This window comes from Vibrio sp. FE10 (genome assembly GCF_030297155.1).
Lineage (GTDB): Bacteria > Pseudomonadota > Gammaproteobacteria > Enterobacterales > Vibrionaceae > Vibrio > Vibrio apostichopi.
The window spans coordinates 3,114,258-3,229,600 of sequence record NZ_AP028067.1; the positions used below are offsets into that span (position 1 = coordinate 3,114,258).

92 protein-coding genes and 2 tRNA genes (2 of these 94 cut by a window edge) are annotated in these 115,343 nt (G+C 44.8%); 38 read left to right on the plus strand and 56 right to left on the minus strand.

Features of this window, described 5'->3' with window-relative positions; all coding sequences use genetic code 11:
- The 11 genes from QUF19_RS13810 to ubiT form a co-directional block, all read right to left on the minus strand.
- Window positions 1-112, minus strand: partial view of a phosphopentomutase gene (locus QUF19_RS13810; protein ID WP_286294678.1) — the beginning only. The gene continues 1,109 nt to the left of window position 1, outside the view; the window shows 112 of its 1,221 coding nt (coding positions 1-112); its start codon is at window positions 110-112; its stop codon lies beyond the left edge, outside the window.
- Window positions 113-188: 76 nt separating this feature from the next.
- Window positions 189-1,517, minus strand: a complete 1,329-nt coding sequence (gene deoA, locus QUF19_RS13815) for a thymidine phosphorylase (protein ID WP_029225893.1) — start codon at window positions 1,515-1,517, stop codon at window positions 189-191.
- 240 nt (window positions 1,518-1,757) lie between these two features.
- Entirely contained in the window at window positions 1,758-2,534 is a 777-nt protein-coding gene (gene deoC / locus QUF19_RS13820; protein WP_017080007.1) for a deoxyribose-phosphate aldolase, read from the minus strand.
- 520 nt (window positions 2,535-3,054) lie between these two features.
- Window positions 3,055-4,317 carry a NupC/NupG family nucleoside CNT transporter gene (locus QUF19_RS13825; protein ID WP_017108773.1) on the minus strand — a complete coding sequence of 421 codons (1,263 nt, stop codon included), beginning with the start codon at window positions 4,315-4,317 and terminating at the stop codon, window positions 3,055-3,057.
- A 204-nt stretch (window positions 4,318-4,521) separates the two neighbouring features.
- Window positions 4,522-5,334, minus strand: coding sequence for a TatD family hydrolase (locus QUF19_RS13830; RefSeq protein ID WP_286294681.1), 813 nt, complete (start codon window positions 5,332-5,334; stop codon window positions 4,522-4,524).
- Window positions 5,315-5,470 (minus strand): DUF5363 family protein, encoded by a 156-nt coding sequence (locus QUF19_RS13835; RefSeq protein ID WP_286294683.1) that lies wholly within the window; start codon window positions 5,468-5,470, stop codon window positions 5,315-5,317. The genes QUF19_RS13830 and QUF19_RS13835 overlap by 20 nt, the downstream gene beginning before the upstream one ends.
- 98 nt (window positions 5,471-5,568) lie before the next feature.
- On the minus strand, window positions 5,569-7,149 hold the full coding sequence (gene prfC, locus QUF19_RS13840; RefSeq protein ID WP_012604694.1) for a peptide chain release factor 3: 1,581 nt from the start codon (window positions 7,147-7,149) through the stop codon (window positions 5,569-5,571).
- A 173-nt stretch (window positions 7,150-7,322) separates the two neighbouring features.
- Window positions 7,323-7,778, minus strand: coding sequence for a ribosomal protein S18-alanine N-acetyltransferase (gene rimI / locus QUF19_RS13845; RefSeq protein WP_286294684.1), 456 nt, complete (start codon window positions 7,776-7,778; stop codon window positions 7,323-7,325).
- Window positions 7,771-8,169: a DNA polymerase III subunit psi gene (locus tag QUF19_RS13850; protein WP_102437813.1), complete on the minus strand. Its 399-nt coding sequence runs from the start codon at window positions 8,167-8,169 to the stop codon at window positions 7,771-7,773. The genes rimI and QUF19_RS13850 overlap by 8 nt, the downstream gene beginning before the upstream one ends.
- 155 nt (window positions 8,170-8,324) lie before the next feature.
- The gene (locus tag QUF19_RS13855) at window positions 8,325-8,828 is read right to left on the minus strand and encodes a GNAT family N-acetyltransferase (RefSeq protein WP_017106950.1); all 504 of its coding nucleotides are present in this window, start codon (window positions 8,826-8,828) and stop codon (window positions 8,325-8,327) included.
- Window positions 8,812-9,339 carry a ubiquinone anaerobic biosynthesis accessory factor UbiT gene (gene ubiT, locus QUF19_RS13860; RefSeq protein WP_065103009.1) on the minus strand — a complete coding sequence of 176 codons (528 nt, stop codon included), beginning with the start codon at window positions 9,337-9,339 and terminating at the stop codon, window positions 8,812-8,814. The genes QUF19_RS13855 and ubiT overlap by 17 nt, the downstream gene beginning before the upstream one ends.
- Window positions 9,340-9,596: 257 nt before the next feature.
- On the opposite strand from ubiT, the gene QUF19_RS13865 reads away from it, so the two are divergent.
- The 3 genes from QUF19_RS13865 (at window position 9,597) to QUF19_RS13875 (ending at window position 13,758) form a co-directional block, all read left to right on the plus strand.
- Window positions 9,597-11,636, plus strand: a complete 2,040-nt coding sequence (locus QUF19_RS13865; protein ID WP_286294685.1) for a bifunctional diguanylate cyclase/phosphodiesterase — start codon at window positions 9,597-9,599, stop codon at window positions 11,634-11,636.
- Window positions 11,637-11,847: 211 nt separating this feature from the next.
- Complete coding sequence (ubiU, locus tag QUF19_RS13870) at window positions 11,848-12,861, plus strand: ubiquinone anaerobic biosynthesis protein UbiU (RefSeq protein WP_016784927.1); 1,014 nt, start codon at window positions 11,848-11,850, stop codon at window positions 12,859-12,861.
- Window positions 12,862-12,879: 18 nt separating this feature from the next.
- A complete protein-coding gene (locus QUF19_RS13875; protein ID WP_198595884.1) occupies window positions 12,880-13,758 on the plus strand; it encodes a U32 family peptidase in 879 nt (292 codons plus the stop codon).
- A gap of 86 nt (window positions 13,759-13,844) precedes the next feature.
- Here the strand turns inward: QUF19_RS13875 and QUF19_RS13880 are convergent, their stop codons facing one another.
- The 17 genes from QUF19_RS13880 to rlmE all read right to left on the minus strand — a co-directional run bounded on the left by QUF19_RS13880 (window position 13,845) and on the right by rlmE (window position 32,310).
- A complete protein-coding gene (locus QUF19_RS13880) occupies window positions 13,845-15,182 on the minus strand; it encodes an MATE family efflux transporter (RefSeq protein WP_286294687.1) in 1,338 nt (445 codons plus the stop codon).
- Window positions 15,183-15,276: 94 nt separating this feature from the next.
- Entirely contained in the window at window positions 15,277-15,684 is a 408-nt protein-coding gene (locus QUF19_RS13885) for a MarR family winged helix-turn-helix transcriptional regulator (RefSeq protein WP_286294688.1), read from the minus strand.
- Window positions 15,685-15,852: 168 nt separating this feature from the next.
- Window positions 15,853-16,776, minus strand: a complete 924-nt coding sequence (nlpI, locus tag QUF19_RS13890) for a lipoprotein NlpI (protein WP_286294689.1) — start codon at window positions 16,774-16,776, stop codon at window positions 15,853-15,855.
- A 124-nt stretch (window positions 16,777-16,900) separates the two neighbouring features.
- Window positions 16,901-19,021 carry a polyribonucleotide nucleotidyltransferase gene (gene pnp, locus QUF19_RS13895; protein WP_286294690.1) on the minus strand — a complete coding sequence of 707 codons (2,121 nt, stop codon included), beginning with the start codon at window positions 19,019-19,021 and terminating at the stop codon, window positions 16,901-16,903.
- Window positions 19,022-19,398: 377 nt separating this feature from the next.
- Complete coding sequence (gene rpsO, locus QUF19_RS13900; RefSeq protein ID WP_004734493.1) at window positions 19,399-19,668, minus strand: 30S ribosomal protein S15; 270 nt, start codon at window positions 19,666-19,668, stop codon at window positions 19,399-19,401.
- A gap of 381 nt (window positions 19,669-20,049) precedes the next feature.
- Window positions 20,050-21,003 carry a tRNA pseudouridine(55) synthase TruB gene (gene truB / locus QUF19_RS13905; RefSeq protein ID WP_017108759.1) on the minus strand — a complete coding sequence of 318 codons (954 nt, stop codon included), beginning with the start codon at window positions 21,001-21,003 and terminating at the stop codon, window positions 20,050-20,052.
- Window positions 21,003-21,416 carry a 30S ribosome-binding factor RbfA gene (gene rbfA / locus QUF19_RS13910; protein ID WP_017106942.1) on the minus strand — a complete coding sequence of 138 codons (414 nt, stop codon included), beginning with the start codon at window positions 21,414-21,416 and terminating at the stop codon, window positions 21,003-21,005. Before rbfA ends, truB begins: the two co-directional genes overlap by 1 nt.
- Before the next feature lie 134 nt (window positions 21,417-21,550).
- Window positions 21,551-24,241 (minus strand): translation initiation factor IF-2, encoded by a 2,691-nt coding sequence (infB, locus tag QUF19_RS13915; RefSeq protein ID WP_076672205.1) that lies wholly within the window; start codon window positions 24,239-24,241, stop codon window positions 21,551-21,553.
- 22 nt (window positions 24,242-24,263) lie between these two features.
- Window positions 24,264-25,751, minus strand: coding sequence for a transcription termination factor NusA (nusA, locus tag QUF19_RS13920; RefSeq protein WP_065103003.1), 1,488 nt, complete (start codon window positions 25,749-25,751; stop codon window positions 24,264-24,266).
- A 35-nt stretch (window positions 25,752-25,786) separates the two neighbouring features.
- Window positions 25,787-26,242: a ribosome maturation factor RimP gene (gene rimP / locus QUF19_RS13925; protein ID WP_004734501.1), complete on the minus strand. Its 456-nt coding sequence runs from the start codon at window positions 26,240-26,242 to the stop codon at window positions 25,787-25,789.
- 235 nt (window positions 26,243-26,477) lie between these two features.
- Window positions 26,478-26,554, minus strand: a tRNA-Met gene (locus tag QUF19_RS13930).
- A gap of 53 nt (window positions 26,555-26,607) precedes the next feature.
- Window positions 26,608-26,692: transfer RNA gene (locus tag QUF19_RS13935), tRNA-Leu, on the minus strand.
- A gap of 16 nt (window positions 26,693-26,708) precedes the next feature.
- A complete protein-coding gene (gene secG, locus QUF19_RS13940) occupies window positions 26,709-27,041 on the minus strand; it encodes a preprotein translocase subunit SecG (RefSeq protein ID WP_029223252.1) in 333 nt (110 codons plus the stop codon).
- 278 nt (window positions 27,042-27,319) lie between these two features.
- Window positions 27,320-28,660 carry a phosphoglucosamine mutase gene (glmM, locus tag QUF19_RS13945; RefSeq protein ID WP_286294691.1) on the minus strand — a complete coding sequence of 447 codons (1,341 nt, stop codon included), beginning with the start codon at window positions 28,658-28,660 and terminating at the stop codon, window positions 27,320-27,322.
- A 22-nt stretch (window positions 28,661-28,682) separates the two neighbouring features.
- The gene (folP, locus tag QUF19_RS13950) at window positions 28,683-29,513 is read right to left on the minus strand and encodes a dihydropteroate synthase (RefSeq protein WP_286294693.1); all 831 of its coding nucleotides are present in this window, start codon (window positions 29,511-29,513) and stop codon (window positions 28,683-28,685) included.
- Between the two features lie 89 nt (window positions 29,514-29,602).
- Complete coding sequence (gene ftsH / locus QUF19_RS13955; RefSeq protein ID WP_286294694.1) at window positions 29,603-31,573, minus strand: ATP-dependent zinc metalloprotease FtsH; 1,971 nt, start codon at window positions 31,571-31,573, stop codon at window positions 29,603-29,605.
- Between the two features lie 107 nt (window positions 31,574-31,680).
- Window positions 31,681-32,310, minus strand: coding sequence for a 23S rRNA (uridine(2552)-2'-O)-methyltransferase RlmE (rlmE, locus tag QUF19_RS13960; protein WP_017106934.1), 630 nt, complete (start codon window positions 32,308-32,310; stop codon window positions 31,681-31,683).
- Window positions 32,311-32,424: 114 nt separating this feature from the next.
- Here rlmE and yhbY point away from each other — a divergent pair, with 114 nt between their 5' ends.
- Window positions 32,425-32,721: a ribosome assembly RNA-binding protein YhbY gene (gene yhbY, locus QUF19_RS13965; protein WP_004738252.1), complete on the plus strand. Its 297-nt coding sequence runs from the start codon at window positions 32,425-32,427 to the stop codon at window positions 32,719-32,721.
- Between the two features lie 125 nt (window positions 32,722-32,846).
- On the opposite strand, the gene greA is transcribed toward yhbY, so the two are convergent.
- A complete protein-coding gene (greA, locus tag QUF19_RS13970) occupies window positions 32,847-33,320 on the minus strand; it encodes a transcription elongation factor GreA (protein WP_017079993.1) in 474 nt (157 codons plus the stop codon).
- A gap of 515 nt (window positions 33,321-33,835) precedes the next feature.
- Here greA and QUF19_RS13975 point away from each other — a divergent pair.
- A complete protein-coding gene (locus QUF19_RS13975) occupies window positions 33,836-34,870 on the plus strand; it encodes a porin (protein ID WP_286294696.1) in 1,035 nt (344 codons plus the stop codon).
- 112 nt (window positions 34,871-34,982) lie between these two features.
- A complete protein-coding gene (gene dacB, locus QUF19_RS13980; protein ID WP_286294697.1) occupies window positions 34,983-36,416 on the plus strand; it encodes a serine-type D-Ala-D-Ala carboxypeptidase in 1,434 nt (477 codons plus the stop codon).
- Window positions 36,417-36,526: 110 nt separating this feature from the next.
- Here the strand turns inward: dacB and QUF19_RS13985 are convergent, their stop codons facing one another.
- Together QUF19_RS13985 and tyrS are read right to left on the minus strand one after the other, a co-directional pair.
- Entirely contained in the window at window positions 36,527-37,372 is an 846-nt protein-coding gene (locus tag QUF19_RS13985; protein ID WP_016768990.1) for a magnesium transporter, read from the minus strand.
- A 425-nt stretch (window positions 37,373-37,797) separates the two neighbouring features.
- Window positions 37,798-38,985, minus strand: a complete 1,188-nt coding sequence (tyrS, locus tag QUF19_RS13990) for a tyrosine--tRNA ligase (RefSeq protein WP_017633272.1) — start codon at window positions 38,983-38,985, stop codon at window positions 37,798-37,800.
- Between the two features lie 129 nt (window positions 38,986-39,114).
- Between tyrS and shyC the strand changes: the two genes are divergently transcribed.
- Window positions 39,115-40,404 (plus strand): peptidoglycan DD-endopeptidase ShyC, encoded by a 1,290-nt coding sequence (gene shyC / locus QUF19_RS13995; RefSeq protein WP_102437746.1) that lies wholly within the window; start codon window positions 39,115-39,117, stop codon window positions 40,402-40,404.
- A gap of 91 nt (window positions 40,405-40,495) precedes the next feature.
- Here the strand turns inward: shyC and QUF19_RS14000 are convergent, their stop codons facing one another.
- From QUF19_RS14000 to erpA, 3 genes are all read right to left on the minus strand, one after another.
- Entirely contained in the window at window positions 40,496-43,609 is a 3,114-nt protein-coding gene (locus QUF19_RS14000; RefSeq protein WP_286294698.1) for an efflux RND transporter permease subunit, read from the minus strand.
- A gap of 10 nt (window positions 43,610-43,619) precedes the next feature.
- Entirely contained in the window at window positions 43,620-44,744 is a 1,125-nt protein-coding gene (locus QUF19_RS14005; RefSeq protein WP_286294699.1) for an efflux RND transporter periplasmic adaptor subunit, read from the minus strand.
- A 343-nt stretch (window positions 44,745-45,087) separates the two neighbouring features.
- Window positions 45,088-45,429 (minus strand): iron-sulfur cluster insertion protein ErpA, encoded by a 342-nt coding sequence (gene erpA / locus QUF19_RS14010; RefSeq protein ID WP_004734539.1) that lies wholly within the window; start codon window positions 45,427-45,429, stop codon window positions 45,088-45,090.
- Window positions 45,430-45,725: 296 nt separating this feature from the next.
- Between erpA and hemL the strand changes: the two genes are divergently transcribed.
- The 14 genes from hemL (at window position 45,726) to QUF19_RS14080 (ending at window position 68,521) form a co-directional block, all read left to right on the plus strand.
- Window positions 45,726-47,033, plus strand: a complete 1,308-nt coding sequence (gene hemL / locus QUF19_RS14015) for a glutamate-1-semialdehyde 2,1-aminomutase (protein WP_286294704.1) — start codon at window positions 45,726-45,728, stop codon at window positions 47,031-47,033.
- A 320-nt stretch (window positions 47,034-47,353) separates the two neighbouring features.
- The gene (locus QUF19_RS14020) at window positions 47,354-48,439 is read left to right on the plus strand and encodes an AI-2E family transporter (protein WP_017108746.1); all 1,086 of its coding nucleotides are present in this window, start codon (window positions 47,354-47,356) and stop codon (window positions 48,437-48,439) included.
- Window positions 48,440-48,549: 110 nt separating this feature from the next.
- Entirely contained in the window at window positions 48,550-49,572 is a 1,023-nt protein-coding gene (gene rsmC, locus QUF19_RS14025) for a 16S rRNA (guanine(1207)-N(2))-methyltransferase RsmC (RefSeq protein ID WP_102437740.1), read from the plus strand.
- A gap of 216 nt (window positions 49,573-49,788) precedes the next feature.
- Window positions 49,789-53,178 carry a response regulator gene (locus QUF19_RS14030; RefSeq protein ID WP_286294705.1) on the plus strand — a complete coding sequence of 1,130 codons (3,390 nt, stop codon included), beginning with the start codon at window positions 49,789-49,791 and terminating at the stop codon, window positions 53,176-53,178.
- Between the two features lie 708 nt (window positions 53,179-53,886).
- Window positions 53,887-55,569, plus strand: a complete 1,683-nt coding sequence (locus QUF19_RS14035) for an ABC transporter substrate-binding protein (RefSeq protein ID WP_102437736.1) — start codon at window positions 53,887-53,889, stop codon at window positions 55,567-55,569.
- A gap of 169 nt (window positions 55,570-55,738) precedes the next feature.
- Window positions 55,739-56,725, plus strand: coding sequence for an ABC transporter permease (locus QUF19_RS14040; RefSeq protein WP_102437734.1), 987 nt, complete (start codon window positions 55,739-55,741; stop codon window positions 56,723-56,725).
- A gap of 2 nt (window positions 56,726-56,727) precedes the next feature.
- On the plus strand, window positions 56,728-57,753 hold the full coding sequence (locus tag QUF19_RS14045) for an ABC transporter permease (protein ID WP_192889341.1): 1,026 nt from the start codon (window positions 56,728-56,730) through the stop codon (window positions 57,751-57,753).
- 2 nt (window positions 57,754-57,755) lie between these two features.
- The gene (locus QUF19_RS14050; protein WP_102437730.1) at window positions 57,756-58,739 is read left to right on the plus strand and encodes an ABC transporter ATP-binding protein; all 984 of its coding nucleotides are present in this window, start codon (window positions 57,756-57,758) and stop codon (window positions 58,737-58,739) included.
- A gap of 87 nt (window positions 58,740-58,826) precedes the next feature.
- Complete coding sequence (locus QUF19_RS14055) at window positions 58,827-59,822, plus strand: ABC transporter ATP-binding protein (RefSeq protein WP_286294706.1); 996 nt, start codon at window positions 58,827-58,829, stop codon at window positions 59,820-59,822.
- Between the two features lie 96 nt (window positions 59,823-59,918).
- Window positions 59,919-61,640 carry a glycoside hydrolase family 9 protein gene (locus QUF19_RS14060; protein ID WP_286294707.1) on the plus strand — a complete coding sequence of 574 codons (1,722 nt, stop codon included), beginning with the start codon at window positions 59,919-59,921 and terminating at the stop codon, window positions 61,638-61,640.
- Between the two features lie 2 nt (window positions 61,641-61,642).
- Entirely contained in the window at window positions 61,643-62,527 is an 885-nt protein-coding gene (locus QUF19_RS14065) for a glucosamine kinase nucleotide-binding domain-containing protein (RefSeq protein ID WP_286294708.1), read from the plus strand.
- Between the two features lie 12 nt (window positions 62,528-62,539).
- Window positions 62,540-64,501, plus strand: a complete 1,962-nt coding sequence (locus QUF19_RS14070) for a beta-N-acetylhexosaminidase (RefSeq protein WP_286294709.1) — start codon at window positions 62,540-62,542, stop codon at window positions 64,499-64,501.
- A gap of 127 nt (window positions 64,502-64,628) precedes the next feature.
- The gene (locus QUF19_RS14075) at window positions 64,629-67,034 is read left to right on the plus strand and encodes a glycoside hydrolase family 94 protein (protein WP_286294710.1); all 2,406 of its coding nucleotides are present in this window, start codon (window positions 64,629-64,631) and stop codon (window positions 67,032-67,034) included.
- 74 nt (window positions 67,035-67,108) lie between these two features.
- Entirely contained in the window at window positions 67,109-68,521 is a 1,413-nt protein-coding gene (locus QUF19_RS14080; RefSeq protein WP_286294711.1) for a phosphoglucomutase/phosphomannomutase family protein, read from the plus strand.
- A gap of 136 nt (window positions 68,522-68,657) precedes the next feature.
- On the opposite strand, the gene QUF19_RS14085 is transcribed toward QUF19_RS14080, so the two are convergent.
- The 10 genes from QUF19_RS14085 to hrpB form a co-directional block, all read right to left on the minus strand.
- Entirely contained in the window at window positions 68,658-69,686 is a 1,029-nt protein-coding gene (locus QUF19_RS14085) for an ABC transporter ATP-binding protein (protein ID WP_286294712.1), read from the minus strand.
- Window positions 69,686-71,311: an ABC transporter permease gene (locus QUF19_RS14090; protein ID WP_102353246.1), complete on the minus strand. Its 1,626-nt coding sequence runs from the start codon at window positions 71,309-71,311 to the stop codon at window positions 69,686-69,688. Before QUF19_RS14090 ends, QUF19_RS14085 begins: the two co-directional genes overlap by 1 nt.
- 246 nt (window positions 71,312-71,557) lie before the next feature.
- Window positions 71,558-72,571 carry a Fe(3+) ABC transporter substrate-binding protein gene (locus QUF19_RS14095; RefSeq protein WP_017106911.1) on the minus strand — a complete coding sequence of 338 codons (1,014 nt, stop codon included), beginning with the start codon at window positions 72,569-72,571 and terminating at the stop codon, window positions 71,558-71,560.
- Window positions 72,572-72,867: 296 nt separating this feature from the next.
- Window positions 72,868-74,097 (minus strand): ammonium transporter, encoded by a 1,230-nt coding sequence (locus QUF19_RS14100; protein ID WP_017106910.1) that lies wholly within the window; start codon window positions 74,095-74,097, stop codon window positions 72,868-72,870.
- Window positions 74,098-74,124: 27 nt separating this feature from the next.
- The gene (glnK, locus tag QUF19_RS14105) at window positions 74,125-74,463 is read right to left on the minus strand and encodes a P-II family nitrogen regulator (RefSeq protein ID WP_004738200.1); all 339 of its coding nucleotides are present in this window, start codon (window positions 74,461-74,463) and stop codon (window positions 74,125-74,127) included.
- A gap of 226 nt (window positions 74,464-74,689) precedes the next feature.
- Complete coding sequence (locus tag QUF19_RS14110; protein ID WP_102437712.1) at window positions 74,690-75,058, minus strand: YacL family protein; 369 nt, start codon at window positions 75,056-75,058, stop codon at window positions 74,690-74,692.
- A gap of 266 nt (window positions 75,059-75,324) precedes the next feature.
- Window positions 75,325-77,913 (minus strand): bifunctional aconitate hydratase 2/2-methylisocitrate dehydratase, encoded by a 2,589-nt coding sequence (acnB, locus tag QUF19_RS14115; RefSeq protein WP_102382984.1) that lies wholly within the window; start codon window positions 77,911-77,913, stop codon window positions 75,325-75,327.
- A gap of 274 nt (window positions 77,914-78,187) precedes the next feature.
- On the minus strand, window positions 78,188-80,524 hold the full coding sequence (locus QUF19_RS14120) for a patatin-like phospholipase family protein (protein WP_286294716.1): 2,337 nt from the start codon (window positions 80,522-80,524) through the stop codon (window positions 78,188-78,190).
- A 38-nt stretch (window positions 80,525-80,562) separates the two neighbouring features.
- Window positions 80,563-82,962, minus strand: a complete 2,400-nt coding sequence (gene mrcB / locus QUF19_RS14125; RefSeq protein ID WP_286294717.1) for a penicillin-binding protein 1B — start codon at window positions 82,960-82,962, stop codon at window positions 80,563-80,565.
- Complete coding sequence (hrpB, locus tag QUF19_RS14130) at window positions 82,959-85,397, minus strand: ATP-dependent helicase HrpB (protein WP_286298898.1); 2,439 nt, start codon at window positions 85,395-85,397, stop codon at window positions 82,959-82,961. Before hrpB ends, mrcB begins: the two co-directional genes overlap by 4 nt.
- 94 nt (window positions 85,398-85,491) lie before the next feature.
- Here hrpB and sfsA point away from each other — a divergent pair, with 94 nt between their 5' ends.
- The 7 genes from sfsA to panC all read left to right on the plus strand — a co-directional run bounded on the left by sfsA (window position 85,492) and on the right by panC (window position 91,575).
- Complete coding sequence (sfsA, locus tag QUF19_RS14135) at window positions 85,492-86,235, plus strand: DNA/RNA nuclease SfsA (protein WP_286294718.1); 744 nt, start codon at window positions 85,492-85,494, stop codon at window positions 86,233-86,235.
- 135 nt (window positions 86,236-86,370) lie between these two features.
- Window positions 86,371-86,817, plus strand: coding sequence for an RNA polymerase-binding protein DksA (gene dksA, locus QUF19_RS14140; RefSeq protein ID WP_017108728.1), 447 nt, complete (start codon window positions 86,371-86,373; stop codon window positions 86,815-86,817).
- 145 nt (window positions 86,818-86,962) lie between these two features.
- Complete coding sequence (gluQRS, locus tag QUF19_RS14145) at window positions 86,963-87,838, plus strand: tRNA glutamyl-Q(34) synthetase GluQRS (protein ID WP_286294719.1); 876 nt, start codon at window positions 86,963-86,965, stop codon at window positions 87,836-87,838.
- Between the two features lie 183 nt (window positions 87,839-88,021).
- Window positions 88,022-89,377: a polynucleotide adenylyltransferase PcnB gene (gene pcnB / locus QUF19_RS14150; protein ID WP_017106901.1), complete on the plus strand. Its 1,356-nt coding sequence runs from the start codon at window positions 88,022-88,024 to the stop codon at window positions 89,375-89,377.
- Window positions 89,374-89,859, plus strand: coding sequence for a 2-amino-4-hydroxy-6-hydroxymethyldihydropteridine diphosphokinase (gene folK / locus QUF19_RS14155; protein ID WP_017106900.1), 486 nt, complete (start codon window positions 89,374-89,376; stop codon window positions 89,857-89,859). Before pcnB ends, folK begins: the two co-directional genes overlap by 4 nt.
- A gap of 22 nt (window positions 89,860-89,881) precedes the next feature.
- The gene (panB, locus tag QUF19_RS14160; RefSeq protein ID WP_286294720.1) at window positions 89,882-90,676 is read left to right on the plus strand and encodes a 3-methyl-2-oxobutanoate hydroxymethyltransferase; all 795 of its coding nucleotides are present in this window, start codon (window positions 89,882-89,884) and stop codon (window positions 90,674-90,676) included.
- A gap of 8 nt (window positions 90,677-90,684) precedes the next feature.
- On the plus strand, window positions 90,685-91,575 hold the full coding sequence (gene panC / locus QUF19_RS14165) for a pantoate--beta-alanine ligase (protein ID WP_017106898.1): 891 nt from the start codon (window positions 90,685-90,687) through the stop codon (window positions 91,573-91,575).
- 112 nt (window positions 91,576-91,687) lie between these two features.
- Here panC and QUF19_RS14170 read toward each other — a convergent pair whose 3' ends face one another.
- The 3 genes from QUF19_RS14170 to QUF19_RS14180 form a co-directional block, all read right to left on the minus strand.
- The gene (locus QUF19_RS14170; protein ID WP_102437696.1) at window positions 91,688-92,458 is read right to left on the minus strand and encodes an ABC transporter permease; all 771 of its coding nucleotides are present in this window, start codon (window positions 92,456-92,458) and stop codon (window positions 91,688-91,690) included.
- A gap of 1 nt (window position 92,459) precedes the next feature.
- A complete protein-coding gene (locus QUF19_RS14175; protein ID WP_286298899.1) occupies window positions 92,460-93,377 on the minus strand; it encodes an ABC transporter ATP-binding protein in 918 nt (305 codons plus the stop codon).
- 307 nt (window positions 93,378-93,684) lie between these two features.
- Window positions 93,685-95,316, minus strand: a complete 1,632-nt coding sequence (locus QUF19_RS14180; protein ID WP_286298900.1) for a SulP family inorganic anion transporter — start codon at window positions 95,314-95,316, stop codon at window positions 93,685-93,687.
- 286 nt (window positions 95,317-95,602) lie between these two features.
- Between QUF19_RS14180 and can the strand changes: the two genes are divergently transcribed.
- Window positions 95,603-96,262, plus strand: coding sequence for a carbonate dehydratase (gene can, locus QUF19_RS14185; protein ID WP_286294721.1), 660 nt, complete (start codon window positions 95,603-95,605; stop codon window positions 96,260-96,262).
- A gap of 91 nt (window positions 96,263-96,353) precedes the next feature.
- On the opposite strand, the gene hpt is transcribed toward can, so the two are convergent.
- Window positions 96,354-96,884, minus strand: a complete 531-nt coding sequence (gene hpt / locus QUF19_RS14190; RefSeq protein WP_010435974.1) for a hypoxanthine phosphoribosyltransferase — start codon at window positions 96,882-96,884, stop codon at window positions 96,354-96,356.
- Window positions 96,885-97,221: 337 nt separating this feature from the next.
- Here hpt and QUF19_RS14195 point away from each other — a divergent pair, with 337 nt between their 5' ends.
- Complete coding sequence (locus QUF19_RS14195; protein WP_048664508.1) at window positions 97,222-97,827, plus strand: LuxR/HapR/OpaR family quorum-sensing transcriptional regulator; 606 nt, start codon at window positions 97,222-97,224, stop codon at window positions 97,825-97,827.
- Between the two features lie 200 nt (window positions 97,828-98,027).
- Here QUF19_RS14195 and lpdA read toward each other — a convergent pair whose 3' ends face one another.
- The 5 genes from lpdA to ampD form a co-directional block, all read right to left on the minus strand.
- The gene (gene lpdA / locus QUF19_RS14200; protein WP_004735450.1) at window positions 98,028-99,455 is read right to left on the minus strand and encodes a dihydrolipoyl dehydrogenase; all 1,428 of its coding nucleotides are present in this window, start codon (window positions 99,453-99,455) and stop codon (window positions 98,028-98,030) included.
- Window positions 99,456-99,697: 242 nt separating this feature from the next.
- Window positions 99,698-101,596: a pyruvate dehydrogenase complex dihydrolipoyllysine-residue acetyltransferase gene (aceF, locus tag QUF19_RS14205; RefSeq protein ID WP_286294722.1), complete on the minus strand. Its 1,899-nt coding sequence runs from the start codon at window positions 101,594-101,596 to the stop codon at window positions 99,698-99,700.
- 26 nt (window positions 101,597-101,622) lie between these two features.
- Entirely contained in the window at window positions 101,623-104,286 is a 2,664-nt protein-coding gene (gene aceE, locus QUF19_RS14210) for a pyruvate dehydrogenase (acetyl-transferring), homodimeric type (RefSeq protein ID WP_102437688.1), read from the minus strand.
- A 62-nt stretch (window positions 104,287-104,348) separates the two neighbouring features.
- Complete coding sequence (pdhR, locus tag QUF19_RS14215) at window positions 104,349-105,110, minus strand: pyruvate dehydrogenase complex transcriptional repressor PdhR (RefSeq protein ID WP_009847596.1); 762 nt, start codon at window positions 105,108-105,110, stop codon at window positions 104,349-104,351.
- Between the two features lie 483 nt (window positions 105,111-105,593).
- Entirely contained in the window at window positions 105,594-106,142 is a 549-nt protein-coding gene (gene ampD, locus QUF19_RS14220; protein ID WP_286294724.1) for a 1,6-anhydro-N-acetylmuramyl-L-alanine amidase AmpD, read from the minus strand.
- Between the two features lie 135 nt (window positions 106,143-106,277).
- Here ampD and nadC point away from each other — a divergent pair, with 135 nt between their 5' ends.
- The 8 genes from nadC to yacG all read left to right on the plus strand — a co-directional run bounded on the left by nadC (window position 106,278) and on the right by yacG (window position 113,380).
- A complete protein-coding gene (gene nadC / locus QUF19_RS14225; protein WP_102437684.1) occupies window positions 106,278-107,168 on the plus strand; it encodes a carboxylating nicotinate-nucleotide diphosphorylase in 891 nt (296 codons plus the stop codon).
- A 255-nt stretch (window positions 107,169-107,423) separates the two neighbouring features.
- Window positions 107,424-107,849 (plus strand): pilin, encoded by a 426-nt coding sequence (locus tag QUF19_RS14230; protein WP_286294725.1) that lies wholly within the window; start codon window positions 107,424-107,426, stop codon window positions 107,847-107,849.
- Complete coding sequence (gene pilB / locus QUF19_RS14235; RefSeq protein ID WP_286294726.1) at window positions 107,850-109,535, plus strand: type IV-A pilus assembly ATPase PilB; 1,686 nt, start codon at window positions 107,850-107,852, stop codon at window positions 109,533-109,535.
- Between the two features lie 14 nt (window positions 109,536-109,549).
- Window positions 109,550-110,779, plus strand: a complete 1,230-nt coding sequence (locus QUF19_RS14240) for a type II secretion system F family protein (protein WP_286294727.1) — start codon at window positions 109,550-109,552, stop codon at window positions 110,777-110,779.
- A gap of 68 nt (window positions 110,780-110,847) precedes the next feature.
- The gene (locus tag QUF19_RS14245; protein ID WP_286294728.1) at window positions 110,848-111,717 is read left to right on the plus strand and encodes a prepilin peptidase; all 870 of its coding nucleotides are present in this window, start codon (window positions 110,848-110,850) and stop codon (window positions 111,715-111,717) included.
- A gap of 2 nt (window positions 111,718-111,719) precedes the next feature.
- On the plus strand, window positions 111,720-112,334 hold the full coding sequence (gene coaE, locus QUF19_RS14250; protein WP_286294730.1) for a dephospho-CoA kinase: 615 nt from the start codon (window positions 111,720-111,722) through the stop codon (window positions 112,332-112,334).
- Window positions 112,335-112,360: 26 nt separating this feature from the next.
- Window positions 112,361-113,101, plus strand: a complete 741-nt coding sequence (gene zapD, locus QUF19_RS14255) for a cell division protein ZapD (RefSeq protein ID WP_017108712.1) — start codon at window positions 112,361-112,363, stop codon at window positions 113,099-113,101.
- Between the two features lie 81 nt (window positions 113,102-113,182).
- On the plus strand, window positions 113,183-113,380 hold the full coding sequence (yacG, locus tag QUF19_RS14260) for a DNA gyrase inhibitor YacG (protein ID WP_017056605.1): 198 nt from the start codon (window positions 113,183-113,185) through the stop codon (window positions 113,378-113,380).
- A gap of 514 nt (window positions 113,381-113,894) precedes the next feature.
- On the opposite strand, the gene rplS is transcribed toward yacG, so the two are convergent.
- The 3 genes in view from rplS to rimM are tightly spaced (at most 59 nt apart) and all read right to left on the minus strand, a layout consistent with a single transcriptional unit that may run on beyond the window.
- Window positions 113,895-114,248 carry a 50S ribosomal protein L19 gene (gene rplS, locus QUF19_RS14265; RefSeq protein ID WP_009847607.1) on the minus strand — a complete coding sequence of 118 codons (354 nt, stop codon included), beginning with the start codon at window positions 114,246-114,248 and terminating at the stop codon, window positions 113,895-113,897.
- A 59-nt stretch (window positions 114,249-114,307) separates the two neighbouring features.
- Window positions 114,308-115,048 (minus strand): tRNA (guanosine(37)-N1)-methyltransferase TrmD, encoded by a 741-nt coding sequence (gene trmD, locus QUF19_RS14270; protein WP_065110800.1) that lies wholly within the window; start codon window positions 115,046-115,048, stop codon window positions 114,308-114,310.
- Between the two features lie 26 nt (window positions 115,049-115,074).
- On the minus strand, window positions 115,075-115,343 hold the 3' portion of the coding sequence (rimM, locus tag QUF19_RS14275; RefSeq protein ID WP_009847609.1) for a ribosome maturation factor RimM. It continues 286 nt past the right edge of the window; only the last 269 of its 555 coding nucleotides appear in the window; its start codon lies off the right edge, out of view; the stop codon is at window positions 115,075-115,077.

Sequence of the window (115,343 nt, forward strand, 5' to 3'; positions counted from 1 at the left end):
AATGGTCAGCAATGTGACCCATAGTATCCGAACCTACATCGCCAAATGTATCTGCATCCGCTGTTTCACCGATACCGAATGAATCTAAAACTAAAATAAATGCTCTTTTCATTTTCTTCACCAACTTATTGCTCTTTGCACCAGAACTCTGTTTATCGGTATACGCGAGGTATACCGATACCTGTTATTTACACGTCTTCAGAACGAATCTGACGGTAAACATCTGGCGTTGCTGTATATTCTCCGCCCACAGTGATTGCATTTTGTAATGCCGTTGCAGCTTCTTGCCACTGTTGTTCATTGCGAGCATGAATCATTGCTAATGGTTTATCGTCGCTTGCTACTTCGCCAAGGCGAATGAAGCTATCAAAACCGACTGCGTAATCAATGCTGTCTGTTGCTACGCGGCGACCACCGCCCATACCAACTACAGCCATACCAATTGCACGCGTATCCATCGCTGATACTACACCGCTTTCGAGTGCGTACACTGGTTTAACAATTTCTGCTTTTTCTAGGTAGTTATCGTAGTTCGTTACGAAATCTGCTGGACCACCAAGGCCCGCTACCATCTTACCGAAGCACTCTGCTGCTTTACCGTTATCCAGTACTGCCATCAGTTTTTCACGCGCTTCATCTGAATCTTTTGCTAGGTTACCCAGCACCAACATTTCCGCACACGACGCTAGTGTGATTTCCAACAAACGTGGATTACGGTATTCGCCTGTTAGGAATTGAACCGCTTCACGTACTTCGACTGCGTTACCCGCTGAAGAAGCCAGAACTTGGTTCATGTCCGTTAGGATTGCTGTTGTTTTAGTGCCTGCACCGTTTGCTACGGCCACGATAGATTTTGCTAACTCTTCAGATGCTTCATACGTTGGCATGAATGCGCCTGAACCTACTTTTACGTCCATCACTAGAGAATCAAGGCCAGCAGCCAGTTTCTTAGATAGGATTGAAGCTGTGATTAGCGAGATGTTATCTACTGTTGCTGTGATATCACGAGTCGCGTAAACGCGCTTATCAGCCGGTGCTAGATCGCCCGTTTGACCGATGATCGCCACGCCAGCTTCTTTGGTTACGGCACCGAACACATCGTTGGTTGGTGTAATGTTGTAACCAGGGATAGATTCTAGTTTATCTAGCGTACCGCCAGTGTGGCCTAAACCACGACCAGAGATCATTGGAACGAAACCGCCACATGCTGCCACCATAGGGCCAAGCATCAGAGAAGTTACGTCCCCAACACCACCAGTAGAGTGTTTATCAACGATTGGGCCATCAAAGTTCATGTGGCTCCAATCAATCACCATGCCTGAATCACGCATTGCACATGTTAGTGCGATACGTTCTGGCATCGTCATTTCATTAAAAAAGATAGCCATTGCGAATGCAGCAATTTGGCCTTCAGAAACCGTGTTTTTAGCGACGCCTTGGATGAAGAAGTTAATTTCTTCTGTGGTCAGTACTTCGTTATCACGTTTTCTGCGAATAATTTCTTGAGGTAGATACATTAGTGCCTCCCAAACTCTAGTGAGTATGGTGTGTAGGGAAAGAGGTAATATGGAGTGACTTAACGCCACTCCATCAAACAGACTTAATTGTTATCAATACTCTAAATATTTGGCGTTGCAGTTAGGCGGCTATTCTCTTGAAAGAAAATCGAAGTTCATTCCTATGAGCATAGAAGCTCTATGTGATTAGGAGGAACTTGCGCAGGCAACAACGCTGCGGCGTCAAATATGACGAGTAAATTAGTATGCTGCTGGATCAGCAGTTTCGTCTGTCACTTCTAATGTATTAAGAAGGTTAGTCAGTAGGCTTGAAGCACCAAAACGGTAGTGCATGTTGTCTGCCCACTCAGCGCCTAGTAGCTCATCAGCCATTGCTAGGTAAGCTTGAGCATCTTCAGCTGTACGAACACCACCAGCTGGTTTGAAACCAACTGTTTTAGCAACGCCCATGTCACGAATAACTTCAAGCATCATGCGTGCGAACTCAGGAGTCGCGTTTACTGGCACTTTACCTGTTGAAGTCTTGATGAAATCTGCACCCGCTTCGATACAGATTTGAGAAGCTTTCTTGATCAGTGCTTCTTCTTTAAGCTCACCTGTTTCGATGATCACTTTAAGCGTGATATCACCACAAGCTGCTTTACATTGTTTAACTAGCTCAAAGCCAACTTCTTCGTTGCCAGCAATAAGAGCACGGTATGGGAATACTACGTCAACTTCGTCTGCGCCGTACGCTACCGCTGCTTTTGTTTCTGCAACAGCAATTTCGATGTCGTCATTACCATGAGGGAAGTTAGTTACAGTCGCAATGCGTACTTCTGGAGTACCTTGCTCACGCAACGCTTTCTTAGCGGCTGGGATAAAGCGAGGGTAAATACAGATTGCAGCGGTGTTGCCAACTGCAGTCTTCGCGTCATGACAAAGCGCCACTACTTTTTCAGTAGTATCGTCGTCATTTAGCGTCGTTAGGTCCATAAGTTTAAGTGCACGTAGAGCTGCTGCTTTTAAATCGCTCATTTCTATCTCCGATCAATATATTCAAATAGTTAACTACTTCGCCTTCCATCCAGTATAGATGGATATTTAGTAATGCTCAGTAGCCACAAATGAACGGACTTGGTTCCCTGAAGACTTGATAACTTTCGCTACCAATTGCAATCCTTGTCACCGCACAGTACCAGTTTGGTCTATGGCACAACAAATCAGTCATGTTGTGTCTAACATCTATAGCGTATCGCTAAGTTTGGCTAAATCCCAGAAGAATAACCTTTAGATAAATCCAAGCGGTTACTTTCTTGCCAACAGAGACATCCTATCCCTTAAGCTTATACATTATAGGTATCCATCAATAAATTGTAGTGCTCCTTAGAACGCAAACGGTTTGTATCTCAAAAAAACATTCTAGACCCATTTTCGACTTCGAGCATATGTTCATGCTCTTGCAAAAATCACGGGGCCTAAAAACAAAAAAGCCCCGCAGCAATTTCTTGCTACGGGGCGATATTATTATGGCGTCTATATATCGATTTCTAACTGATTAGAAAGACAGGAAGAAGCCAGCAATTGTTGCTGCCATCAGGTTAGATAGAGTACCAGCAATAACCGCTTTAACACCCATACGAGCGATGTCGTGGCGACGGCTTGGTGCAATACCACCTAGACCACCTAGAAGAATCGCAATTGAAGAAAGGTTTGCGAAACCACATAGAGCGAACGAGATAATTGCTTGAGTCTTAACAGACATTACTTGGCCAGTCGCTTCAACGATTTGAGCGTTCTCACCGATGTATGGTACGAAGTTTAGGTATGCAACGAATTCGTTAACAACTGTCTTCTGACCAATAAAAGAACCAGCGATAGTTGCTTCTTCCCATGGAACACCAATGATGAATGCTAGCGGTGCGAAGATCCAACCTAGAAGAAGTTCTAGAGTTAGGTGTTCCATACCGAACCAACCACCGATGCCACCAAGGATACCGTTGATTAGAGCAATTAGACCGATGAATGCTAGTAGCATTGCACCAACGTTAAGAGCTAGTTGTAGACCAACTGATGCGCCACCTGCTGCTGCGTCGATAACGTTAGCTGGTTTGTCATCGCCACCGTCCATTTCGTCAGCGATGTTATCGTCTGGCGTATCTGTTTCAGGCTTGATGATTTTAGCGAATAGTAGACCACCAGGTGCTGCCATGAATGACGCTGCAACTAGGTACTCTAGAGGTACACCCATAGATGCGTAACCTGCTAGTACACCACCAGCTACAGAAGCCAAACCACCACACATTACTGCGAATAGTTCAGAGTTAGTCATTTTAGGAACAAAAGGACGAACAACTAGAGGTGCTTCTGTTTGACCAACGAAAATGTTTGCTGCTGCAGACATAGACTCGGCGCGAGAAGTACCTAGAGCTTTCTGAAGACCACCACCAAGAACTTTGATTACAATTTGCATTACACCAATGTAGTAAAGTACAGAGATAAGTGCAGAGAAGAAAATCAGAGTTGGTAGTACTTGGAAAGCAAAGATGAAACCGATACCGTCAACTGAGAAGTTAACTAGGCTGCCGAATAGGAAACCAGTACCGTCTTTACCGTAGTCGATCACGTTTGCTACACCAGCAGAGAAACCTGCAAGCAGATCACGACCCCAAGGGATGTAAAGTACGAATGCACCAAGTGCGAATTGGATAGCGAAAGCGCCACCCACTGTTCTTAGATTAATAGCTTTGCGGTTGTCAGATAGTAGTACTGCGATTGCAATCAGTGCAACCATTCCGACGAGGCTCATAAACAGGCTCATAGTTTATGACTTCCTTATTAGTTATTTATTGGCGTGTTACAAAATGGGGCTATAAAGCGGAGGCAATTATACTCATGCGACCACTAATAAAGTAATGCCATCCTCACACTTTCGTACAAGATTCATGTACCATTCACACGCAAATGTGAGCTAAATCACAAGCTCAATGCAATTTACGCAAACGATAAACAAAAACCTTCGATTTTATTCACATATACCGAATGCGCGATGGCTATTTTGCCATATTTGCGCTGCAACCGATTGCTTTGTCTCATTTCTAAGCAGAATAAGTTCATTTAATATCGTAACTAAATATTTGGAATGATTAACATTTCCTTGGTTCCCGTACACAGGCATGTCGGGAGCATCCGTTTCCAACACCAAGCATTCAAGGGGCAATTTAGCGATGGTTGTGCGCGTTTTTTGCGCTCTTGGGTAAGTTATCGTTCCACCGACCCCAATATAGAAACCGAGCTTGATCCACGCTAAAGCCTGCTGCTCACTCCCCGAAAAGCCGTGAATCACGCCACCCAAAGTGAATTTGTGCTGCTTTATTAGCTCAATAAGTCGGTTGTAAGACTTCCTTTCATGGATGATTAACGGCAGTTCAAATGCCTTCGCGAGTTCCATTTGTTGGATGAAAAAACGCTCTTGCTTGCCTCTATCTACATCAACAAAAAAGTCGAGCCCGCACTCTCCTATCGCAACACATTGGCTGTTTTTTGAAGAGAGTAATTGGCGAAGTTCCGAAAATTTCTCATCCTCCGCTTGCTCTAAAAAGTAAGGATGGAAGCCCAAGGCATAGTAAACATTAGGGTGAGATTGAGCGATTTTGTCGAGTTTTTTCCAATTACTCTGGCCAATAGAAGGAATAAGAAGCTTCTCAACTTGCGCTTGTTTCGCCTCTTTAACGTAACCTTCAATACCTTTATCAAGTGCAATACCTTGCTCAAAGGCATCAAAGTCTGCGTGGCAATGGGTATCAAACAGCGGAAAATCACTTAATTCTGGTGTCATCTTCCCCACTCTCTGCTTGTTGTCCTTGAGGATCACGGCGATGAGGCACGCAGCTGCGCTTATTCTCAGGCGTTAAGCCAAGCTCTTCGCACCACTTATCGTATTTCTTAATCCAAGCTTTTATCCAACTGAACATACTTTCCTCAAGCTTCTGAATTCAAATAACACGTATAAAAAAACGTCTATTGCAGAACAATAGACGTTTTTGTTTAACTCGAATAGAGCGCGGAGAAATTAGTGCTCGCGCGTCGCTCGGAATTGAACTTCTGGGAAACGTTCAGAAGCTAGGTTCAAATTAACCATGGTTGGTGCAATGTAAGACAGGTTATCACCACCATCTAACGCTAGGTTAGCTTGGCTCTTACGTTTGAATTCTTCTAGTTTCTTAGCGTCATCACATTCAACCCAACGTGCTGTTGCAACGTTCACACCTTCGTAAATCGCTTCAACGTTGTATTCCGCTTTCAAGCGCGCTACAACCACATCAAACTGAAGTACACCAACAGCACCAACGATCAGATCGTTATTTTGCAAAGGACGGAATACTTGAACCGCACCCTCTTCAGAAAGCTGAACTAAGCCTTTTAGAAGCTGCTTTTGCTTCAGTGGATCGCGCAAACGAATACGACGGAATAGCTCAGGCGCAAAGTTAGGAATACCCGCAAACTTCAAGCTTTCGCCTTGAGTAAAGGTATCGCCAATCTGGATTGTGCCGTGGTTATGCAGACCAATGATGTCACCTGCGTATGCTTTTTCAGCACGCGCACGGTCACCCGCCATGAAGGTTACCGCATCTGAGATACTCACGTTCTTACCCGTACGAACATGGTTCATCTTCATACCTTGGTCGTAAGTACCCGATACGATACGCATGAATGCGATACGGTCACGGTGTTTTGGATCCATGTTTGCTTGGATCTTAAAGACGAAACCAGAGAACTTCTCTTCAGTCGCTTCAACATCACGCTCATTTGCTTGACGTGTTTGAGGTGCTGGAGCCCATCGAGTTAGGCCGTCAAGCATGTGGTCAACACCGAAGTTACCCAATGCAGTACCGAAGTAAACAGGAGTCAACTCGCCAGCAAGGAACAGTTCATGATCAAATTCAGGACATGCGCCAATAACCAATTCAAGCTCTTCACGAACGCTGCTCGCCAGATCTTCACCAACAGCTTCGTCTAGTTCAGGGTTATCCAGACCTTTGATGATACGAACTTCTTGGATCTCATGGCCGTGGCCAGATTCATACAAGATCGTTTCATCACGGTGAATGTGGTAAACGCCTTTAAACTCTTTACCACAACCGATAGGCCAAGAGATTGGAGCACAAGCCATACCTAGCTCGCTTTCCACTTCATCTAGCACTTCCATTGGGTCACGAACATCACGGTCAAGTTTGTTCATAAACGTTACGATTGGTGTATCACGTAGACGCGTTACTTCCATCAGTTTACGAGTACGATCCTCGACACCTTTCGCAGCATCGATAACCATCAAACAAGAGTCAACCGCAGTTAGTGTACGGTACGTATCTTCCGAGAAATCTTCGTGTCCTGGAGTATCGAGTAGGTTTACTAAGCAATCGTTGTATGGGAATTGCATTACCGACGTAGTTACCGAGATACCACGTTCTTTTTCCATCTCCATCCAGTCAGATTTAGCGTGCTGGTTAGAGCCACGGCCTTTTACGGTACCCGCTTTTTGAATCGCGTTTCCGAATAAAAGAACTTTTTCAGTAATCGTGGTTTTACCCGCATCCGGGTGAGAGATAATTGCAAACGTTCTACGTTTGCTCACTTCTTGTTGGAAAGACATAGTCGCCCTTTGCTGATCTAAAGCGTAAAAAGGGCAAGTAGATAATACTTGCCCTTGAATTCTGTGTGCGGATTATACAGAAAGCGTGTCACTTTCTAAAGGGTCAGTTTACACCCTATTTATCGCAGATTCTGTAGTTAGCTAATCGGGGTTAACTAAAAGACATAATATGATTAGCTAAAGGCCATGAAAAGATAGCTCATAATGATCGCATCTTCATTACCTTGCTTGGTTGGGTAATAGTTACGACGGCGATCGACTTCATTAAAGCCAGCTTTCTCGTAAAGATTAAACGCATGCACATTACTTTCGCGAACTTCCAGCCAAGCACTTTCAGCATCAGCCTGTTCACACATATCAAGAAAGTGCTCAACCAAAGCTTTGCCGTAGCCTTTACCTTGCTGCTTTGGGTCAACCGCTATCGTCAGCAAAGTCACTTCACCGACAATGTTCTGAGCATAGAAATAGCCGACAACCTCTCCATCTACCTCAAGAACACGGTGGCTGCCTCCACGGCTATTAAGATCACGGATCATATTTTCAGACCAAGGATGAGAATGCGCAGTCTGCTCAATTTGCCAAATAGCGTCGAGGTGTTGTTCTGAAGTCGGTAATAATTGATTAGTCATAAGCACAAATTTGTTGCCATAAGTCGCGGCGATGTTGGTTATTACCGTTAATGTCAGACAGTAATGGAGATTGAAGTGTTTTTGCCTTCAGTTCATAGGCAGATTCACAACCAGCAAACCAGATCCATTCAACCGAACCCAAATCCACAGCAGACAAATGTTGGGGTTGAAGGTGTAAAGCCTGAGATAAGTCGAGCTTGATACTTTTAAGTACGCGTTCAAACATCACGGCGAGATCTTCCTGAGGTTTTTCAGGCGAAACCAATAGTAACTTGCAGTCGCTCGATAGCGGAATCAATTCAGATTCGTAGCCAGCCAAACGCTCTGGGTGGCTAAGCTCCCATTGGCTGATGCCCATCTCTTGCAGGTATTGCGCGTGTGTTTGTGACATATCTAGCGGTGTAACCTTAGGTTTGTTGATATTGGTCTTGTTAGAGCGAGCTGAAAAGGAGCTCATTGGGGCTGATACTAACAAAAAATAAAGGAGCATCAAGCTCCTTTATTTAGACTAATTCAGTTTGCATCATATTGCTTAGTGAATAAGGCCTATAAGTCGTTAAACTCTGGGCTGTAGGCAATCTTACCCGAATGGCCAGCAAGTACGCCGTCGACTAACTCGATAGCTTGGAAGGCACCTTCAGGTACATCCCAAATGCAGCTAAAGCCAAACTCACTTGCGGCTTTAAAACCAAAACGACCGTAGTAAGCAGGATCACCGAGCACAACACAGGCTGGGTAACCAAAATCCACCAAAGTAGAGAAGGCTTCTTCAACCAAAGATTTTGCGATGCCTTGGTTTCTGCACTCTGCTTTTACCGCTAAAGGAGCCAAGCCTTGCCAGTTGTGGTCTTCGCCATCAAGCGTCACAGGGCTGAACATCAGGTGACCAACCACCTCGCCGTCATCTGAACAAGCCACCAGCGACAAGGTTAAATGACTATTCTCACGTAAGCTCATAACCAAATTAGCTTCTGCATCCGTTTCAAAAACAGATTTCAATAAACGATCAATGACAAGTATATCTGCCGGTGCTTCAGTTCGAATAAGCATTCATTACCTCACTTTGTGTATCTGGGGATTGTACTCCCTTCTGCACAAAATCAGCTAATTGATTTAACAAAGTTTTCATCGGAGTCGGCAATAAGTCCAAATCTACGCTATCCATCAAGTTTTTGACTTCTAAACCAAGCTCAGTATCGCCCTCAATCGACAGTCTACGTTGGAAAAAAAGCGTATCTGGGTCTTCTTTACGCCCTGCAATAAGCACAAGATCATTAAGGTTACCGCTAAAGCTTACATCTTCAGAAACCTCTTTATCAGCTACAACTAGTTGCTCATTTTGGTAGCTAATACACCAACTTAATCCCATATCTTTGATCGAAACTTTAAGCCACTTATCTTCAAGGAACTCAAAGTCACCGTCTTCTAGAGCTTCTTTGAATACACTTTTCAGCGCCTCCAATAAGGCTCTTTTTTGTACTGTTTTAGGCAATAACTGGACTGGAGATCGCAAAATTGATGCGGCATTTTGAACTAGTTGAGTGCGAATCTTGTTTATCACGTGACTTATCCGTAACTTTGTCAATAATATGGAATGCATCATAAATGATGTTAAAAACTCAGTTACTGTTATGTATCAAATTTACTCCTCTTTGATACTCGACCTTTAATATCCTGAAAATCACAGTTATAGTAACTCAGGTAATGAGAATTACAGCGAATCGCTGCGCTCACAGGTAGATACCGACAATTACACACAAGTAATAAGTATTTATCTATAGTGAATATTCAAGCTCTTGGAGAATTGGTAGTACTTTGATGCCTCCCCAGCAACTACAACATTGGTTTACTCAGTTAACTGCGAACAGCCCGTTCTTTTTTGCAGTTCTTGATGCTCAACATAATTACCTTATGGTGAATGAGCGTTACTGTGATATTGCTGGTTTAACTCAAACTGAGCTTGCAGGCATGAATGATCGCCAAACCTTAGGCGAGCAATTCTATCAACACCTAAAGCCCTATTATGAGCGTGCATTCAATGGTGAAGCGATTGAAGCAGAAGTCACTCTCAACGAGACTGACCTCGACACTAGCCTTCACTTCAGTCTTGCTCCCCTCACTAGCGGCAACAAAACCGATTACATCGTATTTCACGCCTTTGACACCTCAGAAAATCAAGTCCTCGTTCGCTCTCTGGAAGAATCTGAAGCGAAGTTCCACAAGCTTTCTCAACTGCTGCCAGACGGGCTACTTTTGGTTGAGAACGACTACATCTTGTCATCTAACCCTGCCGCAGCAAGATTACTTGGTTTCAACTCACCTTCAGAGTTACTAGGTGAAGAGCTGGGCCGTCTGTTTATCGATGAACAAACCAAAACTGTCTTCAACAATAGCCTGAGTTCTATTATTTCTGAGTCAGGTTTGGTTTGTTTAACTGGGGCTCGATGTGGCTTTGAACGTAAGGTTCAACTTCATATCGATTCGACCGCCGTGCTAGGAAACAGTACACAATTAGTCCTCATCCAAGATGCACAGGAAACAGCAAAACAGTTTACTCCGGCAAACAGTGAAGATGCCTATATTGATGCGCTCACCAAACTCTACAATCGAGTAGGATTTACTAAGCGCCTTGAGCAATTCATTCATAACAATACACCCGTTGTAATGCTCTACTTAGACATTGATAACTTCAAGAATATCAATGACTCTCTGGGTCACCACATCGGTGATAAGGTCATCAAAGAAGTCGCATCTCGCCTAAAACGCCTACTGCCTCGCCAAGCGGTTGTTGGCCACCTTGGTGGAGATGAGTTTGGTATCATCCTGCCAGAACCGGAACATCAACGAACACCTGAAGCCTTATCTGAAAAGATCATTGCTCTGATCAATCAACCCTTCGACCTTCACCATTTCAGTAAACGTCTAGCCTGTTCTATTGGTAGCGTGAGCTTTCCTCAAGATGGTACTGATGCTCGTATCCTGCTGCAAAACGCTGATACCGCGATGTATGAAGCCAAAGATCGTGGGCGTAATCGTCTGATTAAGTTCAACGAGCAGATGAACAAAGAAGCGCGTATGCGACTGTGGCTTGAGATAGAGCTTCAGAAGGCATTACAACAAAATGGACTCGAGGTTTGGTATCAGCCAAAGGTGAATGCCCGTGATTTCACCATCAACGGCGCAGAAGCTCTGGTTCGTTGGAAGCACCCTGTTGAAGGTTACATTAGCCCTGCCGCATTCATCCCAGTTGCGGAACGTGCTGGTCTTATCGAACAACTTGGTCGTGTGGTGATGCGTGAAGTATTTGCGACAGTTAAGCGTTGGAAGATGCAAGGTATCCTGCCAGGTCGAGTGGCTATCAACTTGTCTCCAGAACAGTTTGGTAACCCGAAACTGATTGATTACGTTGAGAAATTACTCCGTTCAACAGAGCTTGATCCAAGCGCAATTACTTTTGAGCTGACAGAAAGTGCTGTGATGAGTGACAGTGAGCACACACTGCAGATGCTCAACGCTATCAAGAAATTAGGATTCGCCTTATCCATCGATGACTTTGGTACAGGCTATTCATCGCTGTCTTACCTAGCTCGCTTCCCGATTGACGAGCTCAAAATTGACCGTGCGTTTATCTCTGATATCGATACGCTACCAAAGCAAATCACCGTAATCGAAAACATCATCAACCTGGGTAAATCTCTCGATTTAACTGTGGTTGCAGAAGGTGTCGAAACCAGTGAGCAAGCAACTCTGCTATCGAATCTCAACTGTAGTTCCATTCAAGGGTTCCACTTCTATCGACCACAACCGAAACAAGATGTTGAAGAGCTGTTCGCACAAAACCGCCGCCACAAAAACTAGCGAATCAATACGACTGGCTTCGTGATGTAAATAAGCCAAACCATAAAGATTCGCTAACCGAAAACGACTCAAAGCACAAAAGCACCACTCGTCAGTACCTCAAACGGAGTAAAAGCAGATTTATCCATCTAAACCTGCCTTACATCAATTCCGTCATTCATAATTCTTCATAAAATGCCCGCTTCAATTTCATTCTACTGGTAGTGAGCAAATGGAACTCTTATGCCCAGCGGGTAACTTACCTGCTTTGAAAACCGCCATTGATTGCGGTGCGGATGCTGTCTATATCGGATTCAAAGACGATACCAATGCCCGACACTTTGCAGGCCTTAACTTTGCGGGTAAAAAGCTCGATCGTGCCGTGCAATACGTGCATGACCGCAACAAGAAAATTCACGTTGCCTTAAATACTTTTGCTCACCCAAATGGTTTCGAACGTTGGACCAATGCCGTAGACAACGCGGCAGCGCTAGGTGTTGATGCGCTGATCATCGCGGATATTGCGGTTCTTGAATACGCTGCAAATAAATACCCAGATCTAGAACTACACCTATCAGTTCAAGCTTCTGCGACCAATGCGGCTGCAATCGACTTCTATCACAAGAACTTCAATGTAAAACGTGTGGTATTACCCCGCGTATTGTCGATTCATCAGGTCAAACAGCTTTCTCGTAACATCACCTCTGACGTTGACCTTGAAGTATTCGCTTTCGGTAGTTTGTGCATCATGGCTGAGGGCCGTTGCTACCTCTCTTCATACATGACAGGTGAATCCCCTAACACGGTGGGCGCTTGTTCTCCGGCGAAATATGTACGCTGGCAAGAAACAGAAACAGGACTAGAGTCGCGCTTGAATGAGATTCTTATCGACAAGTACGTAGCAGGCGAAAACGCGGGCTACCCAACACTGTGTAAGGGTCGTTTTGAAGCGGACATCGATGGTGAACGTAAGCGCTACCATGCACTTGAAGAGCCAACTAGCCTTAACACGCTATCAATGCTGCCAGAGCTTTTTGCTGCAAATGTTGCTTCTGTGAAGATTGAAGGCCGCCAACGCAGCCCGGCTTATGTTGAACAAGTGACTCGTACGTGGCGTGCGGCCATTGATCGCTACTTAGCGAACCCAGAACAATACCAAGTAGAACAAGCTTGGAATGCGACACTGGCGAATGTATCCGAAGGCACACAAACCACCCTTGGTGCTTACCACCGTAAATGGCAATAGCGCCAAATGGAGAACTCAATGAAATACGCATTAGGCCCTCTACTCTACTTTTGGCCAAAACAGGACGTTGAAAGCTTCTATGAGCAAGCAAAGTCTAGCTCTGCCGACATCATCTACCTTGGTGAAGCGGTGTGTTCAAAACGCCGTGAGATGAAAGCCAAGCACTGGATGGATATTGCCAAAGAGCTGTCAGCTTCTGGTAAGCAAGTGGTGCTATCGACGATGGCCTTGTTGGAAGCGCCAAGCGAAGTCAACATCATGAAGAAGTACATCGACAATGGTGACTTTGCGATTGAAGCCAACGATGTATCTGCCATTCAACTAGCCAGCGAAAGCAAAGTACCTTTCGTGGTTGGCCCTGCGGTTAACACCTACAATGCACGCACGCTGAACCTGTTCTTGAAGCAAGGTATGACGCGCTGGTGTATGCCCGTTGAGCTTTCTCGTGAATGGCTGAGCAACGTCATGACACAATGCGAAGAGCTTAATATTCGTAATAAGTTCGAAGTCGAAGTGTTTAGCCACGGCTACTTACCGCTTGCTTACTCAGCACGCTGCTTTACCGCTCGCGCTGAAAACAAAGCCAAAGACGATTGCGAAACCTGCTGCATCAAATATCCAACAGGTCTGCAAGTCGATAGCCAAGAAGGTCAGTCGGTCTTTAACCTTAACGGCATCCAAACCCAATCGGGTTACTGCTACAACCTAGTCAATGACTTGCCGAGCATGCATGATTTGGTCGACGTGGTTCGTTTAAGCCCGTTAGGTATCGATACCTTCTCTGAGATCAACAACTTCAAAGCCAATGAGCATGGTCAAAAACCGATGACCATTGAAAGCCGTCAATGCAACGGTTACTGGCACCAACTTGCAGGTTTAGAAGTTAAGAACATCTAACTCCTCTTGTTGAATCAATCAGTAACAGATACAAAAAAGGTCTAGCATTCGCTAGACCTTTTATCATTCAGTTTAAGAAAAACGACCTACGCTGTCGCGGTTTCCAGCGGCGCAGCATCGAGCTTCTTTACGTCTTTGTAGAGCATAATCATAACAACTACGCTTAACGCGATATTGGACAATGGATACGCAATCCAGATCCCCGGCACACCGTACAACTTAGGCATAATGTACAAGAAAGGTAATTGGATAAGCATATTACCTATCGTCACAAACATCGCCTTACTGCCCTTGTTCACCGCTTGATAATAAGCACCCGCTACCACTAAGAAGCCATCAAGAGCCAATGCAAACATGTGTAGTCGAATACCTAACACTGTGTACTCAACTAGCTGAGGTTCATCCGAGTTAAAGACGGAAACAAACTCACGTGGGAACGCGTTCAGCAGCAACACAAACGCCACACCAATCAAGACAGAGCTCACCATCGCAATCTTCAGTAACTTGCGAATATTCGCTTGATTGCGAGCTCCATGGTTGTAACTCACCAAAGGCTGCATGCCATTTGCGATGCCCTCCGCTGTGAGGTAATAAACCGTCACGATGTAGCCCAAAATAGCGTAAGCACCAATCATCAACTGGTCGCCATATTGAGAGAACAAGGCATTGTGCAGCGCCACCATCATCGAACCATACGCATACATAAAGAAGCTGGATGTCCCGATAGCGAAGATGTCAGGAATAACCGATAACTTCAATTTCAGTTCATTCCAACGTAAACGTAAGTTTGCGCGACGTGAGAAGAAGTAAGCCAGACCCAGACCGGTTACAACAAACTGAGCAATTGCGGTTGCCAATGCCGCCCCCTTCAACTCCCAACCAAACTGAGCGATAAACAGGTAATCCAATACAATATTGATCACCGCACCAACAATCATCAGTATCGTGGCTAAGTTCGGGCTGTCATCGTTACGCAGTAAAAATGGCATCGCAATTGAGCCTAAGGTAAAGACACTTGCGCCAATTAGGATATGTAAGTACTGCAGGCCAAGCTCATACACTCGACCTTCTGCGCCTTGCCAAAGCAAAAAGTTATCAGCAAACAGAAACAACAACCCAGAGACAATTGGCGTTATCGCCAACAGCAAGGTCAGACCCGTGGCTAAGATCTGCTTAGCGCCTTTGGTGTCTTTTTCGCCTTGGCGAATCGAGACAAGGGCACCCGTACCCACGCCCACTAGCATACCAATGCCGAGAATCGAACCAATAACAGGCCACGCGACGTTAATACCCGCAAGTCCATCAGCGCCTACATAACGGCCGATAAAGATGCCATCTACCACTTGGTAAAGGCCATTAACCAACATAGCCGCTACGGTAGGAATTGTGTATCGCCAGAATTGACGACTAATTGAGTTACTCATTTCTTACTCTACTTTCTTTCATCTATTGAGCCGCACTAAAATGAGATACGGCTCTAAAAATTAGTTAACAAGGCTAACTAAATATTTAAAATAATTACTTCAACGCTTTATCTAACAGTTGATTCAACAGTTGGGATTCTTGCTCAGATAAACGGCTCTCAAGCGTTTGTGCCATCACCTGATAAATCTTGCTCTCTTCTTCCAAACCAATTTCAGCTTTCTTGGTTAAAATGACCAATTTAGAGCGTGCATCCTCAAGCGAAGCTTGGCGTTCTACGAGCCCTTTTCTTTCTAGCCTTTGAACCATAGTCGTGGCTGAAGGTTTTGTCACCTGCATCTCAATAGCAAGGTCTGTTAGCCGAATAGGTTCTGGTGAAGCTTGAATGACCTTCAAATAATCGTACTCATTGAAGCTCAATTGGCAGATAGGATCTTCACTCACTTGAGTTCGCCATATCTTAGAAGCAAAGCGTTCAATTTTTTCTAGATTCTGATCCAACATAGATTTCCAACCACAGAATTCACATTTAGTTAGCAAGGCTAACTATTTTAATGTTGTTTAAATAAAAAGCAATCAAAAACGAGACCCCGTTTATAAAAAAGGAGTATAAAAAAGAGTCATAAAAAAACCGCTGACAGGCAGCGGCTTTTCGGAATCAAAATGTATCGCTTACTTAGCGTTAGCTTCTTCTTCGGCAGCGGCCAACTTAGCTTGCGCTAAATGTTCGGCCTTAAGCGTACTAAAAATACGACTTAACTCTAAGAAAGAGTAACGGTGTTCTACGTATTCATACACGTTAAAAGAAACCGCTAACTTGTACAAAGAGATAGCATTCGCGTAATCACCATTCATGTGGTGACGCTTAGCAAGGTAGAAGTACGTTTCAGTCAGGCGTTGAGCTAGCAGCGTGTTGTCACGAGTCCCTGTTAGGATAGCTTTGAACGCCTGCTCTTCAGTAATATCTTCAAGCATGATCGCAACTAATACCCAGCCCCACTGTTCATCACGACTCTCGTAACGATTTTGCAAATCAAGCTTCGCTTGTTCTGGCGTGAGTTCATGCTGAATGATGTAAAGCCACAGAGCGCGGAACGGGTCGCTAGGATCATCGGCGTAGTGCTTCATCATATCTTCATTGGCTAAGTCATAGCGCTCGCCATAGTAGAGTGCGATAGAGCGATTTCGTTCTGCATATGAGTTTGCAGGATCAAGCTCTAACGTAGAGTCAAAAGATTCATAAGCGGCATCAAACTCCCCTACTTGCGTAAAGTAAACACCCAAAAGGTTGAAGATATCAGGTTGAGCGGGATTCAATGAAAGAGACTGATTGAAATCAAGACGTGCTAAATCACGCAGGCCAACGCTGTCGTAGTAGTTACCACGCTCGAACAACATTTTAGCTCGAACTTCATCGTTCAAGTCTGGGCGCTGTAATAACTGACTCAGGCGTGCTATTTGCACTTCTTGCTGAACACTTGGTTGAAGCGGCACAGCCATTGGTGGATAAACCCAACGTGAGGTGTTATCTGATGTTGTCGCACAACCAGTTAGTACAAGCAGTAAACACATACTCGCGGTTTGAAACCATTTCACAAATAATTACTCCTGTTATGACCGCAATAAAAAAGGGGAGCGATATGCTCCCCTTTATAACATGCTTTTTTACCAATGGGTTAGAAATCACTAAAAAGCAATAGTCCCATTAGTAGGCTAAGAATTACTCAGCAGCAGGTGCTTCGCCTTCAGCTGGCGTTTCAACTGCTTCTTTCATGCTTAGACGTACACGGCCTTGACGGTCAATTTCAAGAACCTTAACTGGCACTTCTTGACCTTCAGTTAGGTAGTCAGACACTTTCTCAACACGCTTGTCAGCGATTTGAGAGATGTGTACTAGACCATCTTTACCTGGAAGGATAGTAACGAATGCACCGAAGTCAGCTAGACGAGCAACTTTACCTTGGTAAATGCGGCCAACTTCAACTTCAGCAGTGATTTCTTCGATACGACGGATAGCTTCTTTAGCAGCTGCGCCTTCAGTAGCAGCAATCTTGATTGTGCCATCGTCTTCGATTTCGATTGTAGTACCTGTTTCTTCACAAAGAGCACGGATAACTGCGCCGCCTTTACCGATAACATCTTTGATCTTATCAGAGCTGATTTTCATTGTGTGGATACGTGGAGCGAATTCAGAGATATCTTCACGAGCACCAGAGATAGCTTCATCCATTACAGAAAGGATGTGCTTACGTGCACCTTGCGCTTGGTTAAGTGCAATTTGCATGATCTCTTTAGTGATACCTTCGATCTTGATGTCCATTTGAAGTGCAGTGATACCAGCGTTAGTACCTGCTACTTTAAAGTCCATGTCACCTAAGTGATCTTCGTCGCCAAGGATGTCAGAAAGAACAACGAAATCGTCGCCTTCTTTAACAAGACCCATTGCGATACCCGCAACAGAAGCTTTGATTGGAACACCAGCATCCATAAGTGCTAGAGATGTACCACATACAGAAGCCATTGAAGAAGAACCGTTAGATTCTGTGATTTCCGATACAACACGAACGGTGTATGGGAATTCGTCAACAGAAGGCATTACTGCTTGGATACCACGTTTAGCAAGCTTACCGTGACCAATTTCACGACGCTTAGGAGAACCAACGAAACCAGTCTCACCTACACAGTATGGAGGGAAGTTGTAGTGTAGAAGGAAGTTGTCTTTCTTCTCACCCATTAGGCTGTCGATGATTTGTGCATCACGTTGTGTACCAAGCGTTGCAGTAACAAGTGCTTGAGTTTCACCACGAGTGAATAGAGAAGAACCGTGTGTACGTGGAAGAACACCAGTACGTACGTCTAGCGCACGAACCATGTCTTTTTCACGGCCATCGATACGTGGGTTGCCAGCAATGATGCGGCTACGTACTACGTTTTTCTCTAGAGAACCAAGCATGCCGCGGATTTCGCGCTCATCTAGGTTTACGTCTTGAGCTAGAAGAGCAGCAACCGCTTCAGTTTTGATTGCGCCAACTTGCTCGTAACGAGCCATTTTCTCAGTGATCTGGTACGCGTCAGATAGACGAGTTTCAGCCAGTTCAGCAACACGAGCTTTAAGCTCAGTGTTAACTACTGGTGCTTCCCAGTTCCAAGATGGAGTTGCAACTTCAGCTGCAAATTCGTTGATCGCTTTGATTACAACTTGTTGTTGGTCATGACCGTAAACAACAGCTGAAAGCATTTCTTCTTCAGACAGGTTATCTGCTTCAGATTCAACCATTAGTACTGCGCCTTCTGTACCAGACACAACTAGGTCTAGTTTAGAGTTTTCAAGCTCAGTATTTGATGGGTTAAGAACAAGTTCGCCGTCGATGTGACCAACACGTGCAGCACCGATAGGACCATTGAATGGAGCACCAGAGATAGCAAGCGCAGCAGACGTTGCGATCATAGTGATCATGTCTGGGTTTACGTCAGGGTTGATAGAAACAACCGTAGCGATAACTTGAACTTCGTTTTTAAACGCACTTGGGAAAAGTGGACGAATTGGACGGTCAATCAGACGAGCTGTTAGCGTTTCGCCTTCAGAAGGACGACCTTCACGCTTGAAGAAACCACCAGGGATTTTACCCGCAGCGTATGTACGCTCTTGGTAGTTAACTGTTAGAGGGAAGAAATCTTGGCCTGCAACAGCTTCTTTCTTAGCAACAACAGAAACGAATACTGATGTATCGTCCATAGTCGCCATTACAGCAGCAGTAGCTTGACGTGCCATTACGCCCGTTTCTAGAGTAACGGTGTGGTTACCGTACTGGAACGATTTTACAACTGGTTTTTCAAACATTGTATATCCTTAGCTCTAAAGTCATGACTTTAGATTAAGTGAAGAATGACTCAAGATATTACCAATCGCGACTAGTGAAAAGAGACTTGGGAATGATGCTTCTTTGTATGAGTTCATACGCCGAATTAAGACCAAATCCGCCTTTGAATAGTCGCGACCTATTGGCCGACATGTGACTGTAACGTCTTGAGAGGTTGATTGCCCAGCGTCGAAAACGCATAGGCGGGCGTAGTATAAACTATTTTTATTAGGAGAGATATTTCCTATCAGAAAAAGCCAGATGATATTCTGTGCATCCGGCCAAACATTTTCTTACAGGCACAAAAAAAGGAGCATAAATGCTCCTTTTCTTCAAACTGTCTTTGCAGACATCGCTATTAGCGACGTAGGCCTAGACGCTTGATTAGGTCTTGGTAACGAGTAAGGTTTTTGCCTTTCAAGTAATCAAGAAGCTTACGACGGCTAGAAACCATACGTAATAGACCACGACGGCTGTGGTGATCGTGTTTGTGCGCTTTGAAGTGACCTTGTAGGTGGTTGATAGAAGCAGTAAGTAGTGCTACTTGTACTTCTGGTGAACCTGTGTCGCCTTCAGATTGTGCGTATTCTGCAACGATTGCTGCTTTAGTTTCTGCATTCAGAGACATAAATCTCTCCTGATAAGAGTAAGTTTATATTTGTAGCAGCCAATCTCTGATTCAGCCGCTACGCGAGCCGAAGATTATAGGGAAGTTTACGTGTTGGTGCAATAACAATCGAACTGATGAAAAACGAAAAAAGCGAACCATTAAAATTAAGGGCTCGCTTTCTGTATTATCTACTCGTCTTTCACGACTCAGCGCTAATATCAGACTCGATTTAATACCAATCACAGTAAGTAAGTGATCATAAATAGCGTAGGAAAAAGGCTTGAGAACAAGGCAGAAATTTTCGATAAGTAGTTATTCTACAATCAAAATTTATAACGAAGTTATCGAGCGTTTTAACAAGCTAGGATGACCAGTTATTTACTACGATTGGTATAGGCGTTACGCTTGTGGCTCTTCATCTCTGAAAACAACCAAACGTTTCGGTGCAACTCGGCCATCTTCAGCAATTTGAGCAACGCCAACAAACAGCTTCTCTTCACCGCTTGTCATGCGAACGGTACCTTCAGCAGGAGCGCCTGCGACTTGAACGGGCATACCGTGCTGAACAAGATCAGTCAGTTCCGCATTCAAGTTAACTTCAGGTAAATCTTCTACAGCCGTGTCCATTGGCATTAGCAATGGATCAAGCAACTCTTTAGGTGCAATTTCTTGCGCTTGTGCTTGCTCTAGAATTTCGTTCAGCTGCTCCAAGGTAACCATGCGTTCATACGGGTACTTTGCAACACCAGTACGACGAAGCATTGTCACATGAGCACCACAACCTAGCATTTCACCAAGATCGTCGGTGATCGTACGGATATAAGTCCCTTTAGAACAATGCACTTCCATCTCAACTTCATCGCCTTCAAAGCGAAGTAGCTCAATAGAGTACACAGTGATCTTGCGAGACTCACGAGGAACCTCGATACCTGCACGTGCGTATTCATACAAAGGCTTACCTTGATACTTCAATGCTGAGAACATTGATGGTATCTGGTCGGTTTCACCTTTGAAGCTTGCAATGCAGCGTTCAAGTTGCTCTTGAGTCACGTTGATATCACGCGTTTCAACCACTTCACCATCAGAGTCTGAAGTGTTGGTACGCTCACCAAGCTTAGCAATAACAACGTAGCGCTTATCAGAATCTAATAGAAACTGAGAAAACTTCGTTGCTTCACCAAGACAAATTGGCAGCATGCCAGTCGCAAGAGGATCCAGAGCACCGGTGTGCCCTGCTTTCTCTGCAAAGTAAATACGTTTTACTTTTTGCAGTGCATCATTAGATGAAATACCTGTCGGCTTATCTAACAGAATTACCCCGTTTATAGGGCGACCTTTACGACGGCGAGCCATTACTCTTCGTCCTTAGACTGAGTATCCTCAGTACGGCCAGCTTCTTCTTGCTTACGCTTGTCGTCGTTCAATACTTCGCTAACTAGGTTAGACATACGCATGCCTTCAACCAAAGTGTTGTCGTAAGTAAAGCGAACTTCAGGTGTTAGACGGTGACGAATACGCTTACCAAGAGCCATACGAACTGGCACTTCATGCTCTTTAAGAGCAGCAAGACATGATTCAGGTGTTTGCTCACCGATACATAGGAAAGTCACGAACACTTTTGCGTAAGCAAGGTCACGAGACACTTCTACATCTGAAATCGTTACCATACCAATGCGTGAGTCACGAACTTCACGTTGTAGGATAAGTGCTAGCTCTTTTTGAAGCTGCTGAGACACACGTTGTGTGCGGCTAAATTCTTTTGACATTTTCTTTTCTCACTTAGAAAGATGGGGGGCTTGGTAATTACCAGCCCCCCATGGTGTATTCAACAACCGATTACTTATTACCTTTACTAGTAATGTTAGTAACCTTAGTCAATATGTCGAGTCGTACAGACTGATTAGTCTAGAGTACGTTTAACTTCAACAATTTCGAATACTTCGATCTGGTCACCAACGCGAACGTCGTTGTAGTTCTTAACGCCGATACCACACTCGTAACCATTTTTAACTTCTTGAACGTCATCTTTAAAGCGACGAAGTGACTCTAGTTCACCTTCGTAGATAACAACGTTTTCGCGAAGTACGCGGATTGGGTTGCTACGCTTAATAGTACCTTCAGTAACGATACAACCAGCGATTGCACCAAGTTTAGGCGACTTAAATACGTCACGAACTTGAGCAAGACCAATGATCTCTTGACGGAATTCAGGAGCAAGCATACCACCCATCGCCTGTTTCACTTCGTCGATCAGTTGGTAAATGATTGAGTAGTAACGTAGATCTAGGTTTTCATTCTGAACAGTACCGCGCGCAGTTGCGTCAGCACGTACGTTGAAACCAAGGATGATAGCGTTAGAAGCTGCTGCAAGCGTTGCATCAGTTTCCGTAATACCACCAACACCAGAACCTACGATGTTCACTTTAACTTCGTCAGTTGACAGTTTCAGTAGAGAGTCAGCAATCGCTTCTACAGAACCTTGAACGTCTGCTTTAAGTACAACGTTAAGTTCAGCAACTTCACCAGCCGTCATGTTCGCGAACATGTTCTCTAGTTTCGCTTTTTGTTGGCGAGCTAGTTTAACATCACGGAATTTACCTTGACGGTAGTTTGCAACTTCACGCGCTTTACGCTCATCACGTACAACCGTTGCTTCATCACCTGAAGCAGGAACGCCAGAAAGACCTAGAATTTCTACAGGGATAGATGGACCTGCAGTTTCGATGTCTTTACCGTTTTCATCACGCATTGCACGAACACGGCCGTACTCTTGACCACAAAGAACGATGTCGCCTTTGTTTAGAGTACCAGACTGTACTAGTACTGTTGCAACTGGACCGCGACCTTTATCAAGACGAGATTCAACAACAACACCAGATGCCATGCCTTCTTTAACCGCTGTAAGTTCAAGAACTTCAGACTGAAGAAGGATAGCTTCTAGAAGACCATCGATGTTTGTACCCTGTTTTGCAGAGATGTGAACGAAGATGTTCTCACCGCCCCATTCTTCAGGGATAACGTCGTATTGAGCTAGCTCATTCTTAACGTTGTCTGGGTTTGCACCCTCTTTGTCGATCTTGTTCACAGCAACAATCAGAGGAACGCCTGCCGCTTTCGCGTGCTGGATTGCTTCGATTGTTTGTGGCATTACGCCATCGTCTGCTGCAACAACAAGTACAACGATATCTGTCGCTTGAGCACCACGAGCACGCATAGCTGTAAACGCCGCGTGTCCAGGAGTATCAAGGAACGTGATCATGCCGTTGTCAGTATCTACGTGGTAAGCACCAATGTGCTGCGTGATACCGCCAGCTTCGCCAGAAGCAACGTGTGCTTTACGAATGTAATCAAGTGTAGAAGTTTTACCGTGGTCAACGTGACCCATGATAGTAACAACAGGAGCACGACCTTCTGCGATAGCATCGCTATCACGGTCAGCTAGCACTGCTTCTTCTAATTCGTTTTCTTTGCGAAGGATAACCTTGTGGCCCATTTCTTCAGCAACAAGTTGTGCTGTTTCTTGGTCGATCACTTGGTTGATAGTCGCCATAGCGCCCATCTTCATCATCACTTTGATAACTTCAGTTGCTTTAACTGACATTTTGCTAGCCAGTTCAGAAACAACGATAGTTTCGCCGATAGCAACATCAGATTTAGCAACAGTTGCTGACTTATCGAAGCCTTGTTGCATTGAAGTTGGTTTAGCTAGCTTACCTTTACCGCCACGACCACGTTGGTTACGACCACCACGGTTGTTGCCAGGTTGAGCTGCTGGAGCAGGTTTCTTCTTGCGACGACGAGGAGCTTTCTCATCTTTTTTATCAGCCGCATCTTCTGCTTCACGAGCATAAGTAGAAGTAGTCACATGGTAATCCGCAGATTTCTCTTGCTCTTTCTTCTTCTTCTCTTCTTCAGACCAACGTTCTTGGTTTTCTTCTGCTAACTTACGAGCCTCTTCAACAAGCTTAGCTGCTTCAGCTTCTGCTTTACGAGTTGCTTCTTGCTCTTGACGAGCTTTTAGTTCATCCGCTTCTTTTTTCGCTTGTGCGTTAGCGTCTGCATTTTTTGAATTCATGTCTTTTTTAGCCTTATCAGCTTGTGCGCGTTGAGCCTTCTCTTCAGCTTCACGTTTTGCATCCGCTTCACGTGTTACTTTTGCTTCGGCTTCGCGCTGTGCTTTCTCTGCAGCATCACGTTTCGCTTGCTCTTCAGCATCGCGTTGTGCTTTCTCTTCCGCTTCACGATTAGCTGCATCCTCAGCCTCACGTTTCGCTTCATCTTCAATAGCGCTGCGCTTCACGTAAGTACGTTTTTTACGTACCTCTACTTGAACATCCTTACTCTTACCGCCTCCAGCGGCAACACTTAGCGTGCTGCGGGTCTTGCGTTGAAGAGTTAAACGAGTCGGTTCTGTTTCACCTGAAGTATCGCCGTGCTCCTTTTTAAGGTGCGTTAGCAATGTTTGCTTCTCTGAATCAGTCACTTGATCCGACCCTGCTTTCTTCATGCCTGCATCAGCAAGTTGTTCAATTAAGCGGTCAACTGGCGTACCAATCTCTTCACTCAGTGCTTTAACTGTTAATTGTGTCATACCGCTCTCTCTCCTTGCTGAATTATTCTTCGTCGCCGAACCAACAGATGTTACGCGCAGCCATAATCAGCTCGCCCGCACGCTCTGCAGTTAGGTCTTCGATGCCTTCTAGTTCATCAACGCCTTGGTCAGCTAGGTCTTCCAATGTAGCAACGCCTTTTGCAGCTAGCTTGTAAGCCATTTCACGCTCAAGACCTTCAAGTGCAAGTAGGTCTTCAGCAGGCTCAACACCATCGAAAGTTTCTTCTTTCGCTAGCGCTAGAGTAGTCAGTGCGTCTTTTGCGCGGTTACGTAGTTCTTCGACGATACCTTCGTCTAGACCGTCCACTTCAAGAAGCTCGTTTACAGGAACGTAGGCTACTTCTTCAAGCGTAGAGAAACCTTCTTCAACAAGCATTTGAGCAAAGTCTTCTTCGATGTCTAGGTGCTTCATGAAGTTTTCAATTGAAGCAACGGCTTCTTCTTGGTGCTTCTTCTGAAGATCTTCAACAGTCATTACGTTCAGTTCCCAACCAGTTAGTTGAGAAGCTAGACGTACGTTTTGACCGCTACGACCGATAGCTTGCGCTAGGTTGTCAGCTTCAACCGCGATGTCCATTGAATGTGTATCTTCATCAACGATGATAGAAGCCACATCAGCAGGAGCCATTGCGTTGATTACGAATTGCGCCGGGTTATCGTCCCAAAGCACGATATCGATACGCTCACCGCCAAGGTCGTTAGAAACAGCTTGTACACGTGCACCACGCATACCAACACACGCACCAACAGGGTCAATACGTTTGTCGTTTGTTTTAACAGCGATTTTAGCACGAGAACCAGCGTCACGTGCAGCACCTTTAAGTTCAATTAGCTCTTCACCAATCTCAGGCACTTCAACGCGGAATAGTTCAGCTAGCATTTCAGGCTTAGAGCGAGTAATGAACAACTGGAAGCCGCGAGCTTCTGGCTTAACTGCGTATAGAAGACCACGAACACGGTCACCTGGACGGAAGTTTTCACGAGGAAGCTGGTCATCACGAAGGATTACCGCTTCAGCGTTGCTACCTAGGTCTAGGATAATAGTGTCACGGTTTACTTTCTTAACAACACCAGTAACTAGCTCACCTTCGTTATCGATGAACTGCTCAACGATTTGAGCACGCTCAGCTTCACGTACTTTCTGTACGATAACTTGCTTAGCCGTTTGAGTCGTAATACGGTCAAACGTTACTGATTCGATGTCATCTTCAATGAAACCGCCAAGTTCGATCTCTGGGTCATCGTACTTCGCAGCTTCAATAGAGATTTCTTTTGTTGGGAATTCAACTTCCTCAACAGCTTCCCAACGGCGGAAAGTTTCGAAATTACCCGTTTTACGGTCAATTTCAACACGAACTTCGATTTCTAGTTCGCTTTTCTTTTTTGTTGCCGTTGCAAGCGCGATTTCAAGCGCTTCAAAAATACGCTCACGAGGAACTGCTTTCTCATTAGAAACAGCTTCTACTACCGCCAAAATTTCTTTGTTCATTAATCTAGCCTCTTAAGCTCATCTCTCTAGGAGAACTAAAATTTAGGGATCAGGTTAGCTTTCGCAATATTGCTCAGGACGAATTCTTCTTCTTGTCCTTCAACCAATACTTTTACTGTCTCGCCTTCAATAGATTGGATATCACCTTTCCATTTACGACGGTTGCCGACAGCCATTTTCAAAACGATGCTTACCTCGTGACCAATAAATTGTTGGTAATGCTCTGCTTTGAACAGTGGTCTCTCTAAACCTGGTGAAGAAACTTCAAGGTTATAAGCCACTGAAATTGGATCTTCAACGTCCATTACGGCACTTACTTGGTGACTAACTTCAGAGCAATCGTCTACATTGATACCATTTGGTGAATCGATGTAAATACGTAGCGTTGAGTGCTCACCAGCACGAATAAATTCTAATCCAACTAACTCATAACCTGATGCTGCTACTGGAGCGTCAAGCATTTCAGTAAGTTGTCTTTCTAAACCAGTCATTTAACCACTCCAGAAACAAAAAAAGGGCTCAAAGCCCAATTTAAATTCCAAGCAAACATTATCTAAATTGCATTTACAAATGCTTAGATAACAAAAAACCCCGTATAAGCCGGGGTTTTTGTTGCTGGACCCTTATATGTTAAGTGCCATCATATTTGATATTACACTTAACTCACAGTGAGGTTCACACTGTGCAAACTTGCTACCAATACACGCTATATAATAGCATTGGAATTGGTTGCGGGAGCCGGATTTGAACCGACGACCTTCGGGTTATGAGCCCGACGAGCTACCAAACTGCTCCATCCCGCGTCCGACTTGTGAGCATTATACGCCCAACAAGATGTTTTACAAGTTTGTAAACATGGTGCCGAGAGAGGGACTCGAACCCTCACACCCTAAGGCACTAGCACCTCATGCTAGCGTGTCTACCAATTTCACCATCTCGGCATCAAATCTTTGCAGATTATTGTGGAATCTCGTCGCCTTGCGCCGGAACTTCACTCACTGCATCTTCAGCTTGCTGAATTACCTGACCTTCAGTCGGGTTAATCCATTGTGACTCAGTTTTATGTGTAGACATATTACCAAGCACTAAGCTAAGGATAAAAAATGTAGTTGCAAAAATTGCAGTCATTCGGGTAAGGAAATTTCCTGAGCCACCAGCACCAAACACAGTGTTTGAAGCGCCAGCACCGAATGAGGCTCCCATATCTGCGCCTTTACCTTGTTGAATCAACACTAGGCCAATTACACCAAGCGCTGCCAACAGGTAAATCACAAGTAGAACTGTAAACATTTTTCCACCTATGTTCCTAATTGTTGAGCCAGCGCCGTTCAAAAAACTATTTTTAAGAACAAGGCTAGCGACCTCCTAACTGAAGGCCGAGCAATACTAGCGAATGCGACGATGACTGACAAGGGGAATTTGCTAAAAAATAAGCCTTTAACAAACGAGTGGTTAAAAAAAGGTCAAAAGCGACACAAAACTCGTTTGTGTCGCTTTTCAGCAAGGCATAAGTTAAACAGACCTAATCACGGGCATGATGATGCACGCCACAGCGATAAACTATTTAATTAGCAATTCGCTTTTACAGCATCAGCAATCTTAAGTGCAGATTTCTGAACAAGATCAGCATCTTCACCTTCAACCATCACTCTCAATAGAGGCTCTGTACCTGACTTACGCAGTAATACTCGCCCTTTTTCGCCAAGCTCAGCTTCCACTTCAACAACAGCCGTTTTAACCGCCTCTGCTTCTAGTGGGTTTGAGTCACCGCTGAAACGAACATTTTCTAAAACTTGAGGGTATAACGTCATACCTTGAGAAAGTTCATTCAGTGTCATTTCACTATCAACCACTGAAGCCAACACTTGCAGCGCAGCAACGATGGCATCACCCGTCGTTACTTTATCTAATAGAATCACATGGCCAGAGTTTTCTGCACCGATCTTCCAGCCTTTAACAAGAAGCTGCTCCATTACATAACGGTCACCTACAGCAGCACGTACAAATGGAATACCTAATTGCTTAAGTCCATTTTCCATACCAAGGTTCGTCATCAATGTACCAACAACACCGCCTTTTAGTTCACCACGACGTAGCGCATCACGAGCAATGATGTAAGCGATTTGGTCGCCATCAACCTTGTTGCCTAGCTCATCAACCATAATGATACGGTCACCGTCGCCATCAAAGCCAAGGCCTAGAGCTGCTTTCTCTTCAACCACTTTAGCTTGCAGAGCACGCACATCTGTCGCACCTACTTCGTGGTTGATGTTCGTGCCATTAGGCTCCACGCCCATAGCAATGACTTCAGCACCCAACTCTTTAAATACAGCAGGTGCGATGTGGTAAGTAGCACCGTGTGCGCAATCAACCACTATTTTCATTCCGGCTAATGTCATTTTGTGCGGGAATGTACTTTTACAAAATTCAATATAACGGCCTGCTGCATCATTTAAGCGAACAGCTTTACCTAGTACTGAAGATTCCACGCACTCGATATCTTTGTCTAGTTCAGCTTCGATTGCCAACTCAATTTCGTCTGACAACTTAGTACCTTCAGAAGAGAAGAACTTAATGCCGTTATCGTAATATGGGTTGTGTGATGCCGAGATAACGATCCCCGCCTCAGCACGGAAAGTTTGTGTTAGGTAAGCAACAGCTGGTGTCGGCATTGGCCCCGTAAACGTAGCCTGAAGACCCGCAGCAGCTAAGCCAGCTTCTAAAGCAGACTCAAGCATGTAACCAGAAATACGAGTATCTTTACCGATAATCACTTTCTTTGTGCCCTGCTTTGCCAAAACACGACCCGCAGCCCAGCCAAGCTTCAAAACAAAATCAGGTGTAATTGGGTACTGACCCACTTTGCCACGTACGCCATCTGTTCCGAAGTAACGTCTTTTATCAGACATATTGATTTTCCTTAATTATTATTTAGTGATTGTTGTTCATCACTTCAATTATCTTCATCGCTTCCAATGTATCTTCTACATCGTGAACGCGAATAATTTGAGCACCTTTCATCGCTGCAATGGTGGCGCAAGTAACACTTCCTACCATGCAATCTGCTGGTGCTTTATCTAGCAGCTTAAAGATCATCGATTTTCTCGAGATACCCGCTAAGATTGGCAAGCCAAGCGTATGAAATTTTTCAAGGTGCGCTAATAGGTGGTAATTATGCTCTATGGTTTTACCAAAGCCAAAACCAGGATCTAAAATAAGTTGCTCTTTAGATATGCCGACAGCCTCACAAGCCTCAACCCTTTCTTTTAAAAAGTCTTCAACATCCGTGAAAACATCGTCATAGCTAGGGTTAGCTTGCATGGTTCTTGGCTGGCCTTTCATGTGCATCAAACAAACGGGAACTTGAGCTTGAGCAGCAGCCTCTAAAGCACCCGGCTCTTGCAGAGCTCGCACATCATTGATCAAGTCAGCTCCCGCTTCAACGGCTTGACGCATCACTTCCGCTTTGCTGGTATCAATAGAAATCCACACATCAAAATTAGCTCGAATCGCTTTAATTGCAGGTATAACCCTTGAGAGTTCATCTTCCAATGTAACTTCAGGCGCTCCCGGTCGGGTAGATTCACCACCGATATCAATAATACTGACACCAGCTTTGATCATGCGTTCAGCTTGCTGCAATGCTTTCTCTAATGAGTTGAATTGACCACCATCAGAAAATGAGTCGGGCGTAACATTGAGGATACCCATCACATGCGGACGGTCTAAAAGGAGTGTTTTACTGTTTGCTTGTAATATCATGGAAGGCAGGTCTTAAAAGGTTAAAACACTTTGCGCTAGAAACAGAAAAACCCTGAGCGTACTCAGGGTTTTAATTAATAGCTTAGCGATTAAGAATCTTTGTTTTGAGCGTCATCTGATTCAGATTTAGCTTCTTCAACTTTTGACTCTTCAGCTTTTGGTTCGGCTTTAGCTTCAGGTTTTTCCTCAGCTTCAGGCTTGGCTTCTTCCTTTGCAGGTTCAGCTTTTGCCTGGTCACCCCAACCAGCAGGCTCACGAATGTCAGTCTTACGTTCCATGAGGTCATCAATCTGACCTGCATCGATCGTTTCGTACTTCATAAGCGCATCTTTCATCGAGTGCATCAAATCCATATTATCTTCTAGGATTTGCTTAGCTCGAGCGTAGTTGCGGTCGATAAGAATGCGAATTTCTTCATCGATAAGTCGAGTTGTATCGTCAGAAACATGCTTCGCTTGACTCATGCCGCGACCTAGGAAAACTTCGCCTTCTTCTTCAGCATAAAGAAGAGGACCCAGTTTCTCAGAGAAGCCCCATTGCGTAACCATCTTACGAGCAATATCTGTTGCACGTTCGATATCGTTAGACGCACCAGTCGAAACATTATCTTTACCGTAGATAAGTTCTTCAGCAAGACGACCGCCGTACAAGCTAGAAATCATTGACTCTAGATGTTGGCGAGACATGCTTACGCGATCTTGCTCTGGTAGATACATCGTCACACCAAGTGCACGACCACGTGGGATGATTGATACTTTGTACACTGGATCGTGTTCAGGTACCAAACGACCAACAATCGCGTGACCCGCTTCGTGGTAAGCCGTTGACTCTTTCACTTCTTCAGACATAACCATTGAACGGCGCTCTGCACCCATCATGATCTTATCTTTCGCAAGTTCAAACTCAACCATAGAGACATTGCGTTTGTTTCCGCGAGCAGCAAATAGAGCCGCTTCGTTAACAAGGTTCGCAAGATCTGCACCAGAGAAACCTGGAGTACCACGAGCAATCAGAGATGGTTCAACATCGCCTGACAGTGGAACTTTACGCATGTGTACTTTAAGAATCTGTTCACGACCACGTACATCAGGTAGACCAACCACAACTTGACGGTCAAAACGACCTGGACGAAGTAGTGCTGGGTCAAGTACGTCTGGACGGTTAGTCGCAGCGATAACAATAATACCTTCGTTACCTTCGAAACCATCCATCTCAACCAGCATTTGGTTCAGTGTTTGCTCACGTTCATCGTGACCACCACCAACACCAGCGCCACGTTGACGACCTACTGCATCGATTTCATCGATAAAGATGATACATGGTGCAGCCTTCTTAGCTTGTTCGAACATGTCACGCACACGAGATGCACCAACACCAACGAACATTTCTACGAAGTCAGAACCAGAGATAGTAAAGAACGGTACTTTTGCTTCACCCGCAATCGCTTTTGCAAGCAATGTCTTACCAGTACCAGGAGGACCAACCAACAGGATACCTGTAGGAATCTTACCACCTAATTTTTGGAAACGACTTGGGTCACGAAGGTAGTCAACAAGTTCTTTAACGTCTTCTTTTGCTTCGTCACAACCTGCAACATCAGCAAACATCGTTTTAATTTGTTCTTCGCTCATCATTCGAGCTTTGCTCTTACCAAACGACATTGCGCCTTTACCGCCGCCGCCGCCTTGCATTTGACGCATGAAGAAAATCCACACACCAATCAGTAAGATCATTGGGAACCAAGAGATGAAGATAGTGCCAAGCAGGCTCTGCTCTTCAGGTGGTGTGCCCTGAACTTTCACGTTTTGGTTAATTAAGTCATCAAGTAGCTTCTGATCATAAACAGGCATGTAAGTTACATACTTAGCACCACCACCACGACGGGTGAAAGAGATTTCACTGTTATTGAACTGTGCGTCTTGAATCTGGCCTTGGCCAACTTCCTGTACAAACGTGGTGTAATCAACTGCTCTGCCATTACTTTCACCAGGGCCGAAGCTCTGGAATACAGACATAAGCACTACAGCGATAACTAGCCACAGAATTAAATTTTTTGCCATGTCACTCAAGGTGTCAGCCTCTCGATAACTAATTGTAATTAAAGGTAGGGTACTACAGTTTGTAACCTGTAGCTATATTGTTAACGGTTCAAAATCGAACAGAATCGTTAACCTTTGTAACCAGTGGCTACGATAAACACTTCACGAGAACGAGCTCGAGAAGAGTCGGGTTTTCTGACCTTAACCGTTTTAAACATCTCACGGACATCTTTAACGTATTGGTCAAACCCTTCGCCTTGGAATACTTTAACAACAAAACTACCATTGGTAGCTAGAACTTGTCGACACATATCCAAAGCTAATTCAACCAAGTACATAGCTCTTGGTTGGTCTACTGAGTTATTTCCCGCAATGTTAGGAGCCATGTCAGACATAACCACATCAACCATATTAGGTTGAATACGATCTAACAACGCTTCCAATACTGCTTCTTCGCGGAAATCACCTTGTAAAAAGCTCACTCCAGCGATTGGGTCCATAGGTAACAAGTCACACGCAATGATTTGTCCACTGTCACCAATAATCTTAGCAGCATATTGAGACCAACCGCCAGGAGCTGCACCCAAATCCACAACGGTCATCGCAGGAGACAACAATTTATCTTTCGCTTGAATCTCTTCCATTTTGAAATAAGCACGTGAACGATAGCCTTTCTTTCTCGCCTCATTTGCGTACTTGTCGTCGAAGTGTTCCTTCAACCAACGGCCTGAACTGGCCGAGTGTTTCTGTTTACTCATTGGATACCTAAATTGGAGGAAAGTACTAATTGCTGAATAAATTATAGTCTTCAGCATTAGATGGCGTTAAAATAGGTTTTTTCAACCCTAATACTAAAGAAAATTGGCCGCGTAATGAACCTAAGTACCAAACAAAAGCAGCATCTAAAGGGCCTAGCTCACAGTTTAAAACCTGTAGTGCTAATGGGCGCAAATGGACTTACTGAAGCTGTTCTAGCGGAAATCGAATTAGCTCTAGACCATCACGAACTGATCAAGATTAAAGTAGCATCAGAAGACCGTGAGACTAAGCAACTGATTATCGATGCAATTGTACGTGAAACTAAAGCTGAGAAAGTACAAACTATCGGTAAAGTTCTTGTACTGTTCCGTCAGTCTGAAGCACGTAAAATCGAGATTCCACGCAAATAAGCTAGTTTGTCATCAAGCTAGATCCGCAACAAGAAAGCCACTGTGCTTATCTTTTAGTGTAGCGTGAGAAACGAAAAAGGTCGCATTAGCGACCTTTTTACTTATTAGAACCAAAGTAAATTCAATTAGATGTATTCTACTTTGTCGATTTCGAAGTCTTTATCACCGCCAGGTGTAGAGATAATAACCTCGTCACCTTCCATCTTACCAATCAGACCACGAGCGATCGGTGATTTCACCGAAATGCGGCCAGTTTTGATTTCAGCTTCATCTTCAGAAACGATTTGGTAACGGAATTCTTCATCAGTATCTACGTCAATCAAAGTAACCGTAGTACCAAAGATAACCTTACCTGTGTTATCCATTTGAGTTACGTCGATGATCTGAGCTAGCGATAGCTTGTATTCGATATCTCGAATTTGAGCTTCACAGATACCCTGCTCTTCACGAGCGGCGTGATATTCAGCGTTCTCTTTCAAGTCACCTAGTTCACGTGCTTCACCAATAGCTGCTGAAATAATAGGACGTAGCTTAAGTAGGCGATCTAATTCGTCACGTAGCTTCTGAGCGCCACGTACTGTCATTGGAACCTTTTCCATTTTTTACCTCTATGCCAAAGCTTTCTTTGGCCAACATAAATCCACCCAACATACTTATTGGGTGATAGAAACAAAACGATTTGGCTTAGTGTAAACAAACTTGATGGCTAAATCACCTTTATTCCACTTTGTATTATAAAAGCTTTATCTAGGTCTAAATTACAGACATCACAAAAATGAATATTAACCTCCCCATCAATAAGTCAGCAAATAAATACCTAAAAAAAACAAAAACAAACCAAATAAACGCAGATCACACTTTTATAAAAACAAAGTTAAAACAACAGCTTAACTAACAGTAAATATAATAAAACAGTGTTCACTATTTTTATTGATATCATTTTACTAACTGACTATGGAACTTTAGGGGTAAAAAGTACCCCATGAATTGCTCTGGCAAGTTTCACGCTTTTGTTCTAAGCATGATTATGAAGCTTGATTAATACGAGCAATACACAAAAAGGATTCAAATCCTTGATAAATACCTTTATGGACAGTAATTAGGAATTAATAACATGAACAAGACTATGATCGCGCTTGCTGTATCTGCTGCAGCTCTTGCTACTGGCGCTAACGCGGCAGAACTATACAACCAAGACGGTAACTCTGTTGAAATGGGCGGCCGTGCTGAAGCTCGTCTATCTTTAAAAGATGGCAAAGCTGAAGACAAAACACGTATCCGTCTTAACTTCCTAGGTAAAGTTGAAATCCAAGACGGTCTATACGGTGTTGGTTTCTACGAAGGCGAATTCACAACTGCTGAAAACGGCGGCGCTACTGATAACAACGATGGTGATATCACTAACCGTTACACGTACGCTGGTCTAGGCGGTACATTCGGTGAAGTAACTTACGGTAAGAACGAAGGTGCTCTAGGCGTAATCACTGACTTCACAGATATCATGGCATACCACGGTAACTCTGCTGCAGACAAACTAGCTGTAGCTGACCGTTCAGACAACATGCTTTCTTACAAAGGTCAATTCCAAGACCTAGGCCTGAAAGCAAGCTACCGTTTCGCTGACCGTTCAGAAACTAACGGTGAGTTCACTGACAACGGTAAAGATGGTTACTCTCTATCTGCTATCTACGCAATCGGTGAAACTGGCGCTAAACTAGGTGCTGGTTACGCAGACCAAGACCAATCTAACGAGTACATGCTTTCTGCATCTTACGCTATCTCTGACCTGTACTTCGCAGGTGTATTCACTGATGGTGAAAAACAAGCAACTACTGTATCGGGCGATGAGTACAACAATAAATCTGTTGACTACACTGGTTACGAATTTGCAGCGGCTTACACGCTAGGTCAAACTGTATTCACAACTACGTACAACAACGCTGAAACTGATAGCGAAACGTCTGCAGACAACATCGCAATCGATGCAACGTACTACTTTAAGCCTAACTTCCGTGGCTACGTATCTTACAACTTCAACCTAATCTCTGAAGGCGATAAGATCGGTACAACTAACCTAGTATCAAACGGCCTAGCAAATTCTGCTGACGCTGAAGACGAAATCGCTCTAGGTCTACGTTACGACTTCTAATTCTGATTATCTAATTGATTAATTAGTTAATTGAGAATCAAAACGCCCGCTATCTAGCGGGCGTTTTTTATATCTGTATACTGAAAAAATCAGCCATCCAAGAAAATCTTCTATGCGCCTTCTACCTACTCTACTTCTGTGTAGTTTTTCCATCAGCGTTTCCTCTATTAACGTTTTCGCATACGCCCCTTTAGATAAACTGCCCGATGGCAGCAGCACAAGCTTAATACTGCAGTCATTGAGTGGCGATTCAAGTGAAATGAATACCGACACTACTGGTTTTTACCCACCAGCCAGTACTTTAAAACTGGTTACGGCTTTGGCGACTAAGTTGGAACTGGGGGATGACTTTCACTACACGACCGACATAGCTCGTTCTAATGAAGATGTGATGATCTCATTCAGCGGTGACCCAACGCTACAACGAGAAGATCTAAAAAGCCTTTTATCTCAATACGCTAAATCGCAATCTAAAACCATCAAGGGCAACTTATACCTCGATAACTCGGCTTATACGGGCTATCAACGAGCGGTTGGTTGGCCTTGGGACATTCTAGGCGTTTGTTACAGCGCGCCTTCTAGCGCGATGACCTTAGACAGCAACTGTGCGCAAGCTTCTATTTATACGAAAGATAACGGTTCGACACGGGTATATATTCCAGCTCATTATCCGATAGACGTGACAACCACCGCAGCCACCGTAACTCGCTCAGGGCAGAAGGCCACACAATGCGACTTAGAGCTCATAACGACTCCAGACAACGCTTACAAGCTCTCTGGTTGCTTAGTTGAGCGTAAGAAACCACTACCACTCAAGTTTGCTATTCAAAACCCAGAGCTTTATACCTACCAAGTCGTGACATCGCTTCTTAAAGAGCTGAAAATCCAAGTTAAAGGCGATGTAATTGTGGGTAAAAAAGCTAAAGCAGACAAAACTACGTTAGTCGCGAGCCACCATTCAGAAAAGCTTCCTAAACTGCTCGATACCATGTTGAAGAAATCAGACAACCTAATCGCAGACAACCTCACCAAAACATTGGGTGCAACGTTTTATGTCCAGCCTGGTAGTTTCAATAACGGCACCGAAGCGATCAAGCAGATATTACTGACTAAGGCCAACATTGACCTAAGCAAAGCTCAGTTGGTTGATGGCTCAGGGTTATCTAGAAATAACCGAATGAGATCGCAGACCATGGCACAGGTTCTGCGTTACATCTGGGATAACAACCAGCAGCTCAACCTAATCGATGCAATGCCAACATCAGGCACTGATGGCACACTCAAATATCGTCAAAGCATGCGAAAGGCACCGATCCAAGGCAATATCATCGCAAAGAGCGGCTCACTATATGGCAGCTACAACATGGCGGGGTTTGGTTTAGATAAGTCAGGTAATCCAAATTCGATCTTCGTGCAGTTTGTGCGTGATTACTTCCCTGATAAGCCAGACCCAGACAAACCAGTCGAAGCGCCTATTACCCAATTTGAACGTGCTTTCTACAAAGATGTGGTCGAGTTTAGTCAAACACAGAGCAAATCTCAGTAGCGGCTAGCTTCTTGTAAGCGGTCAATTAAACAATAGAAAATGGCGCTGAAGATCTTAAATCTTCAGCGCCATTTTTGTTTATAAGGTGTTTTTAGCTATTTTTATAGAAGCTAAGCGATACCGAGGAATGAGTTAACGACAGTGAAATAGATCCACATTCCTGAAATATCGACTATCGAAGCCAGTACTGGGCTCACTAGCACCGCAGGATCTAATTTGAATAACCGAGCAACAATCGGTAACCCAGCGCCTAGCACGGTTGATATTGTCACTTGAATAAACAGAGCGACAGCAATCGCGTAAGCAATCATATTAATGTCGTAACCACCCGTTGATTGGTTGTCACTAAACAGTAAGATGCGGCCTATCATCACCAAGGCAATCGCAAGTGCTAAGCAGATAGCAACTCTAAATTCTTTCCAAAGAACGTTCGCCCACTGGCGTTTCTTCAACTCCCCTGTGGCTAAGGCCCTAATAACCAAAGTCGCCGCTTGTGTGCCTGTATTGCCACCCGCAGCAGCGATTACTGGCATATAGATCGCCAGAAGTACTAGTTGGCTAAGAATGTCTTCATACTGAGCAATGATAAGCCCAGAGACAATACCCAGCAGCGCTAAGGCAATAATCCAACCGATACGCTGCCTAACATGGCTAAGCACTCCAGTTGAAAGGTAACCCTGTTGAGGTTCAACCTCTGAATAAATCAGCCCTAGTTGGTGAGCTAGATGTCGAGAGCGCTTCTCAAAGCCCTGCTCTTCTAGCTCACTAAGTAAAGTCTGAATCGTACTAAGAGAGCATTGCCCGAGTACTAACACCGCATCTTCAAGTGGCATACGGTTCAAAAGGTTAATTTGTTGCTCACGTCCGTACTGTTGAAAGGCATTAGATACAGCTTGGATGTCTTTCTCTGAGTACAGAGCTTCAATAGATAAAAAAGTGTTGTTCATTACCGTCATGGCGAATCTCCCGATTGGCAAAGGTAACGACCATCAAAACAAATAGCTTATAGCGAGTACACCAAGAACATATAACTCGTGTATCAAGAGCGTATAGCTAGGCGAACCAAAAGCTTAAAGCTAATATATCAATAACTTAAAGCGCTAATGTGTCTACTTGTTAGAATCTAGTGTGTGGAAAAGAATGAGGGGGAAAAACAAAGATACCCTACCTGAACGGCAGGACAATAGATCAATACCGAGACAGGTTATTCTTCTCCATTCAAACTAGGAGGATGGTCGGTATTGTTCATAAAAATCTCCAGAATTACTGTCAATATGACAGCGCGCATAGTGTAGCAATGCACGTTCAAAAACTTCGTCAACTTTGTGTCAATAAAAAAGGCATCCGTGGATGCCTTTTGTTCAATTATTGATGTGCGTTATTACTTAATAGTAATACGAGCAAACTTACGTTTACCGACTTGGTAAACTGCAGTACCTGCTTCAGGTACAAACTTGCTATCTTCAATCTTCTCGCCTTCAAGCTTAGCAGCGCCTTGCTTGATCATACGCATCGCATCAGAAGTAGAGTTTACAAGACCTGCTTCTTTTAGAACGTTCGCAATTGGCAGGCCAGCTTCGAATTCGAATTCAGGCATATCATCTGGTACTTGGTTCTTAGCAAAACGGTTAACGAACTCTTGCTCAGCCGCATCTGCATCCGCTTCACTGTGGAAACGAGCAATGATCTCTTTCGCAAGAAGTACTTTCACGTCACGAGGGTTCTTACCTGCATCAACGCCAGCTTTCAGCTCCGCAACTTCTTCAAGTGGACGGAAAGACAGTAGCTCGTAGTAGCTCCACATTAGATCGTCAGAGATAGACATGATCTTACCAAACATTTCGCTTGGTGCTTCGCTGATACCGATGTAGTTGTGCGCAGACTTAGACATCTTCTTAACGCCGTCTAGACCAACAAGTAGTGGCATCATTAGCACCGCTTGTGGTTTTTGACCTGCAGCTTTTTGCAGTTCACGACCCATTAGAAGGTTAAACTTCTGGTCAGTACCACCAAGCTCAACATCGCTCTCTAGTGCAACAGAGTCGTGACCTTGAAGAAGTGGGTACATGAATTCGTGGATTGCGATCGGTTGACCACCAGCGTAACGCTTTTTAAAGTCATCACGCTCAAGCATACGAGCAACAGTTTGGTTAGAAGCAAGACGAATCATGCCTTCTGCACCAAGCTCAGATAACCACTCAGAGTTAAAACGAATTTGCGTTTTCGCAGGATCTAGAATCTTGAATACTTGTTCTTTGTAAGTTTCAGCATTCTTCAATACGTCTTCACGGCTTAGCGGTGGACGCGTTGAGTTCTTACCAGATGGGTCACCAACCATTGCAGTGAAATCACCGATAAGGAATGTCACTTCATGACCAAGCTCTTGGAAAGCACGAAGCTTGTTAAAGATAACCGTATGGCCTAGGTGGATATCTGGAGCAGTTGGATCGGCACCCAGCTTAATGCGTAAAGGACGACCTTCTTTTAATTTAGCAATCAGTTCGTCTTCTGGAATCAGTTCTTCTACGCCACGTTTGATCTCGGCTAGTGCAGCTTCAATACTCGCCATTCTTGTTCACTCCCACAGATTTGGCAAAAATATAATAATTAGACATCTTACTTGAATAGCGATGTATTTTGAAACCAGTTACACTATTCCGTCGTCGATTTTCATAATATTTACAGAACGAACTGGAACATGTTGTCTATTTTTGCACGCCTTCCTATTTTGCACCGGGCTTTTATCGCATTTTTTAGTGCCGTAATTTTCGTCGCGATTTTCTTACTCCCCGATGTCAGTAGTTTACGTGACGATACGGGCGCTTTAGTGGTGGGGAAACATTACCCACTGACTATCAATGCATCTGCACTTGTTAGCTCGAGTGACGCACCGCCGACGGCTGTGCTTAATTGGGAGAAATATACCGTTCGTTCTGGCGAAAGCACCTCTGTCTTATTTGAACGTATTGGCCTCTCATACCGCTTGCTGATCACGCTACTCAATACCAATAATGATATTAAGAAGCAGCTGTCTAACCTAAGACCTGGCGATGTATTGCAATTCGGTTTTGATGAAAACAACGACCTTATTCAGTTAAAACGACAACTTAGTGCGTTTGAAAGCTTCAAAATCACTAAGTCTGGCGATTCGTTTACCTCTAGCATCGACAAGAAAGAAGTTGCCTACCAATACAATTACGCTGAAGCCAACATTACCTCTAACTTCTGGAATGCAGGCGTTAGCGCAGGTTTAACCGCAAACCAAATCATGGAACTCGCCGGTATCTTCGGTTGGGATATCGACTTTGCGTTGGATATTCGTAAGAACGACAGCTTCAAAATCTTGTATCAAGAAAAAGTGGTTGAAGGCGAAGTGATTGGCCGCGGCAAGATCATGGCTGCTGTGTTTAAAAACCAAGGCGATTCATTTACTGCGGTACTGGATGACAAGAGCGGCAACTACTTCGATGAGAATGGTCGTGCGATGAAGAAAGCTTTCTTACGCTCGCCAATTGACTTCCGTCGTGTAACATCGAACTTTAACCCACGCAGAAAACACCCAGTGACAGGCAAGGTTCGAGCTCACCGTGGTACTGACTATGCAGCTCCTGTTGGCACACCTATTTGGGCAGCCGGTGATGGTATTGTTCAGAAGTCGGGTTATAACCAATTCAACGGTAACTATGTGTTCATTCGACACAGTAACACCTACATCACTAAGTACCTGCACATGAAGCGACGTATGGTGAAAACAGGCCAGCGCGTAAAACAAGGTCAAACCATTGGTACTTTGGGTGGTACAGGTCGTGTTACTGGACCGCACTTACACTATGAATTCTTGGTCAATGGCGTACATAAAAATGCGCGTACCGTGAAATTGCCGCAATCGAAGTCGTTAACCGGTAAAGCAAAAGCAACCTTCATTGCTAACTCTGAGATTCGACTGAATAACCTTGAACGATACGGCCAGTTGCTAGCGACTAATTAGATTACTAGCAACCAATTAAGGTTAAGAACCCTATAAATAAACGGAAAGAGCGCCCACCAAGGCGCTCTTTTTATTTCCGTCGAACCAGTACTTATCGTTCATCGTCGTTGCTTTGGATCATATCGGGTTTATTGTCTCGCCCTAGCATCAGCAAACAAGGCGTCAGCACCAAGGTTAGTACCGTCGCAAATGCCAAACCTCCAGCAATAGCAGTCGCAAGCTGTGACCACCATTGCGTACTCGGCGCGCCAAACTCTATCTTTTGATTAATCAAATCTATATTCATCTCTAGCACCATCGGCATCAAGCCTAAAATGGTGGTGACAGTAGTCAGCATTACCGGCCTTAAACGCTGAACACCGGTTCTTAGAATCGCATCTCGCCTATCCAAGCCTCTTTTGATTAACTGGTTATAGGTATCGATCAATACGATGTTGTTATTCACTACTATACCTGCCAATGCAATCACCCCAATACCAGACATCACAATGCCAAACGGACGCTGGAAGATAAGCAAACCGACAAACACACCGACCGTCGAAAACAACACCGCACTAAGAATCAAGAACGCTTGATAGAAGCTATTGAACTGAGTAATCAGAATCAACGCCATGACTGCAAGAGCAACCATGAATGCACTTTGTAAAAAGGCTGAAGAGTTTTCTTGTTCTTCATTCTGACCACGAATACGGAACTCAACGCTACTCGGTAGCCCTAACTCACTCAGCGACTGTTCGATCTTTGGCAGTTCGAGGGCAAGGTTATAGCCCTCATCCATATCCGCCATGATGTTCACCACACGCTTTCCATCAAGACGCTTAATCGTGTCTTGCTTATGGTCAGGAACAATCTGCGCGAAGTTAGTAATCGGTACTAAGCCTGCTGGCGTTTTTACTCTTAACTGATCAAAGCGTCCAATGTCTCTCTTATCATTCGGATAACGAACCAAGATATCGACCTCTTCTGATGAATCATCAGGTAGGTAATCACCAATCTTCAATCCGTTAGTGACGAATTGAACGGTATTACCAACTAAGGTCGCATCTGCTGCAAAACGTGCGGCATCGTCTCGGCGAATATCCACCTTCCAATCGATACCATCTTTGCTTGCAGTGTCGCTGATGTTGGTCAGTGCTTGATTACCATCCGCCCAGCTTCTGACGATCTTAGCCGCCTGATTGAGCTGTTCTGGCGTTTTGGCCGAGAGCTCAATCACTAAGTCATTTTCAACCGGAGGCCCTGCATCTGGAAACTTATATTCAATCTCAACACCAGCGTATTGATCGGTTTGCACTTTTAACTCATCAATGATCGCCTTAACACTGCGACGGTATTGCCAATCCACAGGGGTGATCGATATCAAACCAATTTGGTCGTCACCACCAGTACGCGTGTAAACGGTATCGAACTCATCATGATTTAACATCATCTGTTCAATATCGCGCATGATGACATCTTTCTCTTGGATGGATAGATCACCATGAGAACGAACTTTTACGTTAAAAAATGGAGGATCAACTTCTGGGAAGAACTCTGCACCTAGACCCGCTTTTGAATAAGTAAAACCAACCGCAACCGCGAGCAGTATCGCACTGAAGAGGATCTTAAATGGGTGTTTAATCGCAATCGAAAGTGTGTGGTAATAAGCCTTGGTTAAACCAGTAGCCTGTGAGAAATCACCATTGTGCAATGCCACCATTCGCGCTTGGCTTTGGGGTGATACGTATTGAGGTTTACCAATCAAGCCGCCTAACACTGGCACAAACAACAGTGCCATAATCAATGACGCGGTTAAGGTCGCAATCAACGTTAATGGCAAGAACTTCATGAATTCGCCCGTCACATCCGGCCAAAACAGTAACGGAGCAAATGCCGCCAACGTTGTCGCGGTAGACGCTGTTATCGGCCATGCCATACGCTTAGCGGCATCCCGGTAAGCGGCTTTACGTCCTTCACCTTCTTGCATTCGCCTGTCGGCAAACTCGGTAACCACAATCGCTCCATCAACCAACATCCCAACCGCCATAATCAACGAGAAGAGCACCACGATATTGACGGTTAAACCAAACACAGACAGCACCAATAACCCTGTGAGGAATGATCCAGGAATTGAAATTCCGACCAATAACGCGGTTCGAACACCAAGAATGGCGATGATAACGATCACCACTAAAATGATGGCGGATAAGATATTGTTTTGAAGATCGTTGAGCATGATCTTCACATCTTTAGATTCATCCCAAGTGTATTTGACCAATAGGTTATTTGGCCATTCAGCTTGCTGCTGAGCACCTGCCATTATTGCCTTGACTAGCTCAACGGTTTCAATGATGTTTTCACCCGCGCGCTTCTTGATATCCAAGACAACCGCGGATTTACCATCTAAATGAGCAAAACTCTCTGGATCTCGAAATGCTCGACGAACCGTCGCTACATCACCAAAGGTCACTACTTGCTTACCATCCACTTTAATTGGTAGCTCAAGCACGTCTTTTAGAGAGTTAAACACCGAAGGAACTTTGACAGAGAAACGTCCATAACCCGTATCTACAAAACCGGCCGCAACCACTCGGTTATTCAGAGCGATCAGGTTATAGATATCCGCTTGATCTAGGCTGTAGCTCTCCATCAACAAAGGGTCAACAATGATTTCGACAATGTCATCACGATCGCCTGCAATGTCGACTTCAAGGATCTGACGATAGCTTTCTAGTTTATCTCCTACTTCTCGTGCAATTTGTACAATAGTACGTTCAGGGACGGTGCCAAATAACACAACAGATAACACAGGCTGCTCAGACGCGAGTGTCACCTCATTGACCGTCGGCTCATCGCTATCTTCTGGCAATTTGGGCTTAGCCAGATCAACCGCATCACGCACATCTGCCATCGCTTTGGTGAGATCGACACCAACGTTAAACTCCAACACCACAGAGGCATGCCCTTCTGCAGCGGTTGCCGTCATCTCTTTTACGCCTTCAATTGACCTTAGTTCTTGCTCGATAGGGCGTACCAATAAACGCTCCGCATCGGTTGGCGAGATCCCTTGGTGCCCGACTGAAACGTAGATAATTGGAATAGTGATGTCTGGGCTCGATTCCTTAGGTATAGTGATATAGGTAATGACACCGGCGACAAGAATTAACGCCAAAAGGGAGAGCATTGTTCGAGCACGAGACAAGGCTGCATCAATAATTGAATACATCAGTTATCTCCTACTCTGCGGTTACGTTAGAGAGTTCAGCGCCTTGCTCAACCGCAATCACCGAATCACCATCACGAACAAAACCTTGCCCCACCGTGATGATATCGACACGCTGACCTAATCCCGTGAGCCAGACTCCATCTTGCTCAGCTTTCACCAGTTGAATACCGACAAATTTCACGATTGGTGAGTCATCAATTGAAACCAAAGTTTTAACTCCAAGGTTACCCGCCTCATCTAGTGCAAGCATGGCAGGTGTCACTTTGATAGCGTCTCTCGTTTCTAGATTGAGGGTGACTTCGGCACTGACACCGGCAGGTAATAGGCCATCGGAGTTATCGATTTCAATCTCAATTGGGAAGGTATTGGTTGAGGCTGAAGAGATTCGAGAAACATAACGCAGACGACCTTCTGCTTCTTCTCTCCCTAATAGGCGAACCAAAGCGGATTGATTGACTAACAAATGCTGGATATGACGTTCACTAACATCAGCCTCAATAACCAAAGGATCGAGGTCAATCACGCCAGCGACAGGATCGCCAACGCCAACGAAATCACCGAGCTCCACCATCAGATCTTGAACCACACCCGAGAAAGGTGAGGTAATCACGGTATTCTTTAAAGCCAATTCCGCATTGCGCTTCATGGCCTTTGCTTCCGTAAGTGAAGCCTCTGCGGTGGTATAGGCTATCTCGCCTTGCAGACCTCTTTTCTTCAAAGACTGCGCGGCTTTAAATTCTTTCTGTTTCAAACGATATAACGCAGATGCTCGCTCCAACTGGATCTCTAAATCGCCTTTATCAATCTGAGCAATGGCTTGCCCTGCTTTAACCGTATCGCCCTTAACAACATTCAGTCGGACGACCTTACCCGCAACTTCTGCTCCTAATCGAGCGTGCCTATCGGGCGCCGTTCGTCCATAGAGGTCAATCGTTTTGAAGGTCGGTGATGAGCTGAATGTTTGAAAGGAAACCTTAGCCAACGGAATCTCGGTCGCTTTTTTCTCAGGCGACTCTTCCGCTTGTCCCACTCCTAAGCCAAGCCAGATAGACAACAACATCACTAGAATCAACGAAACCAGCCACGGCTGCTTAAGTTTCTGAAAAAGAGGTGAGTTAGGAAATAGAGTGGGCATAACAAATCCTTTTGTCCGATGTAATTAAGGCGCGCCAATTGGCTCAACACTGTTATGTGCAACTTCCATATGCACAGAGATAACCTTAACAGACCAAAACCAAACGAAGTTGGACACTATCGACAGTTTAAAAAATATGCCGTGTACTAAAAGTGGAGGGAATGCGTTGAAAAATAATAGGTTAAATATCGAGGTAAGTACTGATTTCGGTGAAAAAGCCAAGCAGTCGACCGTGAGGCTTTGCTTACTGCGGTTTTTTAAGGAGTCTATAAACACAAAAACGCCGAACATAGGTTCGGCGTTTGCAGTATTTCTAATGTAGCTTCAGCTTTTTCAGTTCAAGCTATACGCTGAATGAAGCACCACAGCCACATGTTGTTGTAGCGTTCGGGTTATTAACAAAGAAGCGTGCGCCTTCTAGGCCTTCAGTGTAATCAACCATGCCGCCCATTAAGTACTGTAGGCTCATTGGGTCAACAACCAGCGTTACACCGCTGTTTACAATGGTAGTGTCGCCATCATTTACTTTTTCATCAAATGTGAAGCCGTATTGGAAACCACTACAACCACCACCTGTAATGTATACACGCAGTTTTAGTTCTGGATTTTCTTCTTCAGCAATTAGCGTTTGTACGCGGGTAGCTGCTGCATCAGAAAAAGACAATGGGATATTTACTTCGCTCACGACAACCTCTCTTACCTGTGTCAAAAACAACATGATACAAATCTAATTCGAGACCATAGTTGTTGAGTATTTTCTTATATTCTGGTGATTATCTAATACCTGACTGAAACGTTCAAGTATTCACCACAGGATCGGTCCTTTTACTGTTGTAAACTCGCCAGAATCTGACAATTAAAACGTGTAACCACACAAAACAACCAGATTCGGGGGATTATATCGGCGAAAGCATTCCTAGTTGGATTCGGGATAGGTACAATGCGAGCCAATTGGTCCGACAGTCAAAAGAGGATATATCAATGACCAAATCAGCAGAACTGTATCAAAAGGCACAGCAAACTATTCCAGGTGGCGTTAACTCTCCAGTGCGCGCTTTTAACGGTGTAGGTGGTTCTCCAATCTTCGTTGAGCGAGCTGACGGCCCACTTCTTTTTGATGCTGATGGTAAAGCATATATCGATTACGTTGGCTCTTGGGGTCCAATGATCTTAGGTCACAACCACGCGGTTATCCGTGAAGCTGTTATTGATGCGGCGCAACGTGGTCTAAGTTTCGGTGCTCCAACTGAAACTGAAATCAAAATGGCTGAGCTAGTATCTGAAATGGTTCCATCAATGGAACAGCTGCGTATGGTTAGCTCAGGTACAGAAGCAACAATGAGTGCGATTCGTCTCGCTCGTGGCTTCACTGGTCGTGACAAAATTCTTAAGTTTGAAGGCTGTTACCACGGTCACGCAGACAGCCTACTTGTAAAAGCAGGTTCTGGCGCACTGACTTTAGGTCAACCAAGCTCTCCAGGTGTTCCAGCTGACTTTGCTAAGCTGACACTAACAGCAACGTTCAACAACCTAGATTCTGTACGTGAAATCTTCGCGGCAAATAAAGGCGAAATCGCATGTATTATCGTTGAGCCAGTCGCTGGCAACATGAACTGTATCCCGCCAGTAGAAGGCTTCCATGAAGGTCTTCGTGGAATCTGTGACCAAGAGGGCGCGTTGCTGATCTTTGATGAAGTAATGACTGGTTTCCGCGTTGCAGAAGGTTGTGCTCAAGCTTACTACAACATCAAGCCTGACCTAACGTGTCTTGGTAAAGTGATCGGTGGCGGTATGCCAGTGGGTGCTTTTGGTGGTCGTAGAGATGTGATGCAGTACATCGCACCAACAGGTCCAGTTTACCAAGCAGGTACGCTTTCTGGTAACCCTGTTGCAATGGCAGCTGGCTACGCATGTCTTAAGCTATTAAGAGAAGAAGGCAACGAGAAGCGTCTTGCTGCGAAAACTAAACAGCTAGCAAGCGGTTTCAAACACCTAGCGGATAAACACGGCATCCCAATGCTGGTGCACCAAGTTGGTGGTATGTTCGGTTTCTTCTTTACGGATCAAGAAACAGTAACGTGCTACGAAGATGTAACCAAGTGTGATGTAGAACGCTTCAAGCGCTTCTTCCACCTGATGCTAAAACACGGTGTTTACCTTGCACCATCAGCATTCGAAGCAAGCTTTACGTCTCTTGCGCACGGTTCAAAAGAGATTGATGCAACATTAGAAGCAGCCGATCGCTGTTTCGCTATTATTGCTGCAGAAAGCAACGAATCAAACAGCTAACACTTTAGCTAAGCGTTTGAATTTAGGGCTGCATTACTGCAGCCCTTTTTAGTATTTGAGTCCTTGTTTTCAAAGTAAATACCTCGGCGACACAAGCTAGCTCTGTACTAAAAAGCCTTTAACGTTCCCAAAAAAGAAAAACCAGCAACATAATTGTGCCTAGAAACATTCGAAACCAAGGGATCTCTTTTTTTGTTTGCTGTTCTTCATCTTGGCATTTTTTATCTTTACCACAACATCCCATAATGCAAACTCCTCATTGCTAACTCTCTGTTTTGCAGCCATTATAAACTCAGAACGCCAATATAGAGACCATTACTGTGTCAGAAAAACTCAAAATCAATACAAGCCACTGGGTAATCATCATTGCCCTACTCGCGGCGGCTTATGCTTGTTTCTTACTTATCGAGCCTTATGTAAATTCCATAGTAATGGCATTCATCATCTCGTTGCTGATGTTTCCAATTCACGAATGGCTTGAAAAGAAGATACCGAATAAAGAGAACGTAGTCTCTCTACTTTCTTGTGTGATCCTCACTTTTATTATCGTCATCCCTTTATTGGCGGTATTTGCAGCCATCGTGCAGCAAGGCTCGTTATTTTCACAAAACACTTATCAATGGGTAACACACGGCGGCATTCAAACCTTGTTTGAACACCCTTTAGTCGTGAAAGCTTTATCGTTCGTGAACAATTATCTACCTTTTGACAATATCGAACCGAAAGCAATAGCCCAGAAAGTCGCAGAATTTGCGACCAGCTTTGGTTCAAAACTTGTAGGGATTAGTGCGAAGATCCTTGGTGATGCGACTAACTTCTTGATGGACTTTTTCTTAATGCTGTTTGTCTTGTTCTTCTTATTAAGAGATCACGATAAAATCATCAGCGTTGTTCGTCATATTTTGCCTTTATCTCGCAGCCAAGAAGACAAATTGCTAACCGAGATTGAGCAAGTTTCTAAATCAGCCGTGATGGGCTCATTCTTAACCGCAATAGCGCAAGGTTTTGCGGGCGGCTTAGGTATGTGGATTGCAGGCTTCCCTGGTCTATTCTGGGGCACAATGATGGGCTTCGCATCCTTCATTCCCGTGGTTGGTACTGCGCTTATCTGGATTCCAGCAGCCACGTACTTATTCCTGACGGGCGATACCACTTGGGCTATTTTCCTAACGGTATACTGCGTTGCGATTGTAGGCTCGATTGATAACCTATTGCGCCCGCTATTAATGCAGGGCAGCGCTGGCATGAACACCCTAATGATCTTCTTCTCATTACTGGGTGGTATTCAACTGTTTGGCTTAATCGGCCTGATCTATGGCCCACTGATTTTTGCTATTACGATCGTCCTTTTCAATATTTACGATGAAGAGTTTAAAGACTTTTTGAACCAGCAAGACAAGAGTTAACCAGCTCAATGTCAACTTGGTTGGCGAACGAGTATTAAACACTTCAAGCTTTGGGCGGATTATGCGAAAATCCGCCCTCATTTTTTGCTAACGATTCAATAGAGTGTCCTATGTCCGCCTACATTGCCCCAAGCCAGATTGCTCAACGTCAACTCGCCTACTTTGAAGGCAAACATGTTTTAGTTGCTGGTGAGGCAGAAGACTTATTCCCTGTTGAGTTAGCCAAACACTGTGAATCTGTCACCGTGTATACCTCTAATTACAGCTATTACCGCCAATTGGATAACTGCAGCTCGATTCAACGTTTTTACGGTGCTGAATTTACCGAAGAGACCAAAGCTGACTTGGTGATGCTGTATTGGCCAAAAGCAAAAGCGGAAGCTGAGTTCTTACTCGCGATGCTGTTTGCAAAATTAGGCAAAGATACAGAAATCGTTGTTGTTGGTGAAAACCGCTCAGGCGTGAAAAGCATTGAGAAGATGTTTGCCCCTTATGGCAAGGTCGTAAAATACGATTCAGCGCGCCGTTGTTCTTTTTACTGGGGTCAGTGCTTCGAGCAACCGCAAGCGTTCAACCTACAAGATTGGTTTAAAACCTACGAAGTTAGTATTGATGAACAATCACTTACTGTTAAAAGCCTTCCTGGTGTATTTAGCCACGGTGCATTCGATGTGGGCAGTCAACTTCTGCTAGATACTCTGCCGAAACTAAAAGGCAAAGTACTGGATTTTGGTTGTGGTGCCGGCGTGTTAGGCGCGGTTATGGCATCTCGAAACCCTGATATCGAGCTAGAAATGTGTGATATCAGCGCGTTCGCAGTCGCATCAAGCCAAGCAACCCTCGAAGCCAATGGTCTAACGGGCAAAGTTTTCGCTTCTGATGTTTATTCTGATACGTCTAAAGACTATCAGTTCATCATCAGTAACCCGCCTTTCCACTCAGGATTAGACACAAGCTACAGCGCAACGGAAACTCTGCTAGCGCAGGCGCCAAAGCACCTCAAGCGCTCTGGTGAGATGATTATTGTTGCAAACAGCTTCTTAAAATACATCCCTATTATTGAACAAGCGTTTGGAAAATGCGCGACTCTAAATAAGACCACAAAATTCGCGATATACCACGCAAACAAGTAGCCTATCTAACACAGCGCAGGGTCATATTCTGCGCTGTCTGTTCATATTTCTATCAAAACTCTATAAAAATGAGCTTTTGCACACGCTTTAAATACCACTTACTTGTCAAAGTAAAAAAACTCGTTAATTTCGTTAAATTGGAACCCATTAATTCTATTCTCTGTACTTGTTTTCGCCCCTTTTAGCAGTACATCAAAGGAAAGTAGTACCCAATTTATGTTTAGATTCTATCGAAAGCAGAAGTTTAAGCGCCTTCAAAATACCCTAATGTTGGCGTTTCTCGTCCTCAGTATTACCCCAGTGACACTTATCGCGATCTTTTTCCTTCAATCGCACAGTCAGGATCTTCAAGAACAAAGTACTTCGCACCTTGTTTCGGTCCGTGATACTAAGCAGCAGCAAATCGTCGATTACCTACAGGCACAAGAGTCGCAAGTCATGGGCTTTGTTCGCTCAGAGCTAGCCAATGCCAGTGGTGGACGTTTCTACGGTTTAATCAATGCCTTTCAACGACTCGGCTTAGATATTGATGAAGCGCGCAGCAATGCTCAACAGCGCTACATTCAAGGTTCAGGCGATCAAATCAAAACATCTATACTTCCTGAGTCGAGCAGTTTCATCGGAAGCGAACGCTATCGCTTGCTGCATAAGCGCTACCATAACTCATATCAAGAACTGCTTAAGCGTTCAGACTTTGATGACATTCTATTAGTCGACATTAACGGCAACGTCGCTTATTCCGTATTTAAGCGTGATAACTACGGGACCAACTTACTGACCGGCAAATACAAAGATTCAAACCTTGGGGTCACCTTTCAAAGGCTGACTAAGGACGTAACAGACAAGCGTAAATCCAACGAAGATTACACCCCTGTTATCGTGTCTGACTTTAAAGACGAAAACGGCAAGCAAACCGCATGGCTCGGTGCGCCTATTGTTCAACAAGGGTATTTGCACAGCTATGCGATGTTCAGACTGCCAATTAACGGTATTACCAAGTTGATTGCTGATCTAAACAAAAGCTCAAATATTCAAACACTTCTTGTTGGTAGTGACCACTTACCTCGTAGCCTTGCTCACTCTCAAGAATCGATTAACCTGAGCTTAGATGTTGTCGACAAAGCTCTGGCAGGTGAAACCGCAGTAGGCACGTTTGACAACACTCTCGATCAAGCGATCATCGCTGCTTACACCCCGATTGAGCTTAAGTACGCTACTTGGGCATTGGTTGTCGAGCTGCCAGAAAAAGAGGCGTTTGCTCGCATCCATCAATTAGAAAAGATCTTCGTGATTGTGATGCTAACAGCGATCATTCTCGTGTTTGTTGCATCGCACTACTTATCGAACTTCATCACCTCGCCATTGTTAAAGCTCACTTGGGCGGCCGAGAAGGTCTCCGCTGGCGATCTTGATGAAACGATGATCAATACCGAGCGTAAAGACGAAATAGGTCGCCTAGCTGTCAGCTTTGAAAGGATGCAGCGTTCTATTCGTGAAAAAATGCTGCTGATTAAAAGTCAAAATGATGAGTTAGAGGACAATCTCAAAACGATTCAAAAACAAAACGAAGAATTGCAGCTTGCCAATAAACTGAAAGATGAATTCTTGGCAACGACTTCGCATGAACTCAGAACACCACTGCATGGCATGGTTGGTATCGCAGAGGCACTAATATCTGGTGCCAACGGCCCTATTCCTGCCAACCAGAAGTACCAGTTGGATATCATCATCAATAGCGGTCAGAGATTGGCGACCTTGGTCGATGACCTGCTCGATTACCACAAGATGCGCTATGGCAGCTTAGATATTAAGAAATCAGCCGTAGATTTGTCTGCTGCCACCAGCTTAGTGCTTGAGTTATCTCATCATCTGTTAGGCAACAAACCAATCCGTATTATCAACCAAGTGCCAAGTGATTTAGGGTTAGTCTCATCTGATCCTCAACGACTGGAACAGGTGATGTATAACTTGGTCGGCAATGCAATCAAGTACACATCCGAGGGTAAGATTGTTATCTCAGCAAGCGTTATCGACGACAACATTCGTGTACAAGTTGTCGATACCGGCCAAGGTATCCCAGCAGAGTACCTAGAACACATCTTTGAACCACTCATTCAAGCAGGCCAAGACTCAAGTAACTATCGCCAAGGTGCAGGGCTTGGGTTGTCCATTAGTCGTCAGCTGATCGAGCTAATGGGTGGCTCATTGTATGTAAGTAGCCAGCCTATGCTTGGGACGACCTTCAGCTTCACATTACCTTTAGCTACCCAAGAAGAATTGGATAGTTACAATGAATCAGGGAGCTACTCTCACTTCCAAGCACCTGATTTGTTTGATAACGCACAACAAGAAAACAGCGTTATCAGTGAAGACCCGAATGGCCCGTTGTTAGTGATTGCTGACGATGAGCCGGTCAACTTACGCGTGTTAGACAGCTTCTTAAAATTGGAAGGCTATCGAGTTCGCACCGCATGTGACGGTCCGGAAACGATTGAACTGATTGAGAAAGAAAAGCCTGAACTGCTTCTACTCGACATCATGATGCCGGGCATGAGTGGCTATCAGGTGTGTGAAGCGCTGCGTAAGCAATATGACCACGCACAACTGCCAATCATCATGCTCACTGCACTCAATCAAGCAGAAGACCGTGTTCGTGGCTTTGAAGCGGGTGCCAACGATTACTTATCCAAGCCGTTTAACAAACAGGAACTGGCAGCTCGAATCACAGCGCACTTATCGGCAAGTAAGGCGGAACAGAGACGCCTTGAGAATGATCAGCTGCAACTGGAACTCAAACACCGTGCCATGGTTGAAGCTAACCTGCTCGAAACTCAAGGACGCTTGCTAGAACAGTTAGAATCAGCTCCAGAAGCCATTATCTGTATTCGAGAAGACCAACGCATTCGCTTTGCCAACGAAGCGGCAGCGAAACTGTTTAGACGCGGACAAGAACAACTGAAGCGCTCAATGGCCGACGAAATCATTGCCCCTAAATACCTCAAGGTGGAACAAGCTCACTACTGTGGTGACATCGATATCTATATTGATGACACGCGTCAGCGCATACCAAGTGACATTCTCAAACTACCTGAAGGCTCAGGGCTCGACACCATGTATATCTTCAATGTCGGTGGTGGTGTTAACTCGAACCGTATCAATAACCTTGAAACGGCGGTTGAGGCGCTTTCAAGCTACGCCTTTGAAGGCGACAAAGACAAACTGCAGCAACTGAAAGAGCTCGGTGGTGAGTTCACTCGCCTTGCTGATAAGGCAACCGGTGAAGGTAAAAACAAACAAGAGCTAATGCGCGAAGTGTTAGTGGAGGCGATGACCAATGCGATCATTTATTGGGAGTCAGTCACAGGTGAAACCAAGTTTGCTTTCGCAGAGAAGAGTGGCTTGTGGCGTGTTTATTTAGACCGAAGCACGCTTCAAACTCGCACCTTAGATAAATATCTACGCTTTGAAACCTTACCGAAAACGCCTCGCTGGCGAACGGTATTGAGCTCTATCGAGTTTATTTTAGAGCACTGTAAAGAACAGACACCTGAAAGAACTCACATCGAGATGCTCAGAGACAAGCTACAGAAATTACTGACCAGCTAATCCTGAACTAACATCACGATACTTTAATAATGGAGCCCACCTCGTGTGGGCTTTTTTGTACATGACATTTCGATTCAAAGAGCAATACCATCTGCTCGAATGCACTTTTTTCACGTCTTTAAACAAGAGAAATATCACGTTACTTGAGCTTCAACGCACCTTTAAAAAGTCGCGCTTACTCGCCCTATTCTCCGCCTTTTCTAACCGTTAGCTGACTCTTTGTTGCAGTTTGAGAAGCGAGTCACAACAGAACGGCAGATTTAATTTTCTAGGAAAATTTAACGTAAAATCAGCAAGTGACCAAGATCTACAATTACATCAATGTAGAGCAAGGGCATATAATTAAAGACCAAACAAGTAAGTAAACACTTACACTTTATCACAACCACAAATTCAATTGCGAGTCACATCACCATAACAATTGCGCGCAAAAAACCACCAAAGCACCCTATTTTGACGTTAATGACGTGTGGTTATGTGTTTTTAACGTTTTTGACGGGAAACGAGTTTGATTAATTCATCGATAAGGTGTTTTCTTACTCCTGCCAAAGGCCTACAGGCCACTCTTACCACTTCTCAGAAGAAGCAACAAATCTGGAGCAACGAAGAAGAGGTAGGCCTTTAACTAGAGTGTGTATCTACTAAACAATTAGCGACAGATAACATTCAATCCATTAGTGAAATGAAAGCAAATAGTAAGGAACAGCTATGCTTGCCAATATAAAAAAAACAGCACTAGCAACAGCAATTATTGCAACTGCTACAACAGGTTTTGCATCAGTAGCAACTGCTGCAGAACGCAGCGAACTGACCGTTCACCCGAAAGAGTACACTACATTCGTACGTAACTTTAACCCGTACCTTGGTGCTACTAACCTACATACTACGACTGACTTCATGTATGAGCCGCTAGTAGTATTTAACGAAATGCACGGTAACACTCCAGTGTTCCGTCTAGCTGAAAACTTCAAGATGTCAGATGATCTGATGAGCGTTGTTTTCGACATTCGTAAGGGTGTTAAATGGTCTGATGGAGAAACTTTCTCTGCTGATGATGTTGTTTTTTCTTTCAACCTTGTAAAAGAGAAGCCAGAGCTTGACCAGTCTGGTATCAACTCTTGGGTAACTTCTGTAGAAAAACTGAACGATCACCAAGTTAAGTTCAGCCTAACAGAAGCAAACTCGAACGTACCTTATGAGATTGCTAAAGTACCAGTAGTACCTAAGCACATCTGGAAAGACATTAAAGACCCATCAACTTTCACTAATGAAAATCCAGTGGGTTCTGGTCCATTTACAGAGATCGATACATTTACAGCGCAACTTTACATTCAGTGTGAAAACCCGAACTACTGGGATGCTGACAACCTAGATGTTGACTGTCTACGTGTTCCACAAATTGCGAACAACGACCAATTCCTAGGTAAAGTTGTAAACAGTGAAATGGATTGGACGTCTTCTTTCGTTCCAGATATCGACCGCACATACGCAGCAGCTAGCCCGAAACACCACTACTGGTACCCGCCAGCAGGTACACAGGCATTCATCGTTAACTTCAAGCACCCTGATGCTGCGAAGCATGAAGCATTGAGCAACGTTGAATTCCGTCGTGCTTTCTCTATGGCTCTTGACCGTCAAACGATCATCGACATCGCATTCTACGGTGGCGGTACAGTAAATGATTTCGCTTCTGGTCTTGGTTACGCGTTTGAAGCTTGGTCTGATGAAAAAACTCATGACAAGTACAAAGGCTTCAACACTTACAACGCTGAAGGCGCGAAGAAGCTTCTTGCTGACGCTGGCTTCAAAGATGTAAACAAAGATGGTTTTGTTGATACTCCATCTGGTAAGTCTTTCGAACTAATGATCCAATCGCCAAATGGCTGGACTGACTTCAACAACACAGTTCAACTAGCGGTAGAACAGCTAAACGAAATCGGCATTAAAGCGAAAGCTCGTACGCCAGACTTCTCTGTGTACAACCAAGCGATGCTTGAAGGTACATACGACGTAGCTTACACAAACTACTTCCACGGTGCGGATCCATACACGTACTGGAATAGTGCTTACAACTCATCACTTCAATCTGGTGATGGTATGCCTCGTTTCGCGATGCACTTCTACCAAAACGACAAGCTAGATGGTCTTCTAAACAGCTTCTACAAAACAGCTGATAAGAACGAACAGCTAGATATCGCACACGGTATTCAGCAAATCATCGCTGCAGACCAAGTAACGATCCCTGTGATGTCTGGTGCTTACATGTACCAATACAACACAACTCGCTTCACTGGTTGGTGGAACGAAGAAAATCCAAAAGGCCGTCCAAACATTTGGGCTGGTATTCCAGAGCGTCTACTTCATGTACTGGACCTAAAACCAGTTAAATAAGTAATCGTTCAATCTTTGCGGCGTAACTTCTTACGCCGCTTATAAAAATCCCCACACTCTCAATTGAAAGTATGGCGCTAGTCGTCAGGGGATTTTTCGTTCCAAATTTCGCTAGGAGCGACCTGAATCCAGAAACAGGGAAACAATCTGGGTGAGTAAGGTGTGAGTTATGGGTTATTTTTTAAGACGTTTGTCATTTTATTTTGTCGCGCTATTAGTTGCAGCGACGTTAAACTTTATTATTCCAAGAGCAATGCCTGGTGACCCAGTTACCATGATGTTTGCGAACGCTTCTGTACAAGTTACTCCTGAGCGTATTGCTGCAATGAAAGAACTATTAGGCTTCGTTGATGGCGGCTTACTGGTTCAATACGGCGCATACATGAAGAACATTCTAAGCTGGGAGCTTGGTACATCAATCCAGTTCTACCCACTATCAGTAAATACGCTGTTAGGTGGCGCATTCGGTTGGTCGCTTTTCTTAGCTGGCACCGCAGTTATTCTTTCTTTCTCTATTGGTTCAATCCTAGGTATTTTTGCAGCGTGGAAACGTGGCAGTAAATACGATGCATTTGTTACTCCAGGGATGCTGATTCTACAAGCCGTTCCTCAAGTGGTTATTGCAATGATTGCACTATTTACCTTCGCAATCGGTTTGAAGTGGTTCCCAACAGGCTACGCCTATACCGCAGGTACGATACCTGACTGGACAAGCTGGGCATTCATTAAAGACGTTGCGTACCATGCTTTCTTACCTTTGGTGTGTGCTTCCATTGTTCAAATTGGTGGCTTCCTAGTAAACATGCGTAACAACATGATCAACCTACTAGCAGAAGACTACATTACGATGGCTAAAGGCAAAGGCCTTAGCGAAAACCGAGTGGTATTCAACTACGCAGCTCGTAACGCGATGCTACCAAGTGTCACTGCGCTTTCTATGTCGCTAGGTATGGCTATCGGTGGTCAGTTAATTATCGAAATCATCTTTAACTACCCAGGTCTTGGTAGCGTACTTTTCAACGCAATCAATGCTCGTGACTACCAAGTATTACAAGGTCAGCTACTTATCATGACGCTGTTCATGCTGTTCTTTAACCTAGTTGCAGACATGCTTTACGTTGTTCTTGACCCTCGTCTTCGTAAGGGTGGTAAATAATCATGAAAGACTTTCTAAAACTCATTTGGCGTAACCCGATGGCCCTAACTGGCGTCATCATCCTAAGTATTTTTATCCTTGGCGCAATTGCTGCTCCATTGATCACTAAACACGTACCAGACAAACGTACAGGTAATCCACACGAATACCCTGGCTTCGTCGTTAAGTCTGCACAAACAAGCCCTGATGGCTGGGTTGCTCAAAACCTAGCAGACGACCGTCGTACATTGATTATGTCTAAAAAGGCAGACCACGTACTTGGTACAACTCGTATGGGTCGTGACGTTTGGTCACAAGTGGTATACGGCGCACGTGTATCTCTTGCTGTAGGTTTTGGTGCAGGTCTAACTGTATGTCTACTCGCAACGGTTATCGGTGTTTCTGCAGGCTACTTTGGCGGCCGTGTCGATGACATTTTAACCGCCGCAATGAACATCATGTTGGTTATCCCTCAATACCCATTACTGTTCGTAGTTGCAGCCTTTATCGGTGAAGCAGGGCCACTCACCATAACCTTAGTTATTGGCTTTATGTCCTGGGCTTGGGGCGCGCGTGTTGTTCGTTCTCAAACCTTGGCACTACGCGAAAAAGAATTTGTAAAAGCAGCAGAAGTTTTGGGTGAATCTTCATTCCGCATCATCTTCGTTGAGATTCTGCCAAACCTTATCTCTATCGTTGGCGCGAGCTTCATCGGCTCGGTGATGTACGCAATCATGATGGAAGCAACGATTTCGTTCCTAGGTCTTGGTGACCCGAACACAATCAGCTGGGGCATCATGCTTTACAACGTTCAAACCTCTTCATCAATGCTAATTGGCGCTTGGTGGGAACTATTGGCTCCTTGTATCGCATTGACACTACTTGTAACTGGCCTTGCACTACTTAACTTTGCTGTCGATGAGATTGCTAACCCTCAACTGCGTTCTCATAAAGGCATGAAGCGTTGGAAGAAGCTTGCAGCTCAAGACAAAGAAGAACGCGAACCTGACTTACCACCACAAAATGCACTTTGGAGCGGAGATAAATAATCATGTCTAAACCATTAATTTCTATCCGTAACTTATGCGTGGATTACATCACAGAAGCTGGCGATGTTCGCGCGTGTAACAACGTAAGTTTTGATATCGCTCCAGGTGAAGTATTTGGCCTAGCCGGTGAATCTGGCTGTGGTAAATCAACCGTCGCTTTCTCTTTAATGCGTCTACATAAGCCGCCAGCATACATCAGTGGCGGCGAGGTTATCTTCAACGGTGAGAACATCCTGGAATACAGTGATGAACGCATGCAAGCGTTCCGTTGGAGCGAGATGTCGATGGTATTCCAAAGTGCAATGAACGCACTGAATCCAGTATTACCAATGGAAGAGCAGTTCTGTGACGTGATTATGCATCACACCAACATGACTCGTGAGCAAGCGAAAAAACGCGCTGAAGGTCTACTTGAGATCGTCGATATTCACCCAAGCCGATTGAGTGACTACCCTCACCAATTCTCTGGTGGTATGCGTCAACGTTTGGTTATTGCTATCGCTCTCGCGCTGAATCCAAAGCTGATCATTATGGATGAGCCAACAACAGCACTTGATGTGGTTGTACAACGCGAAATCCTACAAAAGATCTACGCACTGAAAGAAGAATTTGGTTTCTCGATTCTGTTCATCACCCATGACTTATCATTGATGGTCGAGTTCTCTGACCGTATCGGCATCATGTACTCAGGTGAGCTTATCGAGATTGCGAACTCTCAAGATATTCTAGAAAACCCTTTCCACCCTTACACCAAAGGGCTGGGAAGTTCTTTCCCACCGCTAACTGGGCCAAAAACCAAGTTAGCAGGTATTCCAGGCAACCCTTTGAACCTGTTAGAGATTCCTGAAGGGTGTCGCTTCCAAGCTCGTTGTGACCGTGTACATGAAGCCTGCACTAAGGTGCCAACCTCACTACGTGCAATCGAACCGGGACATTTGTCTAACTGCCACCTGTACGGCGACCCAATAGTACAAAGGAAGCTATAGCTTGCACGCTCACTCAGCGTGAACAAATAACAAAGTGGTTTAACCGCTCTAAAACAAGCAAAGCGAACAAGGATTCTGGAGACAATTATGAGCAAAAATTTCGGTCAGTTATTGGTAGAAGGTAAGAACGTCGTAAAAGACTTCCCAATAAGCAGTACCACCATTCAAACCCCGATGATGCGTGCGATTAACGACGTGTCATTCAAAATGTACAAAAGCCGCGGCCTAGCGGTGGTTGGTGAGTCTGGCTCAGGCAAATCAACAACGGCAAAAATGATCGCAAAAATGTATGCGCCATCAGGCGGTACGATCGAGTACAAAGGCCGTGACATCCAAGAGATCTCAAGCAGAAAAGATCTTATGCATTACCGTGAAGGCGTGCAGATGGTGTGGCAAGACCCGTTTGGTTCCCTGAACCCAACACATAACATCTTCCACCACATTGCTCGCCCATTGTTGATCCACAAAAAAGTATCTCCAGGCAACAAAAAAGAGTTACAGGAACGTGTGTACGATCTTCTAGAGCAGGTTGGCTTAATCCCACCAAAAGCAACGGCAGAAAAGTACCCTCACCAACTCTCAGGTGGTCAACGTCAACGTGTCAACCTAGCTCGTAACATCGCGGTAGGGGCAGAAGTTGTATTAGCCGATGAACCAACATCAATGCTTGATGTATCGATTCGTGCTGGTGTTTTGAACCTGATGGAAGAGATGAAGTTTGAGAAGCAAATGTCTCTGCTTTACATCACTCACGACATCGCAACGGCTCGTTATATTGCTGAAGATCTTTCAGTGATGTACGTAGGACACATGGTGGAATGGGGCGATACCGATGACGTTATTGCTAACCCTCAACACCCTTACACCCAACTGCTGGTTTCTGCAGTTCCAGATCCTAAGAAATCTATCCACGACCAACTAGCAGGTAACAAAGGGGAGATCCCTCTTTGGACACCAGTATCTGCAGGTTGCCCTTTTGCAGGCCGTTGCACTCACGCAATGGACAAGTGTAAAGAGCAATTACCGGGTGTCACTCAACTCGCAGAGAACCATTTTGTGCGTTGTTACCTACACGAAAGTTAAGCAATAAATGCCCGTTAGGGTCTGCGGACCCTAACTATTTATCCTAAAAATTTCAGGTACCTAGCCATAAGAAACTAGGGCTTTTGGAGAACATTGATGCTGTTATTGACCAACCATATTGGCTACGAATCCACGGCTCCAAAGCAGGCTATCTTACAAACTAAGAAAGCTCGCTTATCAAGTACGACTGCACTATTGGTGTGTGCCGACAACCATATTACCGTGGGCAACTTCGATGTTGTAAAGCAAGGCCGCGTAGCAAACTGGCATCAAGGACAATTCTTCACTATCGATTTCAGTTCATTCACTGAACCTGGTCGCTACTACCTGCGCTTTGACAATCTGCGTTCAGAAGTCTTCGAGATTGGTAGCAACCTACTAATGAACCACACGTTTTCTGATGTGCTTCATTACTTTAAGTCTCAACGTTGCGGCGGTACTTTCGACAAGAAAGATCAACAGGCGCAAATTCTGGGCACTGACAGATACGTCGATGTCCATGGCGGTTGGTACGACGCATCTGGTGACGTAAGCAAGTACTTTAGCCACCTGTCTTATGGCAACTACCTAAATCCTCAACAGATTCCTATGGTAGTTTGGAACATGCTTAAAAGCGTGCGCTTAACCAGCAATAATCCAGACTTCCCGAAATTCTCCATGACTCGCCTGACTGAAGAAGCCCTATTCGGTGCAGACTTCTTAGTGCGCATGCAAGACGCGGCTGGATACTTCTATATGACGGTATTCGACAAGTGGAGCAAAGATATCAATCAACGCGACATCTGCGCTTATGCCACTCAGGAAGGCCATAAATCAACCGACTTGCAAGCGGGCTATCGACAAGGTGCAGGCGTTGCTATTGCAGCATTAGCCGCAGCTTCTGAACTTGAAACCTCTGGCAGTTACTCTAGCCAAACCTATCTTGATACAGCTGCGAAAGGTTACTGGCATCTAAAAGAGAACAACCTCCAATACCTAAATGACGGTGAAGAGAACATTATCGATGAGTATTGTGCCCTACTCGCTGCCAACGAGTTGTTCCGAGTTACACAAGATTCTCAATACTTAACAGAAGCAAGAACTTGGGCTAGTCGCTTGATCGCTCGTCAGCAATCCGATGACTCATTTGCCCATTTTTGGTCGGCTAACTCTGATGGCTCTCGCCCTTATTTCCATGCAGCAGAAGCCGGCCTTCCAGTGATTGCTCTGTGTGAGTACATCGACAATGAAACCGATGCAGTTCTGAAAGAACAAACTCGCACGGTTGTTGAAAAAGCATGTCAGTTCGAAATCAATATTACCGACAAAGTCATCAACCCATTTGGCTATCCAAGACAATACGTTAAGTCTGTCGATGGTGATAAGCGCGATGCCTTCTTTGTCGCTCAACAGAACGAAACAGGTTACTGGTGGCAAGGTGAAAACGCACGTCTTGGTTCAATTGCGACCATGGCGTACTTAGTTCAACCACACATTCAAGATACCGAACTTCAAAAGCGCTTAATCCAGCTTTCACAAAACAGCCTTGATTGGATTTTAGGATTGAATCCTTACCACATGTGTATGCTCGATGGTCACGGTCATAACAACCCAGATTACCTACCTCAGCTTGGTTTCTTTAATGCGAAAGGCGGTATCTGCAACGGCATCACAGCTGGCTTTGACGATGAACAAGACATCGCATTCAATCCACCAGTTCAAAAAGACGACATGCTACAAAACTGGCGTTGGGGCGAACAATGGATTCCTCATGGCGCGTGGTACTTACTGGCAACAGCGGCACAATTCAACCAGTTAGCACAGTGTAAGGATCAATAATCATGACTCTTTACTACGTAGGTATTGATGGTGGAGGCACTTCTTGCCGAGCTCGAATTAGAGATGAACATGGCAAACTCATTGGTGAAGCTAAGAGCGGCAGTGCCAACATCCTGTTGGGCGTTAATGTTGCGATGAATTCGATTGTTGATTCCATCACCAAAGCCGCACAACAAGGCCAACTCGACTCTGATGACTTTTCTAATATGCATGTTGGATTAGCACTGGCTGGCGCAGAGCAAAAATCAGCATGGCTCGACTTCATGGCACAAGCACACCCTTTCGCAAGCATGACACTAAATACCGACGCTTACGGCGCTTGCATTGGTGCTCACAATGGCCAAGACGGTGCAATCATGATCGGTGGCACAGGTTCATGCGGCATCTACTTAAACAACGGCGAGCAACATGTTGTTGGCGGTCGTGAATTCCCAATTTCAGATCAAGGTGGCGGCGCAGTCATGGGCCTTCGTTTAATTCAGCAAGTTCTACTCGCTGAAGATGGCATTCGTAACAAAACTGCGCTGACTCAACACGTTATGAATCATTTCAACAATGATGTTGATGCGATCGTGGCGTGGTCGAAAGGCGCGATTCCAAAAGATTACGGTCAATTCTCACCTGTCATTTTTCAACTAGCTAATGAAGGCGACGAACTGGCTATCGAGATGCTCAAGCAGACTGCAGCCGATATCGAAATGTTTGTACTAGCGCTGCATCGAAAAGGCGCTGACAAGGTGTGCTTAATGGGAAGTATCGCTGAACGCATTCTCAACTGGCTATCACCACCAGTACAGCAATGGATCGTTAAACCTCAATTTGACGCTATCGAAGGCGCATTGATGTTTGCCGGAAAATCACAACACAACTTGTATCAACAGGCTTAGCAGGGAAGTTATATGAATTATCGCATCGACTTAGCTGTTCTTTCTGAACAAAAAAATAACTGCCGATTCGGCCTTACGGTACATAACTTAAGTGACCTCGACGTACAAGATTGGTCACTGCATTTTGCCTTTGACCGATTCATCCTTCCTGAGAGTTTATCGCAAGGTGAACTGACTCAAGTAGGAAGCTTTTGCTCGTTCAAACCAAGCTCTCCGGTGTTAAAGGCGAACAACCATTACTACTTTGAATTCAGTATTCAAAGCGCCCCATTCCGCTTCTATTCGGATGGCCTTAATGATGCCTTTATCCAATCACATCACCAAGGAGAAACATCGGTACTGCCTGTTGCTATATCACCGATTGTTCTGGCTTCACCATATCGTGAACGCAATCAAATTCCTGAAGTCAGCACAGCTCAAGTGGCATTGATTCCTCAGCCAAATCATATCGAATTTCAGCAAGGTATTTTCGCGCTAAGTAGTTTCGCGCTAAGCAGCAAATGCAAGATTGAGGTTCAATCTCACCTTGCCAATAAAGCGGTCTCTTGGCTACAGCAGGAACTGCTCTCTACCTTTGAAATATCTCTTTCGAATGATCTTTCAACTGAATGTTCAAAAGACGAAAACGGCGACATTCTATTTCGCAGCAATCCGACTTTAGACGAAGCCGAGTACAAACTCACCGTCACGGCACAACAGATAACGGTTGAATCAGGTAGTCAGTCTGGCTTCACACACGCCGTGGCAAGCTTGATTCAGTTGGTACAACAACAGGATGCCGAGAACTTCTCTGTTCCATGTTGCAAAATCGCCGATCAGCCTCGTTTCAGATACCGAGGCATGATGTTGGACTGCGCTCGTCACTTCCACTCGGTAGAGCAAGTGAAGCGTTTAATCAATCAACTGGCACACTACAAGTTCAACGTATTTCATTGGCACCTGACTGACGATGAAGGTTGGAGGATTGAGATTAAGAGCCTGCCTCAGCTGACTGAAATCGGTGCTTGGCGTGGCCCTGACCATGCGTTAGAACCGCAATACACACACCTTGCTGAAAACTATGGTGGCTTCTACACGCAACAACAAATTCGTGAAGTGATTGAGTATGCAGAGCAGCGCAGTATCACGGTTATTCCTGAAATCGATATCCCAGGACACTGCCGCGCCGCTATCAAGTCACTGCCTGACATGCTGGTAGAGCAAGCGGACACCACGCAATACAAGAGTATTCAGCACTACAACGACAATGTGTTAAACCCAGGTTTGCCAGGTACTTACCAATTCCTAGATGCCGTTATTGAAGAAGTGGCAGAGCTTTTCCCTAGCGAGTTGATTCACATGGGCGCAGATGAAGTACCACCTGGCGTGTGGAGCAACAGCCCTGCTGCTCAAGCTCTGATGAAAGAACATCAATATCAAGACAGCAAAGATCTACAAGGCCATCTATTCCGCTATGCCGAGAACAAGCTTAAGCAGTTAGGTAAGCGCATGGTGGGCTGGGAAGAAGCACAACACGGCGACAAAGTCAGTAAAGAGACCATCATCTACTCGTGGCTCAGTGAAGAAGCTGCAGTGAATTGCGCTCGCCAAGGCTTTGATGTGGTGTTGCAACCGGCACAGTTTACCTATCTCGACATGACCCAAGATTATGCACCGGAAGAACCGGGCGTAGATTGGGCTGCTGTCATCCCATTAGAACAAGCTTATACCTACGAAGCGCTTGCTGAAATATCCGACACCGACCCAATTCGTAAGCGGATCCGCGGAATTCAGTGTGCTCTATGGTGTGAGATCGTCACCAATCAAAAGCGTTTGGATTACATGGTATTCCCAAGAATTAGCGCTTTAGCTGAAGGATGTTGGACACATAAAAACAACCGAAACTGGCTAGATTACCTATCTCGCCTAAAGGGTCACTTGCCGCTACTCGACAGACTCAATGTTGATTACCGAAACCCTTGGAAAGCTCAATAAAACAAAGCCACAGCACACTCATACCGAGTGTTCGCTGACTCAAATTAAGGTGCTCAGTTAGATAAAACTCAGCATCACTATTTAAAAATTAGCTGCATAGATGCAGTTTGTTAAAAAGGAAATGACAATGAAATACGGCTATTTCGATAACGACAATCGCGAATACGTCATCACTCGACCTGATGTACCAGCACCTTGGACAAACTACCTAGGTACTGAAAAGTTTTGTACCGTGATTTCGCACAATGCGGGCGGTTACTCGTTCTACAATTCTCCGGAATACAACCGTGTTACTAAATTCCGTCCAAACGGCACATTCGACCGTCCAGGACACTATGTTTACCTACGTGATGATGAGACAGGTGATTACTGGTCTATCTCTTGGCAGCCAGTGGCAAAAAGCCTAGATGAAGCGAACTACGAGGTTCGTCATGGTCTGTCATACTCAAAGTTCAAATGTGAATACAGCGGTATTACAGCGACCAAAACGCTATTCGTACCTAAAGGCGAAGATGCCGAAGTGTGGGATGTAGTCCTAAAGAACAACACTGACAAGCCAAGAACCATCAGCACTTTCTCATTTGTTGAGTTCTCTTTCAGTCACATTCAATCAGATAACCAGAACCATCAGATGTCTTTGTACTCTGCTGGCACGTCTTATCAAGAAGGTGTTCTGGAATACGACTTGTACTACAACACCAACGACTTTGAAGGCTTCTACTACCTAGCATCAACCTTCTCACCAGACAGCTACGACGGACAACGTGACAACTTCCTTGGAATGTACCGTGACGAAGCAAACCCAATTGCGGTTGAAAATGGCAAGTGTTCTAACAGCGCGCAAACTTGTTACAACCACTGTGGTTCTCTACATAAGCAATTTACGATTCAACCGGGTGAAGAAGTTCGCTTTGCGTACGTACTAGGTATCGGCAAAGGCAACGGTGAGCGCCTACGTGAGAAATACCAAGACACAGCAAACGTAGACGCAGCATTCCAAGGCATCAAAGATCACTGGGATGAACGTTGCAACAAGTTCCAAGTTAAATCTCCAAACGAAGGCTTGGACACCATGATCAACACGTGGACGCTTTACCAAGCAGAAACCTGTGTGGTTTGGTCGCGCTTTGCATCCTTCATTGAAGTCGGTGGCCGTACTGGACTTGGTTACCGTGATACGGCGCAAGACGCGATCTCAGTACCTCATGCCAACCCACAAATGACTAAGAAACGCATTATCGATCTGCTTCGTGGCCAAGTGAAAGCGGGCTACGGGCTACACTTGTTCGATCCTGACTGGTTTGATCCAGAGAAAGCTGACGTTGAACCTTCAAAATCGCCAACGGTTGTTCCAACACCGTCAGATGACGACAAGATCCACGGCATTGATGATACCTGTTCTGATGATCACTTATGGATCGTACCAACCATCATCAAATATGTGATGGAAACGGGTGAACACGATTTCTTTGACGAAGTGATTCCATACGCAGATGGTGGCGAAGCAACGGTTTACGAACACATGAAAGCCGCACTTAACTTCTCTGCAGAATACGTAGGTCAAACAGGTATCTGTAAGGGTCTTCGCGCAGACTGGAATGACTGTTTGAACCTAGGTGGTGGTGAATCTTCAATGGTTTCATTCCTACACTTCTGGGCTCTACAAGAATTCTTAGACCTAGCCAAGTTCCGTAATAACGATGCTGACGTTACTAAATACACTGAAATGGCTGCTAACGTTCGCGAAGCGTGTGAAACGCATCTTTGGGATGACGAGGGTGGCTGGTACATCCGTGGTCTGACTAAAAACGGCGACAAGATCGGTACCGCTCAACAAACTGAAGGTCGAGTTCACCTTGAATCAAACACGCTAGCGGTTCTATCTGGCGCGGTCTCTCAAGAGCGTGGCGAGAAAGCGATGGACGCAGTTGATGAGAACTTATTCTCTGAATACGGCTTACACCTAAACTCTCCATCGTTCGCAACACCAAACGACGATATCGGCTTTGTGACTCGCGTTTACCAAGGCGTTAAAGAGAACGGCGCTATCTTCTCTCACCCGAACCCATGGGCTTGGGTAGCCGAAGCTAAATTAGGTCGTGGGGACCGTGCGATGAAATTCTACGACGCACTAAACCCATACAACCAAAACGACATGATTGAGACACGCTACGCTGAACCATACTCGTACGTGCAGTTCATCATGGGTAAAGACCATCAAGACCACGGCCGTGCAAACCACCCTTGGTTAACTGGTACCTCGGGTTGGGCTTACTTTGCGGTAACCAACTTCATTCTTGGTGTTCGCACAGGCTTTGAAGGTTTAACCGTAGATCCTTGTATCCCAACGGATTGGCCAGAATTCGAAGTAACTCGTCAATGGCGCGGTGCAACTTACAACATCACCGTTCAAAACCCGAATGCAGTAAGTAAGGGCGTTGCCTCTATCACGATTAACGGTGAGCAGATTGAAGGCGCAATCCCAGTACAAACAGAAGGCAGCGTGAACGAAGTTATCGTTGTACTCGGCTAATCACTTAATTTGATGAACAGCTCCTATCTCAAGTCTTTACTGGCTTGAGATAGTGAGACTAAAAGGATTTTCTAATGATTAAATTTGGTACTGGCGGCTGGCGCGCGTTTATTGGTGAAGAGTTCACTAGAGAAAACGTTCGCTTAGTGGCACAAGCACTCTCTAACATCATCAATAATGAAGATGCAGCAAAGAACGGCTTCGTTATCGGTTACGACCGCCGCTTCCTTTCAGATAAAGCCGCGTGCTGGTTTGCTGAAGTATTGGCAGCCAACAACATCAAAGTGAGCTTTATCGACAAGTTCGTTCCGACTCCTATCGTGATGTTCCAAGCGAAAGAGATGGGGTGTGTTTACTCTGCGTGTATTACTGCTTCTCACAACCCCGCAGACTATAACGGTATTAAGATCTTCATTGAAGGTGGCCGTGATGCTGACGAGATCATCACAGAAAAGATCGAACAACAAATTTCGACACTGACCAGTGAAGATGTTGTCAGAGTCGATTTTGAACAAGCATTGAATGACAAAGAGATTGAAATCATCAATCCGATGAACGCCTTTGTTGACTCGATCATCAACGCGATTGATATCGAATCGATTAAACAAGCCAACCTAAAAGTCCTGATCGACCCAATGTTTGGTGTAGCGAAAAACGCACTGCAAACCGTGTTAATCAGCGCTCGCTGTGATGTTGATGTAATCAACGATGGTAAAAACCCAGACTTTGGCGGATTGATGCCTTCGCCAAGTGCAGCAACGCTGTATCGCTTGAAGCACTTAGTTGCGGCTGAAGGTTACGATATTGGTATTGGTACCGATGGCGATGCCGATCGTTTGGGTATCATCGATGAGAAAGGTCACTTCATTCACCCTAACGAAGTGCTGCTACTGCTTTATTACTACCTGCTGGAATACAAAGGCTGGAAAGGCTCTGTAGTACGTAATATCGCAACCACACACCTACTTGATAGAGTCGCTGCAGATCATGGTGAAAAGAGCTTTGAGGTTCCTGTAGGCTTCAAGCATATCAGCTCTCAAATGGAAGCCGACGACTCATTGATTGGTGGCGAAAGTTCGGGTGGTTTAACCATTCGTGGCCACATCAAAGGTAAGGATGGCGTGTTCGCATCGAGCTTATTGGTTGAGATGATCAGTGTGACAGGTAAGAAACTCTCTGAGCTACTTGATGAAATCTACTCTAAGTATGGTTATGCGTATACGGCAGAAGGAGATTGCAAATTCAAACCTTCAGAGAAAGAAGCGCTCTACACCAAGATCTACGTAGAGAAACAACTGCCTGAATTTGAATACGAAATTGAAAAAGTCAGCTATGAAGATGGCGCTAAGGTGTACTTCAAGAATGGTGGCTGGGTCATTGCTCGCTTCTCAGGAACAGAGCCGTTACTACGAATCTTCGCAGAAATGGAAGATAAAGACACTGCAGAACATGTTCTTCAAAAAGTGAAAGACTTTCTCTCTCTATAGGCTTATAGAGTGCGGCAGTTTTGTATAGGATTTAACAAATCACTGCCTTGTTAACGCCTATAAGTGAAGAACTCTTGCCCAGTACTTGATTAAAGTGCTGGGCTTTTTTGTCACTATAATTTCGAGCTAGGCTTGGTTAGAACGCCAATACACCTTTGGTATCGACTTTCACCGTTACCGGCATACCGAACTCAAGCGCTTCTGAAGACGTTGCTAGCAGTTTCTGACCGTTCGCTTCAATCACATAACGACAGTGGTCACCCATAAACTGCTGTTCCAATACCGACAGATTACTGTCGACATCGTGGCTCGCCACAATATGCTGAGGCCTTAACAACAACGCACATTCAGCACCAATTTCGATCTGAGTCTGCGCTTTTGCTTCAATCAAACCTAAGCTTGTCTCAAACTCGTGTTCAGAAATACGTTGTGCACCTAAATAACTACCGCCGCCCAAGAAGTCTGCAACAAACTTGCTTGATGGGTGGAAGTACAATTCTGACGCTGAGCCGTATTGTTCGATGACACCATGATTCATTACCGCCATCTTGTCAGCAAAGGCAAACGCCTCTTCACGACTGTGAGTAACAAAAATAGCTGTCACACCCTGCTTCTTGAAGATTTTACGAATCTGAGAAATCAGCTCATGACGTACTTGGGTATCAATGTTAGAAAACGGTTCATCCAATAGCAGCAGGTCTGGCTTATATGCCAAAGAGCGCGCAATCGCGACACGTTGCTGTTGTCCACCAGATAACTGATGAGGATAGCGATCGCCAAATTGATCAAGATGAACAAGCTCAAGCATCTCTTTAACTTTCTCAGCCTTATCTTGCTCAGACATATCACGCAGACCAAATGCCACGTTCTGATTCACAGTAAGGTGTGGAAACAGAGCATAGTCTTGAAAGATCATGCCAATATTACGCTGCTCTGGTGGTAACCAATTCGCAGCGTCATCAATAACTTGGCAATTCAGACTCATGACACCACTGCTCAATGGAAGTAGGCCGGCAATCGCTTTAAGCAGCGTCGTCTTACCACAACCACTGGCACCAAGCAGACAAACAATTTCACCATGCTCAACTTCTAAAGAAAGAGATTCCAAAATAGTTTGGGACTCGTACTTACAAGTCAGATCTTTAATTGATAATGCACAACTCATTAGTGTTTCTGCTCCAAGGAACGGTTTACGATGATCAGCGGAATTAAACCCACCAAGACTAACAACACAGCAGGCATGGCTGCTAATTCAAGGTGCTCATCTGACGCATAGTTATAAACATAAGTCGCGAGCGTTTCGAAATTAAAAGGACGCAGCAACAATGCCGCATTCAACTCTTTCATTGATTCGATAAACACCAATAAGCCTGCAATCAGTGCACCACGCTTAATCAAAGGGAGATGCACACGACGTAACATCTGGTTGGTGTTACAACCCATTGTTTTAGAAGCCATATCCAATGAAGGTGATACTTTACTTAAGCTACTTTCGATACTACCAATAGCAACAGCTGAAAAGCGCACCACCATGGCAAAAATAAGCGCAAACATAGAACCAGAGAAGATCAGTCCCGGACGTCCCCACTCCATCGCTTTCGCTATGTCATTAACTAAGTGATCCATGAACAGCACAGGAACCATGACACCTATCGCCAACACGGTGCCAGGAACCGCATAGCCCATTGATGCGAACCTCATGTAAGCCAGGTTTTTCTTACCAGGGCTAACACGTTGATTAAAGTTAACAATCAACGCAACGAGCACACCAATAATCGCAGCGACAACAGAGACATAAAGGCTGTTAAGCGCATACTCTCTGAACTCTGGGGTCCAGCTTTGAGCGAAATACTTGTAGGCATAAATGATCAGCTGCGCGAGAGGGAATAAGAACGCAATACACACCAATCCCCAACACCAAAAGAGTGCCAACCACTTCTTCCAACCAATTAGCTCATAACGAAAGTCTTCACGGCTACTGAACTGATTCTGAAATAATTTCTGCTTACGACGGCTGTATCGCTCGGTACTCAATAATAGAATGACGATCACCAGCATGATTGCCGATATTTTTGCTGCGGCCGTTAAGCTCGAATAGCCTAACCAAGTATCGTAAACCGCTGTCGTTAATGTGTTTACAGCAAAGTAACTCACGGTACCGAAGTCACCGATGGTTTCCATCGCAACAAGAGACAAACCGACCGCCATCGAAGGGCGCACGAGCGGTAATGAAATACGACGAAAGCTTTCCCAAGGAGAGCACTTTAATAAGCGAGCAGATTGTAATAGGGATACGTTTTGCTCCATGAACGCCGCACGGCAGAGCAAATAAATATAAGGATAAAGAACGAGAGACAGAACAATAATCGCGCCCGACAAGGTTCTAATATCGGGGAACCAATACTCACCAGGCCCCCAGCCCGTTAGATCTCGCAAGAGAATTTGAACAGGGCCAGCAAAGTCAAACCAGTCGGTAAAGATATAACCCACGATATAGCCAGGCATTGCTAATGGCAGCACTAGTGCCCATTGCAAAACACGCTCTCCAGGGACACGGCACATTGCCATTATCCATGCAGATGGAATACCAAAAATTAAAGACAGGAACATGGTTCCCATGACTAAAACCACCGTATTGTAGGCATAGGTGGGCATTACTGTGGACATCAGATGAGAAAAGAGCTCATCGGTTTCTCCAACAGCAGTCGTGAATATCGCTAAGATTGGTAAAACGAGTAGTACAGCGATTATGCCGCTACTGGTGTTCCATAAATAATTCTTTTCTTTCATCGCCTAACTACAACGAGGCTTAATGAAATACATATGCATTTGCAAATACATCTCATGTCCTTTTAATGGTGGGGTTATTTATACCCATATACTCTAATGACTTCAAGGTGAGATGCACATAACTCAAGGGATCAACAGAGAGCTTTGTATCAAAAAGTGATTTCCCAAAAACAAACAACCCCAAGTGGCCAAAAAGTAGCTACTTGAGGTTGTAATTTTATGTGGGCCGAAGCCTACAACAATAAATTATAGATCGAACTTAACTTCATCTAATAGCTTGATTGCAGCCGCGTGGTGGTTTGCAATTTCATCTAGAGAAATAGTATCTGCTTTGAACTCGCCCCATGAAGCAACAAGCTCAGAAGGTTTAACGTCTGCTTTCACTGGGTATTCGTAGTTCACTTCTGCGTACATGCTTTGTGCAGTGTTACCAGATAGGAATTCCATCAGCTTAACCGCATTCTCTTCGTTTGGAGAGTATTTAGCCATTGCCATACCAGAGATATTTACGTGAGTACCTGTTGTCTCTTGGTTAGGGAAGTTAATGTAAACAGAGTCAGCCCAAGCTTTTTGCTCTTTATCATTAATCATTTTGCCTAGGTAGTAGCTGTTACCAAGAGCAACATCACATAGACCTTCTTTAATCGCTTTAACTTGAGCGCGGTCGTTACCTTGAGGCTTACGTGCTAGGTTTGCTTTTACGCCTTCTAGCCACTCTTTCGTTTCAGCTTCACCTTTGTGAGCAATCATCGAAGAAACAAGAGAAACATTGTATGGGTGCTTACCGCTACGAGTACAGATTTTACCTTTAAATTCAGGCTTAGTTAGATCTTCATAAGTGAACTCTTCACCTAGACGACCAACACGGTCACGTGAAGAATAAACGCTACGTGTACGAGTTGTTAGAGCAAACCACTCGTTAGCAGTATCTTGGTACTGAGCAGGGATGTTCTTTTCAAGTACATCGCTTTCAACTGATTGAACTAGACCTTGTTTAGTTAGCTCAGATAAACGGCTGATATCGACAGTTAAGACAACATCAGCAGGGCTGTATTCACCCTCTTGAGCTAACTTCTCTGCTAAACCTTTTTTAGCAAACTTAACGTTTACTTTAATACCAGTCTCTTTCGTGAACTCTTTGAACATTGGCTCAACAAGGAAAGGTTGGCGGTAAGAGTATACATTTACTTCTTCCGCAGCCATTGCTGTTGGGGCAATTACGCCACACGCTAGAGCTGAAAGTGTTAGCAGTTTCTTCATTTTAAAATCCTTTATATCGAAATGATAATGTCTATCAGTTGCGTTATTATATTCATCATTAACATAATTACAATGACGACCGACAAAAAATCCGTCTACTCAGACCATTTAAACTCTCACTTTTGTAACAAAGCATTTCAGTAATTATGCCCGTCATAAGGCTTTCACATAGCGCCTGTAATCACGACGAGCTCGCTTACAATGTTCAGCCCCAAATACAACAAAACCCCACAACGATTCGTTGCAGGGTTTTCTTTGTACTGTCTAACCTTTTCAGATTAGACGGTTACTGTTGATTATTTTACTGATACAAACTCAGGGTAAGCACCAACACCACAATCGTGCATGTCCATACCTTCAAGTTCTTCATCTTCACTGACACGAATACCGATTGTTGCTTTAAGCACTGCCCATACCGCTAGGCTAGCACCGAATACCCATGCAAAGATAACTGCTGCACCCAATAGTTGAGCACCAAATGTTGCATCAGCATTGCTTAGTGGCACAGCCATTAGACCGAAGAAACCACATACACCGTGTACAGAGATAGCACCTACTGGATCATCAATCTTAGCTTTATCTAGAGCAATGATACTGAATACAACCAACGCGCCAGATACAGAACCAATCGCTACCGAAAATAGTGGTGATGGAGATAGAGGGTCTGCAGTGATTGCTACTAGACCAGCTAACGCACCGTTCAGAATCATGGTTAAATCAGCTTTACCCCAAGTTGTTTTACATACTAGTAGTGCTGCAATCGCACCTGCTGCTGCTGCTGCGTTAGTGTTAAGGAAGATTTGGCCAACCGCTGTCGCGTTCTCAAAGTCAGAAACCATCAGTTGAGAACCGCCGTTGAAACCGAACCAACCAAACCAAAGGATAAATGTACCTAGCGTTGCCAGTGGCATGTTTGAACCAGGAATCGGGTAGATTTCACCGTTCTTACCATATTTACCTTTACGAGCACCCAGTAGAAGCACACCCGCTAACGCTGCTGAAGCACCAGCCATATGTACGATACCTGAACCAGCAAAGTCACTGAAACCTGCTTCTGATAGGAAACCACCGCCCCAAGTCCAGTAACCTTCCATTGGGTAGATGAACGCTGTTAGCACGACAGAGAAGATAAGGAATGACCAAAGTTTCATTCGCTCAGCAACCGCACCAGATACCACAGACATTGCTGTTGCAACGAATACTACTTGGAAGAAGAAGTCTGATTCTAATGAATGGTCTGCACCTTCACCTTGAGTACCAATCAGAGTACCAAATGACGGTAACCAGCCACCTTCGCCGTTATCGACATACATAATGTTGTAACCAACGACTAAGAAAGTCGTACAAGCAATCGCGTACAAACAAATGTTCTTAGTTAAAATTTCTGTGGTGTTCTTTGAACGAACGAGGCCAGCTTCTAACATCGCGAAGCCTGCAGCCATCCACATTACCAACGCACCTGAAATGAGGAAGAAAAAAGTGTCTAGTGCGTAACGTAGTTCCGTTACTGTTGTTGTAAGTTCCATATTAAAGTCTCCAGTCCTTGTAATTCTTTAAAGTGCTTCAGCATCCATTTCACCGGTACGAATTCGTACGGCTTGGCTTAGGTCATACACAAAAATTTTGCCATCGCCGATTTTTCCGGTGTGTGCCGCTTGGCTAATCGCTTCAACAACTCGGTCAACATTTTCAGCTTGGGTTGCAATTTCTAACTTTACCTTTGGTAGGAAATCCACTTGGTACTCCGCACCACGATACAACTCAGTGTGTCCTTTTTGACGACCAAATCCTTTCACTTCAGAAACTGTCATACCTTCAATACCGACATCAGAGAGCGCTTCTCGAACATCATCTAACTTAAATGGTTTAACTATGGCGTTTATTAATTTCATATTCTTTCCTTAAATTCTTCACTTAATCCGTTAATACTCTTTTTATAATCCAAGTAGCGTGCCAGAAATTTAAGTTGTTGATTTTAAATGAAATAGAAACAATGCCGATTCAGAAACGAAAAAGGCTGCACCAATATGGTGCAGCCTTTTCACTATCTTAATGCGTTGCACTGTCGTTGCTCTAGTTTTGGGCAACGAAGCTTTCATGATGCAAAGCCATCAATGTTTAGTAACCTAAAAAATCAATCCAACGTTCGATGAGCAACTCGAAATCATCGATTCCGCAGCTTGCTTCGCTTTCACAATTATAGAAATCGAATTCACTGCCCTCTTCCATCTCTTGCTCATGCCTTAGTACATTTTCTTGAATGGTTACGTCGTCTTCATTGATCGCTAGGCTGATCTCTTTGCCTAGTAGAGTAACTTCATTATTCAGATCCAAACGTGAACGCTCAATAAGCGCCATCACGTGATCGAGCTTTTGCTTATCTTTACCGATCTCTTCTTGAAGCCAGCGGCCAACAATTTCATGACCCATGCTGCATTTCACATAGTATTCACCCATCAGAGTGTTTCTAGTAAATTCGAATTCCATAAGGCTCCGCGCACTAATGACAGATAGGGTTAAAAATGAGGCGAGAGTATATAGCGAAGTCATCAAGAGATCGAGTCGCTCGTAAACTAACATTCAGACATAAAAAAACGCCTACCGAAGTAGACGCTCTATCATTTGGGTTCCTCTAAATAGTTGGAGTTGCAGCTAGGCGACAAGTACGTTCATCCCTATGAGCATAGAAGCTCTATGTGATTAGGGTGAACGTACGCAGTCAACAACGCTGCAGCTACAAATATAACGAGGAACTAAGCTGGTTCTTGGAAGATAACCGTGTCTGCTTTGTCCGTGTACTGACCCATTTTATGGAAGTTCAAGTAACGGTAAGTATCGGCAGCGGTTGCATTAATCTTCTCTGCGTACGCTAAGTACTCTTCTTTAGTTGGGATACGACCAAGAATCGCACCAACAGCAGAAAGCTCAGCAGAAGCTAGATAAACGTTCGCACCATTACCCAAACGGTTCGGGAAGTTACGAGTAGACGTCGACATTACTGTCGAAGCGTCAGCAACACGTGCTTGGTTACCCATACATAATGAACAACCCGGAGTTTCAATACGAACCCCAGCACGACCGAAGATACCGTAGTAGCCTTCTTCTGTCAGTTGGTCTTTATCCATCTTAGTTGGCGGAGCAACCCATAGGCGAGTATTCAAAGAGCCATTAAACTCTTCAAGCATCTTACCTGCAGCACGGAAGTGACCGATGTTGGTCATACAAGAACCGATGAACACTTCTTGAATCTCAGTGCCTTGAACGTCAGAAAGAAGACGAGCATCATCTGGATCGTTTGGTGCACATAGGATTGGCTGATCGATATCAGCAAGGTCAATCTCGATAACATGAGCGTATTCAGCATCTGAATCGGCAGCAAGTAACTCAGGATTCGCTAGCCACTCTTCCATTGCCGTAATACGACGCTCAATAGTACGAACATCACCGTAACCTTCAGCGATCATCCACTTAAGCATAACGACGTTCGAGTTCAGGTACTCTTCGATAGACTCTTGAGAAAGCTTAACAGTACAACCAGCAGCAGAACGCTCAGCAGATGCATCTGAAAGTTCAAATGCTTGCTCAACAGACAGGTGATCAACACCTTCAATCTCTAGTACACGACCAGAGAATTCATTGATCTTACCAGCTTTTTCTACAGTCAGTAGGCCTTGCTTGATACCGTAAAGAGGAATTGCATGTACAAGGTCACGTAGCGTGATACCCGGCTGCATTTCACCTTTAAAGCGAACCAAGATTGATTCAGGCATATCAAGAGGCATAACACCTGTTGCTGCAGCAAATGCTACCAAGCCAGAACCTGCAGGGAACGAAATACCTAGAGGGAAACGAGTATGCGAGTCACCACCTGTACCAACAGTATCAGGCAGAAGCATACGGTTTAGCCATGAGTGAATAACACCATCACCCGGACGAAGTGAAACACCCGCACGGTTCATGATGAAATCAGGCAGTGTATGGTGAGTGTTTACATCAACTGGTTTCGGGTATGCAGATGTGTGACAGAAAGACTGCATCACAAGATCTGCTGAGAAACCAAGACAAGCCAGATCTTTCAGCTCATCACGTGTCATAGGACCCGTAGTATCTTGAGATCCTACTGTTGTCATTTTAGGTTCGCAGTACTGACCCGCACGCACACCTTCAACGCCACACGCTTTACCTACCATCTTCTGAGCTAGCGTGTAGCCTTTATCAGAAGCAGAAGGATCGATTGGTTTAGCAAACAGATCGGTTTCAGCTAGACCTAGAGCATCACGAGCACGGCCCGTTAAGCCACGACCAATGATCAGTGGAATACGACCACCAGCACGTACTTCATCTAGAAGTACTTTGCCTAGCTCAAAGCTTGATATATCTGCACCGTCTTTACGAACAACACCTTCATAAGGATAGATATCAATCACATCACCCATGTTCATGTCTTGAACGTTCAGCTCAATTGGTAGTGCGCCTGAGTCTTCCATTGTGTTATAGAAGATCGGAGCAATTTTACCACCAAGACAAACACCGCCAGTACGCTTGTTTGGTACGAATGGGATATCTTCGCCCATGAACCAAAGTACTGAGTTTGTCGCTGATTTACGTGAAGAACCAGTACCAACAACATCACCGACGTAAGCCAGTGGAATGCCGTCTTTTTGCATTTCTTCAATTTGAGTAATTGGACCAACGTTGCCCTGCTCATCAGGAGTAATGCCATCACGCTCCATCTTCAGCATCGCTTTTGCGTGTACTGGGATATCAGGACGTGACCATGCATCTGGCGCTGGAGATAGGTCATCGGTGTTTGTTTCACCAGTGACTTTGAATACTTTAACGGTAATTTTTTCCGCTACTTTCTCTTTAGCTGTAAACCACTCAGCATCAGCCCAAGACTGAAGAACTTGCTGAGCAGAAGCATTGCCAGCTTTTGCTTTTTCTTCTACGTCGTAGAATGCGTCAAACATCAATAGAGTATGAGAAAGTGCTTTAACAGCAATAGGAGCAAGCTCTGCATCATCCAGTAAAGAAACTAGAGATTCGATGTTGTAACCACCTTGCATTGTGCCAAGTAGTTCCGCAGCTTTAGCTTTGCTTACTAGTGGAGATTCAACTTCACCTTTAGTGATAGCCGTTAGGAAGCCCGCTTTAACGTAAGCAGCTTCATCTACACCTGGTGGAATACGGTTTTCTAGTAGGTCAAGAATAACAGCTTCTTCACCTTGGGGCGGGTTCTTTAAAAGTTCAACTAGGCCTGCTACTTGTTCAGCATCTAATGGTCTAGGAACAACTCCTTCGGCAGCACGCTCTGCGACGTGTTTACGGTAGGCTTCAAGCACGACTTTTTCCTCTCATTGCGGTTCCTTCTTTACATTGGTAATTATTAGTAAAATAAAGAAGCGAACATCCTTGGAAACTTGGCTCTCAATTGCCATTTTTGTCATTCAATTTGTATTGATGAGCGGCGTCATAGAGGCCAAACTGTGGGCGACAGAATAGCAAATTTAACGATAAATTAAAATCTTATCATTTTGACCAACATAGCAAGTTAAGACGAAAGTCCTACGATTTTTGCCTATTTAGTCAGAAAAAAAGCTATCCCGCGCATTATTATTAGTAAGATGTACCGATGATTAAATAAACAGAATCGTAGTTACCTTCTGTTTTACCATAAGCCAAAATGATTGGCCCGATTGGTGAATCTACGCCAGCAAAAAGTGATCCCGCTGTATACATTGGCGCTTCATCCAATGACAAATCATTATTCGACCACACACCGCCATGTTCTAGAGATGCGCCTATGTAAAATGGCGACTCAAACAAGCCGAAGTCATTTTCAAACCATTTATAGCGATAGATCAAACTGCCGTATGCTAAGTTTTGTCCAATAAGACTGTTTCTTGGTATTCCCGATAAGTTTAAGAAGCCTCCAAGCTCCTTTGGATCAATAGGGAACACGGAGTTTTTACTCTCTACCATGCCAAAATCGAACTTTGCGACTAAAGTATGCTTTTCAATACTCTGTGCCGCCATGAAATTAGCCGAAATCTCATAAACCGTGTCGCTTTCAGAGTTAAACTCGGAATCAGCCAGAGAAGAGTCGTTATCAAAGTCATCGTGGGAAATGAGATATTCCAGATCAACGAAATAACCTTTGGTCGGCAAACTGAAGTTATCTAAGGTATCCAATCGATAACTCATAAACCCTCCGACACGTGTATATCCTCCACTACCTAGAGACGGTAACGAGGCAACCTCAACGTCACCATCGGTGTATCGAGCACCCACTTTAAATTCTTGCCACAATGTTGGCTGGTAACCTAATGCCAATTCACCAATATACTCTTGATAAGTCATTGGTAAGTAGTCTTTAGTTACGTCAAGAGTCGGTTCTTCGATATCGTCAATATTGGCAGGTAAGTTTCTTTTCTGATTGCTGTAAACAATTGACGCCGATGTAAATAACTTCTGACTAGAGAAAAAAGGAGAATATAACTCAGCCTCGATGAGCTTATCAGTGCCCATTTCTACGTTCGTTCTTAACTCTGCGCCATGCGAGTTAATATCCGTGAAATTAGCCGACATACCGATTGAATATTGGCTCTCGGTTGCAAAGTCATCTTCAAGATAAAATCGAAAATTGAGGTAGTTAGGGCCCCATGATTTTTCATTTACATCGACCTGCAGTTGATCTTCACCATCTACATTGTCAAATTCATAGGTAACCAGTTCAAAACGGTCGAGCGCATACAGGTCTTTAACCTGAGATTCAATTTCACTGGTTTTAAGGATTTTTCCAGAATCGAGGTTCAAACGATTGGCAATCAACTTATCTGAATAGTGGGTGTTATTATTAATAACGACCTTATCCACCACCGTTTTATCACCATGTTTGAGCTGCTTTCGAGCTTTCTGTTTGTCATCAATATAGTGTTGGTAGTCCGCGTTCGAGAGCGACAACTTAGATAGCTGATCCCTATACTGCCTTGTTGCTTCGTATCCAGCGTGGTAAGCCGTCGGCATTTTATCGAACTCTGTGGTCTCCATTTGCCCAACATCAGGACGTAGGAAAAAATCATCGTCTGTTAACGTCTCGGCCTGCTCTTGAGTGCTGCGTTGAACAAGGTAATTAGAGAGTTGGTCTGCTGCGGCTAAAAAGTTAGTGAAGTCTTCTTTGCTTTTGTAGTTAGTACTGATATCAACGGCAATAACGATGTCGGCTCCCATTGCTCGAGCAACATCCACAGGCATGTTATTGGTGACACCACCATCAACCAGCATTCGTCCATCAACCTCATAAGGAGGAAGAGCGCCGGGTACCGACATACTCGCCATCATCGCATCAACAAGGTGACCATGGTCGATGATCACTTCTTCAAGATCGATAATGTCAGTTGCGACAGAACGATATGGAATAGCGAGGTTGTCGAAAGAATCGAGTGGAGATAAGTTACCGGTCGTCTCGCGCAGAATACGCAACATATTCTGGCCTTGAACCACACCTTTTCTGGCTTTGATTTCGCCCCAACCTAAACCGAGGTCGGTATTCAGTTGATAACGGTCTTCATACTCTTTGTCACGCACACGGCGATCACTACGGTTAACGCGATCGCGATAGCCGCGATTCCAGTCCACCGTATAAATAAAGCTCTCGATCTCATCTGCGCTCATCCCTGTCGCATAAAGACCACCAACGTAAGCGCCCATACTGGTACCGGTAATGTAATCAACCGGAATTTGCATCTCTTCTAAGGCTTTAAGCACGCCAATGTGGGCAGCACCTTTAGCGCCTCCACCAGCGAGAACGACAGCAACGGTTGGCCTTTTATGAGCTTCTTTAAGTTCAACATGTTCTGATGAATCAACCTGTGCCGCAGTAGCTGCAAACAGTTGAAAACTGATCACAGTACCGACAATACCTAGGCCACTCACTAACCAACGAGAAATCATTATCTAAACTATCCTTGTCATTCTTTTCTGTTATGACTTTACCACTGAAAAAGCTTCTTTAGCCACTGTTTTGGTTGACTTTCGCAGCCCTTTTTAATGCTGCCACTCTCATCCCAAACCGGCAATTTGACCGTACCATCACAGTCAAACTCTAACGACCCTTCAGAAGTTCGAGTAAAGCTTGCTGTCGCAATTCCTGTTGGCCAAGGCAGCAATAGCTGTTCTGGCGTTCTCTGTTTCAGGTAATCAGCGTAAACACGCAACGCACCACTAGAACCTGTTAGTTTAGTCGGTTTATTGTCATCTCGACCTAACCAAATCGTCGTTACTTCACGACCATCAACACCCACAAACCAACTGTCTCGGCTGTCATTACTGGTACCGGTTTTACCCGCTAAGCCCGCCCATGCAAACTGACCTTGTAGGAAACGGCCTGTACCTTCAGATACGCCACGCTTCATCGCATACGTTGTTAACCAAGCCGCTTGTTGATCAACGCTTTGTGAAACTCGAGGAATCGATTGATACAACACCTCACCTTCACTATCAATCACAGAGCGAAGCGCAGACAATGGCGCGATACGGCCGGAGTTGGTAATTGTTTGGTACATCTGAGCAACCTGGAAAGGTGTCAGCGAGAATGAACCCAAGAACATCGATGGTACTGGACGAATTTCGTTTTTATCGACACCCAATTTCTCAATCGTATTGGAAACACTATCGATACCTAGCTGCATGCCCAAGCGAACTGTTGGTACGTTATAAGACTTAGAAAGCGCCACATACAAGGGCACGTCTCCGCGGAACTTACGGTCAAAGTTACGAGGACTCCACACACTGCCTTTACTGCCCTTCAAGCTTAGTGGAGTGTCCATCAAGGTTGTGGCAAGCGTGTACTTCTGAGGTTGATCTAATGCTGTCAGATAAATAGCGGGCTTAACCAAAGAACCAATAGGGCGACTCGCATTCAGTGCGCGGTTAAAACCGTCATACCCGGTGCGTTTACCGCCGACCATCGCTCGGATTTCACCAGTATTTCTATCAACGGCAATCGCAGCTGCTTCGAGTTTATTACCCGCTGTTTTAGACAATTCCGGCACCTTACGTGCTATTGATTTCTCCAGCTTGTCTTGGGATACAGGATCAAGAGAAGTAAAGACCCTGATGCCTTTTTGAGCCTCAAATCGATCGCCTACGTATTTCTTCAGCTCAATATTAACCTGCTGAAAATAAGCGGGTTGGCGGCTGGCAATACGAGGGTTGTCTTGAATATCCAGATCACGACTCGCGGCTTCTTCATACTGCTTAGGCGTCAATATGTCTTGCTGCATCAACAGACGCAGAACCAAATCGCGTCGTGTTTTTGCACGCTCAGGGTAACGTACTGGGTTGTAATACGACGGGCCTTTCACCATACCTACCAGTAAAGCTAACTGATCAATTCTAAGCTCTTGAATCGGTTGGCCGAAATACAAACGAGATGCTAAGCCGAAACCGTGGATCGCTTCGCCACCATTCTGCCCAAGATAAACCTCATTCAAATACGCTTCTAAGATACGGTCTTTGCTGTAGCGATGGTCCAAGATCAACGCGATATACGCTTCACGAACTTTACGCCACAAGGTACGTTCACTGGATAAGAATAGGTTTTTGGCTAATTGTTGAGTCAGGGTACTGCCACCCTGCACCGTGCGCCCAGCTTTAACGTTGACCACCATGGCACGCGCTATCGCTAATGGAGATACACCATCATGTTGATAGAAATTTCGATCTTCGGTTGCCAGCAATGCGTCAACCATCACTTCTGGGAACTGATTACGTTTTAAGAACAAGCGCTGCTCATCGTTGCTTTTTTCAAGCATGCCAAGCATTTTCGGTTCAACACGCAGATAACCCATATCGCCTTTCTTCTCTAGCGACTGGATACGAGTTAGTTCGTTGCCATTGAAGTGCAACATCACATGACGATCCGCTTCAGGCCCATCGACAAACTCGAACGGACGACGAATCATTTCAATCTTGGTTGAAGACGAAGAGTACTCACCCGGATGACGAGGAGAATTCACCTTACGGTAATTCAGCACGTCCAGTTCATTTTTGACTTGCACCAAACTAACGGCAGTACCCGGTGACAGATCCAACACACGAGCATAAACAACGGTTGGCAAATCAAACAACTGACCTTCAAAACGCTGCTTAACCACCGAATCCAAATAGATCCCAACGAACAACAACAGAGCCGCCGTCGCTAAACCGACCTTCCAAGCGATGCCCCATAGCGTCTTCAACCAACCTCTGTTACCCGTTTTCTTGGCCTTTGCCTTACCTTTCTTCGTTGCTGCTCTAGGCTTTCTTGGCTTGGCTTTGGTCGCTGGTGACTTTTTTGCTGGCGCTTTTTTAGGTGGTGCCTTTTTCGGCGTTAACATTTTGGTCATCATCGGTTCAACTGTCGTTTAGTTTTAGTGGTTGCTACATGATTAGCAGGGTCATCCGGCCAAGGATGTTTGGGGTAACGGCCTTTCATTTCTTTTTGAACTTCTTTATACGCGCCAGCCCAAAAGCCAGCTAAATCCTGAGTGATTTGCAGTGGTCGTTGCGCAGGAGACAATAACTCAAGCACCACCTTTTTACGTCCTTGGGCAATCAAGGGTGAATCTTGCTCACCAAAGACTTCCTGCATTCGAACAGAGATCATTGGCTCAGATTGATATTGGTATCGAATCGACTTCTTACTGCCCGTTGGCATCAAGTAATTCGTAGGTAGCCATTGATCAATTTCTTGATTAAGAGGCCAGCCAAGATAAGCCGACAATGCTTGTTCGACCGAGATACTCATCAGTCCTTTTGCCGACTTAATACCATTCAGATAAGGTAAAAGCCATTCATCAAGATGACGCAATAAGCTCGCTTCATCCATTTGAGGCCATTGCTGTTCAGGCAGCCACAACTCAGCACAGCGCACGCGTTCAACCAGCTGTTTAGCAGAAGCCGTCCAATTTAAACTCTCAAGTCCGCGTCGAGCGATATAATTCAACAACGCTTGGCTTATCTGATCGGAATCAGGCTCCGGCAAAGGTTTAGTGCTGATAATTAGCTTACCCAGTAATACTCTTTCTTCAGCAACCAAGCGACCGCGTTTTTCATCCCAATCCGCATAATCTTCGCGTGTAAAAAGACCGGAGAATGAAGCCTCAAGCTGCACAATATCAATCGGCGTCGCTAAAAAGATCTGACTTGCTCGCCCCGCCGTACGCATCAAATCAATCACCACGATGTATTCGTTGTTTGCCAGCGGATCATCATCACGAACCTCGACTCCATGGCCATTGGCAAGACGAAATGCACAGCCAGTCGCACTTCTCGATTGGGCAATTCGGTCTGGAAAGGCCAAGCAAAGCACTAATGGTAGCAATGATTCATCGACTTGTGACAAATCCAGGTGATGATTGAGTTTGCTAGCGAGACTTTTCGCTCGCTGCATCACAACACTGTTTTTCGAGTGCTTTCTTTGCTTAAGTCGATGTAGCGAGTGCTGAATATCCGTCACGTTACGTTCAGGCTCTTCGAGCAAAGCGGCAGCGACAATCGCGACATTCAACAAGGCTTGGCTGTTTTGTTGCGTTTTGACCAACATACTAGCGATACGTGGCTCAATACCTAAGCGCTGGGCTTGCTTTCCGACTGGAGTAAATTGCCCATTACTGTCAAATAAATCAAGCTCTTGTAACAGTTCTGTCGCTTGCTCAATCGATGCCTGTGGCGGAACATCTAACCAATGAAGCTCATCGGCACTACTTGCTCCCCATTGCGTCAATTCAGCCACCAGCGAAGAGAGATCGGAATGAAGGATTTCAGGTTCTGGAACGGAGGGTTGCTGCATTAACTGTGTCTCGCTGTATAACCGAACACACAAGCCCTCTTCGATTCGCCCTGCACGCCCTGCTCTTTGTTCAGCTGAAGATTGTGAAATTTTCACTTGTTCAAGCTCGGTAATACCGGTTTTAAGATCGAACTTTGCTACTCGTTCCAATCCCGAATCGACCACCAAACGAATCCCCTCAATCGTCAAAGAGGTTTCCGCAATATTAGTGGCTAACACCACTTTTCGGCGACCTTGTTTTGACAGCGCAATGGCTCTCTGTTGCTGTTCAAAACTCAATTGGCCATACAGCGGACACACATCGATATCACTAGCAAGTTGTCCAAGCTGTGATTCAACCTGTTTTATCGCCGAGACACCCGGTAAGAAAGCCAAAAGTGAGCCCGATTCTTTCTCTATCAGAGATTGAATCACCTTTGCCATTTTAGGTGCTAAATATTCATTCGAACCTAATGGCTGATAACGGAAATCGACAGGGAAAGTTCGGCCTTGTGATTCAACATACTTGGCATCAGGCAACAAAGATTGCAATGCGTGTTGATCCAATGTCGCTGACATCACGATCACCTTGAGATCATCTCGCAGCGCTTCTTGGATCTCTAAGCTAAACGCTAATGCGGTATCGGCATGAATGCTGCGTTCATGGAATTCATCAAAGATCACCATATCCACCCCGGTCAATTCAGGGTCGCTTTGGATCATTCTGGTCATGATCCCTTCAGTGACGATTTCCAAACGCGTTGCACTACTGGTTTTAGATTCACCACGAACTCTAAAGCCAATGCTCTCTCCCACGTTCTCTCCCAATTGACTCGCTAAGTAAGTCGCAATATTCCTAGCCGCTAAGCGCCTAGGTTCGAGCATGATAATCTTCCCTTTAACGGCATTGGTTTTAACCAACTGCAGAGGGAAAAACGTTGACTTACCCGCACCGGGAGCGGCCTTTAGAATAAGTTGAGTATGTGTTTCTACGCCAGCGAGCAGATCTGGCATCACAGCTTCTATGGGCAGTTGTGGCAATGGGAGAACCTTGTGGTGTAATGTTGGCAACATTGTACATAAAAACCCACCTGTCTAAATAAGTAATATGCACTTCAATCCCCCTTTAGAGCCAGCGACTCTTATTAAACGCTATAAACGTTTTCTCGCTGATATCACATTGCCTGACGACAGTGTGCGTACCATTCACTGTGCGAACACTGGAGCCATGACTGGCTGCGCCACACCCGGTAATACGGTTTGGTATTCAACCTCAGATAATGCAAAGCGAAAATACCCAAACAGTTGGGAGATCTCAGAAACAGATAAAGGTCATCGAATTTGTGTAAATACTGCGCGAGCGAACCAGCTAGCAGTGGAAGCAATTGAAAATAAGACTATAGTTGAACTCTTAGGCTATGACGCTTTGAGAACTGAAGTGAAATATGGCAGTGAGAATAGTCGAATTGATATTCTGCTGGAAGACAGTGAAAAGCCACCTTGTTATATCGAAGTAAAAAGTGTCACTTTGCTCGACGAGCAACAAACGTCAACTAAGCAAGACACCTCAACCCAAGGACAAGGCTTTTTCCCTGACTCGGTCACCACCAGAGGTCAAAAACACCTGCGTGAACTCACAGAAATGGCAGAATCTGGAAATAGAGCCGTACTTTTATTCACTGTTTTACATTCAGGTATTGAAAAAGTATCTGCAGCACACCATATAGACGCCAAATATTCGTTATTACTAAAACAAGCACAAGACGCTGGGGTTGAAGTGCTTTGCTATAAAGCAGAGCTCAGCAGTACTCAAATACAACTAAAACAGGCTGTTGAATTTATCAATAGCTAGACAAAGATGATGAACTAATCACTTTGACTACAAGTTTGGATAAGAGTATTTGCCAGAACCAGATCTTTCTGCTATAGATACCCGCCTTAAAATTAGCTGCTTTGCAGTTGACTAGGTGTAAATAGGAGATGCTGTATGCCAGAATCTAAGAAAAAAGCGCTAGGCATCCTAGCCATCGCAGGTGTTGAACCGTACCAAGAAAAGCCAGGTGAAGAGTACATGTCACCTGAGCAAACGGAACATTTTACAAAAATTTTAGCAGCTTGGCGCAACCAGCTCAGGGAAGAAGTTGATCGTACTGTGCACCACATGCAGGACGAAGCAGCGAATTTCCCAGACCCAGTTGACCGTGCTTCTCAAGAAGAAGAATTCAGCCTAGAGTTACGTAACCGTGACCGTGAGCGTCGTCTTATCAAGAAGATTGAAAAGACACTAGATAAGATTGAAGAAGATGATTTTGGCTTCTGCGATTCTTGTGGTGTTGAGATCGGCATTCGTCGCCTTGAAGCTCGTCCAACAGCTGACCTTTGTATTGACTGTAAAACACTTGCAGAGATCAAAGAGAAACAAATGCAAGGTTAATTCTTGCTGATGTAAAAAAGGGAGCTTTCGCTCCCTTTTTTGTTTGTATTGAAAGCTATTTTCAACATGTGTTATCTCATTATCAAATAGCTACCAATACCAACAAACGGTTAATGTTGTTCTATCCAGACTAGGTTTTTCATTCATGAGTTATATCGGGCGTTTTGCACCATCACCGTCAGGTCCTCTTCATTTTGGCTCACTGGTTGCCGCATTAGGTAGCTACTTTCAAGCGAAATCGAACCAAGGACAATGGTTGGTTCGAATGGAAGACCTTGATCCACCAAGAGAAATGGCTGGCGCTGCAGAACTCATCCTCAAAACACTTGAGGCTTATCATCTATTTTGGGATGGCGATGTGGTGTATCAAAGCCAGCGTCATGATTTGTACCAAGCTCAAATAGATGCATGGGTAGCCGATAACCAAGCCTATTATTGCCAATGCACTCGTAAACAGATCAAAGCCCTTGGCGGCTTTTATACTGGAACTTGCCGTAAGGCTGAGTTAATTGATTCAGGCGACCAAGCCGTTCGCTTACTTATGGCACACCCTATTGAATCGTTTACCGACATTCGCCATGGTGAAATTCATATACCGAAAGCACTGGCTGAAGAAGATTTCATCATAAAGCGCAGAGATGGCTTATTCGCTTACAACTTGGCTGTCGTGCTCGATGATATCGACCAAGGCATCACAGAGGTTGTGCGAGGAGCCGATTTGATTGAGCCGACAGGCCGTCAAATTAGTTTGTATAAAACACTCAAACAAAAAACAGTCAGTTACTTGCACTTACCATTGGCAACCGATGGCTTGGGTAATAAACTGTCAAAACAAAATCACGCAACTGCGATAGATCTCGACAATCCGAAACCGACGCTAATTAACGCGATGCGATTCTTAGGTTTTGATATCACCGAAGCCCTTTTGAGTGCTTCAATTGACGAGATTTTGTTTTGGGGCTGCCAGCAATGGAGCATTGCTCAATTGCCTGATAGTTTACAAAAAGAACACCGTGATTAACCCGAGTTCAGAGCTAAATAGCAAAAACGACACATAAAAATGCCATAACCAACAACTGTGGTTAAGCAGACGATGTTCTCAAATGGCTCGCGCTAAGCTATTATTAGCCGCAATTAAACTCTGCACTACCACTTTGGACTAAGAGAAAAACAAAGTTGGCGATACCTACTTTGTTCTAAACTAATGAATACAAACGACAATACCCCAAGCGAACAACGCGGATTCCACGAATTAGCACTGAATATTTATACTCGCCAAGAGCACAATATTTCACGCAAGCAGATCAGCGACAACGCACTAAAAGTATTATATCGCCTAAATGGGGCGGGTTTTGATGCATTTTTAGTCGGTGGTGGTGTGCGCGACATCTTATTGGGTTCTCAACCAAAAGATTTTGATATCGCAACCAACGCTACGCCAGAACAGATCAAAAACCTGTTTAGAAACTGCCGCCTAATTGGCCGCCGTTTCCGCTTGGCACATATCATGTTTGGTCGCGACATCATCGAAGTTGCAACTTTCCGTGGTCACCACCAAGAGCCATCGAAAAACGTGTCTGCGCAATCTGATGAAGGCATGTTGCTACGCGATAACGTGTACGGCAATGTTGATGAAGATGCAGAGCGTCGTGACTTCACTATTAATGCGATGTACTACAACATTGCAGACTACAGCATTCACGATTACGCGGGTGGTGTAGAAGATTTAGAAGACAAGCTGATCCGTTTGATTGGCGATCCAGAAACTCGCTACCGTGAAGACCCGGTACGTATGCTTCGCGCAATGCGTTTTGCCGCTAAACTGGATTTCGATATTGAAGAAGATACTGCCGACCCAATCGAAGAGCTGGCACACCTTCTAAAAGATATCCCAGCTGCGCGTCTTTACGAAGAATCACTCAAGTTACTGCAATCAGGACACGGTTTAGAAACCTACCACTTAATGCGTGAGTACAATCTATTCCAACAGATGTTCCCAGCCGTGGCTGAGCACTTCACTGAAGGTTATGATTCTCATACCGAGCAGATGCTTGATTTAGTACTCGATTCAACTGACCTTCGTATCGACGATGGCAAACGAGTAAACCCAGCCTTCATGTTTGCTGCAATTCTTTGGTACCCAATGAATAAGCTAGCGGACAAGCTAGTCGCTGAACAAGGCATGGCGCACTACGATGCGATCATGGAAGCAAGTAACATCATCCTTGATCAGCAAGTAAAGTCGATTGCTATTCCTCGTCGTCACACCGCGACTATTCGTGAAATTTGGCAGCTGCAAGTTCGACTTCCACGTCGCAACGGCAAACGTGCTGTACGCCTAATGGAATTAAACAAATTCCGTGCGGGCTACGATTTCCTAGAAATGCGTGGCGAAATCGAGGGTGGTGAAACCAAAGAGTTGGCAAAATGGTGGGAGCGTTATCAAACGGCTGGTCGCAATATGCGCCAAGCCATGGCTAATGACGTTGCCGCACCATCAAAATCAGGTCATCGTCGCCGTAAGACTTACCGTAATAAAAAAAGTAAGCAATCCGAATGATAACGGCTTATATTGCGGTCGGCAGCAACCTTGCCGACCCAGTTAGCCAAGCAAATTTGGCTATCGAAACACTTAAAAGCCTACCGCGATCAACGTTTATTGCGACCTCCAAGCTATATAGTAGCACTCCGATGGGGCCGCAAAATCAACCCGACTACATCAACGCGGTAGTGGCAATCCAAACCGAATTAACGCCAATTGAACTGCTTGATTGCACTCAAAAAATCGAGTTAGAGCAAGGGCGCGTCCGTAAAGACGAGCGTTGGGGACCAAGAACCTTGGATCTCGACATTGTGCTTTACGGCAATGAGGTGATCGATTCAGAGCGCTTAACCGTTCCTCATTATGGAATGAAAGAACGAGAGTTTGTACTCTACCCGCTTGCTGAAATCGCACCAAGTTTACAACTCCCTGATGGGACTGAGCTGAACGAACTACTCAAAGTAGTCGATCAAAATGGGCTCAATGTTTGGCAACAATAGCCAAGCGCATTAAGGAAACCCAATGAAAAAAGTAACCATTAACGACCTTATCAAGTGCAAACAAGAAGGCCGTAAATTCGCGACGTCGACAGCTTATGATGCGAGCTTTGCTCAATTATTCGAAAGCCAAGAGATTCCTGTATTACTTGTCGGTGATTCACTAGGCATGGTTTTACAAGGCCAAACTGACACATTACCAGTGACAGTCGACGAAATTGCTTACCACACTCGCTCAGTGCGTGCTGGTAGCCCAAACTGTCTTCTTATGGCCGATATGCCGTTCATGAGCTATGCCACACCTGAGCAAGCTTGTGAGAGCGCTGCAACCATAATGCGTGCTGGTGCAAACATGGTTAAAATCGAAGGCGGAAGCTGGTTGGTTGAAACCGTGAAGATGCTAACAGAGCGCGCTGTTCCCGTTTGTGCTCACTTGGGGTTAACACCTCAATCAGTGAACATCTTTGGTGGTTACAAAGTTCAAGGCCGTGACGATGAGCAAGCGGACAAAATGGTTGCTGACGCGCTAGCTCTGCAAAATGCTGGCGCTCAAATCGTATTACTTGAATGTGTTCCGGCATCATTAGCCAAACGCATTACTGAAGCTTGTGATGTACCAGTGATTGGTATTGGCGCAGGCAACGTTACCGATGGTCAGATCTTAGTGATGCATGACATGTTCGGTATCTCTGCGACTTATATGCCAAGGTTCTCTAAGAATTTCTTAGCTGAAACGGGCGATATGCGTAAAGCGGTCGCTCTATACAAAGAAGAAGTAGAGAGCGCGCGTTTCCCTGATGAAGCTCATACAATAGCTTAGGAGTTACTATGCAAACTTTTGCTGAAATAGCGGCTCTTCGCGAGCAGATTAAACAGTTTAAGCGTGATGGACGTACCGTTGCTTTTGTACCAACAATGGGAAACCTTCATGAAGGTCACCTAACACTGGTAAAGAAAGCGCGTGAATTAGCAGACATTGTTGTGGTGAGCATTTTTGTTAACCCAATGCAGTTTGACCGTGCTGACGACCTGAACAATTACCCTCGAACGTTAGAAGCTGATTTAAGCAAACTAACAGGCGAAGGTGTTGAACTTGTGTTTACGCCAACGCCAGAAGTGATGTACCCAGATGGACTAGATAAACAGACGTTTGTTGAAGTGCCTGGTATTTCGCACATGCTTGAAGGGGCATCTCGCCCAGGCCACTTCCGTGGTGTGGCGACAATTGTTGCTAAGCTATTTAATATCGTTCAGCCAGACTTTGCATGCTTCGGCGAGAAAGACTTCCAACAGCTTGCGGTCATTAGTCACATGACAACGGATCTTGCTTTAGATATCCAAATTATCGGCGTACCAACCGTTCGTGAGATGGATGGACTTGCGATGAGCTCTCGCAATAGCAACCTGACTATCGACGAGCGTCAGCGAGCACCCGTGCTTGCTCGCACTATGCGTTGGATCAGTAGTGCTATTCGTGGCGGCCGTGACGATTACGCATCTGTCATTGAAGACGCAACTGACCAACTTCGTGCTGCAGACCTGCAACCTGATGAGATTTTCATTTGCGATGCTAAAACGCTACAAGCCATCACTTCAGAATCGACTCAAGCCGTTATCTTGATGTCAGCTTTCCTAGGTAAGACTCGTCTTATCGACAACCAAGTTCTCGATTTGGTCACGGAAACAAAAGAAGAAGTGAAAGAAGAAACAGCGGAATAATCGCTCCCTGCTCTAAATGCGAAATAAAAGCACAAAACGCAGAACACAAAAAAAGGTCGATGTAATATCGACCTTTTTCTTTGCCTGTCATTCAGAGCTTACAAGTAATGCATTAACTACGTAAGCCGATGCCCTTTGTCACTAGGTAGTGTGCAATGCCATACAACACCACAATAAACACACCTAGTACGCTGAATGACGTCACAATGCCCACATCAGACACACCTAAGAAGCCATAGCGGAACGCGTTTACCATGTACACGATAGGGTTCAACTTCGACACGCTCTGCCAAACCTCAGGCAATAAACTGATTGAGTAGAACACGCCACCAAGGTATGTCAACGGTGTCAGAATGAACGTTGGGATAATAGAAATATCATCGAACGTGCGGGCAAATACCGCATTAATCAGACCACCAAGAGAAAAGACTATCGAGGTCAAAAATACCGTCGCGATGATCACACCCCAGTGCTCGACCTGCAGGTCAACAAAGAACAGCGATACGAAGGTTACGATGGTACCTACTAATAAGCCACGCACCACGCCACCCATCACGAAACCAGCGATAATCACATAGTTAGGAACAGGGGCGACGAGTAACTCTTCAATGTTCTTTTGAAATTTCGCACTAAAGAACGACGAAGCGACGTTAGAGTATGAGTTGGTGATCACCGACATCATGATCAATCCCGGCACAATGTATTCCATGTAACTAAAACCGTTCATTTCACCGATACGAGCACCAATCAGGTTGCCGAAGATGATGAAGTAAAGCGTCATAGTGATCGCAGGTGGAACCAGTGTTTGCACCCAAATTCGAGTGAATCGGTTCACCTCTTTGGTCAACAAGCTACAAAAAGCTGTCCAATATAATTTATGCATGTTACTTGCTCCCCTCACGCACGATGCTCACAAATAGCTCTTCTAGACGGTTCGCTTTATTACGCATAGAGAGGACTTTTACCTGTTGCTCTGTCAATTGAGCAAAGATAGCGTTCAAACCTAAGTTCTTGTCGATTTCGATCTCTAGCGAGCCATTGACCATTACTTGGCTGTTCACGCCATCAAGCTTAGGCTCTGCAGTGCCCTCTTCAAGATCAAGGATAAAGGTCTCAGCACTTAACTTACCCAACAGCGCTTTCATGGTTGTGTTCTCAATCAGCTCACCACGATTGATGATACCAATGTTACGACACAGCATTTCCGCTTCTTCTAGGTAGTGCGTAGTCAAGATAATGGTAATGCCTTGCTTCTCGTTGATCTCTTTCAGGAATTCCCACATCGAACGACGCAGCTCAATATCAACACCCGCCGTTGGTTCATCAAGGATCAGCAAATGAGGTTCATGCATCAGTGCACGAGCGATCATCAAACGACGCTTCATACCACCAGACAAGTTACGCGCACGCTCGCCACGCTTTTCCCACAAGTCGAGTTGAGATAGGTACTTTTTCGCACGCTCTTTAGCTAAAGCCTTCGGCACACCGTAGTAACCCGCTTGTTGAAGAACAATCTGCTCAACGGTTTCGAAAGGGTTAAAGTTAAACTCTTGCGGCACTAGTCCTAAGTTCTGCTTTGCTAACTCAAGATCAGTATCGATGTCATACCCAAACACTCTAACCTTGCCTGAGGTTTTGTTCACGAGAGAGGAAATAACGCCAATGGTGGTCGATTTACCCGCACCATTTGGACCAAGGAGCGCGTAAAAGTCGCCCTTTTTCACTTGTAAACTGATGCCTTTGAGAGCCTCAAAGCCCCCAGCATAAGTTTTTCTTAATTGCTCAATTTCTAATGCATACATAGAGATAGACTGCCATTTGCGATAGATAGATGTTGATGACCGAGTATGAGGAAGAGAGTAGAACTTAAAACGAGCTAGCTGAACACTAACCCAAAACTTGTTTACTCGACCATTTTGCAAACAAGTTTATCGTTGATTGACGATTAACACAAACATCGATTGATACTTTCTTTTTAAGAGACGAGCGGTCTTATTATCTATAGATGTAAAAATGCCGCTAAGTCATTCGCTTAACGGCATTTCGTGTTTATAAATGAATTCAGTTTTATTCGCTAAAATCCAAACAAAGATTAACTAGAATTGCTTACTAAACCGTTTCGAATTGATGCTCGTCTCTATCAACATAACTCGTAGCAGCGGTGAGCGCCTCATATCGGAATCGATAGGTGTTGGACTCCGGCACTAAATCAATCACGTGGAATTTCTCTAGCTGCTGACGGGTATTCTCGTTTGGACACAACAAATAAACCTCACATTCAGCATCGAGGGCATCTTTGATTGCGTTCTCTAGCGCGAGGCCAACGGTCACGTCAATCATAGGCACATCCGTCAGATCTAAGATCATTGCTTCATAATCAGAGATGCTTGAGTGCTGGCGCGATATCGCCTTCGAAACACTGAAAATCATCGGTCCAGAAAGATAGAAGAACAACACCTTACCGTTAGCGGTATCTAAAAGCTGACGTTCGCTGTCCGTCAGCGGGATATCGTCTTCGTCATCACCATCACTGATGGACTTTACTTGTCTGGCTTGTTCACGACTCAAACGTTCAATAATCAGGATGTTCGATATAAAGACACCAAGACCAACAGCAATAATCAAATCAACAAATACGGTAAGGAGCATCACGCCATACATCACGCCCATGCCCGCATAACTCACCTTGTGTGCGCGCTGAATGAAACTCCAATCAAGAATATTGAAACCCACATACATCGCGATACCCGCGAGCACGGCCATTGGGATCGGTTCGGTCAAACCACCCGCCACCAATACCACCAGCGCCAGAACTAATGCACGAATTACACCTGAAAGTGGCGAACGAGCACCTACTTGGATATTCGTGACCGTCCCCATCGTAGCGCCAGCGCCCGGCAAAGCGCCGAACAAGCCAGAAATCATATTGGCGATGCCCTGTCCACGAAGCTCTTTATCAGAGTCATGCTCTTTACGAGTCAATGAGTCACCGATCACAGCGGTAAGCAGCGTATCGATACAACCCAACGTACCCAACACCAAGGCATCAATCACCATGGTAGTGAACAGTTCAGGGCTAATCGTTGGAATAACTAAAGAAGGTAAGCCGGCCGGGATTTCACCAATACGACGAATAGAATCAGTATCGAAGATGATGACCGACAATAGGGTCACAGCAACTAGAGCTACCAATTGTGCAGGGACATACTTACGGTATTTAGCAGGAAAACCAAAAAGGATACCGAGCGTTAGTGCCCCTAAAAACAGTTCGCTTATTTTCAGGTTGGCCAAGGTATCAGGCAACGCAGAAAGTGTGCCCATCACTCCACCAGATGGAGCAGCATGCCCTAACAAAGGAGAAAGCTGTAAGATGATCAGAATAACGCCAATGCCCGACATAAAGCCGGAGATCACGCTATATGGCATCAAAGTAACGTATTTACCGAGCTTTAATGTCCCAAGTAATATCTGAAATGCACCCGCCATCATCACCACGGTAAAGGTCATTGCCATGCCAGTTTCAGGATATTTAGCGACCATGCTGGTCATCACCGCCGTCATGATCACCGTCATGGGTCCGGTAGGCTCTGATATCAAACTGCTGGAACCGCCAAATAAGGCTGCAAATAGGCCAACCATGATGGCGCCCCATAAGCCCGCTTCCGCCCCCGCTCCAGAAGCAACACCAAATGCTAATGCTAAAGGCAGTGAGATGATGGCTGTAGTGACACCGCCAAACATATCTCCTTTGAGATTGATATCCGCAAAACGACTTCCAAACAAAACACACCTTCCTGATGATGAAATGACAAACCTTATTACTTTAACAAATGAGTCTGTAACACAGAAAGTGTTAATTCAATCACATTATTCATGTCTTATAACCAGATGCTAGCTTCTACGCTAAGTTAATGATTTTAACAGCTAGAACACGTCAGATGAGTGCGAGTTGACACAGTTTTTACGAGATTGAATTTGTAACATTGTGTATAGTTATAATTCTTAATTAAGGGACGTAAGACGCAAAATGCCAGAGATTAAACAGCTTTTTGAAAACAACTCTAAATGGTCTGAAGAAATTCGTTCTCAAAGACCAGAGTATTTTACAACGCTTGAAGAGGGTCAAAACCCTGGTTTCCTATGGATCGGCTGCTCTGATAGCCGTGTACCGGCCGAGCGTCTCACTGGTTTGTATTCTGGCGAACTGTTTGTTCATCGAAATGTCGCTAACCAAGTGGTTCATACCGACCTAAACTGCCTGTCTGTTGTACAGTACGCGGTAGATGTACTCAAAGTTAAACACATTATTGTTTGTGGCCACTACGGTTGTGGTGGTGTTAATGCGGCGATTGATAACCCTAAACTTGGTCTAATCAATAACTGGTTACTTCACATCCGTGATAATTACCTAAAGTACCGTAAGCAAATCGAGGGGCTTCCTCGTGAGCAATGGGGTGACAAACTGTGCGAAATTAACGTTGCAGAACAAGTCTACAACCTTGGTAATTCAACCATCATGCAAAGCGCATGGGAACGTGGACAAGATATTGAAATCCACGGTGTGGTTTATGGTATTGGTAATGGCAAACTACAAGATCTTGGTGTGCGTTGCTCAAGCAATGACACGTTAGAAAACAGCCATTTAGAGGCGCTTGATAAAATCCTCTCGTCTCCAATTCTTGGTTAAGATTTAAACCTTATCGTTTTAATCACTAGATATAAGAAAGGCTCGCATTGTGCGAGCCTTTTTGTTTTGTCAGTCTTCAACAGAGTAATAATTACTCTTGAGGTACAACTTTACCGATGTAAGGTAGGTGACGATATTTCTGTGCGTAGTCGATGCCCACACCAACAACGAATTCGTCAGGAATTTCAAAACCAATCCACTTAGTATCAACAATCACTTCACGACGAGAAGGCTTGTCTAGCAGCGTACAAATCTCGATAGATTTAGGACCACGTAGGCTTAGAATCTCTTTCACTTTAGTCAGTGTGTTACCTGTATCGATAATATCTTCTACAAGTAGAACGTCTTTCCCTTGGATGTCGTCATCAAGGTCTTTCAAAATACGCACGTCACGCGAGCTTTCCATACCGTTGCCGTAGCTAGATGCGGTCATGAAATCAACTTGGTGAGTTAAATCGATAGCACGAGCAAGATCCGCCATAAAGACAAAAGATCCACGTAATAAGCCAACTAGAACTAGATCTTCACTACCGTTGTAGTGTTCCGTGATCTGTTTACCTAGTTCATTCACTCGATCCTGAACTTCTTGCTCAGAGATCATGACTTCAACTGTATGCTTCATACTGCTCTCATTTTATTTGGTGAATGCGACAAGTGTAGACAGTTTTGCCATTGATGCCGCTCAATTTTGTGGGTAAGTCTAGCATTGCTCAAATACCCACACCACCTTATGGTTCGAATTTACTCATACATTCTCAACGAAGTGTGCGCTGATGCCTTGTCTAATACTCGCTTCCTTTCACATCAATCCTGATCACGCTTTATGGATCTAGTTTGATGTAACTGCCTATAAAACAAGCTCAAAGGATTGACCATTCGCATATGCACCATTACACTCATCTTGGCTTAAATAATAATAAAATCATTAATATAAAAAATTCGTTGGCAAGGAAAACAAAATGGACTCAATCTCTAAGAGACCTAGAACTAGGCTTTCACCCCTAAAAAGAAAACTGCAATTGATGGAGATCGCTCTTGAAGTCTTCTCTCGTCGTGGCATTGGCCGTGGCGGTCATGCAGACATCGCAGACATTGCTCAAGTATCAGTTGCAACGGTATTTAACTACTTCCCAACCCGTGAAGACTTGGTTGATGAAGTGCTTAATCACGTGGTTCGCCAATTCTCTAACTTCCTTTCAGACAATATCGACTTAGATATTCACGCAAAAGAAAACCTACATAATATTGCGACTGAAATGGTGACGTTAGTGGCTCAAGATAGCCATTGGTTGAACGTATGGTTTGAATGGAGCGCTTCGACTCGTGATGAAGTGTGGCCTCTATTCGTAACCACTAACCGCACTAACCAGATGTTAGTACAAAATATGTTTAGCAAAGCGATTGAGCGCGGCGAAGTTTGCGACGATCACGACCCTAAGCATCTAGCAAACCTATTCCACGGCATCTGCTACTCGCTGTTCATTCAAGCGAAACGTGTGGAAACGCCAGAAGAGCTTTCAAGCTTAACAGATAGCTACCTAAACATGCTGTGCATCTATAAGTAGCTTCGAGCTTCGAGATAAATTGTTAAAGGGCTGGCCTAATGGGTTAGCCCTTTTTTTGTGAAGTGTAGTCGCTCTTCGCATCCCGAAGCACAGCGTACTCACATCTCGAAGTGAAATGTTTCTACTCTTTTCTTCAGATATAAAAAAGCCGCTGACGAATCAGCGGCTTTTAAAAACATTAGCGAGTGGCTAAGAAAGAATTACTTCTTCTTTTTCACAGCTTTTTTGTTTGGAAGGTCAGTGATTGAACCTTCGAATACTTCCGCAGCAAGACCAACAGACTCGTGTAGAGTTGGGTGAGCGTGGATAGTAAGAGCGATATCTTCTGCATCACAACCCATTTCGATTGCTAGGCCGATTTCGCCAAGAAGTTCACCACCGTTAGTACCAACAACAGCACCACCGATTACGCGATGAGTATCTTTATCGAAGATCATCTTAGTCATACCGTCTGCACAGTCAGAAGCGATTGCACGACCAGAAGCAGCCCAAGGGAAAGTAGCAACTTCGTAGTTCAGGCCTTCCGCTTTCGCTTCTTTCTCAGTCTTACCTACCCAAGCAACTTCTGGCTCAGTGTACGCAATTGATGGGATTACTTTAGGATCGAAGTAGTGCTTCTTACCAGAGATAACTTCAGCAGCTACGTGACCTTCATGCACACCTTTGTGAGCAAGCATTGGTTGACCAACAACGTCACCGATCGCGTGGATGTGAGGAACGTTAGTACGCATTTGCTTATCAACATTGATGAAACCGCGCTCATCAACTTCGATACCTGCTTTTTCAGCGTCGATAAGTGCACCGTTTGGAACACGACCGATAGCAACAAGAACAGCATCGTAGCGCTCAGCTTCAGCTGGTGCTTTTTTGCCTTCCATTGAAACGTAGATACCGTCTTCTTTCGCTTCAACAGCAGTCACTTTAGTTTCAAGCATTAGCTTGAACTTGTTCTTGATGCGTTTAGTGAAGACTTTAACGATGTCTTTATCCGCAGCTGGGATAACTTGATCGAACATCTCAACAACTTCAACTTTAGAACCTAGAGAGTGGTAAACCGTACCCATCTCAAGACCGATGATACCGCCGCCCATGATAAGCAGTTTTTCTGGTACTTCGTTTAGTTCTAGTGCATCCGTAGAATCCCAAATACGTGGGTCTTCATGTGGGATGAAAGGAAGTTTGATTGGGCGAGAACCCGCTGCAATGATTGCATTATCAAAGTTAATTGTTGTCGTTTCTTCGCCAACAACTTCGATGCTGTTAGGACCAGTAAACTTACCGAAACCGTTAACAACAGTAACGTTACGCATCTTAGCCATACCGCCAAGACCGCCAGTCAGTTGATCAACTACTTTGTCTTTCCAGATACGAACTTTGTTGATGTCCGTTTGTGGCTCACCGAATACAACGCCGTGCTCTGCCATCGCTTTTGCTTCTTCAATTACTTTAGATACGTGAAGAAGTGCTTTTGATGGAATACAACCAACGTTTAGACATACACCACCAAGAGTGCTGTAACGTTCAACTAGTACTGTTTCTAGACCTAAATCCGCACAACGGAATGCCGCTGAGTAGCCAGCAGGACCTGAACCAAGTACAACAACTTGGGCTTTAATTTCTTTGCTCATTGTGACCTCTTGTAGTCATTATCCCTAACAGGCTGAGTAGATGTTCTTAAAATTATTGGGCTTTCAAACAAGAAACATTTTACAGAGATGTTAACAGTGTGAAAGTAGCTTTAAGTTAGCCTGTGAGCTAGACAACAATTCCCCCGCAGTTTATGAGAAATGCCGGAAACTGTTCTCTAAAAATAGTCTTTATATAAAGAATTAAGGTGACCCGAAAGTCACCTTAATAATTACTTTCTCAATTACAGTACTAGACGACGAATGTCAGATAGTGCGCTGTTTAGGAAAGTAATGAAGCGTGCACCTTCAGCACCATCGATCACTCGGTGATCGTATGATAGAGACAGTGGAAGCTGTAGACGTGGTTGGAACTCTTTACCATTCCAAACTGGCTTAATCTCAGACTTAGATACACCTAGGATACCTACTTCTGGAGCATTTACGATTGGAGTAAATGCAGTACCGCCAATACCACCAAGGCTAGAGATTGTGAAACAACCGCCTTGCATGTCTGCCGCTGTTAGCTTACCAGAACGTGCTTTCTTAGAAACAACCATTAGTTCTTCAGATAGCTCGTAAATACCTTTCTTGTTCACGTCTTTGAAAACAGGAACAACTAGGCCGTTTGGTGTATCAACTGCGATACCCACGTTTACGTACTTCTTAAGAATGATGCTTTCGCCATCGTCAGAAAGAGACGAGTTGAATGCAGGGAATGCTTCTAGCGCTTTAGCAACAGCTTTCATGATGAACACAAGTGGAGTGATCTTCATGCCAGTGTCTTTCTTCGCTTCGATTGCGTTCTGTTCTTTACGGAATGCTTCTAGCTCAGTGATGTCTGCGTTGTCCCACTGTGTAACGTGAGGGATCATTACCCAGTTACGGTGCAGGTTAGCGCCAGAGATCTTCTTAATCTTAGAAAGCTTCTGAACTTCAGTTTCGCCGAACTTGCTGAAGTCAACTTTTGGCCATGGTAGTAGACCAAGAGCAGAACCGTCACCGCCTTTGCCAGATGCTGCAGCACCAGACTCAAGACGCTTAAGTGCATCTTTAACGTAAGACTGAACGTCTTCTTTAAGGATACGGCTCTTACGACCAGTACCTTTAACCTTAGAAAGGTTAACGCCAAATTCGCGAGCAAGACGACGAACAACTGGAGAAGCGTGTGCGTAGTCACCGTTCTCTTGGAAGTCGCCAGCTGCTGGAGCTACTGCTTCTGCTTTAGGACGGTCCGCCGATGCGGCAGGTGCTGCTGCCGGAGCTGCTGCTTGTGCTGGAGCTGAAGCCGCTACTGCTACTGGAGCTGCGCCTTCAACAACGAAAGTCATGATTGAAGAGCCTGTTGACACTTTGTCGCCAGCTGCAATCTTGATTTCTTTTACTGTACCAGCGAATGGTGCAGGTACTTCCATTGAAGCTTTGTCGCCTTCAACAGTAATTAGAGATTGCTCTTCTTCTACTGTATCGCCAACCGCTACCATGATTTCAGTAACTTCTACTTCGTCGCCACCGATATCTGGAACGTTCACTTCCTTCTCAGCAGATGCTGCTGCAACTGGTGCCGCCGCCGGAGCAGGAGCTGCTGCAACTGGAGCGCCAGAACCTGCCACTTCAAATACCATTACTAGAGAACCAGTAGATACTGAGTCACCAGAAGCGATCTTGATTTCTTTAACGATACCAGCGAATGGTGCAGGAACTTCCATTGAAGCCTTGTCACCTTCAACAGTAAGAAGAGATTGCTCTTCTTCTACTGCGTCGCCAATAGCGACCATGATTTCAGTTACTTCAACTTCATCACCGCCGATATCAGGAACGTGAACTTCTTTAAGCTCAGCTGCCGCTGCAGGAGCAGCTGCAACTGGTGCCGCCGCTTCAACTGCTGGCGCAGCCGGTGCTGCTGCAGCACCTTCCGCTTCGAAGATCATGATAAGAGAACCAGTAGAAACAGAATCACCTTCTGAAATCTTGATTTCTTTAACGATACCCGCTTGAGACGCAGGAACTTCCATTGAAGCTTTGTCGCCTTCAACAGTGATCAGTGACTGTTCTTCTTCAACCTTGTCGCCAACGTTTACAAGAATCTCAGTTACTTCAACCTCGTCAGCACCGATGTCTGGTACATTAATTTCGATTGTCATTGTATTTACCTACCTTAATGCCAGTCTTATGCGTATTGCGGGTTAGTTTTTTCTGTGTCGATATCGAACTTAGCAATTGCTTCAACAACTACTGATTTCTCGATGTCACCACGTTTAGCCAGTTCAGTTAGAGCTGCAACTACGATGTAGCCAGCGTTAACTTCGAAGTGACGACGTAGGTTTGCACGGCTGTCAGAACGGCCGAAACCATCTGTACCAAGTACTTTGTAAGACTCAGTTGGCATGTACGCACGTACTTGCTCAGCGTAGTTCTTCATGTAGTCAGTCACTGCGATTGCAGGCTCTTTACCAAGAACAGTCGTGATGTACGGTACTTTCTCTTCAGCTTCTGGGTGAAGCATGTTGTCACGCTCTACCGCTTGGCCGTCACGAGTCAGTTCGTTGAACGACGTTACTGAGAATACATCAGATGCTACGCCGTACTCTTCGCTTAGAATTTCAGCCGCTTTACGCGCTTCATTCATGATAGTACCAGAGCTCATTAGTTGAACTTTGCCCTTAGCACCAGCGTGAGATTCAAGCTTGTAGATACCCTTACGAATGCCTTCTTCAGCGCCTTCTGGCATTGCTGGCATTGCGTAGTTCTCGTTCATTACTGTTAGGTAGTAGTAAACGTTCTCTTGGTTCTCACCGTACATGCGACGGATACCGTCTTGCATGATAACCGCTAGCTCGTAAGCAAACGTTGGGTCGTAAGAGATACAGTTAGGGATCGTGTTCGCTTGAATGTGCGAGTGACCATCTTCGTGCTGTAGACCTTCACCATTCAGTGTTGTACGACCTGCAGTAGCACCTAGTAGGAAGCCACGAGCTTGTTGGTCGCCTGCTAACCAAGCCATGTCGCCAATACGTTGGAAACCGAACATTGAGTAGTAGATGTAGAACGGGATCATCGGTAGATCGTTTGTGCTGTATGAAGTTGCAGCAGCAACCCATGAAGCCATAGAACCTAGTTCGTTGATACCTTCTTGAAGAACTTGACCAGACGTTGCTTCTTTGTAGTAAGAAACGATGCCTTTATCTTCAGGTGTGTATTCTTGACCGTGTGGGTTGTAGATACCAACCTGACGGAATAGACCTTCCATACCGAATGTACGAGCTTCATCACAGATGATAGGAACGATGTTCTTACCAATGTTCTTATCTTTAAGAAGGATGTTTAGCGTACGTACATAAGCCATAGTTGTAGAGATATCACGCTTCTGTTCACCTAGTAGAGGTGCGAATGCGTCTAGCTCAGGAACCTTGAACTCTTGAGTAAACTTAGGAAGACGAGCAGGCGTGTAACCGTGTAGAGCGTTACGACGAGCGTGCATGTATTCGTACTCAGGCGTACCTTCTTCTAGTTTCAGGTAAGGAAGCTCTGTGATTTTCTCATCAGAAAGAATGTCTTCTAGGCCTAGACGATCACGTAGGTGTTGAACATGAGTCATGTCCATTTTCTTAACACCGTGTGCAATGTTCTTACCTTCAGCTGCATCACCCATACCGTAACCTTTAACAGTCTTAGCTAGGATTACAGTTGGCTTACCGTTTGTCTCTTTTGCATTGTTGAATGCAGCAAACAGTTTAGAAGAATCGTGACCACCACGCTTAAGCGCGAAGATTTCGTCATCAGTCATATCTGCAACTAGTGCAGCTGTTTCTGGGTACTTACCAAAGAAGTGCTCACGTACGTATGCGCCATCTTTAGATTTGAATGTCTGGTAGTCACCATCGATAGTTTCGTTCATTAATTGAAGAAGCTTACCAGTCGTGTCTTTAGCCAGTAGAGAATCCCAGTTGCTACCCCAGATAACTTTAACAACGTTCCAACCTGCGCCTTTGAATAGGCCTTCAAGTTCTTGAATGATGCTACCGTTACCCATTACAGGGCCGTCTAGACGCTGTAGGTTACAGTTGATTAGGAAACATAGGTTGTCTAGCTTCTCACGCGCAGCGAAAGAGATAGCACCACGTGATTCTGGCTCATCCATCTCACCGTCACCTAGGAACGCGTATACGCGTTGCGCTGAAGTTTCTTTCAGGCCACGGCCGTCAAGGTACTTAAGGAAGCGCGCTTGGTAGATAGCAGAGATAGGACCAAGACCCATAGATACTGTCGGGAACTGCCAGAACTCAGGCATCAGTTTCGGGTGCGGGTAAGAAGGGATACCTTTACCATCAACTTCTTGACGGAAGTTATCTAGCTGTTCTTCAGTTAGACGACCTTCAACGAATGCACGAGAGTAGATACCTGGAGAGATGTGACCTTGGTAATAAACTAGATCGCCACCGTCCGTCTCATTTGGAGCACGGAAGAAGTGGTTGAAACATACTTCGTAGAACGCTGCAGCTGACTGGTAAGAAGCCATGTGACCACCAAGGTCTAGGTCTTTCTTAGAAGCACGCAATACGATCATGATTGCGTTCCAGCGAATAATCGAACGAATACGACGCTCAAGAGTTACGTCACCAGGGTAAGCTGGCTCTTGTGCTGCTGGAATTGTGTTGATGTAGTTCGTGTTGATGCCTGTAGCCATATCAACACCATCTAAACGCGCTTTATCTAGAACTTGTTCTAGTAAAAACTGTGCACGTTCTACACCTTCTTCACGTACTACTGACTCAAGAGCTTCTAACCAATCTTGAGTTTCCAGAGCATCAACGTCATGCTTCATGTCAGACATGGCGATCTATCCTTTTTGTTAGTTGGATTCTACTAAACACGTAAAAAGCCGAAGTATTACGGCTATTTACCCTGTTGGATTCGACGTAAAGAACGTTCGCGGCGCGATTCTTCTTTGGTCAAATCCATCAATGTTTCTTCGATGTAAGCTAAATGAGAGTGTGACATTTCACGAGCCTGTTCTGGCTGTCCTGAAACGATCGCATCCACAATGTTAGCTCGATGTATACTCACTTTCTCCACAACGTCTTTACGACGATGCAACAGCTTTAAATTTTCTAAGACGTTTTGCTCGAGTAACGGAGCCAAGCTACGAACAATGTGCAATAACACCACATTGTGCGCTGCCTCTGTTAAAGCAATAAGAAAAGCCATCACAGCTGCAGATTCGGCTTCAATATCACCCTTATCTTGCGCACCGCGAATTTTTTCTTGGCATGCTTGAATTCGAGCAAAGTCTTCATCAGTGCCACGTAATGCCGCGAAGTAAGCCGAAATCCCTTCCATCGCATGACGCGATTCCAACAAGTCTAGTTGGGTTTCAGAATGGGAGGACAACAAATTAAGCAAAGGATCTGAAAAGCTTTTCCAGATATTTTCGCTAACAAACGTACCTCCACCTTGACGGCGAGTAAGCAAGCGTTTTGCTTCTAAACGTTGTATCGCTTCTCGGATTGAAGGACGAGACACATCGAACTGTTTCGCCAGTTCGCGCTCAGGCGGCAGCTGCTGCCCTGGAGCCAGTGTTCCTTCCACTATCAACCTTTCTAACTCTTGTTCGATAACGTCCGAGAGTTTTGGCTGACGAATCCTTTGATAAGCCATAGTTTGTTATTCTTCTTTTTCTTCGCTGACAATTGGTATTACCAATTTTAAGTTGGGCAGAAATTAACATAATTAAAACGCTACTGTCCAGCCTAAAGTTGACCTGAATCATAGAACACAATGTGAATTAACCGTGATTTAACAAATGAAATTTAAAACAGCAACCAAATTGGTCTTACCATTTACAGGGGTAATACTTTTGGGGAGGTTTCGTGCTAGAAAGTTTCAGGATAAAAATGAATTGTTTCAGAAAGATTAGCGCCACTTGATTAAAAATCGAACCAAGCGCACATTTAAGGTGGAAATTCTGTTCATAAGTTTTAATAAATGGGTGTTTGATAAGCTCGTCACACTCTCGATTTATTGATGCTCACCGTCCGACCACTTCCTTTACAAAAGCACAACAAAAATTCACAAACAATTATGCTCATCGTTGATTATCTAGAGCCCTTCAATGAGCAGAGTCTTGTTGTGAATTCGGATTTAGAAGCTCAGTTGACCTTGATATTTCTTCCAATCAAAAACCAAACCGGGGTCAGTTTTTCGTAGCGGGGCGATGTATTGGTGGCCAGTGATACGCTGACGAGTAATCTGCGGGAAGTTCGACACCAATGTCTCCGTCAATTGAGCCAGAGACTGATATTGCTGCTCGGTATAAGCAACAAAGTCACTGCCTTCCAATTCAATGCCAATAGAGTAATCATTGCACCTTTCGCGGCCAGCGAAGCTCGATTGGCCCGCATGCCAAGCTCGGTCTAAGAAAGAAACGAACTGCACCACTTCCCCATCACGACGAATCAAGCAATGCGCCGAAACGCCCATTTGGTGAATCACCTTAAAAAACGGATGCTCAGCGGAATCGAGTTTTCCCGTAAAAAACTGTTCGATGTAAGGCCCACCAAATTGACCCGGTGGCAAACTGATGTTGTGGACCACCAGCAAAGAGATATCGTCCCCCTTTGGCCTTGCATCAAAATAAGGGGAAGGTACATGCCGAGCGTTGCCATACCATCCGTTGGAGCTGATCGTCATCTTGGTCTCACTTTCTTTTCTGCTAGCACAATAAGATTGTGACCTTGCCCATAGAGCAGTCGCGCTAGCCTCTTTAATTTGAAGTTAAGCAAGAGTATCATTCCATTCCCACTCCCTTTCAAGATTAGATTTGCGATGAAAAACACACATAACAGCCACCAACGCCTTGATTACTTAAAAGAGCAACTGCCGCTAGAGATCACTCGCTCAGTCGCTGAGACCATCAAAGAAGATCTAGGCGGAACGTTAGATCCAGCGGCTGATATCACGGCAAGTCTAATCCCAGCAGACGCAATCAACAGCGCAACCATCATTACACGTGAGCACGGTGTGTTCTGTGGTAAAGCTTGGGCTGACGAAGTGTTTAAGCAATTGGGCGGTGAAGTCACTATCGAGTGGAACGTAGAAGATGGCGACAAGGTTGAACCAAACCAAACGCTTTGTTCGTTAACAGGCCCAGCACGCGCACTATTAACCGGTGAGCGTAATGCCATGAACTTCATTCAAACACTATCGGGTTGTGCGACTACAACAGCCATCTACGCTGACAAAATCAAGCATACAGAATGCCGCCTGTTAGACACTCGCAAAACGATTCCAGGCCTACGTAGCGCACTAAAATACGCAGTGGCTTGTGGTGGTGGTTTCAACCACCGTATTGGCGTTTTTGATGCTTACCTAATCAAAGAAAACCACATCATCGCATGTGGCGGTATCGAGAAAGCAATCTCTACAGCAAAAGAGCTTAACCCAGGTAAACCTGTGGAAGTAGAAACAGAAAGCCTAGCAGAACTAGAACAAGCGATCAGCGCAGGTGCAGACATCATCATGCTAGACAACTTCACCACAGACATGATGCGTGAAGCCGTTAAAATCAACGCAGGTCGTGCAGCATTAGAGAACTCCGGTAACATCACTCTAGACACTATCGCAGAGTTCGCTGAAACAGGTGTTGATTACATCTCGGTTGGTGCACTTACTAAGCATTTAAAAGCGATGGATTTATCAATGAGATTCAAAGCTTAATTTACTGAAATATAAATAACTTATTCATAAAGGCACGGTTAACTACCGTGCCTTTTTTATTGCTTAAATTATCAGTATTTCAATCACTTATTTAAGTTGATCGCATAATTTTGCGTTCCATATGAAACGCCACACTAATAAATACCAAACCACTCGCGACCACACCTGAATACCATTCCACTTCCCCATTCCGACTTCTATTCTCTCAATCAACCAGTGCTTGCGCTGAAACAAACTAAACAATGGAATAGAACAATGAATAACAAAAATAGAAGAACAAATCAGAAAGGCTTTACGCTGATTGAATTGATGATTGTGGTAGCGATTATTGGCGCTCTATCAGCGATCGCGATACCCGCATACAAAGATTACGTAGCAAAAAGTGAAGTTGCAGCAGCAGTAGCAACTATGAAAGCTTTACTCACGCCGGCAGAACTAACCTATCAAGAAAAAGGGAAATTAGCAGCTAACACTGATTTAGGTGACTTGGGCATCTCCGCAGGTTCTAATGTATTAGGAACTATTAGTGTACCAACCGACAACGATATTAAATTCCTGTTCGGATCAAAAAGTGCGATATCCAACGCCTACATCACATACTCTAGAACCGACACTGGCTGGACATGTGCTGTAGTCTCAGGTGGCGTAAGTAGCTTACCAACCATTGATAGTTGCTCATAAGTGCTCACCAACCTCCCAACCGTTCTACGTCAGGCTAACCTTCTTAGCCTGGCTCAAGAACAAGCCGTTGCGGAACATGTACATGCTTCAGGTGTTTCTACCCCTGAAGCTTTGCTCGCTCTAGACATCTTCACTAGCGAGAGTCTCGCGCATAACATTCAGGCCATCTTCGGTCTGCCACCGGTGCAACTCGCCAATACTGACTACGAAGTCTTATGCGACCAATTAGGGCTTCGCGAGCTGATCACTAAATATCACGCTATTCCGATTTCAGTATCTAGTTCGACTCTCACTCTCGCCTCAGCTGATCCAACCGACTTACAAGCAGAAGATGATTTCCGATTCGCGACCGGATTGCAGATAGAACTCGTTGTCGCTAACTACTCTGAATTAGAAGGCGCAATACGAAAGCTGTATGGACGTTCGATTTCCGGGCAAGACTCCAAGCGTAAAGAGATCACCCAAGATGAACTCGCCAACCTGGTTGAAGTCTCTGATGATGAGATGACTTCAATTGAAGATCTCAGCCAAGACGATTCTCCTGTTAGCCGTTTTATCAATCAAATACTGGTTGATGCGGTGCGTAAAGGTGCATCGGATATCCACTTTGAACCTTATGAAGAACGCTTCCGAGTACGACTGCGCTGTGATGGTATCCTTGTTGAAATACAACAACCCGCTTCCCACCTAAGTCGCCGTTTATCAGCTCGCTTAAAGATCCTCGCCAAGCTGGATATCGCTGAGCGTCGCTTACCTCAAGATGGTCGTATCAAGTTGCGTTTAAATGACGAACTCGCGATTGATATGCGGGTTTCTACGCTGCCAACATTATGGGGAGAAAAGATCGTTCTGCGTCTTTTAGATAGCAGCGCGGCCAATCTAGATATCGATAAGTTGGGTTACAGCGAAGATCAAAAAGCACTCTATCTCAATGCATTGAAACGCCCACAAGGTATGATCTTGATGACCGGACCAACCGGCAGTGGGAAAACCGTTTCTCTCTATACTGGCCTTCGAGTGCTTAACACCACTGAGCGCAACATCTCAACAGCTGAAGATCCTGTCGAAATCAATCTATGTGGGATCAATCAAGTTCAAGTCGCACCCAAAATCGGTTTTGGATTTGCTGAAGCATTGCGATCATTTTTACGACAAGATCCCGATGTGGTCATGGTCGGTGAGATCCGCGATTTAGAAACCGCAGAGATCGCGATCAAAGCATCGCAAACCGGACACCTCGTTCTTTCGACACTGCATACCAACTCCGCTGCAGAAACCGTGACTCGACTCGCTCACATGGGCATTGAACCCTTTAATCTTGCTTCATCACTAAGCCTGATTATCGCCCAACGACTGGCAAGACGATTGTGTAACCACTGTAAAGCCGCTGACGACTCTCCGGACATATTTCTGCGCCACTCTATCCCTAACAGCCAAACGATCTACAAAGCCAATCCACAAGGGTGTAATGAATGTAACCAGGGATACTCTGGGCGAGTGGGGATTTATGAAGTTATGCCGTTTAGCGATCAATTAAAAAACAGCCTGATCGACAAACCGAACGCGTTAGCCATTGAAAACTTGGCGCGCCGAGAAGGCATGCGAACACTACAAGAATCAGGGCTAGATAAATTGTTGGAAGGCACCACCAGCTATCAAGAACTACAACGTGTTCTGTACCTATAATCCACGGAGCGAGAATGAGTAGTAAAACCAAACAATCACAACTAAAAAACTACCATTGGAAGGGAATAAACAGCTCCGGAAAGAAAGTATCAGGGCAAACCTTGGCATTGACGGAATTAGAGGTGCGAGAAAAGCTCAAAGACCAGCATATCCAAATTAAGAAAATCAAAAAGAAGAGCATCTCAGCACTGACTCGTTTAACACACCGAGTTAAGGCCAAAGACATCACAGTACTAACTCGGCAACTCGCAACGATGTTAGCAACGGGTGTTCCTATCGTGCAGGCCATCAAGTTAGTCTCAGACAACCATCGCAAAGCTGAAATGAAGTCTATCTTGTCGCATATCTGTAAAGGCGTAGAAGCAGGCACTCCGATTTCAAAAGCCATGCGCACCGCAAGCCGTCACTTTGATGATCTGTATACCGACTTAGTTGCGACAGGAGAACTCTCAGGAAACCTAGCGCAAGTCTTTGAACGTTTGGCGACATACCGTGAAAAAAGTGAGCAACTAAAATCTAAAGTTATAAAGGCTCTCATCTACCCAGCAATGGTTGTTGCGGTCGCCCTTACCGTTTCCTACTTAATGCTAACCATGGTCATCCCGGAGTTTGAATCGATGTTTTCTGGTTTTGGAGCAGACTTACCTTGGTTCACTCAGCAAGTGCTTTATCTTTCCCACTGGATGCAGGCCTACAGTTTCTATACTGCTATTGGTATTGGTTTATTAATTCTGTCCGTTCAGCAACTGCGTCAGCGATCTTACTCGATTCGACTTTCAACCAGTCGTCTTGGTTTACGCTTTCCTATCTTAGGTGCTGTCATCACTAAGGCATCAATTGCCAAGTTCAGTCGGACGCTATCAACCAGTTTTAGTTCCGGGATTCCCATCTTAACAAGCCTGAAAACAACGGCTAAAACGGCGGGTAATCTGCATTATGAATCGGCAATCATCGAGGTTCACCGTGAGACTGCCGCAGGCATGCCGATGTACATTGCAATGCGCAATACCAACGCCTTCCCAGAGATGGTTTTGCAGATGGTGATGATTGGTGAAGAGTCAGGAAACCTTGATGATATGCTCAATAAAGTCGCTTCCATTTACGAGTTTGAAGTAGACAACACCGTCGATAACCTAGGTAAAATTCTCGAACCGCTGATTATTGTCTTTTTGGGTACCGTTGTTGGTGGGCTTGTTGTCGCGATGTACTTACCGATCTTTAATCTTATGAGTGTGTTAGGATAGCCAAAAGCAACTAAACACCCATGAGTAGCCAACCTCTACTCATATAGATCAAGTGGTAAAAGGACACTATGGAAGTATTTCACTACTATCCTTGGCTATTCCCCGTATTAGCTTTCATTTTTAGCCTTCTTATCGGCAGTTTTCTCAACGTCGTCATACACCGTTTACCGATTATGATGGAACGAGAATGGCAACAAGAGTGCTCGGAGTATTTCTCTCAATATAAAATTCCAGCGCCAGAGGGAAAGTTTAATCTCAGCATTCCTCGTTCTACCTGCCCAAAATGCCAAACCCAATTAAGGGTAATCGACAATATTCCTGTATTAAGCTGGCTGTTCTTAAAAGGCAAATGCCATAGCTGTGATAATCCAATCAGTGCTCGCTACCCTTTGGTCGAACTGCTTACCGCAATCCTTTGTACCGTAGTCGCTAGTCATTTTGGTTTCAGTTACTACGCCATCGCCCTGATCTTTTTCACCTTTGCATTGATTACCGCAACCTTTATCGATCTCGATACCATGCTGCTGCCAGATCAAATTACTCTACCTTTAGTTTGGTCTGGTATTGCTTTAGCTCTGTTTAACGTCAGCCCAGTATCGCTTCAAGATTCAGTGATTGGTGCAATGGCTGGCTACCTAGCCCTATGGTCCGTTTATTGGCTGTTCAAGCTACTAACGGGCAAAGAAGGCATGGGTTACGGCGACTTCAAGCTTTTGGCTGCGCTTGGCGCATGGCTTGGCTGGCAGCACCTACCAATGATCATTCTTTTGTCGTCGCTGGTCGGTTTGGTTTTCGGCTTGATTCAACTTCGCTTGAAACAACAAGGCATAGATAAAGCCTTCCCATTTGGTCCTTACCTAGCGATTGCTGGTTGGGTAAGCCTATTGTGGGGCAATGACATCATGGGTTGGTATTTCACTTCTGTGCTAGGGATTTAATCATGGCAATCATTATCGGATTAAGTGGTGGTATCGCCAGTGGCAAAACCACGGTAGCCAACCTATTCAATGAGCATTTCAATATTGATATTGTCGATGCTGATATCGTGGCACGTGAAGTGGTGGCATTGGGCAGCGAAGGCCTAAAGCAGATCGCTACTCATTTTGGTGAAGACATATTGATCGAAGATGGGACACTAAACCGAGCTAAACTGCGCGAAGTGATCTTCTCTGAACCCACCGAAAAACAGTGGCTCAATGATCTTCTTCATCCAATGATCCGCAACAAAATTGACAGTGACCTGTCTAAAGTCACATCCCCTTATGCTTTATTAGTTGCACCGCTATTGGTTGAAAACCAAATGCAAGGTATGGCCGATCGCGTTTTAATCGTTGATGTGCCTACAGAAGTGCAAATAGAACGCACAATGAGTCGTGACAATGTTTCGAAGGAACAGGTTGCCGCAATTTTAAAATCACAAGCTTCAAGAGAACAGCGCTTAGCAGTTGCAGATGACGTGATTAAAAACCATACTAAAAACCAAGAACTTTTGCCTCAAATCACAGATTTACATCAAAAGTATCTGGCAATCAGTACAGTAGATGGGTCAGAATAGAACTATGTTGAATGAAGGTTTGCTTGATGATCACCCATAAATTTGAACATCCTCTAAATGAGAAAACAAGAATCTACTTAAGAGTTGAATCACTCTTGAGGCAGCTCCACCTGTCTTCTACATTTTCGGATGCTCAACAGTATCAACTCTTTTTCCGTTCAATCTTTGATCTGATTGAAATATTCGAACAGATCCAACTTAAGAGTGAACTGGCGAAAGACATTGAGAAACAACGTGTAACCTACAAGAGTTGGTTAGATGTTGAAGGTGTCGATCAAGAGATGCTAACGTCGTTACTCAATGATATTGGCAACATCTATCGCGAACTGATGCAGGCCGAACGTTTTGGGCAATCCCTAAAAGAAGACCGCTTCCTGAGTGCGATTCGTCAACGCTTTAATTTACCCGGTGGTTCGTGCTGCTTTGATTTACCCGCACTGCATTATTGGCTGCACCTACCTCTCGATAAAAAAATGAGAGATGCCAAAGCATGGATGGACAGCCTACAACCGCTGTATGAAGCGCTGACACTGTGGTTAAAGCTCACCAGAGAGACTGGTCACTTTAAAGAGCAAATCGCTCGTGCAGGCTTCTTCCAGAGCGATGCTGATGAAGCGAATATCCTTCGCCTTTCTATTCCAATGCAATACGGCGCCTACCCGATGATCTCGGGCCATAAGAACCGTTTTGCCGTTAAGTTCATGAGTTTTGAAACAGGCCAAGCCTGTACTCAAGATATCGAATTTGAATTGGCTATCTGCACCTAATTAATTTCCTTTTATAGTTTGGCTTGAGTCCTCACTCGAGCCTAAACTCTTTCTTACAATACCCTCTAATTAAGAATCAATATGTCGAAAAAAATCACCATCGTAAAATGCCCTCAATGTAATACCGACGTTGAATGGGGCGAGCAAAGCCCACATCGCCCGTTTTGCAGCAAGCAATGTCAGATGATTGATTTCGGTGAATGGGCAGACGAAGAGAACAGCATCGCTGGCGCACCAGACATGTCAGATAGCGATGGTTGGTCGGAAGACCCGCATTAAGCGAGTAGCGAGTAGCGAGTAGCGAGTAGCGAGTAGCGAGTAGCGAGTAGCGAGTAGCGAGTAGCGAGTAGCGAGTAGCGAGTAGCGAGTAGCGAGTAGCGAGTAGCGAGTAGCGAGTAGCGAGTAGCGAGTAGCGAGTAGCGAGTAGCGAGTAGCGAGTAGCGAGTAGCGAGTAGCGAGTAGCGAGTAAATTTTGAAGGGTTGACGTTTTACGTCAATCCTTTTTTATTGCCGGTAATAGGTTATTGGTAGAGATTCCCTACTCCTTCCTTCGTCAGTCTAGGGAATGACGGTTTTTGTAGGCTATTAAGTTCTATTTATCACTGCCGCCTTAAACGCAGCCCACTTCCAATAAATACCATCACCCGACTACGTGATTCCAGTTATCTATTCGTCATCCTCAAGAGCGAGGCGCAAGCGGGTTGGGGATCTCTTATCTACGATAACTCTAAATAGCAGGCACAAAAAAGCGGAGCCAAATGGCTCCGCTTTTATCGATAGAATGCAAAAAGAATTACTTCTTAGTAAGCTTCTCTTTAATACGAGCTGACTTACCAGAACGCTCACGTAGGTAGTACAACTTGGCACGACGTACTGCACCACGGCGTTTAACTTCGATGCTATCAACCATTGGAGAGTGAGTTTGGAACGCACGCTCTACACCTTCACCGTTCGAAATCTTACGAACTGTGAATGCAGAGTGAAGACCACGGTTACGAATAGCGATTACAACGCCTTCGAAAGCCTGTAGACGCTCACGGTCACCTTCTTTTACCTTAACCTTAACTACAACAGTGTCACCTGGTGCGAATTTAGGAAGGTCTGATTTTAGTTGCTCTTCTTCAAGAGCCTTGATGATGTTGCTCATTTGTATAAATTCCTAGAATAAACTGATACTAAATTTAATAGGTTACTGCTTGCTTTTCGTTAAGAGCGTTGCTCTTTAATGAATTCAGCCAGTAATTGTTCCTGTTCGTCAGTCAGAGCTAGGTTTTCCAGGAGTTCTGGTCTTCTTAGCCAAGTTCGGCCCAACGATTGTTTCAATCGCCAGCGACGAATGTCCTTATGGTTTCCAGACTTGAGTACCGAGGGCACATCTTTATCGTCTAGCACCTCAGGGCGCGTATAATGGGGACAATCTAGCAAACCATTTGCAAAAGAATCTTCTTCTGCTGAAGCGAAATCTCCAAGTACACCCGGAACAAACCGAGATACTGAATCAATCAACGTCATGGCTGGCAGTTCACCACCCGTCATCACAAAATCTCCAATCGACCATTCTTCGTCGACTTCAGATTGAATGATGCGCTCATCTACCCCTTCATAGCGACCACAAATAAGAAGCAAGTTCTCGTTCGTTGCCAGCTCTTCAACACCTTGTTGGTCGAGTTTACGACCTTGAGGTGAAAGGTAGATAACCTTCGTCTTTCCCGGTGCTGCCTGTTTGGCTGTTTGGATAGCGTCGCGCAAAGGCTGAACCATCATTAACATGCCAGGACCACCACCGTAAGGTCTGTCATCAACAGTGCGATGTTTATCATGAGTGAAATCACGAGGATTCCATGTCTCAATAGATAAAAGACCTTTTTTAACCGCTTGACCTGTTACTCCGAAATCAGTAACAGAACGGAACATTTCAGGAAACAGGCTAATTACGCCAACCCACATGTGTTCTCTCGCTCTGTAATTTGGAGTTAGAATCCAGGATCCCAGTCAACTTCGATCCGGCGAGCTTCGCGATCAACTTTCTTGATCACTTGCTCTTCAAGGTACGGGATTAACCGTTCCTTTTGGCCAAAAGCATCTTTAAGATTTGCTTTGATTACTAGAACATCGTTCGAGCCAGTTTCTAATAGGTCAGTAACCTCACCAAGGTTGTAACCTTTAGTGGTAAAAACTTGCATACCGAACAATTCGCGCCAGTAGAATTCATCTTCTGACAATTCAGGTAATGAAGCAGGGT

Excerpts from the sequence above, each read along its gene's own strand:
- aceE (WP_102437688.1), bottom strand. The coding sequence starts at position 104,286 with ATGTCTGACATGAAGCATGACGTTGATGCTCTGGAAACTCAAGATTGG.
- pcnB (WP_017106901.1), top strand. The coding sequence starts at position 88,022 with ATGAATACAAACGACAATACCCCAAGCGAACAACGCGGATTCCACGAA.
- secG (WP_029223252.1), bottom strand. The coding sequence starts at position 27,041 with ATGTTTACAGTTCTACTTGTGATTTACCTGTTGGCAGCGCTTGGTGTA.
- rpsO (WP_004734493.1), bottom strand. The coding sequence starts at position 19,668 with ATGTCTCTGAATGCAGAAACTAAAGCAGCAATCGTTGCAGAATACGCA.
- rplS (WP_009847607.1), bottom strand. The coding sequence starts at position 114,248 with ATGAGCAACATCATCAAGGCTCTTGAAGAAGAGCAACTAAAATCAGAC.
- QUF19_RS14055 (WP_286294706.1), top strand. The coding sequence starts at position 58,827 with ATGAGCAAAAATTTCGGTCAGTTATTGGTAGAAGGTAAGAACGTCGTA.
- QUF19_RS14000 (WP_286294698.1), bottom strand. The coding sequence starts at position 43,609 with ATGTATTCAATTATTGATGCAGCCTTGTCTCGTGCTCGAACAATGCTC.
- QUF19_RS14240 (WP_286294727.1), top strand. The coding sequence starts at position 109,550 with ATGAGTAGTAAAACCAAACAATCACAACTAAAAAACTACCATTGGAAG.
- trmD (WP_065110800.1), bottom strand. The coding sequence starts at position 115,048 with ATGTGGGTTGGCGTAATTAGCCTGTTTCCTGAAATGTTCCGTTCTGTT.
- glnK (WP_004738200.1), bottom strand. The coding sequence starts at position 74,463 with ATGAAATTAATAAACGCCATAGTTAAACCATTTAAGTTAGATGATGTT.
- glmM (WP_286294691.1), bottom strand. The coding sequence starts at position 28,660 with ATGTCTGATAAAAGACGTTACTTCGGAACAGATGGCGTACGTGGCAAA.
- nadC (WP_102437684.1), top strand. The coding sequence starts at position 106,278 with ATGAAAAACACACATAACAGCCACCAACGCCTTGATTACTTAAAAGAG.
- QUF19_RS14080 (WP_286294711.1), top strand. The coding sequence starts at position 67,109 with ATGATTAAATTTGGTACTGGCGGCTGGCGCGCGTTTATTGGTGAAGAG.
- deoC (WP_017080007.1), bottom strand. The coding sequence starts at position 2,534 with ATGAGCGATTTAAAAGCAGCAGCTCTACGTGCACTTAAACTTATGGAC.
- rbfA (WP_017106942.1), bottom strand. The coding sequence starts at position 21,416 with ATGTCAAAAGAATTTAGCCGCACACAACGTGTGTCTCAGCAGCTTCAA.
- panC (WP_017106898.1), top strand. The coding sequence starts at position 90,685 with ATGCAAACTTTTGCTGAAATAGCGGCTCTTCGCGAGCAGATTAAACAG.
- aceF (WP_286294722.1), bottom strand. The coding sequence starts at position 101,596 with ATGACAATCGAAATTAATGTACCAGACATCGGTGCTGACGAGGTTGAA.
- yacG (WP_017056605.1), top strand. The coding sequence starts at position 113,183 with ATGTCGAAAAAAATCACCATCGTAAAATGCCCTCAATGTAATACCGAC.
- truB (WP_017108759.1), bottom strand. The coding sequence starts at position 21,003 with ATGGCTCGCCGTCGTAAAGGTCGCCCTATAAACGGGGTAATTCTGTTA.
- QUF19_RS14060 (WP_286294707.1), top strand. The coding sequence starts at position 59,919 with ATGCTGTTATTGACCAACCATATTGGCTACGAATCCACGGCTCCAAAG.
- hemL (WP_286294704.1), top strand. The coding sequence starts at position 45,726 with ATGACCAAATCAGCAGAACTGTATCAAAAGGCACAGCAAACTATTCCA.
- gluQRS (WP_286294719.1), top strand. The coding sequence starts at position 86,963 with ATGAGTTATATCGGGCGTTTTGCACCATCACCGTCAGGTCCTCTTCAT.
- QUF19_RS14100 (WP_017106910.1), bottom strand. The coding sequence starts at position 74,097 with ATGGAACTTACAACAACAGTAACGGAACTACGTTACGCACTAGACACT.
- dacB (WP_286294697.1), top strand. The coding sequence starts at position 34,983 with ATGCGCCTTCTACCTACTCTACTTCTGTGTAGTTTTTCCATCAGCGTT.
- QUF19_RS13865 (WP_286294685.1), top strand. The coding sequence starts at position 9,597 with ATGCCTCCCCAGCAACTACAACATTGGTTTACTCAGTTAACTGCGAAC.
- QUF19_RS14245 (WP_286294728.1), top strand. The coding sequence starts at position 110,848 with ATGGAAGTATTTCACTACTATCCTTGGCTATTCCCCGTATTAGCTTTC.
- QUF19_RS14075 (WP_286294710.1), top strand. The coding sequence starts at position 64,629 with ATGAAATACGGCTATTTCGATAACGACAATCGCGAATACGTCATCACT.
- QUF19_RS14180 (WP_286298900.1), bottom strand. The coding sequence starts at position 95,316 with ATGTTTGGCGGTGTCACTACAGCCATCATCTCACTGCCTTTAGCATTA.
- QUF19_RS13830 (WP_286294681.1), bottom strand. The coding sequence starts at position 5,334 with ATGACACCAGAATTAAGTGATTTTCCGCTGTTTGATACCCATTGCCAC.
- QUF19_RS14005 (WP_286294699.1), bottom strand. The coding sequence starts at position 44,744 with ATGCCCACTCTATTTCCTAACTCACCTCTTTTTCAGAAACTTAAGCAG.
- QUF19_RS13850 (WP_102437813.1), bottom strand. The coding sequence starts at position 8,169 with ATGTCACAAACACACGCGCAATACCTGCAAGAGATGGGCATCAGCCAA.
- QUF19_RS13835 (WP_286294683.1), bottom strand. The coding sequence starts at position 5,470 with ATGTTCAGTTGGATAAAAGCTTGGATTAAGAAATACGATAAGTGGTGC.
- hrpB (WP_286298898.1), bottom strand. The coding sequence starts at position 85,397 with ATGCCAGATCTGCTCGCTGGCGTAGAAACACATACTCAACTTATTCTA.
- greA (WP_017079993.1), bottom strand. The coding sequence starts at position 33,320 with ATGGAAAAGGTTCCAATGACAGTACGTGGCGCTCAGAAGCTACGTGAC.
- QUF19_RS14030 (WP_286294705.1), top strand. The coding sequence starts at position 49,789 with ATGTTTAGATTCTATCGAAAGCAGAAGTTTAAGCGCCTTCAAAATACC.
- QUF19_RS13825 (WP_017108773.1), bottom strand. The coding sequence starts at position 4,317 with ATGAGCCTGTTTATGAGCCTCGTCGGAATGGTTGCACTGATTGCAATC.
- mrcB (WP_286294717.1), bottom strand. The coding sequence starts at position 82,962 with ATGATGACCAAAATGTTAACGCCGAAAAAGGCACCACCTAAAAAAGCG.
- prfC (WP_012604694.1), bottom strand. The coding sequence starts at position 7,149 with ATGTCTTTCCAACAAGAAGTGAGCAAACGTAGAACGTTTGCAATTATC.
- QUF19_RS14045 (WP_192889341.1), top strand. The coding sequence starts at position 56,728 with ATGAAAGACTTTCTAAAACTCATTTGGCGTAACCCGATGGCCCTAACT.
- QUF19_RS14090 (WP_102353246.1), bottom strand. The coding sequence starts at position 71,311 with ATGAAAGAAAAGAATTATTTATGGAACACCAGTAGCGGCATAATCGCT.
- ampD (WP_286294724.1), bottom strand. The coding sequence starts at position 106,142 with ATGACGATCAGCTCCAACGGATGGTATGGCAACGCTCGGCATGTACCT.
- rimP (WP_004734501.1), bottom strand. The coding sequence starts at position 26,242 with ATGACTGGTTTAGAAAGACAACTTACTGAAATGCTTGACGCTCCAGTA.
- panB (WP_286294720.1), top strand. The coding sequence starts at position 89,882 with ATGAAAAAAGTAACCATTAACGACCTTATCAAGTGCAAACAAGAAGGC.
- folK (WP_017106900.1), top strand. The coding sequence starts at position 89,374 with ATGATAACGGCTTATATTGCGGTCGGCAGCAACCTTGCCGACCCAGTT.
- tyrS (WP_017633272.1), bottom strand. The coding sequence starts at position 38,985 with ATGGCGAGTATTGAAGCTGCACTAGCCGAGATCAAACGTGGCGTAGAA.
- ubiU (WP_016784927.1), top strand. The coding sequence starts at position 11,848 with ATGGAACTCTTATGCCCAGCGGGTAACTTACCTGCTTTGAAAACCGCC.
- rimI (WP_286294684.1), bottom strand. The coding sequence starts at position 7,778 with ATGACTAATCAATTATTACCGACTTCAGAACAACACCTCGACGCTATT.
- coaE (WP_286294730.1), top strand. The coding sequence starts at position 111,720 with ATGGCAATCATTATCGGATTAAGTGGTGGTATCGCCAGTGGCAAAACC.
- hpt (WP_010435974.1), bottom strand. The coding sequence starts at position 96,884 with ATGAAGCATACAGTTGAAGTCATGATCTCTGAGCAAGAAGTTCAGGAT.
- pdhR (WP_009847596.1), bottom strand. The coding sequence starts at position 105,110 with ATGGCTTATCAAAGGATTCGTCAGCCAAAACTCTCGGACGTTATCGAA.
- QUF19_RS13985 (WP_016768990.1), bottom strand. The coding sequence starts at position 37,372 with ATGACGGTAATGAACAACACTTTTTTATCTATTGAAGCTCTGTACTCA.
- QUF19_RS14230 (WP_286294725.1), top strand. The coding sequence starts at position 107,424 with ATGAATAACAAAAATAGAAGAACAAATCAGAAAGGCTTTACGCTGATT.
- can (WP_286294721.1), top strand. The coding sequence starts at position 95,603 with ATGCCAGAGATTAAACAGCTTTTTGAAAACAACTCTAAATGGTCTGAA.
- ftsH (WP_286294694.1), bottom strand. The coding sequence starts at position 31,573 with ATGGCAAAAAATTTAATTCTGTGGCTAGTTATCGCTGTAGTGCTTATG.
- QUF19_RS14040 (WP_102437734.1), top strand. The coding sequence starts at position 55,739 with ATGGGTTATTTTTTAAGACGTTTGTCATTTTATTTTGTCGCGCTATTA.
- QUF19_RS14095 (WP_017106911.1), bottom strand. The coding sequence starts at position 72,571 with ATGAAGAAACTGCTAACACTTTCAGCTCTAGCGTGTGGCGTAATTGCC.
- QUF19_RS14070 (WP_286294709.1), top strand. The coding sequence starts at position 62,540 with ATGAATTATCGCATCGACTTAGCTGTTCTTTCTGAACAAAAAAATAAC.
- QUF19_RS14175 (WP_286298899.1), bottom strand. The coding sequence starts at position 93,377 with ATGTATGCATTAGAAATTGAGCAATTAAGAAAAACTTATGCTGGGGGC.
- QUF19_RS13880 (WP_286294687.1), bottom strand. The coding sequence starts at position 15,182 with ATGAGTAACTCAATTAGTCGTCAATTCTGGCGATACACAATTCCTACC.
- rlmE (WP_017106934.1), bottom strand. The coding sequence starts at position 32,310 with ATGAGTAAACAGAAACACTCGGCCAGTTCAGGCCGTTGGTTGAAGGAA.
- dksA (WP_017108728.1), top strand. The coding sequence starts at position 86,371 with ATGCCAGAATCTAAGAAAAAAGCGCTAGGCATCCTAGCCATCGCAGGT.
- QUF19_RS14050 (WP_102437730.1), top strand. The coding sequence starts at position 57,756 with ATGTCTAAACCATTAATTTCTATCCGTAACTTATGCGTGGATTACATC.
- QUF19_RS14195 (WP_048664508.1), top strand. The coding sequence starts at position 97,222 with ATGGACTCAATCTCTAAGAGACCTAGAACTAGGCTTTCACCCCTAAAA.
- lpdA (WP_004735450.1), bottom strand. The coding sequence starts at position 99,455 with ATGAGCAAAGAAATTAAAGCCCAAGTTGTTGTACTTGGTTCAGGTCCT.
- shyC (WP_102437746.1), top strand. The coding sequence starts at position 39,115 with ATGTTGTCTATTTTTGCACGCCTTCCTATTTTGCACCGGGCTTTTATC.
- yhbY (WP_004738252.1), top strand. The coding sequence starts at position 32,425 with ATGAACCTAAGTACCAAACAAAAGCAGCATCTAAAGGGCCTAGCTCAC.
- QUF19_RS14035 (WP_102437736.1), top strand. The coding sequence starts at position 53,887 with ATGCTTGCCAATATAAAAAAAACAGCACTAGCAACAGCAATTATTGCA.
- zapD (WP_017108712.1), top strand. The coding sequence starts at position 112,361 with ATGATCACCCATAAATTTGAACATCCTCTAAATGAGAAAACAAGAATC.
- QUF19_RS13875 (WP_198595884.1), top strand. The coding sequence starts at position 12,880 with ATGAAATACGCATTAGGCCCTCTACTCTACTTTTGGCCAAAACAGGAC.
- sfsA (WP_286294718.1), top strand. The coding sequence starts at position 85,492 with ATGCACTTCAATCCCCCTTTAGAGCCAGCGACTCTTATTAAACGCTAT.
- QUF19_RS13975 (WP_286294696.1), top strand. The coding sequence starts at position 33,836 with ATGAACAAGACTATGATCGCGCTTGCTGTATCTGCTGCAGCTCTTGCT.
- QUF19_RS14170 (WP_102437696.1), bottom strand. The coding sequence starts at position 92,458 with ATGCATAAATTATATTGGACAGCTTTTTGTAGCTTGTTGACCAAAGAG.
- QUF19_RS14065 (WP_286294708.1), top strand. The coding sequence starts at position 61,643 with ATGACTCTTTACTACGTAGGTATTGATGGTGGAGGCACTTCTTGCCGA.
- QUF19_RS14110 (WP_102437712.1), bottom strand. The coding sequence starts at position 75,058 with ATGGAATTCGAATTTACTAGAAACACTCTGATGGGTGAATACTATGTG.
- folP (WP_286294693.1), bottom strand. The coding sequence starts at position 29,513 with ATGATATTACAAGCAAACAGTAAAACACTCCTTTTAGACCGTCCGCAT.
- QUF19_RS14120 (WP_286294716.1), bottom strand. The coding sequence starts at position 80,524 with ATGATTTCTCGTTGGTTAGTGAGTGGCCTAGGTATTGTCGGTACTGTG.
- QUF19_RS14085 (WP_286294712.1), bottom strand. The coding sequence starts at position 69,686 with ATGAGTTGTGCATTATCAATTAAAGATCTGACTTGTAAGTACGAGTCC.
- pnp (WP_286294690.1), bottom strand. The coding sequence starts at position 19,021 with ATGTTTGAAAAACCAGTTGTAAAATCGTTCCAGTACGGTAACCACACC.
- infB (WP_076672205.1), bottom strand. The coding sequence starts at position 24,241 with ATGACACAATTAACAGTTAAAGCACTGAGTGAAGAGATTGGTACGCCA.
- nusA (WP_065103003.1), bottom strand. The coding sequence starts at position 25,751 with ATGAACAAAGAAATTTTGGCGGTAGTAGAAGCTGTTTCTAATGAGAAA.
- QUF19_RS13885 (WP_286294688.1), bottom strand. The coding sequence starts at position 15,684 with ATGTTGGATCAGAATCTAGAAAAAATTGAACGCTTTGCTTCTAAGATA.
- rsmC (WP_102437740.1), top strand. The coding sequence starts at position 48,550 with ATGTCCGCCTACATTGCCCCAAGCCAGATTGCTCAACGTCAACTCGCC.
- deoA (WP_029225893.1), bottom strand. The coding sequence starts at position 1,517 with ATGTATCTACCTCAAGAAATTATTCGCAGAAAACGTGATAACGAAGTA.
- QUF19_RS13855 (WP_017106950.1), bottom strand. The coding sequence starts at position 8,828 with ATGCTTATTCGAACTGAAGCACCGGCAGATATACTTGTCATTGATCGT.